This is a genomic window from Nostoc sp. (genome assembly GCF_036917095.1).
Lineage (GTDB): Bacteria > Cyanobacteriota > Cyanobacteriia > Cyanobacteriales > Nostocaceae > Nostoc.
Window position 1 is genome coordinate 115,344 of the sequence record NZ_JBALFH010000015.1, and the last position, 115,343, is coordinate 230,686.

Annotated in this window: 92 protein-coding genes, 1 tRNA gene and 1 pseudogene (2 of these 94 cut by a window edge); 48 read left to right on the top strand and 46 right to left on the bottom strand. The window is 41.4% G+C overall.

Annotated elements, in window-relative coordinates:
* The 5 genes from V7L01_RS04655 to V7L01_RS04675 form a co-directional block, all read left to right on the top strand.
* Positions 1-158 carry the 3' end of a DUF1392 domain-containing protein gene (locus V7L01_RS04655; protein WP_335032374.1) on the top strand. It extends 295 nt beyond the left edge of the window, so the window shows 158 of its 453 coding nt (coding positions 296-453); the start codon falls outside the window, past its left edge; the stop codon is at positions 156-158.
* A 227-nt stretch (positions 159-385) separates the two neighbouring features.
* A complete protein-coding gene (locus tag V7L01_RS04660) occupies positions 386-1,192 on the top strand; it encodes a cyanophycinase (RefSeq protein ID WP_442936944.1) in 807 nt (268 codons plus the stop codon).
* 399 nt (positions 1,193-1,591) lie between these two features.
* Positions 1,592-3,229 carry an alpha/beta hydrolase gene (locus V7L01_RS04665; protein WP_335032376.1) on the top strand — a complete coding sequence of 546 codons (1,638 nt, stop codon included), beginning with the start codon at positions 1,592-1,594 and terminating at the stop codon, positions 3,227-3,229.
* A 152-nt stretch (positions 3,230-3,381) separates the two neighbouring features.
* On the top strand, positions 3,382-3,861 hold the full coding sequence (locus V7L01_RS04670) for a DUF4383 domain-containing protein (RefSeq protein WP_335032378.1): 480 nt from the start codon (positions 3,382-3,384) through the stop codon (positions 3,859-3,861).
* Positions 3,862-4,034: 173 nt separating this feature from the next.
* The gene (locus V7L01_RS04675) at positions 4,035-5,264 is read left to right on the top strand and encodes a zinc-dependent alcohol dehydrogenase (RefSeq protein WP_335032380.1); all 1,230 of its coding nucleotides are present in this window, start codon (positions 4,035-4,037) and stop codon (positions 5,262-5,264) included.
* 131 nt (positions 5,265-5,395) lie between these two features.
* On the opposite strand, the gene rnc is transcribed toward V7L01_RS04675, so the two are convergent.
* The 4 genes from rnc to V7L01_RS04690 all read right to left on the bottom strand — a co-directional run bounded on the left by rnc (position 5,396) and on the right by V7L01_RS04690 (position 7,714).
* Positions 5,396-6,082 (bottom strand): ribonuclease III, encoded by a 687-nt coding sequence (rnc, locus tag V7L01_RS04680; RefSeq protein WP_335032382.1) that lies wholly within the window; start codon positions 6,080-6,082, stop codon positions 5,396-5,398.
* 95 nt (positions 6,083-6,177) lie between these two features.
* Positions 6,178-6,414, bottom strand: coding sequence for an HNH endonuclease (locus tag V7L01_RS35325; protein WP_442936936.1), 237 nt, complete (start codon positions 6,412-6,414; stop codon positions 6,178-6,180).
* A gap of 513 nt (positions 6,415-6,927) precedes the next feature.
* Positions 6,928-7,536: a hypothetical protein gene (locus tag V7L01_RS04685; RefSeq protein ID WP_335032384.1), complete on the bottom strand. Its 609-nt coding sequence runs from the start codon at positions 7,534-7,536 to the stop codon at positions 6,928-6,930.
* A 43-nt stretch (positions 7,537-7,579) separates the two neighbouring features.
* Complete coding sequence (locus V7L01_RS04690; protein ID WP_335032386.1) at positions 7,580-7,714, bottom strand: hypothetical protein; 135 nt, start codon at positions 7,712-7,714, stop codon at positions 7,580-7,582.
* Positions 7,715-7,805: 91 nt separating this feature from the next.
* Here V7L01_RS04690 and bchD point away from each other — a divergent pair, with 91 nt between their 5' ends.
* Positions 7,806-9,839, top strand: a complete 2,034-nt coding sequence (gene bchD / locus V7L01_RS04695; RefSeq protein WP_335032387.1) for a magnesium chelatase ATPase subunit D — start codon at positions 7,806-7,808, stop codon at positions 9,837-9,839.
* A 57-nt stretch (positions 9,840-9,896) separates the two neighbouring features.
* On the opposite strand, the gene V7L01_RS04700 is transcribed toward bchD, so the two are convergent.
* The gene (locus V7L01_RS04700; RefSeq protein WP_322718266.1) at positions 9,897-10,682 is read right to left on the bottom strand and encodes an RNA polymerase sigma factor SigF; all 786 of its coding nucleotides are present in this window, start codon (positions 10,680-10,682) and stop codon (positions 9,897-9,899) included.
* A gap of 904 nt (positions 10,683-11,586) precedes the next feature.
* On the opposite strand from V7L01_RS04700, the gene V7L01_RS04705 reads away from it, so the two are divergent.
* The 9 genes from V7L01_RS04705 to V7L01_RS04745 all read left to right on the top strand — a co-directional run bounded on the left by V7L01_RS04705 (position 11,587) and on the right by V7L01_RS04745 (position 18,713).
* Positions 11,587-11,829: a hypothetical protein gene (locus V7L01_RS04705; protein ID WP_335032389.1), complete on the top strand. Its 243-nt coding sequence runs from the start codon at positions 11,587-11,589 to the stop codon at positions 11,827-11,829.
* 215 nt (positions 11,830-12,044) lie between these two features.
* On the top strand, positions 12,045-12,773 hold the full coding sequence (locus V7L01_RS04710) for a Bax inhibitor-1/YccA family protein (protein ID WP_335032391.1): 729 nt from the start codon (positions 12,045-12,047) through the stop codon (positions 12,771-12,773).
* 137 nt (positions 12,774-12,910) lie between these two features.
* A protein-coding gene (locus tag V7L01_RS04715) for a PCRF domain-containing protein (protein WP_335033152.1) occupies positions 12,911-14,036 on the top strand; the annotation gives its coding sequence in 2 pieces (ribosomal slippage) (positions 12,911-12,982 and positions 12,984-14,036; 1,125 coding nt in all).
* A gap of 126 nt (positions 14,037-14,162) precedes the next feature.
* Positions 14,163-15,285, top strand: a protein-coding gene (gene prfB / locus V7L01_RS04720) for a peptide chain release factor 2 (protein WP_335032393.1) whose coding sequence is annotated in 2 segments (ribosomal slippage) — positions 14,163-14,234 and positions 14,236-15,285 — 1,122 coding nt in all. Because the reading frame shifts where the segments join, the coding sequence is not laid out codon by codon here.
* Positions 15,286-15,617: 332 nt separating this feature from the next.
* Positions 15,618-15,773 (top strand): DUF3285 domain-containing protein, encoded by a 156-nt coding sequence (locus V7L01_RS04725; protein WP_104904774.1) that lies wholly within the window; start codon positions 15,618-15,620, stop codon positions 15,771-15,773.
* A 39-nt stretch (positions 15,774-15,812) separates the two neighbouring features.
* Positions 15,813-16,337, top strand: a complete 525-nt coding sequence (gene ybeY, locus V7L01_RS04730) for an rRNA maturation RNase YbeY (RefSeq protein ID WP_335033154.1) — start codon at positions 15,813-15,815, stop codon at positions 16,335-16,337.
* A gap of 156 nt (positions 16,338-16,493) precedes the next feature.
* Positions 16,494-16,949, top strand: coding sequence for a diacylglycerol kinase family protein (locus V7L01_RS04735; RefSeq protein ID WP_335032394.1), 456 nt, complete (start codon positions 16,494-16,496; stop codon positions 16,947-16,949).
* A gap of 393 nt (positions 16,950-17,342) precedes the next feature.
* Positions 17,343-17,942 (top strand): anthranilate synthase component II, encoded by a 600-nt coding sequence (locus tag V7L01_RS04740; protein WP_335032395.1) that lies wholly within the window; start codon positions 17,343-17,345, stop codon positions 17,940-17,942.
* 3 nt (positions 17,943-17,945) lie between these two features.
* The gene (locus V7L01_RS04745) at positions 17,946-18,713 is read left to right on the top strand and encodes an MBL fold metallo-hydrolase (protein ID WP_335032397.1); all 768 of its coding nucleotides are present in this window, start codon (positions 17,946-17,948) and stop codon (positions 18,711-18,713) included.
* A gap of 99 nt (positions 18,714-18,812) precedes the next feature.
* Here the strand turns inward: V7L01_RS04745 and V7L01_RS04750 are convergent, their stop codons facing one another.
* Positions 18,813-20,054 carry an FG-GAP repeat domain-containing protein gene (locus tag V7L01_RS04750; RefSeq protein WP_335032399.1) on the bottom strand — a complete coding sequence of 414 codons (1,242 nt, stop codon included), beginning with the start codon at positions 20,052-20,054 and terminating at the stop codon, positions 18,813-18,815.
* A 1,356-nt stretch (positions 20,055-21,410) separates the two neighbouring features.
* Between V7L01_RS04750 and V7L01_RS04755 the strand changes: the two genes are divergently transcribed.
* Complete coding sequence (locus tag V7L01_RS04755) at positions 21,411-22,721, top strand: aminopeptidase P N-terminal domain-containing protein (RefSeq protein WP_335032401.1); 1,311 nt, start codon at positions 21,411-21,413, stop codon at positions 22,719-22,721.
* 173 nt (positions 22,722-22,894) lie between these two features.
* Here V7L01_RS04755 and V7L01_RS04760 read toward each other — a convergent pair whose 3' ends face one another.
* From V7L01_RS04760 to V7L01_RS04810, 11 genes are all read right to left on the bottom strand, one after another.
* Positions 22,895-23,440 (bottom strand): hypothetical protein, encoded by a 546-nt coding sequence (locus V7L01_RS04760; RefSeq protein ID WP_335032403.1) that lies wholly within the window; start codon positions 23,438-23,440, stop codon positions 22,895-22,897.
* 64 nt (positions 23,441-23,504) lie between these two features.
* Positions 23,505-24,764 (bottom strand): ADP-ribosylglycohydrolase family protein, encoded by a 1,260-nt coding sequence (locus V7L01_RS04765; protein ID WP_335032405.1) that lies wholly within the window; start codon positions 24,762-24,764, stop codon positions 23,505-23,507.
* A 23-nt stretch (positions 24,765-24,787) separates the two neighbouring features.
* Complete coding sequence (locus V7L01_RS04770; RefSeq protein ID WP_335032407.1) at positions 24,788-27,085, bottom strand: site-2 protease family protein; 2,298 nt, start codon at positions 27,083-27,085, stop codon at positions 24,788-24,790.
* Between the two features lie 132 nt (positions 27,086-27,217).
* A complete protein-coding gene (ftsH2, locus tag V7L01_RS04775; protein WP_335032409.1) occupies positions 27,218-29,104 on the bottom strand; it encodes an ATP-dependent zinc metalloprotease FtsH2 in 1,887 nt (628 codons plus the stop codon).
* A 707-nt stretch (positions 29,105-29,811) separates the two neighbouring features.
* Positions 29,812-30,306: a hypothetical protein gene (locus V7L01_RS04780; RefSeq protein WP_335032411.1), complete on the bottom strand. Its 495-nt coding sequence runs from the start codon at positions 30,304-30,306 to the stop codon at positions 29,812-29,814.
* Between the two features lie 223 nt (positions 30,307-30,529).
* On the bottom strand, positions 30,530-31,972 hold the full coding sequence (gene gltX / locus V7L01_RS04785; RefSeq protein WP_335032413.1) for a glutamate--tRNA ligase: 1,443 nt from the start codon (positions 31,970-31,972) through the stop codon (positions 30,530-30,532).
* A 138-nt stretch (positions 31,973-32,110) separates the two neighbouring features.
* A tRNA-Asp gene (locus V7L01_RS04790) sits at positions 32,111-32,184 on the bottom strand.
* Positions 32,185-32,294: 110 nt separating this feature from the next.
* Entirely contained in the window at positions 32,295-33,821 is a 1,527-nt protein-coding gene (locus V7L01_RS04795) for a serine/threonine protein kinase (protein WP_335033156.1), read from the bottom strand.
* A 97-nt stretch (positions 33,822-33,918) separates the two neighbouring features.
* The gene (locus V7L01_RS04800) at positions 33,919-35,541 is read right to left on the bottom strand and encodes a serine/threonine protein kinase (RefSeq protein ID WP_335032415.1); all 1,623 of its coding nucleotides are present in this window, start codon (positions 35,539-35,541) and stop codon (positions 33,919-33,921) included.
* A 293-nt stretch (positions 35,542-35,834) separates the two neighbouring features.
* Positions 35,835-37,019, bottom strand: a complete 1,185-nt coding sequence (locus V7L01_RS04805; protein WP_335032417.1) for an esterase-like activity of phytase family protein — start codon at positions 37,017-37,019, stop codon at positions 35,835-35,837.
* Between the two features lie 86 nt (positions 37,020-37,105).
* Positions 37,106-38,566, bottom strand: coding sequence for a TM0106 family RecB-like putative nuclease (locus V7L01_RS04810; protein WP_335032419.1), 1,461 nt, complete (start codon positions 38,564-38,566; stop codon positions 37,106-37,108).
* 212 nt (positions 38,567-38,778) lie between these two features.
* Between V7L01_RS04810 and V7L01_RS04815 the strand changes: the two genes are divergently transcribed.
* The 8 genes from V7L01_RS04815 (at position 38,779) to V7L01_RS04850 (ending at position 45,678) form a co-directional block, all read left to right on the top strand.
* Positions 38,779-39,237, top strand: a complete 459-nt coding sequence (locus V7L01_RS04815) for an HIT family protein (RefSeq protein WP_335032421.1) — start codon at positions 38,779-38,781, stop codon at positions 39,235-39,237.
* A gap of 117 nt (positions 39,238-39,354) precedes the next feature.
* Positions 39,355-40,548 (top strand): aminotransferase class V-fold PLP-dependent enzyme, encoded by a 1,194-nt coding sequence (locus tag V7L01_RS04820; RefSeq protein ID WP_335032423.1) that lies wholly within the window; start codon positions 39,355-39,357, stop codon positions 40,546-40,548.
* A gap of 122 nt (positions 40,549-40,670) precedes the next feature.
* Positions 40,671-41,753: a glycosyl transferase gene (locus V7L01_RS04825; RefSeq protein ID WP_335032425.1), complete on the top strand. Its 1,083-nt coding sequence runs from the start codon at positions 40,671-40,673 to the stop codon at positions 41,751-41,753.
* A gap of 201 nt (positions 41,754-41,954) precedes the next feature.
* Complete coding sequence (locus V7L01_RS04830) at positions 41,955-42,368, top strand: secondary thiamine-phosphate synthase enzyme YjbQ (RefSeq protein WP_196512283.1); 414 nt, start codon at positions 41,955-41,957, stop codon at positions 42,366-42,368.
* Positions 42,369-42,663: 295 nt separating this feature from the next.
* Positions 42,664-43,413 (top strand): hypothetical protein, encoded by a 750-nt coding sequence (locus tag V7L01_RS04835; protein WP_335032427.1) that lies wholly within the window; start codon positions 42,664-42,666, stop codon positions 43,411-43,413.
* Positions 43,414-43,445: 32 nt separating this feature from the next.
* Entirely contained in the window at positions 43,446-44,234 is a 789-nt protein-coding gene (locus V7L01_RS04840; RefSeq protein WP_335032429.1) for a Nif3-like dinuclear metal center hexameric protein, read from the top strand.
* 292 nt (positions 44,235-44,526) lie between these two features.
* The gene (locus V7L01_RS04845; RefSeq protein ID WP_335032431.1) at positions 44,527-44,745 is read left to right on the top strand and encodes a hypothetical protein; all 219 of its coding nucleotides are present in this window, start codon (positions 44,527-44,529) and stop codon (positions 44,743-44,745) included.
* 621 nt (positions 44,746-45,366) lie between these two features.
* A complete protein-coding gene (locus V7L01_RS04850; RefSeq protein WP_012408115.1) occupies positions 45,367-45,678 on the top strand; it encodes a DUF6679 family protein in 312 nt (103 codons plus the stop codon).
* 77 nt (positions 45,679-45,755) lie between these two features.
* On the opposite strand, the gene V7L01_RS04855 is transcribed toward V7L01_RS04850, so the two are convergent.
* Positions 45,756-47,423, bottom strand: a complete 1,668-nt coding sequence (locus V7L01_RS04855) for an MBL fold metallo-hydrolase (protein WP_335032433.1) — start codon at positions 47,421-47,423, stop codon at positions 45,756-45,758.
* Positions 47,424-48,345: 922 nt separating this feature from the next.
* Positions 48,346-48,855, bottom strand: a complete 510-nt coding sequence (gene apcB, locus V7L01_RS04860) for an allophycocyanin subunit beta (RefSeq protein ID WP_334819360.1) — start codon at positions 48,853-48,855, stop codon at positions 48,346-48,348.
* A 359-nt stretch (positions 48,856-49,214) separates the two neighbouring features.
* On the opposite strand from apcB, the gene glnA reads away from it, so the two are divergent.
* Positions 49,215-50,636: a type I glutamate--ammonia ligase gene (gene glnA, locus V7L01_RS04865; protein ID WP_335032435.1), complete on the top strand. Its 1,422-nt coding sequence runs from the start codon at positions 49,215-49,217 to the stop codon at positions 50,634-50,636.
* 119 nt (positions 50,637-50,755) lie between these two features.
* On the opposite strand, the gene V7L01_RS04870 is transcribed toward glnA, so the two are convergent.
* On the bottom strand, positions 50,756-50,956 hold the full coding sequence (locus V7L01_RS04870) for a hypothetical protein (RefSeq protein ID WP_094327996.1): 201 nt from the start codon (positions 50,954-50,956) through the stop codon (positions 50,756-50,758).
* 286 nt (positions 50,957-51,242) lie between these two features.
* Between V7L01_RS04870 and V7L01_RS04875 the strand changes: the two genes are divergently transcribed.
* A complete protein-coding gene (locus V7L01_RS04875; protein ID WP_335032437.1) occupies positions 51,243-52,301 on the top strand; it encodes a class I SAM-dependent methyltransferase in 1,059 nt (352 codons plus the stop codon).
* A gap of 504 nt (positions 52,302-52,805) precedes the next feature.
* Here the strand turns inward: V7L01_RS04875 and V7L01_RS04880 are convergent.
* From V7L01_RS04880 to V7L01_RS04890, 3 genes are all read right to left on the bottom strand, one after another.
* A complete protein-coding gene (locus V7L01_RS04880) occupies positions 52,806-52,973 on the bottom strand; it encodes a hypothetical protein (protein WP_335032439.1) in 168 nt (55 codons plus the stop codon).
* A 105-nt stretch (positions 52,974-53,078) separates the two neighbouring features.
* Positions 53,079-53,306 carry a heterocyst-inhibiting protein PatX gene (gene patX / locus V7L01_RS04885; protein ID WP_442936937.1) on the bottom strand — a complete coding sequence of 76 codons (228 nt, stop codon included), beginning with the start codon at positions 53,304-53,306 and terminating at the stop codon, positions 53,079-53,081.
* A 107-nt stretch (positions 53,307-53,413) separates the two neighbouring features.
* Entirely contained in the window at positions 53,414-55,243 is a 1,830-nt protein-coding gene (locus V7L01_RS04890) for an FAD-dependent oxidoreductase (protein WP_335032443.1), read from the bottom strand.
* Positions 55,244-55,833: 590 nt separating this feature from the next.
* On the opposite strand from V7L01_RS04890, the gene V7L01_RS04895 reads away from it, so the two are divergent.
* From V7L01_RS04895 to V7L01_RS04925, 7 genes are all read left to right on the top strand, one after another.
* The gene (locus V7L01_RS04895; RefSeq protein ID WP_335032444.1) at positions 55,834-56,775 is read left to right on the top strand and encodes a hypothetical protein; all 942 of its coding nucleotides are present in this window, start codon (positions 55,834-55,836) and stop codon (positions 56,773-56,775) included.
* Positions 56,776-57,633: 858 nt separating this feature from the next.
* Positions 57,634-59,115: a cellulose synthase subunit BcsC-related outer membrane protein gene (locus V7L01_RS04900; RefSeq protein ID WP_335032446.1), complete on the top strand. Its 1,482-nt coding sequence runs from the start codon at positions 57,634-57,636 to the stop codon at positions 59,113-59,115.
* Between the two features lie 217 nt (positions 59,116-59,332).
* Complete coding sequence (locus V7L01_RS04905) at positions 59,333-64,081, top strand: response regulator (RefSeq protein ID WP_335032448.1); 4,749 nt, start codon at positions 59,333-59,335, stop codon at positions 64,079-64,081.
* Between the two features lie 263 nt (positions 64,082-64,344).
* The gene (locus V7L01_RS04910; RefSeq protein ID WP_335032450.1) at positions 64,345-65,001 is read left to right on the top strand and encodes a hypothetical protein; all 657 of its coding nucleotides are present in this window, start codon (positions 64,345-64,347) and stop codon (positions 64,999-65,001) included.
* Positions 65,002-65,048: 47 nt separating this feature from the next.
* Positions 65,049-67,241 (top strand): OmpA family protein, encoded by a 2,193-nt coding sequence (locus V7L01_RS04915; protein ID WP_335032453.1) that lies wholly within the window; start codon positions 65,049-65,051, stop codon positions 67,239-67,241.
* Positions 67,242-67,291: 50 nt separating this feature from the next.
* Positions 67,292-67,816, top strand: a complete 525-nt coding sequence (locus tag V7L01_RS04920) for a Rab family GTPase (RefSeq protein WP_335032455.1) — start codon at positions 67,292-67,294, stop codon at positions 67,814-67,816.
* A 5-nt stretch (positions 67,817-67,821) separates the two neighbouring features.
* Positions 67,822-70,188 (top strand): ATP-binding protein, encoded by a 2,367-nt coding sequence (locus tag V7L01_RS04925; RefSeq protein WP_335032457.1) that lies wholly within the window; start codon positions 67,822-67,824, stop codon positions 70,186-70,188.
* Between the two features lie 35 nt (positions 70,189-70,223).
* On the opposite strand, the gene V7L01_RS04930 is transcribed toward V7L01_RS04925, so the two are convergent.
* Entirely contained in the window at positions 70,224-70,640 is a 417-nt protein-coding gene (locus tag V7L01_RS04930; protein ID WP_335032459.1) for an ATP-binding protein, read from the bottom strand.
* A gap of 150 nt (positions 70,641-70,790) precedes the next feature.
* On the opposite strand from V7L01_RS04930, the gene V7L01_RS04935 reads away from it, so the two are divergent.
* Positions 70,791-71,981 (top strand): SpoIIE family protein phosphatase, encoded by a 1,191-nt coding sequence (locus V7L01_RS04935; RefSeq protein WP_335032461.1) that lies wholly within the window; start codon positions 70,791-70,793, stop codon positions 71,979-71,981.
* Positions 71,982-72,025: 44 nt separating this feature from the next.
* On the opposite strand, the gene V7L01_RS04940 is transcribed toward V7L01_RS04935, so the two are convergent.
* The 7 genes from V7L01_RS04940 to V7L01_RS04970 all read right to left on the bottom strand — a co-directional run bounded on the left by V7L01_RS04940 (position 72,026) and on the right by V7L01_RS04970 (position 80,140).
* A complete protein-coding gene (locus tag V7L01_RS04940) occupies positions 72,026-72,352 on the bottom strand; it encodes an STAS domain-containing protein (RefSeq protein ID WP_335032463.1) in 327 nt (108 codons plus the stop codon).
* Positions 72,353-72,457: 105 nt separating this feature from the next.
* Complete coding sequence (locus V7L01_RS04945; RefSeq protein ID WP_335032465.1) at positions 72,458-73,168, bottom strand: PIG-L deacetylase family protein; 711 nt, start codon at positions 73,166-73,168, stop codon at positions 72,458-72,460.
* Positions 73,169-73,396: 228 nt separating this feature from the next.
* Positions 73,397-75,376 (bottom strand): glycosyltransferase, encoded by a 1,980-nt coding sequence (locus V7L01_RS04950; protein WP_335032467.1) that lies wholly within the window; start codon positions 75,374-75,376, stop codon positions 73,397-73,399.
* A 93-nt stretch (positions 75,377-75,469) separates the two neighbouring features.
* Positions 75,470-75,778 carry a DUF3131 domain-containing protein gene (locus V7L01_RS04955; RefSeq protein WP_335032469.1) on the bottom strand — a complete coding sequence of 103 codons (309 nt, stop codon included), beginning with the start codon at positions 75,776-75,778 and terminating at the stop codon, positions 75,470-75,472.
* A 300-nt stretch (positions 75,779-76,078) separates the two neighbouring features.
* A complete protein-coding gene (locus tag V7L01_RS04960; protein WP_335032471.1) occupies positions 76,079-78,994 on the bottom strand; it encodes a DUF3131 domain-containing protein in 2,916 nt (971 codons plus the stop codon).
* 141 nt (positions 78,995-79,135) lie between these two features.
* Positions 79,136-79,363, bottom strand: coding sequence for a pentapeptide repeat-containing protein (locus V7L01_RS04965; protein ID WP_335032473.1), 228 nt, complete (start codon positions 79,361-79,363; stop codon positions 79,136-79,138).
* Positions 79,364-79,651: 288 nt separating this feature from the next.
* Entirely contained in the window at positions 79,652-80,140 is a 489-nt protein-coding gene (locus tag V7L01_RS04970; protein ID WP_335032475.1) for an NUDIX domain-containing protein, read from the bottom strand.
* Between the two features lie 108 nt (positions 80,141-80,248).
* On the opposite strand from V7L01_RS04970, the gene V7L01_RS04975 reads away from it, so the two are divergent.
* Complete coding sequence (locus V7L01_RS04975; RefSeq protein ID WP_335032476.1) at positions 80,249-80,827, top strand: NADPH-dependent FMN reductase; 579 nt, start codon at positions 80,249-80,251, stop codon at positions 80,825-80,827.
* 72 nt (positions 80,828-80,899) lie between these two features.
* On the opposite strand, the gene V7L01_RS04980 is transcribed toward V7L01_RS04975, so the two are convergent.
* On the bottom strand, positions 80,900-81,865 hold the full coding sequence (locus V7L01_RS04980) for an acetamidase/formamidase family protein (RefSeq protein ID WP_335032478.1): 966 nt from the start codon (positions 81,863-81,865) through the stop codon (positions 80,900-80,902).
* Positions 81,866-81,976: 111 nt separating this feature from the next.
* Here V7L01_RS04980 and V7L01_RS04985 point away from each other — a divergent pair, with 111 nt between their 5' ends.
* Positions 81,977-82,375, top strand: a complete 399-nt coding sequence (locus V7L01_RS04985; protein ID WP_335032480.1) for an ankyrin repeat domain-containing protein — start codon at positions 81,977-81,979, stop codon at positions 82,373-82,375.
* Between the two features lie 299 nt (positions 82,376-82,674).
* Here the strand turns inward: V7L01_RS04985 and V7L01_RS04990 are convergent, their stop codons facing one another.
* The gene (locus V7L01_RS04990; protein WP_335032482.1) at positions 82,675-83,172 is read right to left on the bottom strand and encodes a hypothetical protein; all 498 of its coding nucleotides are present in this window, start codon (positions 83,170-83,172) and stop codon (positions 82,675-82,677) included.
* A gap of 151 nt (positions 83,173-83,323) precedes the next feature.
* Between V7L01_RS04990 and V7L01_RS04995 the strand changes: the two genes are divergently transcribed.
* A complete protein-coding gene (locus V7L01_RS04995) occupies positions 83,324-84,556 on the top strand; it encodes a DUF4336 domain-containing protein (protein ID WP_335032484.1) in 1,233 nt (410 codons plus the stop codon).
* A 281-nt stretch (positions 84,557-84,837) separates the two neighbouring features.
* Here V7L01_RS04995 and V7L01_RS05000 read toward each other — a convergent pair whose 3' ends face one another.
* Positions 84,838-86,196, bottom strand: coding sequence for a GTPase family protein (locus V7L01_RS05000; RefSeq protein ID WP_335033157.1), 1,359 nt, complete (start codon positions 86,194-86,196; stop codon positions 84,838-84,840).
* 120 nt (positions 86,197-86,316) lie between these two features.
* On the bottom strand, positions 86,317-86,502 hold the full coding sequence (locus tag V7L01_RS35330; protein ID WP_442936945.1) for a hypothetical protein: 186 nt from the start codon (positions 86,500-86,502) through the stop codon (positions 86,317-86,319).
* On the opposite strand from V7L01_RS35330, the pseudogene V7L01_RS35335 reads away from it, so the two are divergent.
* A pseudogene (locus V7L01_RS35335) lies at positions 86,416-86,598 on the top strand (hypothetical protein); the annotation flags it as partial. The gene V7L01_RS35330 and the pseudogene V7L01_RS35335 sit on opposite strands and share 87 nt — an antisense overlap.
* A 210-nt stretch (positions 86,599-86,808) precedes the next feature.
* On the opposite strand, the gene V7L01_RS05010 reads toward V7L01_RS35335, so the two are convergent.
* The 4 genes from V7L01_RS05010 to V7L01_RS05025 all read right to left on the bottom strand — a co-directional run bounded on the left by V7L01_RS05010 (position 86,809) and on the right by V7L01_RS05025 (position 91,180).
* A complete protein-coding gene (locus V7L01_RS05010) occupies positions 86,809-87,105 on the bottom strand; it encodes a type II toxin-antitoxin system RelE/ParE family toxin (protein ID WP_335032488.1) in 297 nt (98 codons plus the stop codon).
* Positions 87,105-87,332 carry an addiction module protein gene (locus V7L01_RS05015; RefSeq protein WP_335033159.1) on the bottom strand — a complete coding sequence of 76 codons (228 nt, stop codon included), beginning with the start codon at positions 87,330-87,332 and terminating at the stop codon, positions 87,105-87,107. Before V7L01_RS05015 ends, V7L01_RS05010 begins: the two co-directional genes overlap by 1 nt.
* 308 nt (positions 87,333-87,640) lie before the next feature.
* A complete protein-coding gene (locus V7L01_RS05020; protein ID WP_442936946.1) occupies positions 87,641-90,292 on the bottom strand; it encodes a PAS domain S-box protein in 2,652 nt (883 codons plus the stop codon).
* 189 nt (positions 90,293-90,481) lie between these two features.
* On the bottom strand, positions 90,482-91,180 hold the full coding sequence (locus V7L01_RS05025) for a rhomboid family intramembrane serine protease (RefSeq protein ID WP_335032491.1): 699 nt from the start codon (positions 91,178-91,180) through the stop codon (positions 90,482-90,484).
* Between the two features lie 272 nt (positions 91,181-91,452).
* Between V7L01_RS05025 and V7L01_RS05030 the strand changes: the two genes are divergently transcribed.
* From V7L01_RS05030 to V7L01_RS05040, 3 genes are all read left to right on the top strand, one after another.
* Positions 91,453-93,582 (top strand): tetratricopeptide repeat protein, encoded by a 2,130-nt coding sequence (locus tag V7L01_RS05030; RefSeq protein WP_335032493.1) that lies wholly within the window; start codon positions 91,453-91,455, stop codon positions 93,580-93,582.
* Positions 93,583-93,991: 409 nt separating this feature from the next.
* A complete protein-coding gene (locus V7L01_RS05035) occupies positions 93,992-96,445 on the top strand; it encodes a hybrid sensor histidine kinase/response regulator (RefSeq protein ID WP_335032495.1) in 2,454 nt (817 codons plus the stop codon).
* Positions 96,442-97,737: a hybrid sensor histidine kinase/response regulator gene (locus V7L01_RS05040; RefSeq protein WP_335032497.1), complete on the top strand. Its 1,296-nt coding sequence runs from the start codon at positions 96,442-96,444 to the stop codon at positions 97,735-97,737. Before V7L01_RS05035 ends, V7L01_RS05040 begins: the two co-directional genes overlap by 4 nt.
* Before the next feature lie 156 nt (positions 97,738-97,893).
* Here V7L01_RS05040 and V7L01_RS05045 read toward each other — a convergent pair whose 3' ends face one another.
* Positions 97,894-99,660, bottom strand: a complete 1,767-nt coding sequence (locus V7L01_RS05045; RefSeq protein ID WP_335032499.1) for a serine/threonine-protein kinase — start codon at positions 99,658-99,660, stop codon at positions 97,894-97,896.
* Positions 99,661-100,309: 649 nt separating this feature from the next.
* On the opposite strand from V7L01_RS05045, the gene V7L01_RS05050 reads away from it, so the two are divergent.
* On the top strand, positions 100,310-101,014 hold the full coding sequence (locus tag V7L01_RS05050) for a PEP-CTERM sorting domain-containing protein (RefSeq protein ID WP_335032501.1): 705 nt from the start codon (positions 100,310-100,312) through the stop codon (positions 101,012-101,014).
* A gap of 315 nt (positions 101,015-101,329) precedes the next feature.
* Here V7L01_RS05050 and V7L01_RS05055 read toward each other — a convergent pair whose 3' ends face one another.
* The 3 genes from V7L01_RS05055 to V7L01_RS05065 form a co-directional block, all read right to left on the bottom strand.
* Positions 101,330-102,073 carry an SDR family oxidoreductase gene (locus tag V7L01_RS05055; protein ID WP_335032503.1) on the bottom strand — a complete coding sequence of 248 codons (744 nt, stop codon included), beginning with the start codon at positions 102,071-102,073 and terminating at the stop codon, positions 101,330-101,332.
* Between the two features lie 68 nt (positions 102,074-102,141).
* Positions 102,142-102,732, bottom strand: coding sequence for a TetR/AcrR family transcriptional regulator (locus V7L01_RS05060; RefSeq protein WP_335032505.1), 591 nt, complete (start codon positions 102,730-102,732; stop codon positions 102,142-102,144).
* Between the two features lie 125 nt (positions 102,733-102,857).
* Entirely contained in the window at positions 102,858-104,417 is a 1,560-nt protein-coding gene (locus V7L01_RS05065; protein WP_335032507.1) for a YcjF family protein, read from the bottom strand.
* Between the two features lie 398 nt (positions 104,418-104,815).
* Between V7L01_RS05065 and V7L01_RS05070 the strand changes: the two genes are divergently transcribed.
* The 3 genes from V7L01_RS05070 to V7L01_RS05080 all read left to right on the top strand — a co-directional run bounded on the left by V7L01_RS05070 (position 104,816) and on the right by V7L01_RS05080 (position 107,888).
* Positions 104,816-106,537, top strand: coding sequence for a sensor histidine kinase (locus V7L01_RS05070; protein ID WP_335032509.1), 1,722 nt, complete (start codon positions 104,816-104,818; stop codon positions 106,535-106,537).
* A 142-nt stretch (positions 106,538-106,679) separates the two neighbouring features.
* Positions 106,680-107,204, top strand: coding sequence for a DUF937 domain-containing protein (locus V7L01_RS05075; RefSeq protein ID WP_335032511.1), 525 nt, complete (start codon positions 106,680-106,682; stop codon positions 107,202-107,204).
* Between the two features lie 135 nt (positions 107,205-107,339).
* The gene (locus V7L01_RS05080; RefSeq protein ID WP_335032513.1) at positions 107,340-107,888 is read left to right on the top strand and encodes a pyridoxamine 5'-phosphate oxidase family protein; all 549 of its coding nucleotides are present in this window, start codon (positions 107,340-107,342) and stop codon (positions 107,886-107,888) included.
* Positions 107,889-107,999: 111 nt separating this feature from the next.
* On the opposite strand, the gene V7L01_RS05085 is transcribed toward V7L01_RS05080, so the two are convergent.
* From V7L01_RS05085 to V7L01_RS05095, 3 genes are all read right to left on the bottom strand, one after another.
* On the bottom strand, positions 108,000-108,176 hold the full coding sequence (locus V7L01_RS05085; RefSeq protein WP_335032515.1) for a hypothetical protein: 177 nt from the start codon (positions 108,174-108,176) through the stop codon (positions 108,000-108,002).
* 139 nt (positions 108,177-108,315) lie between these two features.
* Positions 108,316-108,732: an alternative ribosome rescue aminoacyl-tRNA hydrolase ArfB gene (gene arfB, locus V7L01_RS05090; RefSeq protein ID WP_335032517.1), complete on the bottom strand. Its 417-nt coding sequence runs from the start codon at positions 108,730-108,732 to the stop codon at positions 108,316-108,318.
* Between the two features lie 47 nt (positions 108,733-108,779).
* Positions 108,780-109,034: an RNA-binding S4 domain-containing protein gene (locus tag V7L01_RS05095; RefSeq protein WP_335032519.1), complete on the bottom strand. Its 255-nt coding sequence runs from the start codon at positions 109,032-109,034 to the stop codon at positions 108,780-108,782.
* A gap of 253 nt (positions 109,035-109,287) precedes the next feature.
* Between V7L01_RS05095 and V7L01_RS05100 the strand changes: the two genes are divergently transcribed.
* The 3 genes from V7L01_RS05100 to dpdE form a co-directional block, all read left to right on the top strand.
* On the top strand, positions 109,288-109,425 hold the full coding sequence (locus tag V7L01_RS05100) for a hypothetical protein (protein WP_335032521.1): 138 nt from the start codon (positions 109,288-109,290) through the stop codon (positions 109,423-109,425).
* A gap of 21 nt (positions 109,426-109,446) precedes the next feature.
* Complete coding sequence (ppsA, locus tag V7L01_RS05105) at positions 109,447-112,059, top strand: phosphoenolpyruvate synthase (RefSeq protein WP_335032523.1); 2,613 nt, start codon at positions 109,447-109,449, stop codon at positions 112,057-112,059.
* A gap of 335 nt (positions 112,060-112,394) precedes the next feature.
* On the top strand, positions 112,395-115,343 hold the 5' portion of the coding sequence (gene dpdE, locus V7L01_RS05110; protein ID WP_335032525.1) for a protein DpdE. Its footprint extends 360 nt past the window's final position; only the first 2,949 of its 3,309 coding nucleotides appear in the window; the start codon lies at positions 112,395-112,397; its stop codon lies off the right edge, out of view.

Sequence of the window (115,343 nt, forward strand, 5' to 3'; positions counted from 1 at the left end):
TTACTCTCCAACCGACACGTCGTATTATTCAAGGGATTTTTAGGCTCAAAAGCGATTGGCTTTATGGCGTGGAGTGGTGTGCCCCAATTGTGGAAGAAACGGCATTGACTCAAAGTCGGTTCATCTGGCTTGCTGATGTTGATTTAGTAAGGGTGTAGCATTGTTAATAAATAATGTTGAAACTATGAACCAAAATAGTTCAGCAAAAACGATCAAATTTTTGTGGTTTTCATTTTGGTTTTAGACTACTCCTCCTAAAATCAAGAATTTTAATGGTAATTCTCATCTTCAAGGATGTATTTCAATATCTCCAAAGACTGATTGCGTAGTGTTAAAAATCATAGTTAATTATAAATTAACTAATTTAATATCAGGAGCCATTATTGTGGAAATAAAAAGCAAACAAGAACTCATAATTATTGGAGGAGCTGAAGATAAAAAGGAAGATTGTGAAATACTGCGTGAGTTTGTACGACGCGCTGGAGGTACGAAAGCAAAAATAGTAATTATGACAGCAGCGACAGAACTTCCTAGAGACGTTGGAGAAAATTATATTAGAGTATTTGAAAAGCTAGGAGCTGAAGATGCTCGGATTGTTGATACGGAAACTCGTGATGATGCATATTCTTCTACGGCATTAGAAACTGTCAGCAAAGCTACAGGAATATTCTTTACTGGAGGAGACCAAGCTCGAATCACAAGCATTCTTAAAGATACTGAACTTGACACAGCTATTCATAAGCGTTTTGCTGAAGGAGCAGTTATTGCAGGCACAAGCGCAGGAGCAGCGATGATGCCAGATAAAATGATTGTAGAAGGCGATTCTCAAACTAACCCTCGGATGGAAATTGTAAATATGGGCCCAGGTTTAGGCTTTCTACCGGGAGTAGTAATTGACCAACATTTTTTACAGCGTGGACGCTTGGGGCGCTTAATTTCAGCTTTGATACAAGAGCCTGCTGATTTAGGATTTGGTATTGATGAGAATACTGCGATGGTAGTTAGTGATAAACAAATCGAAATCATTGGTGAAGGTTCAGTCACAATTGTCGATGTAGAGGCTACATATAACAATATGGGGGAAATATTGAAGGATGAGGCTTTAGCAATATGTGGAGCAAAGCTTCATATTTTACCGCGTGGCTATAAATTTGATTTGAAAACCCGCCAACCTATCTTAAATAATGGCTAGATGCCAGATGTGTCTGTATTCGCAGGTTCAAAAAATACTTAACGTTGAACGTGATACATTTCACTTCAGACTGTATTCATTATGGTCTGATGAATATAATTAAAGTTACTGACTGACACTTCTATCTAAAAGTGCGGTAATTGTTCAGATAGTTTTAGATCGTTCGATGAAAGTGATTGCTAATTTAGTAGTCATAAAACAAGCTCTTATGCCTGAAGTTAACGAATTTAGGAGAAGCATAATGGCTTTAGGGACTTGCAAAAAATAAATTATCCCAAATTATTTATAGATTTGTAGGGGCGCAAGGCCTTGCGCCCCTACGATGGGATATTTTTTTAACTGGAAGTCCCTTAATTCGTCGATCGATTACGCGTATTTTACTATTTTAGGCGACAGGTAATGACTCATATTATAAGTAAACAAACTGTCTGGCAATTGGCTTTGAGGGTTTTTAGCGTAGGGTTGTTGCCTGCACTAACTGCTTTTCCCGCTTTCGGTGCAGAGCGAATAAAATTTAATTACGGTGCTTTAGAACGGTCTATCCCAATTAGTTCTCTTGAAACCTATGCTAAAACAGGCAAAATGGATGAGAATTTGGCTGCATATAGTCAATATATAGACAAAAAGCAACTAACTCAACTACGTCAAACTTTAGTAACTCCTATTAAGTTAGATGAAGTAGGAGTTTCGCAGTTCCTTTATACACCAATTGGGGAACGATTATTAGAAACATTAGGTAAAATTATTCAGACTGAATCTAGATTATCAGGCTTTTATGCAATTCGCGCAGCACTGATTTTAGCCGCCGCCGATTCAAATAATTTTACCCTTTTAAATGTCTTACATAAATTTCCTGCTAGTGCAATTTCAATTAATTTAAATCAGAGTTTGGAAATTGTAAATGCCTTACAGAATTTAGCCAATAAAACGCAAAATGCAGTAGCAATTATTAACCAAGAGTCTCAACAAAAAACAACCACTGCTTCTACACTTAATACGGCTCCATTGATAGACTTCGGACAAAATGGAAGTTTTCGTTTTTTGAAGCAAAGTATCATTCTCAATGACTTAACGCGTAACAGAACTTTTCCAGCCGATATTTACCTTCCCATTGCTCAAACTCCCCGTCCGATAATTATCATTTCACACGGACTAGGTTCAGACAGAACAAGTTTTGCATATCTAGCTGAACATCTCGCTTCTTATGGTTTTGTAGTTGCTGTTCCAGAACATCCTGGCAGTAATTCAAAACAATTGCAAGCATTATTAGCAGGTATAGCAGATAAAGTTACCGATCCTAGAGAACTCATTGATAGACCTTTAGATATCAAATACTTATTAGATGAACTCACTCGTTTATCCAAGTCTAACCCAACATTTCGCAGACGTTTGAATCTAGACCAAATTGGTGTCGTAGGACAATCATTTGGTGGATATACAGCATTAGCATTGGCAGGAGCAAAAATTAATTTTGAGCAACTAAAAGCCAATTGTCCAGCTTTGGAAGATACATTAAATATTTCACTCTTACTTCAGTGTTTGGCTCTAAATTTAGCAAGTGATAGCTATAATTTATCCGATGCAAGGATAAAAGCAATAATTGCAATTAATCCTGTTGATAGTAGTATTTTTGGTCAAGCTAGCCTCAGCCAAATCAAAATTCCAGTAATGATTGTATCTAGCAGTGCTGATACTGTCGCTCCTGCTTTACCAGAGCAAATTCAGCCTTTTACTTGGTTAACAACTCCAAATAAATATTTAGCGGTTATCAATGGCGGCACACACTTTTCTACTATTGCAGAATCATCAAATACAGTTGTGTCTGTTCCTACACAAGTAATTGGTTCTAGTCCAGCTTTGGCACGCCGTTATGTTGAAAGTTTGAGTGTTCCATTTTTTGAAACTTATATCGCTGGACAGCCAAGTTATCTTCCTTATTTAAGTGGAGATTATGTTAATAAGATTAGTCAGCAACCACTACCTTTAAGCTTAATTAAATCTCTTACAGACGAACAACTACAACAAGCATTTAAATAAAATTTTAAAAGGAAAATATATTAATTTATCACTTTAGGTGTATAAAACTAAATTTAACGCTGAAACTTCTGATAGAGAAGAAAATATTTTTTTATATTAAAACTTTAGATATCTCAGTATTAACTAATGGAATTATAAAAGGATTGACTGCAATGGAAAATATTAACGCGGCAAAAATGACAGAGCGTTATATTGCTTTGGCTATCGGAATCGCTTATTTACTTTTAGGTTTAGCTGGCTTTATACCAGCTTTAGTTTCATTACCAGGAACGAGCGAATCTTTTGTTCCACTTGATGAATCTACTGGCGCTTATTCTGCGGGTTTTGGTTATATCTTTGGTCTAATTCCTACCAACTTTTTGCATAACCTTGTACGCTGCGCTGTAGGATTGTTTGGAATTACTTCTTACAACAATGCTACCACTGCACGCCTATTCAATCGTGGTTTTGCAATTTATTATGCCTTGCTGGCTGTCATGGGATTGTTGCCTTTCGCTAAGACATCTTTTGGTTTAATGCCACTGTTTGGTTACAATGTTTTGCTCAATGCATTAGCAGCGATCGCAGCTGCTTATTACAGCCTTGTCATACCAGCTAAAGTCAAGGGCGTTAATGTAGCGGAAAATATTTAACATCCTTTTGTATCTAATAAGTTTGGTGGCAGAAAAAATAATTTCTGCTGTCAATCTTTTCCCAAGCTGCTAAAACCTCTAGCGCATGGCTGATGTATCTATCAATAGAGAAGGTGGACAAGCTACTCATTTTTATCTTGAAATATAAATGTCATAACTTAGGAGTATTTACTATGAAAGCAGTTGTTTTTCACGGAATCGGAGATATTCGATTAGATAACGTACCAGAACCTAAAATTCAAGAGCCTACAGATGCCATCATTCGACTCACTTCTAGTGCAATTTGTGGAACAGATTTACACATGATTCGGGGAACATTCACAGGAATGAAACCCGGTACAATACTAGGGCATGAAGGTGTTGGCATTATTGAAGAGATTGGTTCTAATGTGCGGAATTTGAAAGTTGGCGATCGCGTTGTCGTTCCCTCGACAATTGCCTGCGGCTACTGTTCTTACTGCCGCACAGGTTATCATGCCCAATGTGATAACGCCAATCCCCACGGACATACCGCCGGGACAGCTTTTTTCGGAGGCCCAGAAGCAGCAGGCCCCTTCGATGGATTGCAGGCGGAATATGCTCGAATTCCTTATGCCAATGCTGGGTTAGTCAAACTACCAAAAGAAGTCACAGACGACCAAGCAATTTTGTTGTCTGACATCTTTCCCACGGCATACTTTGGAGCCGATATTGCAGAGATCGTACCAGGAGATACAGTTGCTATCTTCGGTTGTGGCCCCGTTGGACAGTTTGCAATTGTCAGCGCCAGACTGTTCGGCGCAGGACGCATCATTGCAGTGGATACAATTCCCTCACGTTTAGAAATGGCGCGTGATTTGGGTGCAGAAATCATCGATTATAATGCCGAAGATCCAATTGAGACTATCCGCGAACTAACTGGGGGAGTTGGTGTGGATAGGGTAATTGATGCAGTCGGTGTAGATGCTAATGCTCCTGACAGTGGCCCAGCAGCCGAAAAAGCACGACAAGAAGCACAACAATTCCAGCAGCAGTTACAACAAATTGCCCCTAAAACTAATCCTCAAAACGGGAATTGGCATCCGGGTAATGCTCCGTCTCTTGTATTAGAGTGGGCAGTTCAGGCATTAGCCAAAGCCGGTACGCTCTCGATTATTGGAGTTTATCCCCCCGCCCACAATTTCTTTCCCATTGGCACAGCGATGAACAAAAATCTCACAATCAACATGGGCAATTGTAATCACCGCAAGTATATTCCGACGTTGGTAGATTTGGTTCGTAATGGCACAGTAGACCCGACAAAAGTCTTAACCCAAGTCGAGGCGCTAATGTCAGTTATTGATGCATATAAGGCATTTGACCGACGGGAACCAGGTTGGATAAAGGTAGAATTAGTACCTGGAGCAGCTTTAGCTAATGTTTAGAGTTTTTGTCAAAACTGTATTGTGAACTAAAAATTTTACATCAGCAAGTAGGGTAACTTGCTGATGGTTTGTACTTTTGATTATAGGAGGTTGTCTGAGGGAACCATATGAAAACTAAAACGCAGACAAATCTACAATAAACCTTGTTTTTTCAACTTAGCTAGCGCATCCTCAGCAGCAGCTTTCTCTGCATCTTTTTTATTCCGCCCTTTACCTTCTCCGTAAATTTTTCCATCTACCAGTACTTTTGCTATGAATTCTGGCGCATGAGAAGGGCCTCCTATTTGTTCTGTGAAATATTTGGGAGGAGTTGGAGTAACGTTGCGTTGCACCCATTCTTGAAAGCGATTTTTTGAGTCTACATTAGAACGAGATAGAATTATATGCTTAGGATCTACAGAATCAAATAGTGGTTCTATAATGTCGCGAACTGCTTCAATATTGGAATCATTATCTAAATAGTAAGCACCAAGAACTGCTTCAAAGGTGCTACTGAGCAAATTAGGATTTTGGTAGCCTCCGTCTCGAATTGCGCCTTTTCCTAACCGCATCCTAAAGTCTAAACCTACCTCCTCAGCGAATTTTGCCAATTGCTTCTCATCTACCAGCGCCGAACGCCGCCGGGTTAATTCATCTTCCCCCATTTCTGGATGACAACTATATAGATACTCGCCACTTAAGAAATTCAGCAAAGCATCACCGAGGAATTCTAGGCGTTCATTATGTTCGCCTTCTCCAGGGTTTTCATGGACGTAAGAGCGGTGGGTAAGTGCTTGTCGCAGAAGTTTTTCATTATGAAATATTAAAAGTTTGTGCATTTTGCTTTTTACTCTTTTTGGTAGTTAATTGAATGGAAAAGGCGGACAAGATGCCCACCTAAGAAAATAAGAGCCTAATAAAATTCAGATGCTAGCTAGAAATAGTTATTCTTGATCCGGAGAGGCGGATAGAGACTGTTCCCACGAGAATTGTTACATGTAAAGCAAGAAAGTCGTAAGTTTTCAAAAGAATTAGAACCACCACGACTCTTAGGTAAAAGGTGATCAAATGTCAGATTTTTCTGTGAGCTATTTTGACGACACCACCAACAGTAAGAACCATAAAAATCAATGAGTTCCTGCTTCTTATTACGTTTTTGTTTGGGATTCATTTTGTCGATGTTCCATTTCGCTTATTGTTTGGAACAGCATTGGAATATTAGGCATCTACGGGTAACGAATTTCTGTGGAGAGAATTAATCAAAAATTAATCTTTCCATACACAAAATTCGTTATTTACGCTTTCTTTGGTTCAAGTCTCAGCCGCAGAACTCCTGGCTTCCTACCAAGTTTCTCGTCATCCCCTCCCCTGAATATTTATCCAAACATCTCATCTTCCCGTTGAAAGTCTAGTCAATCAGTTGACTTGAGATCGGACTGAATACTCAGCCGAAGGGATGACACGAAGCTCGGCAGGAAACTAGGAATTCTGCTGCTGAGACAACCACCAAAAACTTACGCTTTAGAGTGCGGTTACTTTGCTGTCTTAAATATACATTGGCATAGCTGCTCCTGGATGTCAATATAGTTATTTATGAAGATTTCATCAAAGCGCTCACCCATATCCATGAACTTAAAAAATGCTCTATAGTGTTTTTTCAAAAATATTTTAGCTCATAAATAATTTACGGCTTATTTTGCGCGATCGCACCATACAAAATACCTAAAATTTTCTTAATATCCTTAATATAGTATTCACTCAAATCAATCGAAACTACATTGCCTTCAAGCTTGAGAAATTGCCAGATAGTACCGATAGTAACAGCACCATATATAGCTTTGATTTGATTTCCACCTCTCTCGTTAAATAACTGAGCCGCTACCATTTCGGCAATACATTGTGCTAAACCAGACCTTAAATTTTCATTTTTACTTTCTACTAACACAATCACCGGGCTGCGGACAAGCAACTGTTCCGAAGAAAGACTCAAAATAAAATCACAAAAGCCATTAAGTCCTCGCTGGCTATCAACAGTAAAATCAACTCCAGAAAAAAAGCTTATTTCATAATTAAATTTGCGTCTAATCTCTAACAGAATTGGACTTATTATCATTTCACTACGAGCCTTTTCCGAACTTATCGCTACTGCTAAATCAACATTTTCCCTAAGAATAGTAGATAATAAATCGCTAGATTCTTGCTCCTGCACATTTGCGAATAGTCCAGATGATTCGTGGATAACTAACCCAAAAGAATCAATAACTTCAATAAGTTTAAAATCACTATAAGCCATAAAACTTACTCCTTTGTCTGATGACTGAATCCTATAACAAATTTTAAAAATTCAGCTTTGGCGGAAACATTTTAGCTAAATCAATAGAGAAATCAGGAAAACAAGGAAATTTTATTACCTGACCAAGCCTGTGGTATTCTTCATCTGGTGTGAAGCGTTTAACCTGAGCAATACTCATAACCTTACCTTTCTCTCATTGCCATAATCCCTATTCTAAATGTGCCAGAAATTGGTATGCTAAAGGCCGAGACTCGCTATAAAAGCAAACAATGCCTGCGCCTACTATCAACCCCACCATCACTGCCTTTCCCTTGACAGCTGTAGTCGGTCAAGAAGCAATTAAATTAGCCTTGCTGTTAGCCGCAGTCGATCCTGGTTTGGGAGGAGTAGCGATCGCAGGTCGTCGCGGTACGGCAAAATCTGTAATGGCTCGTGCTATCCACGCTTTACTACCGCCGATTGAAGTTGTCAAAGGCTCAATCAGTAATTGCGACCCCAACCACCCAGAAGAATGGGACGATCAACTGTTGGCGGAGTACGCAGACAAAGATATTCAAGATGTACCCGTCGAAATTATCCCCGCGCCTTTTTTGCAAATTCCTCTAGGTATCACTGAAGACCGACTATTAGGTTCAGTAGATGTTGAAAAGTCCGTAAAACAAGGCGATACCATTTTTCAGCCTGGATTACTCGCTACAGCAAACCGAGGCGTGCTGTACGTAGATGAAATTAATTTATTAGACGATCAAATATCAAATCAGCTTCTAACAGTATTATCTGAGGGACGTAACCAAATTGAACGGGAAGGGATTAGTTTTCAGCATCCGTGCAAATCCCTATTTATTGCCACCTACAATCCAGAAGAAGGCGGATTACGGGAGCATTTGCTAGATAGAATTGCGATCGCACTTTCTGCTGACGGTGTACTCGGCTTAGATCAAAGAGTAGAAGCAGTAGAGCAAGCGATCGCTTATTCTAAATCTCCCCAAGACTTTCTCAAACAGTACAACGAAGATTTAGACTCCCTGAAAACCCAAATTATTTTGGCACGGGAATGGTTGAAAGAAGTCATCATCACCCACGAACAAATTGCCTACTTAGTCGATGAGGCCATTCGCGGAGGAGTTCAGGGACATCGCGCCGAGTTATTTGCCGCGCGGGTTGCCAAAGCTGCGGCGGCTTTAGAGGGACGAACAACAGTTAATGCCGAAGATTTGCGCCGGGCTGTGGAATTGGTAATCGTACCACGCGCCACAGTTGTGCAGACACCGCCACCCGAACAATCACCACCACCTCCGCCACCACCTCCGCAACAGAATCAAGAAGAACCCCAGGACGAATCAGAAGAGGAACAAGAAGAACAAGAAGAACAGGAAGAAAATCAAGAGCAAGAACCCCCCAGCATCCCGGAAGAATTTATATTCGATCCAGAAGGGGTAATCCTTGATGACAACGTGCTGTATTTTACTCAAATGGCGAAGCGGCAAGGTAAATCTGGTAGTCGCAGTGTCATCTTTTCCGATGACAGGGGACGCTACATTAAGCCGATGTTGCCCAAAGGGAAAGCGCGACGCATTGCAGTAGATGCCACGCTGAGAGCAGCAGCTCCTTATCAAAAATCACGAAGAGAAAGACACCCAGATAGAAAAGTTATTGTCGAACAGGCTGATATTCGCTCGAAACGCCTGGTACGCAAAGCGGGGGCGTTGGTAGTGTTTGTGGTAGATGCTTCTGGCTCAATGGCCCTGAACCGAATGCAATCGGCTAAAGGTGCGGTGATGCAACTATTGACAGAAGCTTATCAAAACCGCGACCAAATAGCATTGATTCCCTTCCGGGGAGAACAGGCAGAGGTATTATTGCCTCCAACACGTTCTATTGCTTTGGCGCGTAACCGTTTGGAAAGGTTGCCCTGTGGTGGGGGTTCGCCCTTAGCGCATGGTTTAACTCAAGCTGTGCGCGTTGGTTTAAATGCTCAGATGAGTGGAGATATTGGGCAAGTTGTCCTTGTAGCAATCACCGATGGACGGGGTAATATTCCCTTAGCGCGTTCTTTGGGTGAACAGCTAGAACCAGGAGAAAAGCCAGATATCAAAGGAGAACTATTAGAAATTGCTGCCAGAATCCGGGCTTTAGGGATGCAACTATTAGTAATTGATACGGAAAGTAAATTTGTGTCTACTGGCTTTGCCAAGGAATTATCGCAAACAGCAGGCGGTAAATATTATCATTTGCCGAAAGCCACAGATCAAGCTATTGCTGCTATGACCAAAGGTGCGATCGCTGATTTAAAATCTCGATAATTAGTCATTTGTCATTGGTCATTGGTCATTAGTCATTGGATTCTTGACTTAGCACGACTACGATCCAGTTGGCATTACCTGTGGTTGCAAATAGCAAATCAAATCTTGGATTCCCTTTTGCAGATAGCGCGTTACTGTCATTGGACTAGTGCCAATATTTTTAGCAGCATCCTTACGAGAAAGTTCTTTCAAGAATACCATTTCAACTGCCATCCGGGGCTTTTCTTCTAACATATTTATCGCGCCTTGGAGTTGTTGCCGTTCTTCTTCTTGTTGCAGAAGCACATGAGAACGAGGACAAGGAAGTGCCTCACCCAAGGTTATTTGGCAATCAACATAGTTAACTGCGGTTGCATCTAAACTCAAAGGCATCCGGTTTTGAGCAGCTAACTTGGTTTCTTGCCATTCTTGCAAAGATACCCGAAGTTGGCTGGCAATTTCAGCATCCTTGGGCTGGCGGCCTAAAGACATTGCCAAGTCCTTGCGAATCTTTTGCCCTTCATTGTATAATTCTTGCCAACGGCGGGGAATCTTTAATAGAGTACTGCGATCGCGCAAAAAGTGCAGCATCTCACCGCGAATGTATGGCACAGCAAAGGAACTGAAAGCATATCCTTGGCTAGGGTCAAAACGCTCAATCGCCCTAATCAAACCAAAATAACCGATTTGTTCTAAATCTTCATAAGGTTCATTACATTGATGGCTAAATTTATGAGCCATCTTCCGCACTAAGCCAGTATGTAACTGTACAAGTTTATTACGAAGTTTAATAGAAGGATTCTGGTGGTACAAGTGTAATAATTCTATACCATCAGTTCGTAAAGAGGACTCACTTGTTGCCATATACATTCCTTTGTTGTAACTCCTATTTCTGGGAAAATGGAGTTGCGTATATTTTCTTTTAAGCTGTCATTATTTTCCTTACTTAGGGCTGAATAAGCCATCGTCGTTCCACTGAACTTGTGAGGGGTCGAACTCCACATTTCAGTATTTGTACGCATGATTTTGCTAACCTCGCTGTTGCAGGTTATTTTTGTTTTTTAGATAGCTCTTGAATGGCACATAATCTTTAGCTTTTGCAACAAAAACTAGCTATTTATGCTGAAAAATGCATTACTAACCTAATAGCCATCTGTCATACTGAGCGCAACGTGGATCGGCACTGAATTAATCGCAAAAGAGCCGGGGGAATTTTATCTATATAGTACGCACAGCCACTAATAAAGCTCGAAAATCCAAATTGAAAGTTAGGTTGAGGAATAAAACCCAAGCTACAAAAAATAAAATTCCAACTTATTTTTATGAGGATTTGTACTTAATTGGGTATTGACGGACATTTCCATTGAATATTGCTAAAATAAAAACTTTTGAAACTTAGTGGAAAGATAGAAACAGTTTATTGATGTGGAATGGGACGATCGCAGCACCCGCAGTCTTCGCCTCCTCACATCTGAACTAGAAGTACTTTCTCTATATATCTGTGACGGACACTCTGCGGTATCTGGCTACTAGTACCGCAAGGCGGAATTAAAAATTAAAAATTAAAAATTAAAAATGAATACAGCGTAAGCGTTTCATTCATTTGAAATGGGTGGTTTACTTCTGCCGTGCTGTACTAGCGTGATGCACCGGGAAAAACTTGAGCTAGAAAAGTACCAGAAGCCCCTCGCATTGGCATGTCCCGTATGTACTTAACTTTTTTAGAAGGGGGAGAACAAGCGCCAGAGAACCTAGCACAAATTTTTGATTGGGCGGGAAACATCAATTACTTTCTGGAAACCAGCCCAAGAGATTAAATATCTTTACACCAGATGTCAGCGTTATAGAAGGCGGAGTAGTTTCCGATTTTGCTAGAGAATGGCAAGTTTCAGGTAATGATGTGGTGGCGCAGATACAAGAGTCAGTACTGAAAGATGTACTGGAATGCTGTCGGGGAAATCAGCTAGAAGATGCCGATCGCGCTTTTCCACACCAGATTATCAGTAAATAAATGGTCGAGATTATGTGCCATTCAGCAAGAGGTTGCGATCGCCTAAACTTCTAAATTAGGTAAACCACTCTGCTTTGGTGGTGTCAGTCCACAGGATTTGGCTAGTTTTGATCGAGCTATTGAAGCATGTCTTGATTAAATCCTTGGCTGTTAACCGCAAAGATTGGTAACAATAGGAATAAGCAGAACGTTTTCCTAAAAAACAGTTTTTCAATATGAGCAATACCAGTAATTTTCGTGAAGCTATCCGTGAGGCTAAATCTCACGCCCTCGTTGGCCCAAACGTGATTGCCAACGCCCTCCCCTACGTCGGTGGTGGTTTGGTGCTAACCGCATTAGGAGCCTACGGCGGTTTGGGAGTTATCCGTACTAACCCCGCAATATTCTTTCCCACCTTCATTGGTGCGGTGATTGTGGAGTTAATTTTGTTCTTTGTTGCCCAAAATGTTGCCCAAAAAGGTAATAAGGGTCTTGCACTACCTCTGTTGGCAACCTACAGCCTCTTGTCTGGATATACCCTCAGTGGCTTGGTGTATGTCGCTTTGAGATCCCAAGGTGTTGGCATTCAAGGCATTGGTTTAGCTGCCCTTGGTTGTGGCGTTACTTTTATTGCTGCCCGTCAAATTGGTTCAAATCTCTCTGAACAAGATGGGATGGCTTTGACAAAAACCATCAATCTTGGCGTTATCGCCTTGGTAGTTGTGTGCCTTGCCCAGTTCGCCTTTGCCATGTTTGGTGTTTACACGCCAAATTGGCTAGAAATCGCCATCTCCGGTTTAGGAGTATTCCTGTTTGTTGGGGTTTCTGTTGTTGATTTCTACATCTTGCCCCGCACTTACAGCGATGACCAATATCTGCCTGCTGCTTTGTCGATGTATCTCACTTACATCAACTTGTTCGTCTTTATCCTGCGCTTGCTAATTGCTATCAATGGCCGCGATTAATTGTCCATAGACAATAACAAAGGTAAAGTTTTATAAAGTAAAACCGTGGTACATTTTTCAGCAACCACGGTTTTTTCATCGTTTTAATATAGGATATATAGATGAAAGTTATCAGCTTCAAGTGAGTTAAAACCATGTTGGAACTCTTGAACATCAAACGCGAAGTAGAAAGGTTATCAAATATCTTGGCTAAGGCTGAAGGCTGTCTTTGACGTTCGAGAACTGAGTGCAAGAATTGAGAACTTGAATCAATTAGTTTCTCAACCTACTTTCTGGCATAATTCCGTCACTTCCCGTCAGACACTTCAAGAAATTGATTCACTCAACGCTAAAAAGAAACAATATCAGCGATCGCACTTGATTCTAGAAGATATCAAGGCTGCACTAGAACTACTAGAATTATCTGCTGATGAGGAATTGTTGCAAGAGGCACAAACCAACCTTACCCAACTCCAGCAAGAACTCGAAACAATAGAAATACAACAATTATTGTCCAACCCCTACGACCAAAAAAGTGCATTTCTCACTATTACTGCTGGGGTTGGTGGTGCAGATGCTGAATATTGGGCATATATGCTGCTAGGGATGTACTTTAAATGGGGAGAAAGCCACGGTTACAAAATCCTGTTAGTGGAAGAATCTTGCGGAGATTTCGCTGGGATTAAATTTGCCTCGTTGGAAATAATCGGTCGTTATGCATACGGCTACCTTAAATCAGAAACAGGCACACATCAATTACAGCAAATATCCCCCTTGGATGTTACTAACAGCTTGCGGACGAGTTTAGCTAGTGTGGAAGTTATCCCAATATTGGCTGAGTCTGTTGAGTGGGAGATTCCAGAGAAGGATTTGGAAATTACTTTGCGACGCTATCAGGGCAATGTCAACCAGACAGAAACATGGGTGCGGGTGTTTCACATTCCTACTGGGATTAGTGTATTTTGCGACCTAGGGCGCAGTCAGATGCAAAATAAAGAGAAAGCCTTAGCGATTCTTAAGAGTAAACTGTTTGCGATCGCACTAGCCCAAAATGTCCAGCTTGATGAAATTCAACCCCGACAGATAAAAACTCTATCCAACAAGCTCATCCGTGAATATATCTTGCATCCTTACACCAAGGTGAAAGATTTACGTACTAATGTAGAAACACCTGCTGCGACAGAGGTATTAGACGGTAAAATTGATTTGTTTATCAAAGCCTATCTGCAACAGTTAAATCACGCTACTTCAGTGGGTAAAGAAGCGCTTGATAATTTCAAGTAAATTTTGTAATTTATACAAGTAGTGCAGAAAAAATTTGCCCAACTACAGCTAAAATCAAGAAACATAAGTAGAATAAAGAGCAATTTTCCAATCCAAAGCGCTCTATCTATCATTACAGCAAGCACTATGGAAGTTCTAGAACTCAAACGCGAAATCGAAACGTTGTCTGGCCGCCTGGGTAAAACCCAGGACTATCTTTGACGTACCTGCACTGACAGCCAAAATTCAAGACCTCGAAAAAATATCAGCACAGCCAGAATTTTGGGATAACCAAACCCAAGCCCAACAAACTCTGCAAGAACTCAACGACCTGAAAGCCCACCTCCAGCAATACGATCGCTGGCACGCCAATCTCGAAGATACTAAGGCAGTTGTTGAGTTGTTGGAGTTAGAAACCGATGAGGCACTACTCCAAGAAGCAGAATCTACCATCACTAAACTGAATCGTGACCTGGATCAGTGGGAGTTACAACAGTTACTTTCCGGCCCCTATGATGCGGAAGGTGCTGTACTGACGATTAGTGCTGGTGCTGGTGGCACAGATGCTCAAGACTGGGCATTTATGCTGATGCGGATGTACACCCGTTGGGGCGAAGCTCACGGCTATAAGGTAACTTTAGCTGAAGAGTCGGAGGGTGATGAAGCCGGAATTAAATCGGCAACCCTAGAAATTACTGGTCGCTATGCTTATGGTTACTTGCGATCGGAAATGGGTACACATCGCTTAGTGCGGATTTCACCTTTTAATGCCAACGGCAAACGACAAACCAGTTTTGCAGGGGTAGAAGTGATGCCGCAGATTGATAACTCTGTGCAATTGGATATTCCAGATAAAGATTTGGATATCACCACAACTCGCTCTGGTGGTAAAGGTGGGCAAAATGTCAACAAAGTAGAAACTGCTGTGCGGATTGTTCACATTCCTACTGGTCTTGCCGTGCGCTGTACAGAGGAGCGATCGCAGTTGCAAAATAAAGAGAAAGCCCTAAATCGCCTCAAGGCAAAGCTGTTGGTCATAGCTAAGGAGCAACGTGCCCAAGAAATTGCCGAAATTCGTGGTGATATGGTAGAAGCCTCCTGGGGAAACCAAATCCGTAATTATGTGTTTCATCCTTACCAAATGGTAAAAGATTTGCGTACTAATACCGAAACAACAGCGATTGGCGATGTGATGAATGGCGAAATTGATACATTTATCCAAGCTTATCTGCGCCAAGAAAATAAACTAGTAGAAAACACTCCAGCATAATAATTGGGGATTAGTCATCGGTACTAAGTAATTTTTTTACTATTATTTAGTACCTATGATTTATTTTCTGGTATTTGAGAGTTAGGGAACTCCAAAAAATAAATTATCCAATTTTTGGAATCAAAACCACTTTTCTTCCCCCTGCCCCCTGCCCCCTGCCCTAAAAGCGATGGGATATTTATTTTAATTTGGAAGTCCCTTAGCGCTTTGGCGTAGCCCATCGTAGACATCGGCATAGCACCCACGATAAATTCCTTAGCAATATACAGGCGATCGCAATTCTATCCCAGACCAACTGTTACAGTTATAAAAGAGTCTGTGGACAAATAACTATGAGCAACTCTCCTTCAACAGAACCTCAACCTAGCTACGTAAAACTGGCCATGCGAAACATGGTGCGGAAGGGTGGAACTTCCCTGAAGCATTTTGCGTTGACTGCCGTAGGGCTTTTAGCTCTCCTTGTTGGTCTTGCTTATCTAACTCACTAACGACGAATTGTAAACCTCAGACAAGGAGACTGTGTGCCCCTGAGAGTTGAACTATATGTGGAGGATTATTTTTACGAGTTGTCCCCGACAACATCTGTAAAGATTGGGGACACTTATGCCCGAATTACTCCTGAAACTTGGGAAAATTCCTTTAATAGCTGGTTGGAACTACTTCACCCTGATATTCCACCAGCGCCAAGTTATGAAATCGGGCTGCGTTTGACAGATGACTTGCAAATTCAAGAACTGAATGCTCAGTATCGTCAACAAAATAAGCCCACAGACGTTCTAGCTTTCGCTGCTTTAGAAGTTGATTTTCCTCAAAGCAAAGAAATGCTTGCCTCTGCCCCATTATACTTAGGCGATATTATTGTGTCTGTAGAGACAGCACAGCGTCAAGCTCAACAGCAGGAGCATAGCTTACCAACTGAGCTAACCTGGTTAGCTGCACACGGTTTATTGCACCTGTTGGGCTGGGATCATCCTGACGAAGAAAGTTTGGGGCGAATGTTAGAACAGCAAGTAAGATTGCTTAACTCAATAGGTATTGCTATTGACATGTAATAGCAGTAGTTCGTGTATTCCTTAGTGTTAATTTTGGGTAATACTTTTATAATACTTCTGTGGAAAATTGCTTAAAGATTGCCTCAAAGTTAACTCTGCCATTAAGATCGGCGAATATTCCCACTGTAGCAACTCTGTTCTTCTGTTTTTAAGTCTATGTCCCAAAAAATTTCTCCATCACCAACACCCACCTCGTTACAAACACTGGTGTCTAACGAACGGGAATTCTCCTGGAAAGTAGCCTCTAATTTATTTGTTAGTTTTAAATATGCCTGGGCTGGAATCAGCTATAGTTTTCAAACTCAACGTAATTTTCGCATCCACGTAAGTGTTTGCGCTTTAGCGATCGCTTTAAGCGTTTTTTTGCATCTGCAAGCGGTAGAAATAGCGGTAATTGGTATAACTAGTGGTTTAGTTTTGGCATTAGAGTTACTGAATACTGCGATCGAGTCCCTTGTGGACTTAACCGTTAAGCAGACATACCATGATTTGGCAAAAATTGCTAAAGATTGTGCGGCTGGTGCAGTTCTTATCTCTGCTTTGGTAGCGGTGCTGGTAGCTGGTACGCTATTGCTCCCTCCTCTGGTAAGGTTAATTATATCGGCTTTGTAGAGGTGACTTGCGTAGGCATAGCCCCCACTTCTCAACGAGACGCTGGGCGTAGCTTGCTTCCACGAAGTGGTACGGCAGAGCTACGTGACCGCCGCAGGCATCACCAAACGGCTCGGTAAGAGGATCGCACTCTGTCCGATCTCCTTTGGAGAACACATTATAAGCAATTCAAAATTTAAGTAATGCGATGTCTACGACGGGCTACGCCAACGTGCCAAGCGTCCTGGCTAAAGGGTTACTTGGTAATCTTAGGATGTGGCTGGTTGTAGAGTAGCCGCTTTATATTTACGTGTCAGCGTCAGCGTTATTTTTACACCTAGCGAACAAATAGCATGAGATATTTGTCTATGCTTTTTGCAACTGATGAGTGGTAAAAACCAGGAGTGATGAGCTTTGATTATAGTTATCGATAATTACGACAGTTTTACATATAACTTAGTGCAGTATCTGGGAGAATTGGCAGCAGAGTTCCCAGTGGCAGATGATATTAAAGTTTTTCGTAACGACAAGATATCCATAGATGAGATTCGGGTGTTAAAGCCGGAAGCCGTGGTTATTTCTCCTGGCCCAGGTCGTCCGGAAGATGCCGGCATTTCCCTAGAGTTGATTGAACAGCTAGGTCAAGAGTTGCCAATTTTGGGTGTCTGTTTGGGGCATCAAAGCATTGGTCAAGTATTCGGTGGTAAAATAATTCCTGCTCCAGAGTTGATGCATGGCAAAACCTCTCAGGTATCTCACACTGGAGTGGGGGTTTTCCGGGGATTAGAAAATCCTCTAACCGCCACCAGGTATCATAGTTTGGTAATCGAACGTGAGACTTGCCCAGATGTGTTAGAAATCACCGCTTGGGTTGAAGATAACACCATTATGGGAGTGCGACACCGGAACTATCCTCACATTCAGGGCGTCCAGTTTCACCCAGAGAGTGTCCTGACATCTTCAGGAAAACAGTTATTGCGAAATTTTTTGGAACAGTTACAGTCAAGAGCGTAATTAATGAAACGACGACAGTTGATGGGCTATGCTGGGGCGGGGTTAGTCACAGCTTTGGTTACTACCTTAGGTTCTGAATCTCAAGCTGACGCACAATCTAGCGGTTTATCAGTTCAGTGGTTGGGTCATACTTGCTTTCTTTTTACTGGTGGCGGTGCGAAAGTTCTTGTCAATCCATTTCGCGCTGTCGGCTGTACTGCTGGCTATCGTCCACCAAAAGTTGCAGCTGATTTGGTGCTGATTAGCAGCCAATTGCTGGATGAAGGTGCTGTAGACGTACTACCGGGAAATGCAAAACTGATCTACGAACCAGGAGTTTATGAGTTCAAAGGCATTAAGTTCCAAGGAATTGCTATAGACCACGATCGCAAAGGTGGTAGGCAGTTTGGCTCAAATGCTGCTTGGGGTTGGAAGCAAGGCGGAATTAATATTTTACATTTAGGGGGAGCCGCTGCACCCATTTCCATTGAGCAAAAAATCCTGATGGGACGTCCCGATGTGGCATTGATTCCAGTGGGAGGCAGTGCAAAAGCCTACAATGCTGAGGAAGCAAAGCAGGCTGTTCAAGTCTTAAATCCCAAGATAGTGATTCCGACCCATTACCGGACACAAGCCGCTGATAACGCTACGTGCGATATTTCGCCACTTGATAATTTTCTGACCCTGATGCAAGGTATGCCAGTGCGGCGTAGCAACGGAGATAGTATTTCCATTAGCCCTGGTAAATTGCCGGAAAATGGGGAAATTCAGGTTTTGAGTTACAAGTTTTGAGAAGCAGAGGAGTAGGGGAAGCAGGGAAGATTTCTACCTCTTAATTCCTGTACAGACGCGATTAATTGCCTCTCTACTCCTAACTTCTAACTTCAGCTTTTAGAACGTATACCACTCTCCAGTCAGCTTATCTGCGTCGCTGATGGGAGTCTCAACTGCTGTAGTTTCATTTATAGTCCAAATGTTGTCTGTACCTGCTGTCTGATCGCGCCAGTAGATATCAGTCTTGCCATCGCCGTTGAAATCGCCAAGGGATGGTGTCAAGGCCGCGTTATTAGCTGGTAAGAAAGCTTCAGTTGCAACTGTTGTACCATCCATCAACCAAGCAGTGTTCTCACCAGTTGTGCCATTGTGCCAGAAGATATCGGTCTTGCCATCGCCATTGAAATCGCCAATTTTAGAAGTCCAGGATGAGTCAAGTGTACCCAAAGCACCTTCTGTGACTAAGATACCATTCATCGTCCAAACCTTGTTCTCACCAGTTTGAGCGTTTCTCCACAGAATGTCTGTCTTAAAGTCGCCGTTGAAATCACCAAGGCTAGAAGTCCAGGCGGCATCTTGTGATTGTAGAGCAAAGTCAGTCTTTTGCGTACCATCCATAAACCAAGCGACGTTATCGCCTGTTGTCTGATTGCGCCAGAAGATGTCACTCTTGCCATTGCCGTCGAAATCAACAATGGTAGGAGTAAACGCTGCGTCTGTAGTGTCTAAAACAGTTGCATTCAGAACTGTGGTGCCATCCATCTCCCAAATAGCGTTCTCACCGGTGGTTGTATTATGCCAGAAGATATCGGTTTTGCGATCGCCATTGAAATCACCAATCTGAGGACTCCAGGCTGGATCGACGCTACTTAAAGCAGCCGCACTACCAACTTTGGTGCCATCCATCAAGACAACGCTATTCTCACCGGTTGTCTTATTGCGTAATAAGAAGTCGGTTTTGCCATCAGCATTGAAGTCAGCAATTTTGTAATCATAGGCGGATAGGTCATATTGACCCAAAGAACCCTGTTCGACAACTGTTGTTCCATCCATCAACCGAATGATAATCTCACCAGTTGAAGAATTGACCCAAACTTTGTCGGTTTTGCCATCACCGTTAAAGTCAGGAGTAATCGCCGCACTAGTCAAGTAAGGATTAGGATTGGGATTTGCTGACGTTTTAACAGGCGCAGTCACAGGTTCACTTTCTAGTGCTAGTGAAGAACTATTTTTTCCAAACCCAAAATCATAATTTAAACTCTTAAGAGAAGTTGTCAAGATTTCTGATTTTGCAAAAGAATCTGATGCTAATCGAGATGTATTCAAAGCTAAGGGTGAGGAATTTGTACTTTCAGGCATGGTGTATTTTTATTATTGGCTGTCATATGTTTTTAACTTTTTTTGGCAATCTCTTTCTGTAACCAAATAACATTTATCAGCTTTTTAGTATTTTTTTATAACTATGTTTTCTTTATTAATGTCAGTTATTGAAGATAAATCTTTGGCTTAAATGATTATTATCAATTTTTCAAGTTCTATACAAGCAATTGCAAAATATTTTTTGTGCTTTATGTATATGATTATTCATATATAAAGTTTGATTTATTATCTATTTTCTTTGACATTTAAATGTTGTATCAAAAATCTACTTGTATCTTTAACCGTTAATCAGTCAGATAAAAATATCTACACTAGCCGGATTTTTTACAAAGTTACAAATATCGGATCGTAAGTAGTTGGGCGTAAATCAATTAAAGTTTCTAGTAAACGCTTTAGTCCTGTTAATTCTTGTAGGGAGCGATAAATCGTTCACTACGAACTCAAACTTTATTTAATGTTTAATTATACCCAATACGGTTCGGATAAGGTTTTTTGATGACATGCCGCTAATCGCAAAGACGCGATAAATCGCCGTCTTTACAATAATCAGTCCTTTGTAGAGACGGCGATTTATCGCGTCTCTTGCCTTAACCGAACCGTATTGTAATTATGCCTACCTAGTTAAGATAGAAGCGATCGCTACATTATTCCTAATCAATTTGTGTAATCTTGCTTTTATTTTCTTGGCGCTTTCTCAAATATTGGCTGAATACCCACTATTTTTTATTTTGTGAATAAGCTGAGATAAAAAATAACCCTGACTACCAGCTAGAGCTAAATCTGAGCCATCTAATCTAAACCAATAAAAATCAAAAGCTATAGAGTTTTTGCTAGCTAGTACTTAGATGTATTGGGAGCATCTCACCTTTGCAAATATACTTGGCGATTAGAAATCGCGGCTACACAAACCAAGTCCGCCTGCGCGGACTCAAGAAATTGGAAACCCACGGAGGTGGGTTTTGTCTGTATAGCCGCGAATTTTATTCGCCAGGGCTAGATATATTTTTACGAAAGTGAGATGCTCCCGATGTATTTTCCAATGCCGCCAAGTAGAAGATGTAGTTTGAGTTAATTCGAGATGATAAACGTTTAAAAATTATTTCATTTTAGGAATATCCTAAATCATTCGATAACAACAAGATTTTCGAGTTATTTAAAATGTAGAAAATCTGAGTCTTTCGAGATAATTGATTATTCTCCAATAATTTATGGCTTGAGTGGAAACAAATATTGGTTAGAATAACTTAGATTAGCAACTATTAAGAGGCATCATCTGTGCATCTGCTGGTTGCCAAAAGTGTAAAATAACACAATACTTTCATAAATACATCAGCTATGCAAGCAGAATATCGGCAGCGTCGCGAGCAGTTAATGGCAAAAATTGGTGATGGGACAGCCATTTTTCGCAGTGCGCCAATGGCAGTGATGCACAACGATGTCGAGTATGTTTATCGCCAAGACAGTGATTTTTTCTACTTGACTGGTTTTAATGAACCACAGGCAGTAGCAGTATTAGCGCCGCATCATTCAGAACATCGGTTTGTGCTATTTGTCCAACCAAAGGATCGCGAAAAAGAAGTATGGACTGGTTATCTTTCTGGGGTAGATGCAGCTAAGGAAATTTATGGTGCTGATGAAGCGTACCCCATTAGCGAGTTAGATGAAAAGTTGCCGCAGTATTTGGAAAAAGCCAGCCGGATTTATTATCACTTAGGACGCGATCGCACTTTTAATGACCAAATCCTGAGACATTACCAAAGTTTACTGCGGACTTATCCGAAGCGCGGTACAGGGCCGATCGCTATTGAAGATACTGGCCCTGTTCTCAACAGCATGAGATTGATTAAAAGCGAAGCTGAGTTGGAATTAATGCGTCAAGCAGCTGCGATCGCAGTCGAAGCACACAATTACGCCCAAGAAATCGCTGCACCCGGACGTTATGAGTACGAAATTCAGGCGGAGATGGAACGCATTTTTCGAGTGCGGGGTGGAATGGGGCCAGCTTATCCTTCGATTGTGGCCTCTGGTGTGAATGCTTGCGTACTCCATTACATTGAAAATAATCGTCAAATGCAGGATGGAGAATTACTGCTAATTGATGCCGGTTGTGCCTACGGTTATTACAACTCCGATATTACCCGGACATTTCCTGTGGGTGGTAAATTTACGCCAGAACAAAAGACGCTGTATGAGATTGTTTTGGAGGCGCAAAAACAAGCGATCGCTCAAGTAAAACCAGGTAATGCCTTCAAATTAGTTCATGATACAGCAGTGCGCGTTATCACGGAAGGTTTAGTTGAACTTGGCATCCTCAAAGGTGAAATTGATAAGTTAATTGAAGAAGAGAAATATAAGCCATATTATATGCATCGCACCAGTCATTGGTTAGGTTTGGATGTTCATGATGTGGGAGTTTACCAGCACGGTGAAGACAAACCGCAGATTTTACAACCAGGCCAAATTTTGACAGTGGAACCGGGATTATATATTGTGCCTGATACCAAACTAGCAGAAGATCAACCAGAGACCGATCCTCGATGGATTGGCATTGGTATTCGGATTGAGGATGATGTGTTAGTTACATCTGATGGACATGAGGTATTAACTGCGGGAGTTCCCAAGGCAGTGGATGAAGTGGAAAGATAAAAAAATGGGGATGGCATGTACCATCCCTAAGATAATTTAAGCTAAAAAATCATAGTTAAACTTTAAAGACGTGAATTCGACGGAATTAAAAAATATTACACAGGTTGTAGGTTTGACAAAATCATAGCGATCGTTACTTTTGGCACTAAAAGCAATAACAGAAAGTTATTAAATCAAGAACAACCCTCAACAAATTCAACTTCTGGTAGTTTACCTGAGCGAAACTGAGTGACACGCTTACCGTCAGTCTCGAATACCACACGATAATTCTGATTAGAACGGTCTTTCGGGATAAATGTCAAGTAGTGTCCGCCTTGGACATATTTATGAGGTGTGACTTTAATTTGTCCTGGGTAGAGAGACTTGATTTGCGCTTCGGTGTCGCCAATTTTTCCACCTTTAAGGGTAGTAATTTGGGTATTCTGCCGCACATCTACTCTAGAAATGCGACCTTTTGTAACCATAAACAAAAGATTTTTGGGTTCGTTTTGTGGCTTAACATAGTAGCAACTGTTATTCGGCGAATCTCCCGCTAGCTTAGTACCAGCAGCTTTTGCCGCTTGGGAAACAGTCATCCCAACTCTTACCTCTCCGATACCATTGATGGACAATTTCGATTTATTTGTCAGTTTCGCTTGTGCTACAACTGTGCTGGCACTTAGAAAAGAAACTGCCAACGTTAAGGAAGCAAGAGTCAATAATTTAACTTTATTATTCATAAATTGTGCAAATAAAAGTGGGTATATTTTTGTATACAGCATCGATGCTGCCAGTTTCGGATTTTCAAGTTGTTGATTGGCGAAATTCTGATATTACTTCGATCAAACCAACGATATTACGGTTGAATTCAGATAAATCTTCCGCAGGTATCCAATATTCCTGATGTATGGAACCGCCTACAGTTTTTACGGAGTAGCGGCTTAAAAACTCTGCACGCACCTGAAAACGTGTCACATAGCCGATATATCCGGTGTCAGTACTTGCCGCATTCCAGTTACGGGCAATTTGTGCGGCGTATTCTTCGTTAAGTACCGGGTAGAAAATAGGCTGTTCAGGTAGTCGAGGAGGAAATTTGCGATCGCCACTTTCTTTAATCAAAGCCAGTTCTTTTGGCCCAATAGGACGGAAGAGTGCGATCGTTTCTCTATCGCCCTTGGGCAAAGGTTCTCGTGCTTGCACCCATGCCGTGGGAATACCTTCTACACCTGTAGATAGCGCCACAATACCACCCGCGATCGCACAAGTAGTATCTCTATCTCCCAAGCCACTTACAGTTAACCACAGTGCTTCTTCGTAGTTATCAAGGTGTTGTGCAGCACACCATATTGCAAAAGGAACTGTATCTTGTGCTGAGACATGAGTGCCATTTCCCAGCAGAGTAGCTGCTGATTGCACTGATGTGTTTTCCGACAAATTCACAGCCTGATGAATTTTTGCACTCACCTCACTTTCTGGAATATAAGGTAAGACAAGGTTGAGAAAATCTTCTTTGCTGGGTAAAGAATCTTTGAGTCTCCACGCCCAAGCAGCAGCAACTGCTACGGCAATTGCACCAGCGATCGCTTCTGGATGGGTATGAGTGATTTCGGCACTGGCTTGTGCTTGTTTGACAACTAAATCCAAATCTTCGGCAAAGAACGCCCCTATCGGTGCAACGCGCATCGCTGCTCCATTTCCATAAGAACCTTGTCCGTTAAACAGACTACTTGCCAATTTCTGCCAAGATTCGCCATTGCGTATTTGCGTTAACAGCCTGTGCATTGCTGCACCATAACCCCGTTCGCTGTCGTATTGTTTCGCAAAGCTTTCTGCCAGATAATCTTGGTTAATTTCCCCGTATTCTTGGAGAATAGACACAATTGAGAGCGCCATCTGGGTATCGTCAGTGTAGTACCAAGGTGATGCTGGGATGGCACGCGCGATAATTAGACTTTCTGCCACATCTGGATGCAGAAAAAATCGTTCTCCAAAAGCATCACCCACTGATAAACCTTCAAGGGAGGATTGAGCGCGAATTAGGCGAAGATCGTTAGTTGTTGACATAAGTCATTAATAATTGGTTTTTCTCAACTAGGATCTTCCTCATCCATAGTTTTAAAAAGAGTATTTCCAGTTTGTTCATCTGCGATCGCTCCTTGATTATCTCCCAAATGACGACGAATTTCGCTACGTAGCATATACGCTTCTGCTTCTTTAGGATTTAGCTGAATTACATAGTTCGCATCTGCGATCGCACCTTTGTAATCTTGGAGTTTTTGACGAGTATATCCACGAGAGATATAAGCGTAGGTATCTTTGGCATTCAATTTAATAATTGCGTTGTAATCAGCGATCGCTCCTTTATAGTCTTGTATGAGATCGCGAGATTTTGCCCGTTGATGATACGCAATAACATTTTGGGAATCTAGGCGCAAAATCTCGTTATAATCTTGAATCGCGCCTTTATAATCTTTTAATCTATGACGAAAGCTGGCACGAGTCAAACGAGATTCAATATCGTGAGGTTTTAAGCGGATAATTTGGTCATAATCTGCTAGTACGCCTTTGTAGTCATGCAGTCCCAAACGCGCCCGCGATCGCTTTACATAAGCATTTACATCATTGGGATTTGTACGTAAAGCAGCAGTTGTAAGCTCAATTTGTTGTTGTCTATTTTTTCTGATCTGCTCAATTCTTTGCTGAGTATTTTGAGAGTAATAAGTCAATAAAGTTACCCAACTAGGAGCTATAGCTTGCAAAATACCTACCATTCCACCTAACAAGGTTACACAGTATATAACTAATAAAAAAATTCTAGTTTTCCATTTACTACGGGATTCGTGCTGCTGTTGAATCAATCCCTTGACTAAGGCGTATCTTTTACTAAAAGGCAAGTTTCCATATCCAAGTTGCTTCAGATACTTGAAAATGAAATGAAGAATATTATCTCGATCTATGGGTGGATTTCGTTGCAGTTCTTTTTGAAATTTCTGATTAATTTTAGCGCTGCGAAAGCTATTAGGGATGCCCATAGCTATCAACATCGCAAATAACAACATCATTGGACTACCTTTTCCTAGAAATCCCAAGATAATTACACCAAAGACTTTAAATAAAACACCAATGTAAGGAAAACGAGAAAATAGGAGTAAATCAGCAATTTGTCCTCCATCTAGAGGATAAATCGGGAGTAGATTAAACAAGTTTAGAAATATCAGCGTCCAACTTGTTTTTTGTACCCAATCAGGATAACCACTGCCAAAAGGTTCAAGAATCGCCAACCCAATCCCCAAAATTAACCCTGGTAGTGGCCCTGCTAAAGATATCCAAAACTTTTGGCTGAGTGTGGCGTCATCTTTACGGGCAGTTGCTAAAGCGCCTAAAAACGGTACGAATAAAACAGAGGTATCACGATAGCCAAACAGTTTCATCGCCAATAAATGTCCGCCTTCATGGAAAAACAGTACAGCGATGAAAATCACCACACTTTGTGGAGTAAGAAAGCTTGTATAACTGGCGATAAACAACCCTAGACTACCCAACAAAAGCCAAGTGCGAAATTTTTTACCCACCAAACCGGTTTGAGTGTATTCCATTTGTTTAAATCCCTCAACTTCCAGTTCTATAGGGATTTCTTGTAAAATGCTGGAATCAGTTTTGGCTTGTTGTCTGCGTTGCTTGATGATATTTGCTGCTTTCTTGTTACCCTGCGTCATCGGGTTAAGCGATCGCAGGACTGTTAACCAATGTATCTGAAATAACTCTGTTCCCTTGATTGGTGATATTTTCCCCGTCTTGGCTAAGTTCCTAACATAGCCACTCATCTGTATCTGTAGTGCTTGAGCAAAAGACTCTGGTGATAAACCACAAGGTATTTTGCTAGTAGTTAATTGTTTGAGACGATCTTGATGAGTCTGCCATTGTACTGATACTTCGCCGGTATAAACATCCTGAACAATAGTGTTGGGAAACTCACCTATAAGTCCATGCTGTTTGCCGTTGACAGTCAGCAATAAAGTTTTATCCTTAAAAAAGGTATAAAACTCTATATCGAATAAATTGACAGGTTCGGCTAAACGACGAATAACTACTGTGGCATAGCTTTTGAGTGCTTTGTGATATAAAAGAAGTTCCCAATTTGTTTGCTCATAGGCTTTGCTGATTGGTTGATATTGCAAATAGCTGCATGGAAGAAAGCCGAATTGCTCTAGTTCTTTAATGGGAGTTTGAAATAAATCTTTTAAATAGATAGGAACTGTATCAGTCTTGGTAATCTGGTACTTGGGATATTGAATCTGAGATTTGCAAAGTAGTAAAAAGAGAATCAGATAGCGAATAACAATCAGTAGAACGTAAATTGCGATCGGGTAGATTAGGTATTGCATAGCAATATCAAATTTTTAACTATGCTTAGTATTCCCTGACACTACATAAAATAACTTAGGATTACAAATACCTAAAACAAAAATGGGTATAGCCTTTTGACCATACCCATTTCAGTGATTTTAGAACAGTGCTTACAGCTGCGGTACGTACTGCTGTTTCTCAGGTACATCAGCGTACTCAGCCAAAATCTGGCGGAATTCTTCGCCGTCAATGGTTTCTTTTTCGATGAGCAAATCGACTAAGCGATCGGTGGCAGTGCGATGATCGCGGATAAGCTTCTTAGCATTGTCGTAGCATTGTTCAACAATTTCCCTAACTTGAGCATCGATGCGCGAAGCAATGGATTCGGAATACTCAGATCGGGTTGTCCAGTCACGACCCAGAAATACTTCTCCCTGTTGGCTTTCTAAGGAAAGTGGGCCTAAGTTTGACATCCCGAACCGCGTTACCATTTGGCGTGCCATTCCCGACAACTGTTGCAAGTCTCCACCTGCACCAGTGGTAACTTCCGCAGCCCCAAAAATCACCTCTTCGGCAGCGCGACCGCCCAAAGCACCAGTAATCCTCGCTTTCAACTGAGAACGAGAAATTAACCCTTGTTCTTCGTTGGGAGTAAACCAAGTTAAACCTTGTGCTTGTCCTCTTGGGATTAAGGTAACTTTCTGCACTGGGTCGTGGTCTTTTAACAAAGTTCCCACTAAGGCGTGTCCAATTTCGTGGTAGGCAATCAAGCGCTTGCTCTTGCTATCTACCAAAGGAGTACCTTCCATCCCAGCGACTACCCGATCCACCGCATCATCAATTTCGCGGAGGGTGATAGCATCTTTGCGTCTTCTCGCAGTGAGAATGGCGGCTTCGTTAAGTAAGTTAGCTAAGTCAGCACCAGTGAATCCAGGAGTGCGGCGAGCGATCGCATCCAAAGATACACTAGGATCTAATTTCTTGTTCCGCGCATGGACTTGCAAGATTTCCAAACGCCCTTTGATATCGGGTGCATCAACTGTTACTTGTCGGTCAAAACGACCGGGACGCAACAATGCTGAATCTAGTACGTCGGGACGGTTGGTGGCAGCAATAATAATAATGCCTGTATTACCTTCAAACCCGTCCATTTCGGTGAGCAACTGGTTGAGGGTTTGCTCTCTCTCGTCGTTACCGCCACCGATACCAGCACCGCGTTGGCGTCCAACAGCGTCGATTTCATCGATGAAGATGATACAGGGGGCGTTGTCTTTGGCTTTCTTGAACAAATCGCGGACGCGGGATGCACCCACACCAACGAACATTTCCACGAATTCCGAACCGGAAATACTGAAGAAAGGTACGCCTGCTTCGCCAGCGATCGCTTTTGCTAGTAAAGTTTTACCAGTTCCAGGAGGCCCAACTAACAGCACTCCCTTGGGAATGCGTGCGCCTACTGCGGTAAATCTTTCTGGCTGTTTGAGGAAAGTAACGACTTCTTGCAGTTCTTCCTTAGCTTCTTCAATCCCGGCTACGTCGTCAAATTTGACCCCGGTTTTTGCCTCCATTTGGAAGCGGGCGCGGGATTTGCCAAAGTTCATCGCTTGACCTGGCCCGCCGGGGAGGTTGCTAGAACGCCGGAACAAAAAGAACAGCCCAGTAATCAATAAAACTGGGAATATGAGATTGCCCAACAATCCCCAAATTGCGCCATCATTCCGCATGGGGTGAGCATCAAAACTAATGTCTTTTTCTTTGAGCTTGCTAATTAACTCAGGAGCGTTAATAGGCAAATCTACCCGCCACCTTTGGACGCGATTTTCGATGTCTGGATCGCGGGCTTCTATAATTGCTGTCCTACCGCCTTCGTACAGATCCACGCTGGTAACGCGATCGCCATCCAAGTATTCTAGAAAGCGACCATAGGTCATGCGGGTATTAGCTGCATTCTTACTCATGTCAGTAGGAGCGCCTGCAAAGGCCCCTTGCCAGAAGAAAAAGCCAATTACCAAAGCTGGCAACGTCCAAAGTACTAGGACTTTCCAAGAGAATTTCATGTTAATTTGCCTTTAGATGGCTATACAACTCATCAGCCTTAGTAACCGAATGTCGGCTCTGTCACTTTAAGCTGTTAAACGGATGTCTATAAATCCATTTTGTTTAATTCGATCTCTTATACGCACTGCCATAGAGCGATTGGCGCATTATGGCGATGCCAACAAGAATCTTAATCAAAGTTAACTTAATTTTAATACAGCTTGGATTAACCAGCAGAGAATTTGTAGAGAGCCATGAGAGAGAAGCTGCCTAAGCAGCCACTTTGGTGTAGGCTAATACACGATAGAGCAAACTACCTACGAGGTTCCCTAGCGAGCGAGGTGATTTTCTTAGGGCGTGCTACTTTAGAATTCTGAGAGATGGATGTCATAAAAAATACATCTTATTTAATAAAGTTTTTTATTGCAACAGTTACATACCTCGTTGCTAGTAAAAACAAAATTAATCAATCGAACTACAAAAATGACTTCCAAAAGTCTCAAACACTTGACTTTAGCTCTAATTCTTCCTGTTATAAGTTTAGCGTGCGCTGGATAGCCACCGAATAACTAAAGAACAACTGAATTTGCAAGCTTTACTTTATGTGGCAGAGGAATCTTACTGAGAAACTTGTCCCAATTTACTATTGAAATAAAATTAATCCACTAAATATACGGGAGAACAGAAGAGGGTTTCGTGTACCTTCGTCCTCCCTTACCCCAATGCCCTACTTAACTTCTGTAATTTGTAGAGTGTAAGGAAGATACTTACCTTTTTCATAGGAACCAACCCAAATTTGGTAAGTTCCAGCCAGCCATTCACCAACAATACCGGCATTTTTGCCATCAAAATCGTCATTACACCAAGTACCACCGGGCCCCTTGATAATCATGGTGGTGTCTTCAGGACTTTGCACTTGCAGCTTCAGGTAGTCAAATTTACTTGTTAGCGCTAATGTGTGGTCTGGTGTTTCATCAACAAATCCAGTACAAGGGCCAGTGGCTGTTTCACTTCTGGCACCTACTTGACTGCCAGATATTGAACCACCACTCATCCCGCGAACTGTCAGGGGGTCTGGGGAAAACTGAGGGCCAATGGTGACATCTCCAAATATCGTTGGCGCTTCCTGAGCATCAACCGCAGTACTAACTGTCGATGTGATGAAAAGTGTAACTATTATGAACGATAATCTTATCCCTCTATTGAGCGCTTTTGTCGGCATTGTAATTACGTTTGCTTCTAAGTGTTTTTGAAGACATTAATTTTACACACCAAGTTCCCAACATGAGGAGAATTGACTACCTATTTTAGATTTGAAATTGGGGATAATTCATTAGTAATTAGTCAATGATTTCTTGTTCTTATAGTTGCTCTACCTTATGGATAAGGGCGCACGTTTGTGCGCCCCTAAAATCTAAAATATTTCTAAAATCTGGAAGTAATCGCTAACTAGCTTCCGTTATTGCCCTACTCAAGCGCGACTTATCTAAACCAATCTGATTTAGTAGTAACCAAGATTGGATCAAGTCGGGGCCATGAACATCTCCAGTTAAGGCTGCTCTGAGCGATCGCATCACTAAGCCTTTTTTAACTTTTTGCTCTTTCACCACTTGTTTAATAATGTCTTGGGCGGCGGCTTCTGACAGTTGCGGCTGATTTTCTAAAGCTGTGACAATCGCCTCAAGGACAGCAGCAGAACCTTCTTGCTTCAGTTGTGTACTGCCTTCTTCGCTAAATTCAATATCAGTAAAAAACAGTTGACCTTGAGGTACTGCATCTACTAAACGAGTCAAACTCTGGCTAATTAAAGTTACTAGCTGTTCTAACCAAGGGCGTTCTCTTCCACCATCAAATTTATACCCAGCCGCTTCCCAATAGGGTATGAGTAAATCTGTAAGTTTATCTACTGGCGTCTTGTGGATATACTGACTGTTCAACCAATCCAGCTTGTCCCAGTCAAACTTTGCACCTGCTTTATTTACACGCTCAAAACCAAATTCTTTGGCTGCTTCTTCTAAGGTAAATATTTCTTGCGTCGAGTCTGGTGGCGACCAACCCAGCAATGTCATGTAATTCACCAAGCCTTCAGCAGTAAAGCCCATTTTCTTAAACTCAGAAATGGAAGTAACACCATCTCGCTTAGAAAGCTTCTGCCCTGTCTTGCTCAAAATCAGCGGCGTGTGGGAAAACTCTGGAATTTTTGCACCTAAAGCTTCATACAGTAAAATTTGCTTGGCGGTATTGGCGATGTGGTCTTCTCCCCGAATGACATGGGTGATTTGCATCTCGATATCATCCACTACAACTACAAAGTTGTATAAAGGTTGACCGCTACTCTCTTCTGAGGCGCGGGCGATGACCATATCACCACCTAAATCGCTACCTCGCCAAGACATCTTTCCCCTTACTAGGTCGTTCCAGACAATTTCCTGCCCATCTTCGATTTTGAAGCGAATCACAGAGGAGCGACCTTCTGCTTCAAATGCGGCGCGTTGTTCTGGCGTGAGATTGCGGTGACGGTTGTCATAGCGGGGAGCTTCGCCCCTAGCTTTCTGAGCTTCTCTTAGCGCTTCTAGTTCTTCGCTGGTGGTGTAACAGCGATAGGCTAACCCTTGATCTAGCAGTTTTTGCACTGCTTCTTTATAAAGATCCAGGCGTTGAGATTGGAAAAATGGCCCTTCATCCCAGTTCAGTCCCAGCCAACGCAGTCCTTCAAGAATATTGTCGGTGTATTCGGGACGCGATCGCTCTAGGTCTGTGTCTTCTATTCGCAGTATAAATTTCCCGCCGTGGTGACGGGCAAATAACCAGTTAAATACAGCTGTTCTAGCTGTACCAATATGTAAATTTCCGGTTGGACTCGGCGCAATACGGACTCTAACAGTCACAGTTAATTCTCTCTTTTGCAAAGCATGATAAATGTAGCTTATATTCAAACCCTGAATTCTGAGTCAATCCCTTTGGGGAATTCAAAATCCAAAATCACCGAAGTTCAGTTCAGCGATATACTACTCATAAATTTAGAACGGGACTGACGGGGCTCGAACCCGCAACTTCCGCCGTGACAGGGCGGTGCTCTAACCAATTGAACTACAGTCCCTTGTTTGGCAACTTTGCTATTATCACCATTTTTTTTCTACTTGTCAAGCGTTTTGGAGTTGGAAATTAGGAATTCTTTTTGTCCTGTCTCTCCAAGGTGCGGATTTTTCCTCAAATAGAGCAGGGTAATACAACCTGTGGCTGTGATTCCAGGTGCTGCAATATCCGGGATTGCATTTGTTTATACTGCTGTTTTAATAGCTGTTTGCTCAACTGAGGTTGAGAAGCGGGTGGCAGACTTTGACTCTGTTTCACCCAAGTTTTTAACATTTGCCGCTGAGTTGGCTCGATGCGACTGCTGAGAACGTTGATACAGGAATGTGGTGCTTCTAGGGTAAAGAAAATCAAAGGGTAGCGTTCATTTTCAGCCAGGAAACTTACCAGCCTACAATTTTGGGGATTTTGCATATCTAAGTAGCAGGGTAGCCACTTAGGAGCCAATTGCCGATTGTAGAGTAGAGTCACCCACAAGAGCATTGGGTGAGGGGATGTCATGAAGATAAACTGGTTGTAACGCGTAGAAAGGGCATAATTTTTGATTTCTTGTTTTGGCAACATCAACCATAGTGCTGTCATAGATCCCTGTGGGGTTTCTAGAAGCTGGGGAAAAACAATTTCTTGAATTGGTTTATTTTTAGGCCACAAAAGTTTTCGACAGCTTTGTTCTACTGTGATTGGCAAACCTGAATCTAAGGGACGGCTAAGGATGGAGCTAGAGGCTAAAGTTGTAGGTATACTTGGACAATTAGACTGTTCTAAACTGTTTAATACTTGCAAAATTTGAGCGATATTTTGTGGGCGATCGCTTGCTTTTTTAGCAAGACAAGACATAATTAAATTATTTAGCTTCTGAGGTATTTTAAGAGTAGGTTTAACATCTGCGATCGTTTTTGGTTGCTCAAAGTGATGTGCTTTATACCAAGCACCAAAGTAATCAGTTTCTGGTTTCCACGGTTTTTTGCCTGTGAGCATTTCAAACATCATCACACCCAAGCTATAAATATCAGAGCGACTATCCAATTTTTCTCCATCTAACTGTTCTGGAGAACAGTAAGGTAAAGTGCCATTAAATCCTCTGCTTGTACTAGCTGTTGATGCATAATTCAAAAATCTAGCTATACCAAAATCGAGAATTTTAACTAACTGGCCCAATATCGGATCGGGAATAACTAATATATTGGCAGGCTTGATATCTCTATGAACTAACGGACAAATTTTGCCGTCAATGTTAATGCCTTGATGGGCACACTGTAAGCCCAAACAAATTTGGCGAGAAAGAGTCAAAAACATGGGCAGAGGCAACGGAATTAAATCCTTTAAACTCTTACCAGATAGATATTCCATAACGTAGTATGGTTTTCCTTTCTCATTCACACCATAATCATACGCCCGCACTATATGTACGCTCTTTTGACTCAAAGCTGCACTCATTAAAGCTTCACGAGCAAAGTCTTGTTGCATCTTGGTATCGACAACAGTCTGAGTCAAAAACTTGATAGCAACTGGTATTCCTCCTAACAAAATATCATTTGCTAAAAAAACTTCACCCATACCACCGCTGCCAATTAATTGCTTGAGTTGATAACGATTGGCAAGCAAGCCCGTACTAGTTGGAGATATAAATGGGCTTTGATTCACTTCGATCGCCTTTGCTACTGAGTCCATTTTAAGTTAGCAATACACACATAAAATCTCATTAGGAAACGGGGACAAGCATTTTGATTTCTCTAGCATTTCAAGGACGTGATAAAAGTTTAAAAAAAATCTCCATAAATTTAGACATCCAATTTTTTAAACCCTCTTTTTCAGTTTTTTGATCTACGGTTAACTTTCGTAAGATATCTAATTTAAGTTTTTCGTACTCTGTTTTTAGAATATTTTTGGCTTGATTAGACAAAATTATATCATTTGGCTGTTGACTTATATCTAACCAATCTACAAGTTGCTGGCGCTGATTAGCCGTGAGACTTAAAGTCGTTACATGAGAGCAACGGCTTGGCTCTTCTAGAGGAAAAAATAGGAGATGATAGTAGCCTACTTCTGCTAAACTACGCGCTATTTTCTGGCCTTTATTATCTTTCAAATCCAAAAAATAAGGTAGCCACTTAGTCATAGAAGGTTGGGCATCGTATAGTACTGTTACCCACAAAAGCATCGGGTATACATTCATTTTACTAATAAATTCAGTGCCATGTATTTTATCTAAAAATTTTGTTATATCTTGTTTAGGCAACATTGCCCAAAAAGTTGGTATAGGTTTTTGCGGAGTTTGTAGTAAATGGGGAAATCCAATTGGCGCAATTGGTTTATTTTTAGGCCAAGTTTTCTGTAAACACTCTTTTTCTGATAATAATGTTGCAGGAACTAATTGGATTGGGAATGAGAGTTTAACAATGTCACTACTATCATTATTACTATTATGATTAATCTGAATATTAACTTTTTCTAGACTTTCTAATATTTGGTTGATATTTTGAGGGCGATCGCTTACTTCTTTAGCTAAACAACTCATCAATATTTTCTCTAACACCTGCGGAACTTTGACTTGCGGATTCACTTCCTCAAGCGTAGGTGGAATTTGAAAGCGATGCGCTTGATACCAAGTACCAAATGAGTTACTTTTTGTCTGAAATGGATGCTTTCCTGTCAGCATCTCAAACATTAGTACTCCCAAACTGTAAATATCAGAGCGAACATCTAGCAATTTGCGCCCTTCCATATGTTCTGGAGAACAGTAAGGCAAACTGCCAATAAAAGAATCTGTCAGAGTCATCCCACTTCGCTCTGTTAAAAACTTGGCAATACCAAAATCTAGGATTTTAACAATTTCTCCTTGTTTACTATCTTCACTAATGAATATATTTTCTGGTTTTATATCTCTGTGAACAATGGGATAAATCTCTCCTTTGAGGCTGATACCTTGGTGGGCACATTGTAAGCCTAAACAAATTTGATTACAAATTTCTAAAAACTTCGATATTGTTAATGGTTGAATTTTGAGAATTTGTTTGAGATTTTTTCCTTGGAGATATTCCATTACATAAAAGGGAATTTTATCCTCAGTAACGCCATAACTTAAGATGCGAACAATATGTTTACTTTTGCGCCCCAATTGAGCGCCAATAAAAATCTCTCTAGCAAAGCGTTGGGACATTTGCTGGTTTGCCAAACTGAGTGATAAAATTTTGACTGCGATCGGCATACCACCTTTAGCAGTATCTTCTGCTAAATAAACTCTACCCATTCCTCCTTTGCCAATCAAATCTCTGATTAAATAACGATTATTTAAAAATTGCCCAATGTAATTGTCTAGCTCTGCTTTTTGCCCTACCATATTCTCAATTTGATTTTGTTGCATAAAACTCATTTATGAAAAATATTGTTGGCAAAAGACTTTATCAGTCTAGCTAATTACTAAATCTAAATCTAGAAAATATTAGAATTTGTAGAAAATTAATCATCTGTTTTAATCATGATTAATCTATTTGCAAAATTTCATAAACATTATGTAACATATTTATTAAGGAATACGGTTGAGAAATTACACGTAAACTACAAATAGGCTAGATAAACTTGCCTAGTAGATTCCGTGGATACACAGAAATAGCCGAGACAAGTAAATAGCAGTAAAGCTGCGATCCCTCTGTACAGCTAACGGTTCAGATTCGGGAGTAAACGGTGTAATAATCTAATTAGTGGTGTTTCAATTTTAATTTTAAAGGCTAGTATCTGAGTGCGTTGCAAGGAGTTAAAATTGTTATCACTGACTAGGATTAATGATTGCTGTCCATCGGGTAGTTTAGGGCCAAGAGTTAAACCCTCAATGTTGTCTAGCAGTACATCTAGGGTTCTCAAATCTAACAGCAGTTTTTTCTTAACTGGTTTAATATTCTTAGAGTCAACTGCTAAAAGGCTATCAATATTATGAATATCGTCAGCTTCTTCTAAAGAAACCTGAAACAGGGAAATAGCAAATCCTAAACCAGTAAAAGACCGTTCTAAACTTAGGAAGTGTCCTTGATTATCGAGAGCAAGTAAATCAGGTAACCCACTGGCGAATTTGCCAATCAGATTCAAAAATGGTGAAACTGCTTCAGTTTGGTAAAGAAATTCCTTTTGTGGCTGATTGGCGAGCAAGTTGTATTGCAAAATTCTGCAAGGACTACCGATATTAGGTTTAGCTGCGACACCATCTTGAATTAGAGCATTTTCGGTGGCTGTGAATAGATGCTTTTTATCGGGTGTGATGGTGAGACTTTCAAAAGCCAAATTGTTGCGGATACCTTTTTTAGCACTTTTATCTGGCAAAAATTTGTTTGGTATGGGGAGTGTTGTAATTTCTCTGCCAGAAGATAGTGAAAACTCTTTAATAAAAGGATTAATTAATTTTGCAGCATCGCCTTCAGAAGAAATAAATACAGTTGCTTTATTAGTTAAGGCAATACCTTCTGTATCAGTTTCACCAGGGCGAAATGTTTGACTATTTTCATTTAATAATGTGGTTACACTGATAGGAACAACTTTACCCTTTTGTAGGGAACCCTTGCTTAAGTCGATTTTCAGGGTATAGAAACGGGCATTAGCTTTTTGTCCGCGGTCATCGGAAATAGCATAATAAAGGTTGTTTTGTGCGTCATAGGTAATTCCAGATAAACCTCCAATTTCAGTTTTTTTTAAAATTAAACCTTTCGGTAAAGTGGCTTCCCCAATAAACTCTATGCTACTGATTTCAACAGCATTTATGGGTAAAAATTTTAATAAGAAAATAATAATTATAATTGGGAGAAAAAAGTAAATAATTCGCGGGACTACAAAGATTTTTTTAATTAAGTGCATGAAAAGGTATTGCTAAATTTTGAAAATTATAAATAAGATAGGACTGAAACAGTATTGAGTGCTGAGTACTCATGACTCAGCAATAATTAAGCAAGTCGCAAACCATATTCATTCTGAAAAAAGTTGACGAGCCAATCTTTTACTTTATGGGTGGCGCGGCAATCATCTTCGTTGTAGCTTTGGATAATTTCTAGTAAGGTGCGATCGCCTGTTTCTAACCATAGATCGTACCAGTAAATACATTTAGCACCACTCGCTTCTTTTTCCCGCCACTCAAACCCTAACCAACGAGCGATCGCTTTTAAGGCATAGCTTTCTACTGGCAATGCTACACTTTGGGTTAATTGTTCATACACATCCACAAATCGATTCAGTACAGGACGCACTGAGGAGTACGGGGTGTTATAAAGCCTTGCTAGCCGTTTGACTGTATCAAACTCATAGACACAAAAATGATAAATTGGCGCTTCGGGATACTGCCAAACCAAATCCAAAAATTGCTGCCAAACTAATTCTTCGTCTTCGGGTTTATCTGCTAAAAACGAATAAAACTGTTCTGTATTGGCAAGTCTATCAACGACCAAAACCCCCAAAAGATAATTTAAATCCAAGTCTGGTTGTGCTTCAATATCAAAGTAAAGCTCTATGGGTGCTGTAAAAGTAATATCTTTTATTGGTAGCGGATAGGGTAAAACTAAGGGTCGTTTTTCTAATGCAGATTGAGCTTGCACTACTAGCTTAGGTGCTACTTCACGGTCGAAACCAAGCAGGTTTTCTAGAATAGTGGGACTGGTGTTAGCGAGAGATTCCAGTGTGGTGATGGCTAGGTCTTGGAGTTGCGTGTAGCGAATGGGTGTTACACCTGGTAATAATGAAAGATGTTTTTCAGATTGAGCGATCGCATAACATTGACTATACCAATGGCAAAGATTGCACTTTTGCCGAGAAATAAACACCTCTGGCGGATTCGGTAACTCTAAAACTTGAATAAACTCCTCCAAAATCTGCTGCATTCGTGGTGTCCATTTGAACAGATCGACTGGATAATTGGTGTTTTTAGTTCGCAATATGAGCAAAGCTGTTTCTGGTACAACTCCCTGCACTGTTGCCAACACTTGGGCATGAAATGCAGCGACAACTTGATATTCTTGCTTAGGACGCTTACCCAGTTCAATACTAGCCGGGACATACATCCAATCTCCAAAACGGGACTGTCCTGGTTGTTTCACAAGTAAATTTGGACGACTCAGCAGGGTGTATCCTTCAGAATAAGTTGCTGACAGTACTCCCTTGTAGATGTACTCAACCCCACGCTCCATCAATTCTAAAGTTGCCTTCTCTCCCTTTTCCCAGTTTCCGTATGAATAATCTGGTTGGTGATAAGTCATCTGTGCCAAAGCACTCAGCTGATGAGCGATTTTGTCCTGTTGCAGTTTCTGTAGCAACTCATTGGGAGCATCGCGCTGACTTTTGTCACCGTGGATATCTAGAAAAGTTCGGCGTTTACAGCGTTGGTATTGCAGTAGAAGTTCAGCATTGATTAGCATCCTTTTAAGTTAACAAGAATTAGCAGATTCTGGGAGCAACTCAGACAATTTAAAGTTTTGTAAGTGGCGATCGCCTCTACACCTGATTTGCCCTTTATTCTATACTGTCAACAGCTAGCTAGTGACGTAAACAGATAGGGGTTGGCATTTCTGCTAAGTGACAGATAAGGGAGAATAACAAAATCACGTTTTATCCATCATTACCAAGCTACATGACAGAACAACATGAGCCATGTCTTATCTGCGAACGTGTCACACTCTGGGGAAGCGGTCAAAATCCTTACTTCATCCACGAATTCGAGCATTCAATCTTTGTGATTGGCGATAGTCAGTTTCATCGCGGATACTCCCTTATTCTTCTGAAAAACCATATTAGAGAGTTGCATGAACTTCCCCCACCGATCCAATCTGCCTTATTTCAAGAGGTGATGCTGGCAGGACAAGCTATTGTTAACGCTTTTAGTCCGTGGAAAATGAATTATGCATGTTATGGCAATAGTGAGCCACATATTCATTGGCATCTCTTCCCACGCTACGAGTCCGATCCCGATCGCCAAGGTGTCCCGTGGCTTCATGCATCAGAATTCAAACACCATCTGATTACTCCTCAAATAGCGCAGAATCTAGGACAAAAAGTCAGAGAGCATTTATCGTTACTGATTACGAGATAAGATTTGGCAGCGATCGCTTAAATTAATCTCACCTCTATTTTTAGCATTGCTGCTAGGACAAAGTACAAAAACCTTCTATATCAATAGCCTGTAAACAGTAGATATTCCTTGTAAATTATGACTAGTATTTCTATCGCACAAACCAAGTTGCATAGCCATCGAGAGCAATTTCCAGCTTTAGCGAATAAGACTTATTTTAATTATGGGGGACAAGGGCCGATGCCGCAAAGGGCAATGGATGCTATGGCCCAAACTCAAGCTTATGTTCAGCAAATAGGCCCTTTTGGTAATGAGGCGTATCGCTGGATAGCACCCCAGACTCAAGCTGCTAGAGTTGCGATCGCTTCGGAGTTACATGCACCATCTGAAACAATTACTCTCACGCAAAATGTCACTGTTGGCTGCAATATCGCCATGTGGGGCATCGAATGGCGTGCTGGCGACCATCTGCTACTCTCAGACTGCGAACATCCAGGCGTAATTGCTACAGCGCAGGAAATCTCGCGGAGATTCGCTGTAGAAGTTACTACCTGTCCCCTGAAGGCGACTTTAAATGAGGGCGACCCCGTAAAAGTCATTGCCCAGCACTTGCGCCCCAATACCCGTCTTGTAATATTAAGTCATGTTTTCTGGAATACTGGTCAAGTTTTACCTCTTGATAAAATTGCCGAAGTATGCAGAAATAATCATTCATTTTTACTGATAGATGCTGCCCAATCTGCTGGTTTGTTGCCTTTAAACTTGACTGAATTGGGAGTAGATTTTTATGCTTTCACTGGTCACAAATGGTTATGTGGCCCTGCGGGTGCTGGTGGCTTGTATGTCCGCCCAGAAGCACGAGAAAGCCTGAAACCTACGTTTATTGGCTTGAATGGCATTGTTGTGGATAGTCAATCTCAGCCTGTAGATTGGCTTCCCGATGGGCGACGATATGAAGTGTCTACATTAGCTTATCCGTTATATGTTGGGTTGAAGGAAGCGATCGCTATCCATCAGCAATGGGGAACGTCACAGGAACGTTACGAGCAAATTTGCCAAAACAGTGACTACCTTTGGCGGCAGCTAGTAGCCTTACCTGATGTCAAGTGTCTGCGAACTTCTCCACCCGAAAGCGGTATAGTTTCTTTTCAACTCACAAATAATCAACCCCAACCTCATTTGAAGTTGGTACAGTTTTTAGACTCACAAAGCATATTAACTCGGACAATTGCCGATCCTAGCTGTATACGCGTCACCGTTCATTACTTTACTTTAGAATCGGAAATCGACCAATTGATTGAGGCAATTCAAAGTTTTAGCAAAATTAATTAAAAGTTAGGAGTTATAAGTTATCAGTGGCGAAATTATGATTTTAACTCTTGTACGGACGCAATTAATCGCGTCTCCTCCTAACTCTTGTACAGATGCCATTAATCGCGTCTCCTAACTATAAAATGGAACGTCCAATCTTATACTTAGCCATAACTAACCACGGATTTGGTCATGCTACCCGCACGGCTTCAGTTGCTGCGGCAATTCAAAAGTTATGTCCAGAAGTTCTGCTAATTCTGGTGAGTACTGCCCCACGGTGGTTGCTAGAGTGCTATATAGAAGGCGATTTTATTTATCGTCCGCGTGCATTTGATTTGGGTGTGGTGCAAACTGATAGTTTGACAATGGATAAAGTAGCGACTTTAGAAAAGTTGCTCGATATTAAGAAGCATCAAAATTCGCTGATTGCCTCAGAAGTGAATTTTATCCGCCAAAATCGCGTTAATCTAATCTTGGCAGATATTCCCTTCCTGGCTCCTGGGTTTGCCAAAGCTGCAAACATTCCCTGCTGGATGATGAGTAACTTTGGTTGGGACTTTATCTACCGAGATTGGGGAGGCGAATTTACTGCAATTGCTGATTGGATTAGTGATTCGTATTCAAAGTGCGATCGCCTATTTCGTCTCCCTTTCCACGAAGCAATGCCAGCTTTTAAAAATATCACAGATGTTGGCTTAACAGGCGGTTCTCCCCGTTACTCTGCTGATGATTTACGCTCTCTTTGGGGAATAACTGCACCAGTCGAAAAAACTATTTTGTTGACCTTTGGCGGTTTGGGTTTACAGCAAATCCCCTACGATAACCTGCGGCGATTTCCAGATTGGCAATTTATCGTCTTCGATCGATCTGCTCCTGATTTACCTAATTTAGTGAAAATTAATGACCGCAAATACCGCCCTGTGGATTTTATGCCTATTTGTGGAAGAGTCGTTTCTAAACCTGGTTACAGCACTTTTTCTGAAGCCACAATATTAGGAGTGCCTATTGTTACCATGCCGCGTGAGGACTTTGCCGAAGCAACTTTTATAATAGAAGGCATAACTAATTATAACCAGCATCAAATCATCACCCCATCTGAGTTTTTTCAAGGAACTTGGGATTTTCTGTGTGAGTTACCTCAACCACCAAAGCAATCTCAACCAATTTCTAAAGATGGTAATGAAGCGATCGCTAATGCGATTGTCAACTATTTTCGCAGTAATTAAACTTTACTCGGCTGCTAGCTATCCTATGAGAAGGTTATAGCTGTTTTCAATTACGTAAAATACAGTAGGAACGCACAAATATGCGCCCAAAGCGCGTATTGCATCCAAATGAGAACCGCTATAAACTTTAGTTATATGGTGAGATAATTCATCCAAACTAAAAAATTAACGGTTATTAGTCAATAATTAATCAAATTACAGATGACTCACTACCAAAAGTTACTAAAAATTTCCACCACTGGCAAATCTTTTTACAACATCACCGCCAAAATTGAAGCCACAGTTGCAGAGTCGGGAGTGGAAACTGGTCTTTGTACTCTATTTTTGCGCCACACTTCAGCCAGTTTAGTGATTCAAGAAAATGCCGATCCCGATGTCCTTGTGGATTTAGCTAACTTTATGGCAAAACTCGTGCCAGAATCGGGAAAATACATCCACGATGCTGAAGGCCCCGACGATATGCCGGCACACATTCGTACTGCACTCACCCAAACTTCTGAGCATATCCCCATTAATCGAGGTCATTTAGTACTGGGAACTTGGCAGGGAATTTATATTTGGGAACACCGCCAGCGAAGTCATTTAAGAGAATTGGTTGTTCACATTTCTGGATAGCCAATTCTCAAGTTTTATTTATTTAAGATGTAGTTTAGTAGAGTTTAAATACTCTGCTTATACCGCTAACCTTTGGATATAACATTGTAAACTACACGGTGATATGCATTAAATAAATTTTGCCGTGACAGTTTTCTCATGAAAATTATTGATGCAAATTTAAGCAGGTATACACCAAACAATCTGTTTAATTTTGTAAATTCAAAAGTTAAGATTATTTATGGTTATTAAAACATCTAATTATTTAGATATATACTAATATTTAGTGTAAGTTGTATGGGCAATTTCAATTAATATGAAGCAAAAACTAACACCAACTGATACTTTTCAAAGTATTGATGAAATCCTTGCCCAGCAGTCTGTTAAATTATTGTCACTTAATCCTCAAAAGACATTAACTACCAGCTTTGCAGAATTGGGAAATTTGATTGCTGAATACAACACCGACATTGAAATTATCACAACTCTTCAAGAAACTCTCGAAATCATAGTCCTTACTCAGTTGCAAAACTTCCCAGAAAATATCTTCTGGGATTTTGATTTTTTGGTAAGTAGTATGCTTAGACAGGCTTTAATCGCAGAGGAGGGCGCTGTTCCTTTCTTAAAAGTTTTTGGTGAAAAGATGGTTTACCTAACGGAGATGTTCGGGAATAAAACGGAGATGCGCTTTCGTTACGTTCACGATTTTATGTATGGGTTTGAGTGGGCAAGATGGGTACAAAAAGAGCCACAAAAACGCGCCCACATAGAGCCTTTTAGTCTGGTTTTTTTGGATTATTTGCTCGTCAAAGGTAAAGAACTTTTACAACGGATTAATCACGGTCAAATCGTATCTTATAAACTATGTGATACAGGTTACCGCAATCCCTTCACCTTTTCTCGCGAACCAGAAGATGAATATCGTCTGCTAACTTATCTTGCTGAGGAACAACTTATCCCAGTAGCAGTGTGGGACTCGAATGCTAGCCCTGTATGGAACAAACCTTTCCAAGAAATGCGCCAGCAATTAGCATTAAAATTAAATATTCAACCCCAGAGACACTGATTAGCAATTAGAAATTGCTGAAGAAAATAATTATGGAAATTGCTGATTTAATTACTTGGTTTGAAGCATGGGCAAATCCCGCTTGGTGTGAAAGCTGGGATAATTGTGGCTGGCAGATTGAACCAGGAGTGTTGCAGGAAAAAGCACGGGTATTGGTGTGTTTGACACCGACTTTGGCTGTAATGCAAGAAGCGATCGCTCTTAATGCTAATCTGATATTCGCCCATCACCCCTTAATTTTTAATCCTCTCAAATCTTTACGCACTGGTGAAGCGATCGCAGAAATGGTACGGTTGTCCTTTACCCACAATATTGGTATTTACACTGCCCACACGAATTTTGACCAAGTGCAGGATGGTACTGCTGACGTTTTAGCTCAGATTTTAGAACTCAAAGAAGTTACTCCCATAGAACTTACACAAGCAGGATTAGGATATGGTCGTGTTGGTTTGCTAGAGCCATTTCTGACCTTACAGGAATTACTAGCAACCATTCAAACGCGACTTGCTCCCCCTCATTTGATTTTTTCCCCAACTGCTGATTTACAGCAAACAATTTCACGAGTTGCCGTTTTGGGTGGTTCGGGGGCTAGTTACATTTCAGCCGTTGCCAAAACTGGTGCCCAAGCTTATCTGACTTCTGACTGTAAGTTTCATCAATTTCAAGAAAGCCGCGATGCTAATCTCATTTTAATCGATGCCGGACATTACGCTACCGAACGTCCTGCTTGCGATCGCTTGGTGCAAAAATTTCAGTCCTTAAACCTAGATTGGGTGCAATTAAGTCAAAAGGATGAAGATTTTCGCCAGTTTTTTGCTTGATTGCTTGTGTTTAACTATATTTTTGGGATACTTGCTTAAAAGTTTCTTTATGTTTTAATATTGTTGAATTATGTGCCATCTCAACATTGGTGCTGAAAATTTTTGTAACCATCTATCTCCGTATATTAATAGATAAATGCACCTAAATTTCATATAGTGAACCATTGCTGTGATGGAAATCACTAATTACGTGTAATGATAATCACATAATATTCATGTTCCATATCAATTAGTTGCAGAGCGAAATGGTCCACACTTGACGTAAGAATTTGTTTACTGTGCCTTAACCAAGATGATTCGCACACTCGTTGAATCTGCTTTCCAAACTGGATATCTTAGTGTTGAATCTGAGGGTTTACTCCATCAAGTGCTGGCCACTAAATGCTGGAAGGAAGAGGATTTGTCAGCCCTAGCAGCTCTATACAATGCAGTTCGCACAGGACAAATTAAACGAGAAGCGTCCTCGTCGAACGTGCTTATGGAATTTCCCCTACCCTATAAATCTTGCTGATACTCCAAAAGAAGCAGATTGTAATTTTCTCATGGTCTTTCCCGTCTGCCCCTCATCTTCTTTGCCCCTAAAGCTTCTTTCCCGTACTCTGTTGCCTTTTTCTTAGTCATCATCAGGCAAAAACCTTAAAAACTCAAAACTCTTTAGGTGTTGTTGTTGAAAACCATCAAGGTCAGCAAGAGAATGAGTTAAGATCAGATACACATGGGTAAAAGTAAAATCAAGTCCCCGGACTTCCCAGCAATGCCAATGAATATAAGTAGGCAAGTTAAACAACCGCAATCAACGATTTATTTGGAGTATTCTTTATTACATAATAGTAAGAAGGACTCACCAGCAAATATCAACCTGGTTAGGACAGGTTCCGAATTGTTTGACTTCCATGAAGCAGACATTCCGTAAAATGAGCCGGAGGGAGAGTGAATTCATTGCTAGAGCAACCATTGATTTATGACCCAAAATTTCCCAATATTTTGACAACTACAAGCAAGTCTTGGGATTGGATCGTGAAGCTTACTTGTTCTTAACGGTGAAATTAACCTCTTAAAGGTGTAATGTAATGGGGTAGAACCCAGATTTTGACAGGTTTAACTACGTTGTTTAAAAAGGCAGAAACAGTACATGCTACACCGCAAGATTTATCAACTCTGTTGCGATGGGCGCGAGGTATGTGTTTTCTTGCGGGACCAGCAACGCTGGATTGAACGCGCCCGCATCATCGACATAGAGGGAGATTTAGTGACCCTACGCTATGAAACAGAAGAAGAGGACGAAGTTTGTTCTTGGGAAGAAATGGTTCGCCTCGAGAGCATTGGTGCTGTAACGCAAAAATTGGCTTCAGTACCACGCGGTAATGTGGAACCTTTGATGACTGAAGACTGTCCCGAAGCCGAGCGCATCCACAACCGTTACACTGACTCGAATCCAGAATAATTAGTCATTAGTCAGTAGTCATTAGTCATTAGTCATTAGTCATTAATTAAAAATGACAAAGGGCAGCGGATTAATGACTATTGACTATCATTCAAGCCCTCAAAAGCAGGACAGTAACCTTCTAAAGTTACCTTAAAGTTAAACAACGGGGAAGCTGGATTCCAACACCGCTGCCCCCTTTGATGTCGGCAGGTACCACAACAGTCTACATCTGTCCATGTATAGCGATCGCTATTTTGATTGAGCAGTTCTCGTTGAGACAATCCCCTTAATACTAGTTCTTCCCCTTGCCAACGAGCTTCGATTAAACCAGTATCGGCAAATTGCCGCCAACGAGGATCGGCAGTAATCACATCGTTGAGGGTGATTGTGATTACTGTTCCTAACTCTGTCAGTTCGCCTTCGTAGTTAGTTTCTGGCGCTGCCGGTTGTAAAAATGTATCGCCGATAAGCAGTTCTACTAAGGTACCAGCCGCCGGAGAATGTATATGGTAGCGATTTTGTAACTCCTCTAAGCTAGTCAGGTCTGCCAAGTAGGCAGGAGAACCGTGGACAAAAATGACGTGCTGGGGTCGCAAATTATGAATTAGCTGCGTAGTACCAGGGCCATCACTATGTTGAGCCAACAGATAGGTTTCGATAGTGGTGGGTGCTAAATATTCTTTGTTAACTTTTATATCAATTTTTTCTGGTAGCAGGATCAGCCAAGGGCCTGTGTCTAGTTGGCAGTGTTCGCCTAAATTAGATGTAGAGTCGGTAAGGACTATACAAGGTGACTTGCCCACAGTGGGACGATGTTCTGGTTGTAAACGACGCACGCGGGGACGCACCCGTTCATCCCAGAACAAGGGTTGATGGCGGGCAAAGTTCTGCACGGATGGGGGAAGGTGGGGTAGCAGTTCTAGGTACGCATCACACCCAGTGGCGACAGCACCATCTACCCAGATATCTAAATCTCTTCCGGTGAAATGATGATGCGATCGCAAGAGCATTAATAATTCTTGACCCAATCCTAAAGCAGGGGTGGGAAGGATTACAGAACAATGGTCAGCGATCGCCCGATTAATTCGTTCTGCTAGTTGATTTTCTTGGTTGCGGCGATGGGGATGACGGGATGTGCCATAACTGCCTTCAACGATCAGCACATCCAAGTCTAATCCTCGCAGTTCCTCTAAACGCAAACCTTCTACCAACCGGGAGTTTGACAAGAAAAAGTCCCCTGTGTAGAGTAGTTTGTAAGTACGCTGCTGGGTGGTGTAGGTAAGTAGAATTGCCACTGCCCCTGGTAGATGCCCTGCGGGAAATAATTCTGCCACCAAACCCTCTTGGAATTCCACAGGCGATCGCAACGGCAAGGCATGACAAAATTGGGAAATTTCCTCAGGGTTTTGGTCTAGCCAATTCAGCGGCAGTAACTTGCTGGTTACTTCGCTACCATAAATAGGTAACTTTGGAAAAGCTTCATGCAGCGCCAGTAAGCCTCTGGCATGATCTGGGTGGGCGTGACTAATCAAAACTAAATCTGCTGGTAGGGGCGAACTAGCTCCACGTACCGGCTTAGTAAGCCCCTTCGCCAGCGATGAAATATCCTCTAAACCACAGTCCAGCAAGATGCGGTGCGGGCCCATCTTCACCAATAAACACACGCCCTCATTGTCATGCTGGACACTATAGGGCAAACATTCTAATTCACTACTCGCTTCCGCAGCATCTACGCGAGAGGATGCCGACAGATTATCCCTCATGCTCTCCTCCCCTCAAACCTCATCATCATGGACATATCCCAAAAGCCAAAAGTTACACAAATTTTGGTTTTGTGACTTAGGGGTAAGTTTTATCGTGCGCCCCTACACCCTGAGAATACGATTTATGATTGGGGAGGACGCCTCCACCGAACCCGCACTGGTTCGGAAAGGTGGGCTAACGAGAAAGCCATCAAACTAGAAGCTAAAGGATGCCTCTTGTTTATTTTCCCTTTGCAAGTTCTGAGCGCTCTTAACCAACTCACCCAACGGGAAGCGGGCCAAGTGTCTACAGACTTATCTCAATGTGCGGAGCCATTTCCGTGATAGTTATCTGAATCATAGAATCCATTTTTCGTACCAAAAAATAAGCACGAAAGCGTAAATATAACTGTTAATCCAGCTAGAATCAGCTTTACATCCATTTTTTTGCTGCCCCTTACTTAAAGACTTTCCTATATTAATTTAGTGCTTCCGCAATCAAACGCGATCGCTAGAAAATCTTTACTATGCTTATGTGGATTGGGCAATAGGTAAATTTACCGCAATCAGTCAGATTGTAGAACCTTTCGGTCAACCTGTCCATCCATTTAGATGTAAACCAATATGACAGCAATGTCTACGACGGACTACGCCTACGCAATCCTCTACAGCCCGTAAAAATCTTCATCTAGAATCTGCTCAATCGAAAAAAGGCAAACCGCGTGATATTCACTTTCCTGGGGTATCTGAACCCCAAGCGGGAGCAACGCGAATAAAGTTAGATCGGCTCAAGAGCTTTTACTCCCCCTGCCCCCTGCCTTTCTTCTAACCATAAACTCCTGCTAGGGTTCATAAAAAAGCGATCGCTCTTTTCCAACACAGACAAAAGTGCGATCGCTATTTATGTTTCTTGTGGGGTGGGCATCTTGCCCGCCCTTCAAATCTAAATATCCTGTTCGCTCAACTCGCGTGTGATGTGATCGAATGGTTCATCCACAAAAGCAGTATTAACCACACCTGCTGCTGCTACTTGCTCTTTAATCAGATCCTTGAGAATTTGGATACCGCGAACCGTAGGGCCAATAGGCACTCCTAGAGAATTGTAAGTTTCCCGTAGCCCTTGTAGCACTCGTTCATCCAACACATTTGTGTTTCCAGCAACCAGCGCATAGGTGGCGTAGCGCAGATAGTAGTCCATATCCCGCAGACAAGCTGCATAACGACGAGTTGTATAGGAATTTCCACCAGGGCGAATCAATTCTGGCAGTTCTTCAAATAACTTCAAACCAGCTTGCTTGACAAGTGCAGCCGCATTAGAATTTATCGCCGCCGCCGCTTGTACTCTTGCTGTACCACTGTCAAAGTAAGATTTCAGGCTATCGATCGCATTCCGGTCAAAATACCGACCAGCTAAGTCATAATTCTTAATTAAACTTGTTACCGCATCGCGCATTCCTTCTTCTCCCAATCATTGCTATTTATGGTTTGATATTTATTTGGCTGCATGTTATGCACCAGTAAACTTTTGTGCTATTTAAATATAGATTCGGCACAAAAACAATCTATCCACTATCTATGGATTCTATGCCAAAGTTGACCCCTATATGATGAACTTTCCAGTTTTGTAGAGATGATCGCTGAAAGGTTAATATAACCTGATAATCCAGATATCTGTGACATAAGCTACAAAATTCGCTAATGTCTAGTATTTAAGATATTTCTGGTGTGTCACGGCCTGATTGAGATCGGCAGGGTTAGGATGCTTTGGAAGATTCTGGTTTACTTTAGGAAATTGGTAGAGAAGGAGTAACAATGACGACACCACAAGAACTCTTGAAGAGAATTCAAGATGAAAAAATTCAGCTGATCGATCTCAAATTCATCGATACAGTAGGGACTTGGCAGCACCTCACACTGTACCAGAACCAAATCGATGAGACTGCATTCACTGATGGCGTAGCTTTTGACGGTTCCAGCATCCGGGGTTGGAAAGCGATCAACGAATCGGACATGACGATGGTACTCGACCCCAACACTGCTTGGATCGACCCATTCATGAAAGAGCCAACACTAAGTATAATTTGTAGTATTAAAGACCCCCGCACGGGTGAACCGTACAACCGTTGCCCACGCGTTATTGCCCAAAAAGCAATAGATTACCTGGTTGCTAGTGGCATTGGTGATACAGCCTTCTTTGGCCCTGAAGCTGAGTTTTTTATCTTTGACAGTGCTAGGTTTGCCCAAACTGCTAACGAAGGCTACTACTTCTTAGACTCTGAAGAAGGTGCTTGGAATTCCGGTAAAGCCGGTACAGATGAAAAACCTAACTTGGGTTATAAACCACGCTTCAAAGAAGGTTACTTCCCAGTTGCACCGACGGATTCTTTCCAAGACATCCGTACAGAGATGCTGTTGACAATGGCAGAATTAGGTGTGCCCATTGAAAAGCATCACCACGAAGTTGCTACTGGTGGTCAGTGCGAACTAGGTTTCAAGTTTGGGAAATTGATCGAAGCGGCTGACTGGTTGATGATTTACAAATATGTCATCAAGAACGTTGCCAAGAAATACGGTAAAACCGTCACCTTCATGCCAAAACCGATTTTTGGCGATAACGGTTCGGGAATGCACTGTCACCAATCCATCTGGAGAGACGGCCAACCTCTGTTTGCAGGTGATAAGTATGCTGGTTTGAGCGATATGGCGTTGTACTACATTGGTGGTCTTCTCAAACACGCACCAGCGCTGTTGGCAATTACCAACCCCAGTACTAACTCATACAAGCGCTTAGTACCTGGTTATGAAGCTCCTGTTAACTTGGCTTACTCCGAAGGGAACCGTTCTGCTTCTATCCGTATTCCTCTATCCGGTAAGAACCCCAAAGCCAAACGTTTGGAATTCCGTTGTCCAGATGCTACTTCTAACCCCTACTTGGCATTTGCTGCAATGCTTTGTGCTGGTATCGATGGCATCAAGAACAAAATCCATCCTGGTGAACCCTTAGATAAGAATATCTATGAACTCTCTCCAGAGGAGCTTGCAAAGGTTCCCTCAACTCCAAGTTCTTTAGAACTGGCATTGCAAGCACTAGAAAACGATCACGCCTTCTTGACAGAATCAGGCGTGTTCACGGAAGACTTTATCGAAAATTGGATTGACTACAAGCTTAACGAAGCCAAGCAGTTGCAGCTGCGTCCTCATCCCTACGAGTTTTACCTCTACTACGATGCTTAATTAAGTACCGTATCTATCTAAATATATAAGTTTAGCCACCCTAGAGTAGAGGGTGGCTTTTTTCTAGAGTCGTCAGTTGAGATATTCACTCAAAAAATCAACCTTAAAACTCTTAAAACTTAGCTCATGGAAGCATGACTGGGGCCATAAATCATCCGAGTGTTAGCATCAACCTTCCCTTGAATCGGGTTCCAGTAGTGCGATGCTTCTTCAGGAAGACCAAGTTCTTGTGCAGCCCGCATCAGGATTGATTGTTGACGATTCTTGACTTGCTGATGTTCGCGCACCATTAACGCACGAGATTTATCTGCGATAGACATAACCATAGTCCTCTCTATTTTGTGAATATATATTTTTTGGTTTTCATGAGACTACTATAACAAAAATTCTGTAACATAAGCTACGGTTTTAAAAATTTATATTTGCCTTTGCTGACAATATCAGCTATTTTTTCCCAAAGCTGGAAAAATCTCCCTAAGCCACCTTTGACGGCTAAAATCATCTGGCTTTAGGTTTGTCTCACCTGAGAGCCTTTACCTTTCCAACAGTCAATACTTTTTCCGTTACAATTATTTACATAGAAGTATCAAAAATTGAGCTATTTTTATGCCTGAGAGTTTAACTAAGCTGACTTATCAAACCTTTCAGCAGAGCAAAAATTACTTTGGTCTGGCTCACAAAATATTAAGTTCACGGTTGAGGAACCTGGTGTATCCGACACTTGAACAAAAGACCAAACCCATCCCGAATGAGCTTTTACTCAAACTTCAACAGAGATTGAATCAGTTACTGGAAACAGACTGGCAAGATGCCGAAAAAGGTGTGTACCCGGAAAGTTTGCTGTTTGACAACCCTTGGGATGACTTTTTCCGCTACTATCCGTTGTTATGGCTAGATTCCCCTCAAACGTGGGAGCGGGTTCAAAAACAGAATTACCAAGATTTTTCGCCCGAAATTGACACAGATGCTTATCCCAGCTACTACGTGCAGAACTTCCATCACCAAAGTAATGGCTACTTGAGCGAGTTGTCAGCCAACTTATATGACTTACAAGTAGAAATTCTTTTTGGTGGGGCAGCCGATCCAATGCGACGGCGGATTCTCGCTCCCCTCAAGCAAGGATTGAAAGTAATTGATTCGGTTGCACCACGGCAAGCCCGTATTTTAGATGTAGCTTGTGGAACTGGGCGGACTCTAAAGTTAATTCGGGCAGCCTTACCTCAAGCATCTCTGTTTGGCACAGATTTGTCACCAGCTTATTTGCGTAAAGCAAATGAACTACTATCCCAAATTCCAGGAGAATTGCCCCAACTTTTACAAGCGAATGCCGAAGAGTTACCCTATCTAGATAACTATTTTCATGCTGTAACTTCTGTTTTTCTTTTCCATGAGTTACCAGCAACTGTACGTCAGACAGTGATTGAGCAATGCTTCCGGGTAACAAAACCAGGAGGAGTCTTTATTATCTGTGACTCAATTCAGTTGAGTGATTCACCTGAGTTGGAACATATAATGGATTCTTTCCCTGAAACTTTCCATGAACCCTATTACAGGCATTACGCCACTGATAACTTGCTAGAACGTTTACAGAGAGTAGGCTTTGAGAATATTGAGACGCAAGTCCATTTTATGAGCAAGTATTTCATTGCTCATAAGCCAAGATAAAATCTTCTCATTCCCTTTTCTTTAAATAAACTTTATATAAGAAGGGCAGATGCAAAATTTTACATCTGCCCTTGGGTGTAGAATAGTTAAGGGGACTAAGATGAACTAGCAGATCCTTCTTAATATTTATTTTGTTGGCAGCCATCTGTAATAAGAAGGAACCAGGGGCAACAGTAGGTCAAAAATAGTAAGATTCGGTGCCAAGTGCAATAAACCTATACTACTTGTGCGAATCTCTACTCTAGATCAGCTCAGATGCAACCAAAAAGATTTTATGCTTCGGTAAAGCACGCCAAACAAAAGCCAAAGCGAAAATCAATTATTTCGTGATTGTAGATAGCCAGCTACTCAATGTATGAGAAAACCTATTTGGGAAAAAAGTTAATTTGCCTTAAGGCTGTTTCCTCAACAAGCAAAATGTCTGAATTAGATGTGCTTTAGATTAACTGATAGCCTAAGTAACATCTATTTCTAGAACAGTTGAGGATTGAGACGTAAAGCTTCCTACCAAATATGAGCAACAGTTGTGTAGCTTTTGAGGAGTTGGTAATCCTGTTGATCGAGGCACTGAATTTGATTTGCATTTTGATCGGCAGGATTGACACCAACTATTATATATACAAAGCTTGCAGTTGAAATACTAAGCGATCGCTGAAGATTTTCGTGTGTCAACTGTATATATTTCTGCCAGAAAAGCTGTGTGAAAGATGTGAGCAGAACATTCTATATTTCTGGTAATTCTGTTCCTTTGGGAAAAGAGGGATTACCCTACAGTAGTTAAACCACAGCATAGATATTTTTGAATTTTTGCGTCACTTCTCTACGCCCACTACCGCGATGACGTGGCGCATCATCTGGATTTTGTTCAGATGCCGCCGAGAGCCACTGTTCCGAAGCAGACGTGGAAAGCAGCCCAGTTGATAAGTGATTGACCATTGCTTGGCAGTTAAAAGCTAAGGGGCCGAACACCAGACTCGAGACTAAAAGTGAAATGGCAGCACGCATAGCAAATGTCTATTTTGGAACTCTCCACTTCACTGATACTTAGCTTTTTGATTAATATCCGGACAATTAATCAAAAAGTATTCTGTTTTACTGAAAATAAACTCTTCTTATCCTCCATTTAAATGTTCGACTAATAACCAATTACCAAAGTGATTGTGACGGCCCCATAATGTAACTAATTGTTCGTGGGGATAAGCACGTAATTGCTCATCAATATGCGATCGCAAAGTCACAAGCTGCCAATTTTGTCCTTGATATGCCGCTGGTGCTGTGACAGTGAATCTGTATTCCTGCCGATCCAAGCGGTAGAAAATGCCTTTGAAACAGTTACTTTCCCAAATTAATGCCTTGTCAAAAGCAGAATCAGGGTACTCATTCCACGATTGGCAAGGGCAATCTCCACTAGCTGGATAGGCTTGTGGGTTATTTAAGTAATACAGTTGCCAGTGCAGCCAATCCGAATGATTGGGTGGAAGATTAAATAAAGGAATAATTGCTGCTTTTGAGCGATTATCTTTTAATAAAGCCGTTTGCAGCGTTTTAACAGGTAAATCCCTCGGCTGGCAGTTTAAATCAACACATATCGCCGCTGCCATCCCTGCTGCTTGACCAATTGCCATAACCACAGGTTGTAATCTGGTAGCGCCATTGGCAATGTGGGAGACAGAAATATTTTTTTCACAAACCAAGAAACCATCTGTTGTGGCTGGAATTAGACAACTGTAGGGAATTGTAAAGGGAGTTCCCGTCCAACGTCCTCCCCAGCGAATAGATTTAGGTTGCAGTGGGAATTGAACACCAGGATAATGATGGTCATTGGCATAGTTACCAACAGCGATCGCTTCTCCTATCAAAGACGCTTCATTAACACAAACACTTGCATCATTAAATATAGATGCAACTCTACCTCCGGCAACTGGCAAAATATCCTGTTCTCGGACAGTAGTTAGCCCCACTAACCGACGGCTTTCCCGGTAATAGGGATGCAGTGCAAAAGCTGTAGGGGTGTGAGGAAATACTTTTTTTGCTAAACCATAGCGACGACCAAGCTGATTTTGGATAAAATGGGCAAAATTTTGGCTGTGCCAGCGAGATTCTTGGATGAATTCACCTCTGGTTACATCTGACTCTATCAACCGCCCTACCCCTTCGCCGTAGTCATTGCCACAGATTGGCCAATTAATCATGAATCGGCCACCAGGGAAGCGTCCATAATTCAAAAATGTCTCTGCTCCATAGCCATCCCAAGCACCTGTAAACTGGGATGGATCGTAGTTAGGCGCAGGCGGAATTTCTGGAGCCGCAGCTGCACCCGTTGTAGACATCAGTTCACCAAAATCTTGCATAATTACTACATAAGTGGGCGCTTGCACCGGATATCTTTCAGTTAAAGAGTTAAAAGACACTGGTGCGCTGGGTTCTCCCCACTCAGATTGCAATTCCCAGCCCCAGCGATAAGGTATCTCACCTAAAGCCAATAAATCTCCCAATTCTGTGCCGTCAAGAATAATCTTGGCTGTGACAGCAAAATCAGCAAAGCGCACACCAGTAATAGAATCACCCTGCCGGAACACTTCTATTGGCACTTGTCCAGAAATCCAGTGCAGATTTGGCAATTCTTGCACCCAATCTGCAAAAATCTCTGCCCCAATCCGAGGATCGTAACTAAAAAAGCTTACCCAGCTGTTATCTAATCCACTTGGCTGTCGTTGTCGTAATTCCTGCAAAAACACGCCCCACAATCCTGTTTGAAAGGCTTCTAATTCATTGCCATCAGGTGCAGATACTCCAGCCGAAGTCAGCATCCCCCCTAACCAAGAAAATTCACTCACCAGAATCGTTTTGGCTCCCCGTCGTGCTGCTTGGATAGCAGCCGCAGTGCCTCCGGTTCCCCCACCGACAACTAAGACATCAGCTGTGTATGTCTGATTAACCATTGCTTAACCTCACTGGAGTTTGACATATTCTCCCCAGATAGCTTGGCATCAAACAAGATAAATTCTTTTATTTTTCGGATACTGCTGACGAGTTAGAAATACGTTTTTGATATACGAGCGCCCATATCTCAGTTACCTCGGTAGATACATTCAACGTATTTATCTATCTTGCCATAAGTTGTTTTTTACACTTAACTACTTAGATTAAATTTTTATGTCAGAAAAAATAAACTTTATACCGCTTTTGCAAAAGTGAGATAATTTCAGTTTTTGAACTCAGCTAAGAGAAAGATTTTAGCAAAGTTGTTACTTTTGATTTACGCATCAAAGAATACAATGTCGAATCCTTTAAGAGCAAGACTTATAAAGAATTTTATTTTGGCGGGATATACATAGGTTCTAAAATTAGATGTAATCATGACTTGTATTATTTAGCCTGGATCGTCAAAAAATCTTCCATTAAGTGGATATGAATAAATACAACTTGTATATACAGCTAAAGATAGAGGTTGGGACTATGTTTTGGTAATTAAACTTAAAATAAATCTAAAGTATATCGATTACTAGTATTTAAGTAAAATCAGACTTTTATGTTTAATAATTGTTTTAAAAATAATGAAAAATTAGGTATAAACCAAGGTAAGCATGTCTCAAATGTTGAGATAGCACTTTTCATAGATCGAATCAAAAGTAATATCTGGCTATTTGGTATTCCATCTTGGCTTTTTGGAATAAGCGATAGAAGTATAGCTGCATTTTCTGATGGTTATCTGTCTGCCATAGAAATATTTCAGCTATTTACAGCCTCTTTCTTTTTTGTCAGTTGGCTATATCTCAAACCAGAGGAAAGCTTCAACAGCAATGATTTAGGCCCCAGCCAATATCAAGAATATCTCGCTCGTACTCAAGCTAACAAGCTTCAAGTAAAAAAGCTCCACATGATTAGCCAGGAGTATATTTTACCGTTTCCTTATATTTGCCAAATTTATCATCTATTAAACTTAAAGCATTTAGAAACAGTTCATGGCTTTAGTCTTAATAACCTGAAAATTTTTCAAATTAGCCACTTTCAGCCCACAAATACTGGTGGAATAATCAAATTCCAAACAATATTAGACTCGCCAGCTAATCCTTTGAGAATTTGGCGACAACCTATTGTAGAGGTAGATTTAATATTACATACTCCCTACACTGTTGAACTGAGTATTCCAGTCTACAATAACAAAAGGATAATTGTTATATTTCACGCTTTCCCCTTAAATGACTCAGAGCATCAGTTCTTTATAGATATTTATAGTGACCTAGAGTGGCCAAAGCCATTATTACAAATAATATTGCATTTTGCTTCTTGTTTGACTCTATTTGAAGATTTGCCGTATCTAAAAGCTTTAGCTGATAAAAAGATAGGGCGTTTATTCAACTTAAGCAGGGCTTCAAATCACGAGACTGCATTGCTGTTTAAAAGATTTGTTGAGTTATATGGTTCGAGTGGAGAAGCAACTAAATTACTTGAGGGAAGGGAAGAGAGCTAGGAGTTAGGGACTTCCAGTTAAAAAAATATCCCGTCGTAGGGGCGCAAGGCCTTGCGCCCCTACAAATATATAAATAATTTGGGATAATTTATTTTTTGCAAGTCCCTTATACCAATTCTCTGTAAGCTTGTACTTAATAATTAATTCTTTGCATACTTTGCGACGGCAGCCGCTACAACTTTTGGAACCACCAAGGGCGTGCTGCCTCTATTTTGCGGTGCGTTTAATAAATATTAAATGCATCTTCGTGCTGAATTGGTATTAGTAGTGAAGAGTTAGGAGTTTTAAACTCATAACTAGTGATTTTATCAAACTCGCCGTAATACCCCTTCATCAACGAGAAGAGAGCATCCCAAATGTGCAAATTATATCAAACCCAGGTTATAAATTGTCATTGCTTTGTCGTTCCTCCTCTCTACGAGACGCTACGCGAACGCAATGACAGAATATTGTTAGATTTTGCAAAAGTGGGATGCTCCCGTTCTTTTACTCTTCAAAGTTGACTTGCCAGAGTACTAGCAAGCCTTCTCTACAAGAAAATAGGGGTTTCAAAGCCTCTCGACCTTTTGGGTAGAGGAATGAAAACGTGATTTTACAGTATAATTTAATACTTTTTAATTGTTCTCATAATACGAATAAATATTGAGATTTATCAATTTTTATGCTACATCATTACTTAAAACATCAATCAATACTTGTGTTTAGCTAATTATTTCTCCGTTCAGTAACGCCTTTTTCCTTTGCCATGTCTTAAAACGCATCTATTGTGGGCATCATAATCCCAAGCCGAATACATCAGCTAGCAGCCAGAAAACTCTTTGGCAGCAAGTTTTTCATCTACAACTATAGTATCGACCGATGGCAGATAGTTTTAGACGTTATCTCTTTGTTTCTCGTTCTAGTTTGTATACTGAGTTTATTTTGGGATGCCTACAGATTCAATTGGGAGTAATCTGTAGCGTAGGTATTTGGGCATTATCAGAAGCTAAGTTACAAGCTGCTCAAGCAGATCGGAACTGGAAATCACCTTCAGAATTGACCGAGCAAGTCATCAAAGTAAATTCTGAGTCAGTAGAGCAATATTCAAAACTTAGAACTCGCCGAGATGTCAGAGCAGGGGCTTGGGCCGATAGCATAGCGTTAACGAATCCGCGTACCTCTACACCTATTATTAACCAAGCTAGCAATAGCGATCGCACCAGAGCATCTGGCTTTGCTAAGGGCGAACTGAACTTTGGCGACTTACAATTTTCGATGCCGCTCCCCTATCGATTAGAGCCAAAACCTATTTTGATGGCCTCACCCGAAAACTTTAATCCCGATCTGCGATTACCACCAGCGCTACCCGAACCACCGCAGCAGAATTCTAGCCCACCAACAACTTCTACCGAACCACCGCAGAATTCTAGTCCACCAACAACTTCCACCGAACCAAAAACGCCGAATGCAGTTTTGGAAAGTATTGATACAGACTATCGCTATGACACAGACAACTTTGGCCAAACAAATTTTTTCTTTGAGCCAACGGCCCAGTTTCGATTGAGGAATGGCAATAAAATATTTTTCAAGACAGGTTTTAACTTCTTTGAACAACGCGGTGTTGAATCAGTTACAAATTTTCCCTTGCAAGTTGGATGGCAGGGAAAATTTGGGCAAGTGACTCTGCAAACAGCAGCCGGAGTCGATGTGTTCAATCGTTTACCTACAGCTATCAATCTCAATGCTAAGGTGGAGGTTCCCATTTCGCCGCCGAAAGTTTCGTCATCCGGTCAATTGATATCGGCAGTAGTACTATCAGGTAATTTAGAACAAGGGCCTTATAAATCCAATGCTCGAACTTTAGACAATCAAATTACTGCTTGGCGATTTGGGCCTGATTTATTCTGGCAGATTGACCGTAACACCAGCTTGTTTTCGTCATTGCGTTTGGGTAGTTACAACGATGGTAATTCCGAGGTGCAGTCTTTTAGTCGGTTAGAGCGCAAGTTGGGACAGTTTTCTCTGGCAGCTAACTTATTCAATTGGAGTTTCGATCGCGATTTAGAACGCACAAGTGGCTATTTTTCTCCATCAGATTTCCTCGTTTATAACGCTGAGGTGGCTTGGGAGGGAAATATTGCTAATTTCTTACGCTGTCGCCTCGCTGCCAGCTTAGGACAACAGCGACTTAAAGGAGAATTTGACAACGCCAATACCTATCAAACACGCTGTACGGTAAAACTGTCGCCCAATATAGAAGCAGACTTGGGCTATAGCTTTAGTAATGTCCGAAATCAAGAAACTGGGGGAAGTGCCTACGGTGGTAATTCCTTGACAGGACAGTTGCGGGTCAAATTTTAGGAGTCAATAAATAATTCGTAATTCGTAATTCGTAATTTGTAATGATGCTCTCTTAACAAGATGCTCCGCGAATGTGCTACCGCTTCTCTACGAGACGCTACGCGAACGCTAACTTAATTCGTAATTTATAAGCTCAAAAATGAAAGCACCAATTTTTAATTTTTAATTTCTAATTTTCAATTTTAGCAACGACTTCAGAGGGAGATCAGACTTAAGAATGAAAACACCATTACCTGAGAACGAAAAACAGCGAATCGAATCTCTTTTGGAGTATAAGATCCTCGATACTCGTTCGGAAGCGGCCTTTGACGACCTCACCCATTTAGCCTCATATATTTGTGGAACTCCCATTGCTTTAATTAGTTTAATTGATAGCGATCGCCAGTGGTTCAAGTCAAAAGTTGGTTTAGATGCCCTACAAACACACCGAGATGTGGCATTCTGCGCCCATGCTATTATGCAACCTGAAGTTTTTGTGGTGCCTGATGCAACAGTTGACGAAAGGTTTGCGACAAACCCCCTAGTCACCTCCGATCCGAATGTTCGTTTTTATGCTGGTATACCACTGACTAACCCTGAAGGATATGCACTAGGAACACTTTGCGTAATTGACCATGTACCAAGAAACCTCTCTCCAGAACAAGTTGAAGCATTACGAATTCTAGGTCGCCAAGTAATTAAGCAACTAGAAATGCGGCGCACTTTAGCAAGTTTAGTATTGGCGAGTGATAAACGCAAACAGGCACAGAAGGGAAGCAAACAATTTTTTAAAAAAGTAGCTGGTGGGTTTGGGTTAGCATCGGCAATTTTAGTTTTGATTGTCGTGATTTCTTATCAAAACACACGTATATTGATTGATACAAATAATCAGGTACAAAAAACCCAAGAGAAAATCAATCTATTGGAAGAATTACTGTCCGAGATGAAGGATGCTGAGACTGGACAACGCGGTTATATCCTCACTGGGCAAGAAAGTTATTTAGAACCTTATCAAGCAGTAGTTGGAAACATCGATCAAAAAATTGTAGAACTGAAGGATTTAATCGCAGATCAACCTAGTCAACAAAAGCAGTTTGCAACCCTTGAATCTCTGATAGCTGCAAAATTTGCCATACTCAAGCAGACTATATACCTGCGTCAAAATCAGGGATTCGAGGCGGCATTGCAGGTAATCCAAACAAATCAGGGAAAAAATCTCATGGATGATATCCGCAAGGTCATCTATGAGATAGAGAATCAGGATAGAGGGTTACTTAAACAGCAGTCACAAGCTGCAAAAGCCAGTGCTAACAACACGGTTTTGACACTTGCCTTTGCTATTTCTCTAGGGTTTCTGATTCTGGCTATAGTCTACTACTTAATTTCTCGTGAGGTAAAAGAGCGTAAATTGACGGAGGAGACACTCAACACAGAACGCAACTTTATCTCAGCAGTCCTTGATACAGCTAGCGCTTTGGTAATAGTTCTTGACACACAAGGGCAAATCGTTCGCTTCAATCAAGCTTGTGAACAAACAACTGGTTACTCATTTGATGAGGTGAAAGGAAGGCATTTCTGGAACCTATTTTTACTTCCTGAAGAGATAGAGCCAGTTAAAGCAGTTTTTAAGGAATTGCGAGCTGGTGCAAGCCCTAACAAATACGAAAACTATTGGGTAACTAAGGATGGCAGTCGGCGGCTGATTGCTTGGGCTAACACTACCTTGCAAGACTATGGGGGCGACGTTGAATACATTGTTGGCACAGGTATCGATATCAGTGATGTCTCCGAAGAACTTCGTTTACGTAAACGCTCTGAACAACATTTGAAAGCAGAGTATGCTACAACACGCGTCTTAGCAGAGTCAACTACAATCAACGAAGCTATGCCCCAAATCCTGCAAGGAATCTGCGAAAGTTTGGGATGGGATTTAAGCGAATTTTGGATCGTAGATCGACGAGCAAATCTACTGTCCTTGCTAAATTCATGGTATAAAATTTCCTTCGAGATGCAAGAATTTGACATCCTCAGTCGGCAGACTACGTTTGCACCAGGAATTGGGCTGCCTGGTCGTGTCTGGGCTAGTGTTGAACCTGTTTGGATCGCTGATGTTGTTAAAGATCGAGATTTCATCCGCTCTGAAATTGCTGCCCAAGCAGAACTGCACGGAGCTTTCGGTTTTCCAATCCGTAGTGGTAAAAAAGTCATTGGTGTTATTACCTGCTTTAGCCATGAAATCCAGCAAGTTGACCCAGATTTGGCAAAAGTCATGAATTCTATTGGCGAGCAAGTAGGGCAGTTTATCGAGCGCAAGCAGGCAGAAGAACAACTCCAACGCCAAAATTTGCGATCGCAACTATTTACCGAAATCACCCTCAAGATTCGTCAGTCTTTGCAAATCAAAGAAATTCTTCAAATCAGTGTTACGGAGGTGCAAAAAATTCTCCATAGCGATCGAGTTTTGATTTATCAACCCTTGGCAGATGGATCTGGAGCCAGCATAGTTGAGGCAGTAGTTTCTGGCTGGCAGGCAATCAAAGAGAAAGAGCTAGCCAATGCTTACTTCCAAGCGGAATATACACAGCAGTACTATCTACAGCAGTATCGTCAAAAACGAGATATAGGGCTTGTTGACTTGGATATAATAGAAGTCCAAAAAAGCCATATCGAATTACTGCAACAATTTGGAGTCAAATCCAATTTGGTCATACCCATTCTTGTCAAAGAAGAACTCTGCGGTTTGCTGATTGTCCATCAGTGCAGCAGTTCCCGCCAATGGTCTAGCTTTGAAACTCATCTTTTACGGCAAATAGCTGACCAAGTAGGTATTGCCTTAGCCCAAGCCCAAATGTTAAACGCAGAAACTCAACAGCGACGAGAACTTGAAATTGCGCGTCATCAAGCTGAATTAGCTTCTAAAACCAAAAGTGCCTTTTTGGCGAACATGAGCCATGAAATTCGGACTCCGATGAATGCTGTGTTGGGGATGACAGGCTTAATGTTAGAAACTCCCTTAAACCCAGAGCAACGCGATTTTATCGAGACAATTCGGATTAGTGGAGACGCTCTCTTAAGCCTAATCAACGAAATTTTGGATCTATCCAAACTTGAGGCTGGGGAAATGGCACTAGAAGCTCTAGATTTTGACTTATCTACTTGTGTGGAAGAGGTGTTGGAATTATTGGCACCCCCCGCCCATAATAAGGGATTAGAAATAGCCGCGTTGATCTATCCCAACGTCCCCACCCACCTGCAAGGCGATGCTGGCCGCCTGCGGCAAATTCTGATGAACCTGATTAGCAATGCGATCAAGTTCACCAGCAATGGAGAGGTAATTTTACGAGCAGAATTGCGTTCGCAAGACTCTACTACAGCTACCATTTATTTCACCATCACAGATACTGGTCTTGGCATTACCCCTGAAGACCAATGCAAACTCTTTATGCCATTTACCCAAGTAGATGCTTCCACCACCCGCAAATATGGTGGCACAGGTTTGGGATTAGCCATCTGCAAGCAACTGGTAAGCTTAATGGGAGGAGAAATTGGCGTAGACAGTCTGTTGGGCAAAGGATCTAAGTTTTGGTTTGAAGTAACTTTTGCCAAGCAACTTCACCCGATTTCCTCAGAAAACGATGGCTTGTCTGCGACACGCTACGCAAACGCCAAGGGCGAACGCGAATTTCTGACTAATCGGCGTTTGTTAGTAGTGGATGATAATGCCACAAATCGCAAAATCATCCACCATCAAGCTACCCGTTGGGGGATGCTGGTAGATCACGCTGCTTCGGCTGCTAGTGCCCTCAAAGCTATTCAGGAGGCTGCCAAGCAAAAAAATCTCTATGACATAGCTGTGGTTGATATGCAGATGCCAGAAATAGATGGCATGACCTTGGGAGAACAAATTAAGGCAAATGCAGCGATCGCTGGGCTACCTTTGATTATGCTTACCTCTACTAATCAACGTGATGAAATCCAACGAGCGCTCAAAATAGGATTTGAGGCTTATTTGGTCAAACCTGTTAAGCCGTCCCGACTCCTCGATACCATCATGACTATCTTGGGAACGCAGCCAGAAGAAGAGACAGAAGTCAGGAGTCATGGGGGAGAGGGGGAGACGCAAAGACGTAAAGATGCGGAGAATTTATCTAGTACGTTCTCGGTGTCTCCACGTAAGAACCTTCCTGTTTCTGACTCCCCCAAACTTAGAATTCTCTTAGCTGAAGATAATCTAGTGAATCAAAAAGTTGCCTTGAAGCAACTCCAAAGCCTGGGCTATAGTGCTGATGTCGCCGGTAATGGGAAAGAAGTATTGCAATCATTAGAAAATATTCCCTACGATTTGATTCTGATGGATTGCCAAATGCCAGTTCTCGACGGTTTAGAAACCACAAAAGAAATTCATCGTTGGGAAGAAAGTCGCTTTGTTAGTGGTCGTCGTCCTGTAGTAATTGCGATGACAGCTAATGCCATGAAAGAAGATCGAGAAATGTGTCTAGATGCCGGAATGGACGACTATCTGAGCAAGCCAGTAATAAAAGAAAAATTGGCTGCGGCGCTAGAGCGTTGGGGAAGTGCGATATTCAGGGAAAAAGAAGCTGATGTTTTGGAGCAGACAGTTTCTACAACAGATGTAGGTTCAGTTAACCTCCCTATTGATTGGGAACGCTTGCATCAACTCTCAGAAAACAACCCAGAATTTGAATTGGAACTACTGCAAATATTTGTTGAAGATATTCAACCTCGTCTAGAGGCAATTAAAATAGCGATCGCATCTTATGACTTTGAAAAACTAGTGCACGAAGTCCATCAAATAAAGGGTGCTAGTGCCAATATTGGAGCTACAACCATGCATTTAGCAGCAGAAGAACTAGAACAACTAGCTCGCAATCAAGAGCGCCGAGGTACTACTAATTTAATATCAGATTTAGAAGAGTTTGTTAAACTAATCCAAGAATTTTTAAACTATAAAGATAGTAACGCCTAAACCTGAAAATAATAATATTTGTTAATAAAGTAACAGTGAGACTCTTTCTTAGTAAGCATGAAAAATCCTGATTTACCATTTTTCATTACTAATTCCTCTTTTTCCAGATAGAACTTGTGAACAATTGGGAATAATAACTTTGATGTCCTAAAAGTATGCTTGGTGAGTTAGCTGCATCATAAGCTAAGAATTTTTAGCCTAAATGTCAGTTAAATGCATCACCTCATATTCCCAATTGATTCCCGAAAGGTGAGGTTTTACTGATGAGCCAGATGAGTAGAGATGATGTCCGAGAAAGACTTGGCAATATCGATCAAATCCGCGATATTATTCTTGGAACACAGCTAAGAGAGTACGAAAATCGATTTAGCAAGCTGGAGTCAGATATATCTCTCCTGCAACAACAGATGCGATCGCATGTCGAGCAACTCAAATCCAACTTTTCGGCTGAACTAAAAGCAGGGTTTGAGTCACTGGATAAAAAGCTAAAATCACTCAACCTGGCAACTCAAGAAGAAACTCTTGACTTACGGCAACAGGTTGATAGACTTAATAAAAAGTTCTCTAGCAGCGTCCAGTCGCTCGATGAAACCTTAGATAGCCAAACTACCTCGATTCGAGATGAAATCTTTCAGACTAAAGTCCAATTACAAGATGATGTTACAGCATTAAGGGATCTGATTTTAGAAGAAATAGATCGACGCTTCTCCCAGTTGACAGACACTAAAGTTTCTAAAGACGATATGGCTGAAACTTTGTTTGCCTTGGGAATGCGTCTGAAAGAAACTGAATTTATTCCAAAATTGCGAGAAGCAGCCGATGAACGCAGCGACGAATATACTGCTGTACCGCTTCTAGAAACTACAAAGTTGTCAAAAGTGTTAACTCACTCCAACAGTACGCCAGAATTACATTCGTAATTAAGTCAGAAGGCAAGAATAACTCCTAACTCAGCACTCTCAAAAGGATGACTCAGGTGGAAAATTCGATTTCTCAATCTGTTGAGTTGAAGCCAGAAGAAGCTGGACAGCTTGACAATTTGCTGCATTTGCTAATCGAACTCAAAATTATCGAATCACCTGAGCAATCTTTTCCTTTATTACCATCAGAAACTGATAATAGTAACGAGTATATTACAGAAAAAATTGAATTACTGCAACTGCCTCCAGTGATATTAGAAGTATGCGAAGCTTATTTAGAGTCAGATTTTAATTTCCCTCAAGATATATCTAATTATCCACAAACTACTCAAGAAAAATTAGAAAATTCTATTGAAATATTTGCAGAATTTGAGGAAAAGTTAGATAACTCAGAGGATGCATTACAAAAATTACGGGAGATATTGGTCGGATATGAATTAGCAGAAATAAATAATATTACAGCTAAAATCGAACAAAAATTAACAAAAATAGAGCATCAAATTTACGACCCTCAAGAGCTAATAAATCTACTACTACCGTCGATTTCTGAGCTTTTAAGGCTGAAGATTATAGAGTCGAGAGAAGAAATTGTCGAGATAATTGCTCCTATTATTGATGAGACTATCCGCAGTCGCACTGAACAGGATAAAGTTAGCATGAGTAAAGCGATCGCACCTGTTATTCCTCTGGCAATTTCCCAGCAGATTATTATAGCGCCAGAAGATGTTTCAGATGCGATCGCTCCGGCAATGGGACGAGCGATAAAAAAGCAAATTGAAATTGAACAGAATATTGTGGTGGATGCACTCTACCCAATTATTGGTAGTACCATAGCCAAATATATGGCAGAGACAATCCGCGCCATTAACCGACAAGTTGAAGAAACCCTCAGCGTTGAAGGCATCAAACGTAAAATTCGTGCCAAGCTACAGGGAGTTTCGGAAGCAGAATTAATTCTTAAAGAAGCTTTACCATTTACAATTCAAGCCATTTTCTTGATTCATAAAGCATCTGGTTTAGTTATTTCAGATATTCAGCACTCTGATGCAGAGCAGCTAGAGGCTGAAATGATCGCAGGAATGCTGACAGCAATTCGTAGCTTTGCCAATGATTGCATCAATAAATCTGGAAACATAACAGAATTAGATGCAATTGAATATGGGACATCCAAAATAATTTTAGAAGTTGCAGGATATTGTTATTTAGCGATTGTTGTGCGAGGAGAGCCAAGCAAAAACTTTATTTGGCAAATGCGACAAGTCTTCAGCAGAATTGTTAAAAAGTATGGTGATTTAATTGAAAGGTTTGACGGCGATCCTGATTTAATTCCTATTGAAGTTCATACACTTCTAGAAGAACTCAAAGGTACAGATATTCAGGAGAAAAATAAAACAAAAATTTCCCCGCTACTGATATTAGGTTTAACAGTTATCAGCACCATTTTCATTCCTTGGGGCATTTGGCAATACCGTAGTGGCGTTATACATTCCATTGAAAATCAAACTTCCTTGGCTCTAACTTCTGTTCCAGAACTAGCCGTATATCGCCTAACTGTACAAGTAGAACACAATAAATTAAAATTAACAGGACGATTACCTAATCAACTTCTTCGCCAGAAAGCCGAGCAAATTGTCAAAATCACCTCTCCTAATTGGTTGATTGACAATCAAATTTTATTAGTAGAAGTACCAGCAGACCCCGTATTAGCTGCTGCTGAAGTCAAACGAGTCACAGCAGTTTTAAATCAGACTGACGATATAGCAATTTCCGCTCAATACATTGCTGGGAAAGTAGCTGTTGAAGGAACTGTCAACCGTATTGCAGATGCTCGGATTATTACTAATGCATTTGAACAAATTCCAGGCGTAAAATCTGTGTCTAGCGCCGTGCGAGTACAACCAGCACAGATTGAAGTTCGATTTTACTTTCAACCCAACTCAGCCAATTTAATGAAAGCAGATTTAGCGTACAAGGTTCAACAGGTCAAGTTTTTCCTCAATCAGCACCCAAATAAGCATTTAAAAATCATTGGTTATAGTGACTCTACTGGCGGGAAAAAATTTCAAAAATTGGCATTAGCGCGAGCAAAGTCTGTACAACAAGCACTGATTAAATTAGGTATTGAGTCATCTCGTTTACAGGTCATTGGTAGAACAAATTTACCACCAGGAATTGATGAAACTAACCCCTTGTGGTTAAGCCGCTGTGTCACTCTAGAACCGATAAACAAGCAATTTTAAGTTTATAGTAGCTATGATTCGGATAAAATATTCCCTACTTTTTCCCAACTATGTCTACAATCTCTAAAAAAATATGCTTATTTGGCGATTTTGGTGTTGGTAAAACTAGTTTAATTCGCCAATTTGTTGAGTGTCAATTTAGCGATGAATATCTTTCAACTGTAGGAGTAAAAATATCTCGTAAATTGGTTAGCGTTTCAGACAAAAATCTACTTAGTGCACAAGACTTACAGCTAATAATTTGGGATATTGAAGGCAGTAATAAGTTTAAGGCAGTTGCTAAAAGTTATTTTCAAGGTTCTAAAGGTGCTGTGATAGTTGCTGATGTGACACAAGCAGAAACGCTTCATCATATCCAGGAGCATATTCAAACGTTTTTAGCTGTTAATCCTAATAGCTATATTGTTGTTGCACTGAACAAATCAGATATGATTGCAGGCGAATATTTAGAAAAAATTCGTCAAATGTATCAATTCTCCGATCGAGCTAATATCTTAGACACATATATAACTTCAGCTAAGACTGGCAATAATGTTGATAAAATATTTCAAGCTTTAGCTAATCGTTTAATTTAATTAAGATGAACTCATTTCTGACAAACCTATTATCTATATGTAGTATTGAATATTTGATAATTGATGAAAACCTCAAGATTCTAGAGATGTCTTTGGGACTAAATCGTTTTGCTGACATTCCTAATGAAGTGAAGTCAGGTGAGGATGTTCGGATTGTATTTCCCGAATTAGAGGGACTTGAAGATGTTTTTGATGCAATTCGACAGGGAGAGCAAGATAATTTTGAATTAAAAGGAATTAGGCGATCGCAAGATACAGATCCTCCTTTATATATTGATATTCGGATTACTAATAATATCCCGGATGGACATTATAGCAATAAAATAATCATTGTTGTCGAAGACGTAACAGAACGAATGGTTCTTGAGCAATCTTTATTTCAAGGTGCAAATGAAGCAAATCTTTTGTTACGTAACTTAAAAGCTTCTAAACAATATATTGACCAAATCGTGACATCAATGGCAGACGCCTTGTTAGTGACAACGCTATCAGGTGAGATAAAAAAAATCAATTATGCAGCACAAAAATTATTGCAATATACCGAAATAGAACTCATCGGTCAACCTATTACAAAAGTTATTAAAGAAATCAATAACTTTCCTCTGATAGCTAGCGATATTGAAAGTATTAATACATCTCACAATCAAGATATAAATGATTTAGTAAAAGAGGTAGAAACCGTTTGCTATACCAAAAGTGGTCAAACAATTCCTGTAGCTTTTTCATCCTCAATAGTGAAGACAGAAATTGAACATTTTCAAGGTTATGTCTATCTTTTGCGAGACATGACTGAACGCAAGCAGGCAGAACTTGCTAAACAGGAATTCTTAGCGATGATTAGCCATGAGGTTCGGACTCCGATTGCATCGGTAACTGGTATGGCTAGTTTGTTGCTATATACTGAATTGACTGCTGAACAGAAAGATTTTGTTGAAATCATTCACACCAGTGGAAATTCATTACTCAAAATTATTAACGATTTTCTTGACTTCTCCAAAATACAATCAGGCAACTTGGAACTAGAAGAGGAACCTTTTGCTTTGCGAAGTTGTATTAATGAGGCTTTGTATATGCTTACGCCTACAGCTAGAGAAAAAGGTTTAAACCTCACATTTTTAGATAATCCTAAACTTCCTACTATGATTGTGGGGGATATCACCCGACTGCGCCAAGTCTTGATTAATTTACTCAGTAATGCTATTAAATTTACCGAAAGGGGAAGTATAGAAATCTCAGCTATAAGCCGCAAGAGTAGCGATATTAATCATCCTTCATTTGCAGCAAATACTGACGAAATTCAGTTTAGTGTTAAAGATACAGGCATCGGAATTCCACGCGATCGCCTTGAACGTTTATTTAAAGCCTTCAGTCAAGTTAACTCCTCCATTACTCGACAGTATGGTGGTACTGGGTTAGGTCTTGCCATCTGCAAGCAACTGTGCGAATTAATGGGTGGCAGAATTTGGGTTGAAAGTGAGTTTAGTCTAGGTAGTACATTTTATTTTACAATTGCCGCTTCTGTTCTTCCAGAGGAGGCACGAGTGAAAACTTCTGAAAACAACCGTGATTTTTCTGTTCCAGATTATCCTAAATTAAGAATTCTCTTAACTGAAGATAATCTAGTTAATCAAAAAATTGCCTTGAAACAACTTAAAACATTGGGCTACAGCGCCGATGTTGCTAATAATGGGCAGGAAGCGTTGGAGGCATTAGTAAAAATCCCTTACGATTTAATTTTGATGGATTGCCAAATGCCAGTTCTCGATGGTTTAGAAACTACAAAAGAAATTCATCGCTGGGAAGAAAGCAGCTTTGCTAGCGGTCGTCGTCCTGTAGTAATTGCGATGACAGCTAATGCGATGAAGGAAGACAAACAAATGTGTCTAGATGCCGGAATGGATGACTATCTGAGCAAGCCGGTGATGAAAGAAAAATTGGCGGCGACCCTAGAGTATTGGGGAAGTGCGATATTCAAGGCAAAAGAAACACCTGCCACAGAGCAGACAGTTTCTACAACAGATGTAGGTTCAGTTAACCTCCCAATTGATTGGGAACGTTTGCACCAACTCTCAGAAAACAACCCAGAATTTGAATTGGAATTACTGCAAATGTTTGTTGAAGATATTCAACCTCGTCTAGAGATGATTAAAATAGCGATCGCATCTCATGACTTTCAGCAACTAGCGCTTCAAGCCCATCAAATTAAAGGTGCTAGTGCCAATCTTGGAGCTACAACCATGCATCTGGCAGCAGAAAAACTAGAACAACTAGCTCACAACCAAGAGCGCCGAGGTAGTACTAACTTCATCTTAGAGTTAGAAGAGTTTGTTAAACGCATCCAAGAATTTTTAATTAGGACTCTTAACTCATAATTCCTAACTCATAACTCCTGGCTATTGCTGTAACTTTAGTAATATTTACTAATAAATAAACAGTAACGATTATCTTCTGTCGGCTCATAACTCAATTTGTTAGCAATGGCGGACATGATTTTTAAACCCCGCCCACGCTCTCGATCGTTATCCTCAAATTCAGATACTTGCCGCAATTTCTGCTCTAAGTCAAAGGGTTCGCCTTGAGACCAGATGCGAATTTCTATGTATTCATCTAACCGTATAGCTTCTATTTCAATAGGAGTTTCAATAGGTAAGTTTTTATGGGCATGTTCAACAATGTTAGTAAAGCCTTCTATCATCAGAGTTTGACATTGCCACCAAATTTCTTTATCGGTAATAGGTGGTTGATTTATCTGATCGAACCAAGTTAAAACTTGAGGTGAAGCTGTAAGGTCTGTGTTGACTTTTAGACAAATTTTATTATTCACTTCTTAACTAAGTAAATATTTTTAAATCATCATATTCGCTAACGAGTTTATTTAATTTGAGTATTTTTACTATACATGAAAAACTAAATCTCATATAAGTTAAATTAAAGCAACTATTTACTTATCATTTTACCTAAAAAACTGTAATTTATGTTTAAAATTCTGATTATTGATGATGACCCTATAGTACGAACAGTACTGAAAAGAACACTCCAAAATCAGGGTTATGATACCAGTGTCGCCAAAAATGGCGAAGAAGGAATTACACAAGCACAACTGCTACGTCCTGCTCTGATTATCTGTGACTGGATGATGTTCCAACTAGATGGGCTAGAAGTGTGTCGTCGAATTAAAACAGATCCAGAGTTGGCAACTACTTTTTTTATTCTATTGACTGCTAGGGGAGCAGCTCGAGGGGAGGAGGAAGATAGAGTTAGGGGACTTGACGCTGGAGCAGACGAGTTTATCTCTAAACCAATAGAGATGAATGAATTGAAAGCACGGGTAAGAGCAGGACTAAGGTTACACCAGCTAAATCAGGATTTACAAAGTAAAAAGCAAGCTTTAGAGACATTAAATCAAGATTTACAAACCCAAAAGCAAATTTTAGAAGCAGAATTGGAACAGGCCGCCGATTATGTGCGATCGCTTTTACCCTCACCACTTGTAGGATCGGTAACTACAGAAAATTTGTTTATTCCCTCAGCACAGCTAGGAGGTGATTGCTTCGACCATCATTGGATTGATGAGGATAATTTGGCAATTTATTTGTTGGATGTATCAGGTCATGGGGTGGGTTCAGCCCTCCTATCAGTTTCAGTGTTGAATGTTTTGCGATCGCAATCTCTACCGAACACTAACTTTTCTCAACCAAGTGAAGTTCTAAAAGCGCTCAATCATGCCTTTCAAATGACGAAACACGGTGATAAATACTTCACAATCTGGTATGGAGTTTATCACCGCCTTAAACGTCAACTCATTTATGCCAACGCCGGACATCCACCAGCTTTATTGTTATCTAATACCTCTACGAACAGCATTCAAGTTAAACAGTTAAGTTCTTTAGATTTACCAATTGGCTTTTTACCTGATATCCAATTTGAGGATGCTATTTTGGAGGTCGAAGAAAACAGCACTTTATACATCTTTAGTGATGGTGCGTATGAAATTAATCAGTCAGATGGTAAAATTTGGGGTATCGAAGCTTTCATTGACTTACTAACCAAATATAGCCAAAAAGATTGCTGTAACCTAAATCAGCTATTAGCAAATATTCTTACCTTAAATGCTCAAGATAATCTTGATGATGACTTATCTTTGATAAAAGTTAACTTTGGTTAGTATAGTCGAGATATGCAAATTAAAATTTTGTATTGTCTAACAGCTTACTGTGTTGCCAATACTTGGCGATTGAATTCATCTTGGTCAGCAAAGGTTTTAAAAATTCTATCCATCTTAGTTAGTTCAAACAGCATCCTGACTTGATCGCTGATAGAACAGACAAAAAGTTTAGCATTAGCATTTCGTACCATTTGCATTGCTGATACTAAAGCACCTAAACCTGAGCTATCAATAAACTTGACTTCTTTCATGTCAAGCAATAAAATATCGGCTCCATTCGCCAGAATGCTGCTAACTTCACGACGCAGTTCATTACCTCTAATACCATCTAAAATTCCAGATAATTCTAGCACTGTTACGCTCATGTTCATGGTTTTACTTTCCTGTTATTTGCTTTGGAAATATGTATTTATATTTTGGCATTGACCTAAGTAAACCGCAATAGAAAAAACAACACTTTCGTCTATTATATGCAATTAGCTGTGTTTGATTGCTTGGTAATTATTATTTGCTATTGCACTAAAAAAGCTGGCATCTACACATTGGCGCGAGATTTCAAAAGCTTCAAAATAACCATCTTTTTGACCTAATTCTCGTGCCCAAAAACGAGATAAAACTAGTATGGCATCAAGTTGCATAAATGCTTTGTTTACCTCTGATTCATAACACCCAATGGCTGCAACTTTTTCCTCAATGACAGAAGTAATATCCACAAAAAAATTGGGTTCAAAACCACGCAAAAAAACAGGCGGTGCTGAATACCATAAAGATATGTTTTTGCGCGTAGCAACATTAGAAACTGCGATCGCACACACTTCATGATCTCTATGTCCATATTTTTCAGGTTGTGGTGCATGAGTAACGATCAGATCCGGTTGCCAACGCTTAATAGCTTCTTCAGTAACCTTAATCACTGCTTGTGTTGAGAAATTATACTCCTCAAGTGCATAAAACTCATAAGTTGCACCGATGATTTTACCTGCGGCATCGGCTTCTTGATGACGTGTACCCTTAACAGGCGAACTGGAAAGACTGCCATCAGTCAAAATTAAGCAACGAACATTCCATCCTGCCTTAGACATTAGACTGAGAGTGCCAGCAGCAGGTAGAACTTCATCATCAGCATGAGCATAAATCGTTAAGACAGTTTGCTGACCAAATTTGTTTGAGTCTGAATAAGTGTTCATAGCTGTTTCTTTTCTAAATTGGATTTATAAGGCAATACGGTTCAGTTAAGGCTTTACTCTTTGTCAAAGTGAATTTTTTTAACGAACCGCAAAGGACGCATAGACACGAAGTGGCTTCCCGAAGGGTAGGACACGAAGTAAGAGAAGAAAGAGAAGAAAAAAAGCTTAACTGAACTGTATTGATTTATAAGGGAGTTAAGAGTTATTCTCCTTATCCCCTTGTCCCTCTTAGGCTTCTTTTGAAGGCTGCCAAACAGATGCGCGGATGATAGCCCACAAAAGTGACAAGTTATAGATAGCCCATGCACCATTGAGTAGGTGAACCCAAGGATAATTTAGATGACCAATTGCAAAGCGGTAAAGACTCCACAATATTCCTAGAATCGTGAGGGCGAAGACAACCAACTGTGGCCAAACCAGCCGGAGATAAATGCCCGATTGGCGTTGCTTAGGTGTTACTTGGAAATTGAGTTTTTGTCCTGTGAACACACTCCATACGGCTTGGATTAATAAGGGAAATAAAGCGATCGCATATTGTTCTGAACGCCAAACTTCTCTAGCTGGAATGCCCCAAGTGGCTGCTAGGAAAGTCAGACGGTTAATAATAAAAGCTGGGAAAAAGTGTACGGCAAAGTCAGGGCCGTAGGTTTTAACTGGAACAATGTCCGTAAAAAAATAGATAATTGGACAAGAGATAAAAACTAGAGTTGCAAAACCAGAGAAATAACTATACATCGTCTTAAAATATTGCAACCTTTGCCAAAAAGTTAACCCTGATTTTGTCAGTGGATTTTCCCTCACTAGCACTTGGATAGTTCCTTGTGCCCAGCGTAGCCGCTGTTTAAGAGTAGAACTTAGATCGTCTGGCGCTAAACCTTCTGCCAAAAGTTCATTGTGATAAATAGATTTCCAGCCAGCACTATGCAGACGCATGGCTGTATTCATATCTTCGGTAATACTATTACTCGATACCCCACCAACTAAATCAAATTCATCTAAACGTTTTTCATCTTTGGCAAATTCATCAGCAAAATTTTGCAGTCCTACACTAACTAATGCCTCACGTCTCAGTATTGCATTTGTGCCCGTATAGAATGCAGCATTCATGCCATCTTTACCTTGTTGAAGTGGCCCATAAAATAAATTTGCTCGATGTCCAAAAGGATCGCCTGGAGGAATATTGTAAAAGTCCTGGCGGGTCTGGACAAAAGCAATTTGATTCTGGTCGTATTTTCCTGTTGAAAGATTATAAGTGTGGAAATAAGGCAGAACTCGCTTGAGAAAATTTGGCTTGGGAATGTGGTCGGCATCTAAAGTAACAATAAAATTTCCTGCCGTTTCTCCAGAAAAAATTGCGTAATTGATGTTGCCTGCTTTAGCATGATGCGCTACGCCAGGTGTCTTGGGACGAGCAATGTAGCGAAAACGAGCAAGTTCGACTAGTTCGAGTTCTTTCTTACGAATAGATTCTTCTAAGGCTTTTCGTTCGCTAGTTAAGCGATCGCTTATACTTTGATGCTGTGGAGGTAACCAAAGAATGAGCGATCGCAAACTTTGGACAAATTCGCTGGTAAATTGGTTCGCCACCGATTCTGATGATTGCAACCATTTTTCAGCAGCTTGAGTATTAGGTGTAAGATTTTCCAGTTGCTTCAGGCGCTCCAACAAGCTAGAGTGTTCTGCATCAATTCGATTCGCTTCTTGCTGTAGTTGTGCTGACTGCAAATCCTCAATACACAATCTTTCTGTCATAGCTCGCATCTGGGCCGAGTTGCCATCATCCAGCACATAAACTCGTAATTTTATTGCTGGGTAATCCATTTTCAGAGCAGCTTTGGCAGTTTCTTCTACAATTTCCGGTGGCTCGTTGTAGCAGGTTACAAACACATCCACTGTTGGCCAGTCAGCTCTAGGTATAGGTGGGGTCATCTGGTCAAGAGACTTAACCTGTCGCACTAAAGGCCGCCATAACCCAATCACAAACATGACGCCACCGAAATAGCTATAAATTTCTGCTATCAGCAAAGGAATAGAGATCCAGAGCGCATCAAAATTGATGGAATGCGTGATGCGCCATTGCAAATACCAGATACCAAAAATTAAATTTATTTCTGCTAGATAGCGAAATAACAGCGTTCTTTTTTTGAGTAATGAACGGCTGTTACCGGAAAAGTTTGAGGAATTATCAATAAGAGAAACTGAAGCCATGTTAGTACCAGTACATAAAAAAATTGAGGATTAAAAATTGAATTGTTTTAATTTTTAATTTCCGAAGAGTCAAGCAGCAATGGATGTCTGCCTCTAGCTTGGTAAACTGTGAGCAGCGTATTGCTCGTAGCCTAACCGCCCTTCCTGCACTTCGAGAAGTTTGGCTGCTCTGGGAATGGCACCATTTAACCAACCATTTTTGACAAGTTTTGATATATGCCAACGAGCGACAATGCGATTAATGCGTGAAGCGAACCTGTCGCTCTTAGGTGAATTGCTATATTCTGGATAATGCGATCGCATAACATGCAATCCTAATAAAAATCGCGCCATATCCAAAGCTGACCAACTACTTGTACCCTGTAAAATTAGCACCATCAGCGCCAGTCGTACCTTGTTCATAGATTTGAAGGAATAAACAGGGATTTTGAATTAAAATGTCTGTTGCTCGTTCGAGCTACGGACTGCATTGACTCATGTACAAGTATTCCCAAATAGAACTGATTATTAACAAACACAGCTTTGTAATTACAGTGAGTTGCATTTCAACGAAGAGGCAGGGGAGGGAGGGGGCAGGGAGAAGTGAATCATAACTGCCGTGAAATGAAGGGGGGAACATGGATCTGAGTTCCCCATCCCCCACTTTATAAGCGTGGTTCTCGTACCCTACGGGAAGCTAGCACAACAGGTGGGGTCGAATCCCTATTCTTTTCCATCCCCTCTGCTCCCTGCACCCTGCTCCCTTGCCTCGACTTTTGTGCCAGTTACTAACGGAGTCTTTTCGCTACTTGAAGCCCAGTAACTTCCAGAACTATCAGAAATTAAGTGGGTTTGTTGTGTGGCAGTATTGGGTAGACCTCGCCCAGAATTTCCCTTAGTAACTTCTTGCCACCAAGGAGATTTCATGCTGTTAGCCGGACGAATTAAGGGTTGTCGATTCATCACTTTGTACAGCAAGGATTGCAAAATCATACTGTTGGTGCTGCTGGTGAAACCAACTGCCGTTTTACCCGTAGTTTCATAGAAGCCCTCATAAAATCCAGCTAATGGATTGTATAAGTCAGTCGTTCCTTGCAGTAACTCTTGAGTGTACTTGTTTTCTGGAAGCAAGACATTATAGGCAAAAGCGACTGCTGTACTTACCAATCGCCCCTTTGGTATAGGTTGACCGTCATCTCCTAAAGCCACCCAAGGTTCGCCCTGACCAGTAATTGTGCTGTGGACAGTGTAAGGTTTACGATCGAGCAGAGTGGTAGCTGAGGCTGTGAGAGTGCCGGTGCGGCGGTAACGTTCAGCTTGCGCTTGGAAAATTGGTTCAAAGAGCGATCGCATTTGTGGATCTAGTCCAAACTCCAGTGCATAGAGTAAGAAAGGATTGCTAACTGTGTATTGGTTTTTGTAGTTAGTATCCGTGCGACGGCGTTGGACTGGTACTTTCACTCCCTCCACTGAGGCAGTTTGATATTCACCGCCAACAGCAGAACCATCAACATTAAATCCCCATAATTGAAAAGCACGAGCGGCATATTCCTCATAACCCAAGCGGGTTACAGGGTTGACGCGGGTAAGCGATCGCCCATCTTCCTCTTTGGTAACAGTCGCACTGGAGAGAATACCTTCGCGCACCACACGCAAGTATGACCAATCCAGCACAATTTTATCTACGGCAGCCGTGTATTCTGGATGACAAGTTTTTAAGTTGTAAAGCCCTGCCAGCATTCTGCCTAAATCTAAAGCTGACCAGCCGTTGCCTTCTGGAATCGCATTTCCACCATAATCTACTGATTGCAGCGATCGCGTATCGTAACCTCGACTTGGTAACTCTCCAGCAAACAACGGTAATTTTATCAAGGCTGCTAAAAGATGCCGGGTGCGCTGGTCAAATTCTTTGGGCGTAATTATATCGAGCGATCGCGCTGCATGGAGTGCTGCGAGATAATCTCCTAATCCCCAGAGGGTTGCGCCTTTGAAATCACTGCGATCGTCTATCAGCCCACTCTTGGAGTGATAATTCGCTTGAAAGTATCGCCAAGCCGCCTCTGCATAACGCCGTTCAATTATTGACAGCGGTCGATCTAGTTTGAGATTAGATGATGGCTTGGGACTATCTACTGGTGGAATAGGTGCAACGGCGACTTCTGTGGGTTTAGAAGTATTCGCAGGGGTTGGGGTAGGAGTCGTAACAGTAGAATTTGGTTGATTTGCGGTAGGAGTCGTAACAGTAGAATTCGGTTGATTTGCAGTCGGAGTCGTAACAGTAGAATTCGGTTGATTTGAGGGTGTTGTAGGAGAAGCATTTTCACTGGGCTTACCAGTAGACACACTCACAGAAGCAGAAGCAATTAAAGGGTGATTTCCCTTAGCTTTGTAGTATAAAATCTCCAAAATCAGCCCATTAGTATTACCTGTCAGAGCTTTATTGGGTTGTTTTGATTCTTCAAAGATACCAGCATAGTAACCACTGTCATCAGGGCTGCGGAGATCCTTGACTGCATCAAAAACTTTTTGAGCATAGGCATTATCTGGAAAAAGATAGCGCCAACCAAAAGCTGCTTTTGTGCTGATGCTGCGAAACTGTGGATAAGGTTGATTGGCATCCGTAATTGTCGCCCAGTTTACACCGTTGGCGTAGACGGTGTTGTAGAGAAAATAAGGCGCTTGGTCAATATTATCTTCTGTGACAGCAGTCAATTGACCTGTGGTGTCATAACGCCGTTTTTGGACATCTAAAACTCTGGCAGCAAAATCAGCTAACTCACCTTGCAAGCCAAATTCAATCCCATCAAGGATATAAGACTCACTAACAACGTAATTATTAGCGTTGGTGCTTTTAAAGTCACGGGTATCAACGGGAATTTGCACGCCATTAATTTCGACTAGCTTAAATGGTTCTAAAGAAATAGCCTTGGGTGCAGAGAAACCCCAAAGTCCATAACCTCTAGCGCCGTATTCTTCGTAACCGAGTCGTCCTTCTTGCACCAGTAATGTTTTGTTGTCTGGGAGAACAGTAGCGCCATAAAGTTGCCCATCTTTGAGCGATCGCGCTACTTGCCACTTCGCTACAATTCCTTTGAGCCAATCATTATATTGAGGATGACAGGTACGGATGACATCAAAGGCAGCCAGGATTCGGCCTACATCCAAAGCAGACCAACCAAGACCCCGCTCAAGCGGATTGTTGCCATAATCAACCATCTGTGCATTGGCTGCGTTATAGACTTTATTAGGCAACGCATCTTCAAATAACTTCAAGCTGTTGAGAGTCGTCAAAAACTTATTGAGGCGGGAATCAAAGTCTGCTTGGTCAGTGAGATTCAACCAACGTGCAGCATTCAACGCCATTAGGTAGTTACCCATATCCCAGAGTGTACCCGAAGGATAACCCCCAGTAGAATTGGTAAATCCTGTTGCTGGCTGATAATTTTTGACAAAATACTGCCAAGCACCACGAGCGTAAGTTTGTTCTTCAGGTGTAAGAGGGGCTGTAATATTGCTACAGCTATTGGAATTTTGGGATAAGACTGGTATCGGGATGTAAAACAACAATTGCAGAAATGTCCCAACTAGGAACAATGCAATCCATCTCAACAGCTTTCGTTGAGGGGGTTTGTATATCATACGCAAAAAAGGAATTAGGAGTTAGATAGCGCATAGCGCGTCTGTACAGTTATATTCCTAAATCAAGATTTATGAGGTGTATTCTTTGTGTAATGGCTTTATCGATTAGGTGGAGTAGCGATCGCACTCCCATCTTCCTTATTAAACCCGATAGTCATTGCTCAGGATACTCCCATCTGGCATGATGGTGTTGCAGAGAATACACTTATCAACATCGGCATCCCAAGCACCAGTCAGGTTAGCCTCGGTCAAATCAACTCGCTCGAAGCCAACACAGTCCAACTTAGCGTTAGTCAGGTTAACACGTAACCTAACACGAAGCGATATTAATCTTAGTGCATAAACAAATATATAAAACAGGTTTAGCATTGATTTTTTCCAAGAAATTGAGAGCTTATTATAGTGTAAATATTTTCTGTTTTCCCGATATCATATCTTGGGTTCCACTACGTTACACCCAACCTACAGGAGATAGCGATTGCACTGTGAATATTTCCAGATTTTTTATTTCTCACTAATTAACTAACTCCAACAAATAAATTATCCAATCTTGTCGGGAATTTTTTTATTTAGAAGCCCTTTGTGGGATATTAAAAAAGGTGTAAAATCCACAAATGTGTGCTTCTACATGTTGCTTGAAATCTCATCACCAAAATTTTAAAACAACAAAAATTCGCCGCTTTTCTTGTATTCCTGAAACTTTTCCAAAACAGGGCGATCGTTTGGCATTAATGTAGGTAAGTCCGCCAAATCAAAAAATTCCAGCGCCAGCGATTCTCCATCTAAGCAAGCGAGACTGCCTTCCCATTCAACGGCTCGCAAAATCAAATTGAAGGTTTGGACGCGATCGCCGTTGGGATAAGTTACAGTTTCAAAGGCTGGATTGGAAGAAAACCCCACAGCTGCAAAACGCTTAACCGTTAAACCAGTTTCTTCAAAAACCTCTCGTGCTGAACATTCTTCGGCAGACTCACCTACTTCTGGATAGCCACCAGGTAGCGCCCAAAGTTTAAAATCACTTCGTTTTTGCAACAGAACGCGCCCCAAGTTATCCTCGATAATCACGTATACGCTAAATAACAGAAGTAGGCGATCGCCTACAATTTGTCGTAACTTGCCCAGATAAGAGTCTGACCAATTCGCCATAATCTTAGAAAAAGTTTCTAAAGAAAATCTAAAGGTAGCAAATAGCGATCGCCTGAAAACAGGATAATGCAGCTGAACAGGTTAATTATTCCCATTCAACTTAGAATTATGGCATCTACACCTAAAATCCTCGCCTTTGCAGGCAGCGCCCGGATTGATTCTTACAACAAAAAATTGGTGAAAATCGCGGCGGCTGGCGCTCAGGCAGCAGGCGCAGAAGTGACTTATATAGACCTCCGCGATTTGCCCCTACCTCTGTATGATGAAGATTTGGAAGCTCAAGAAGGACTACCTGCAAACGCCCGCACTTTCAAGGATTTGCTAATTTCTCATCAAGGATTGCTGATTGCTTCGCCGGAATATAACAGTTCACTCACAGCAGTTTTAAAGAACGCCATTGACTGGGCATCTCGTCCAGCCCCAAATGAAGCACCGTTGGCTGCTTTTGCAGGTAAAGTTGCTGCCATTATGAGCGCTTCCCCAGGCGCTCTTGGTGGTTTGCGGGGGTTGGTTCACCTGCGGTCTATTTTGGGAAATATCAAAGTTTTGGTACTTCCCGATCAAATAGCAGTAGCCAAAGCTTACGAAGCCTTTAATCCTGATGGCACGTTAGTAGATCCTAAACAGCAAGAATCTATTGAAAAGCTAGGCGATGGCTTAACAAAAATATTGCTGAAGCTAAATTAAAGTCTTCAGGTGTTCAGTAAACAGCGAACACCTAAAATATTTAGATGTAAAAAATGGTCGATATATTGCAACTTATAAATTGACACTCTCAGACAAAATTGATTTTGGTAGCATTCCATGCACACCTTTGTGAGGGCTGTTCACAACTTGAGTGATATGAAAATTTACAGCTAAACTGCACAATACATAAGCATCTTCTGGCGACAAATTGGTGAAGCGTTCCAGAAAATCAATCATGTTTTTTAAAGCCAGTTCTAAGGCTTCATCTAAGGTTGGAGCAAACCCCATTGTAATGATATGAGTTGGAGTTTCGGCAATTGGTGTTGTTAGTTGTAAATCTTTGCGAACTTTGAGGGTAATTCTACCGTTCATAGAAGTTTCAATGGCGGTGACATTTACTTCACCATCTCCCTGTGCAGAATGCCCATCACCAATAGAAAATAATGCACCTGGGACGAAAATCGGCAAAAATAAACGAGAACCAGCTTGTAGTTCCCGATTGTCAATATTACCGCCGTAAGAACCTGGTGGGACAGAAGTACGAGAAGTTTCTGGCGTAGCGACACCAAGAATTCCAAAAAACGGTTTGAGGGGAATTTTTATGCCAGCACCCACCGGAAATTCTGCGATATTGTTTGCTAAATCTAGAGGAATAAATCTCAACGCAGGTTGAGGAAACTGATGTGGTAAAGCTCCCCAACCTGTACGAATGGCATTGAAGCCGATGGGTAAACGAGGTGCGATCGCATCTAATTGTACTTCTAAAACATCCCCTGGTTCGGCATCTCGCACATAAATCGGCCCTGTGAGTAAATGCGGCCCTCCGGCAATTTTGCGTTCTGGTAGAAGATTTTGGCAGATGTCGAGAAATTCTGGTGTGAGAAACTCAGGTGGTGCTTTGTCATAAACGTAGTAACCAGTGTAAGTTTCCACATCAACCGTATCACCTGAATCAATAATGAGCGCTGGTTCTAGCAGATGAGAGAAGCCACCTAGATGTACGCTTTCCTTAGTAGCTTTTAAAATATAATGAGTCATCGCTTTTGTTGCAATATATCTAAATCACCAAGAGCCGCTTACTACAAACCTTTATTTACACCCACTTACTTGTACTAAAATATTTCTAAAAACTAGCAAGGGGAAAAAATAATGTATGGAGACTACATTATACCTGATGGAGATTTTGCCGAAGCACTGATTCGAGCAATTCGCTTTCATTACTTGGAAGAAGTTAAAGCTCTTATTTCTGTTCAACAAGATATTAATGCTAGAGACAGCAGTGAACTTTATTGGACTCCTTTAATGTATGCAGTTTTTGAAGAATCTCTAGATATAGTTAAATTGCTAGTTAAGGCTGGTGCAGATGTCAACATGAGAGGCTCAAATCCAGATGAATTCCCTTTAAATCTATCTGCCTACGCTTGTAATGATGCTTTCTCTCATAGTAATGAATTTGCTCGTAATAAAAAGATTTTTGATTATTTGGCTCCACTAACTTCGCCAGAACTGCAAGCAATTGCACAGAAAACTCTAAATCGAAATAATTAGATTAATGTAAATACAGGATTCGTCAAACATTAAAACAATATTACTTTTTTGAAAATAGTAGCTATATTTAAAAGGTGCTGATGAATGGGATATTGAATTAACTTTATTGCTGGTTTTGCAGAGCAAGTATGAACAATGCTTTTAAACATGAGGCGTAGGAATCTTTTCAACTTTCGTCAAGCCTCAGATGGAAGGATGCCTACTAGTACTCGTATCAAATCTTCTAAACCTTCAGGAACACGATAAAGTTTAATATCTTCTGTAATTAGCTTCTGTTGTCTATTGAGTGTACCAAATTTCTAGTCATCTCCATTCGTAACTGCACCAAATAAAGTTGACGATCGATCGTCTAGAGTCTGCTCCAGAGCTATTAATTCTACTGCTAGCTGTGTAAACCCTCTTCTAATATCTGATTGTTTTGCTTCAATCACCAATGAGGAGTTAGATTTATGTAAATAATAATTTAAAGTTCCTTTGAGCTTTTCATCCACATTCAGTGGATACTCACTATATAGTTGAGCTTTTGCCCGATCGCAAATTTCAGCAAGGATAGGAGCAATCATAAATTCTCTGATTGATATCTCAGCCGTTGGGTTAAAAAGCTTGATGTTGCGCTGTAAGTAATTTTGCAAAAATTCTAAATAGCTAATATCAGCAAAGTATCTTGGTAATTCTAGCTCTGTACGAGCATAGCTGTACTCAAACTCAGCTACTACATCTATTGTTGGGTTAGGTAACAAAAAGTATTGAGTAAAAGTGTAACTTTGCTCTGATTTTAAAATTTTATATTTACTCATGATTTTTATCGTGAATGAACTACATCGGAGATATTACGAATTACAATTATGAATTAATAATTGCTCTGATTATCTCAATAATTTGCTAAACTCCAACTTTAGGGATAGCAAATAAAAACAATTTGAGCAGGGAATTTGGAGGGGTTGCAGAGTGGCTGATGATGAACGCATAGTCGATGCACAACAGATAAATCCAAAAGACTTTTCATGGGGATTATGGCCTGTTGTGCCACTCTACCCTTATGGCAGGCGGCAGACAATCCGTAAAGAAGTGGTCAAGGACACAATTTGGAATTTTGACCAGATTCAGGGGATTTTCTACGTAGTTGTGCCGATTCGCATGACGGTTGTTAAGCTCGAAACCGGGGGCCTTCTCATCTATGCACCTGTTGCACCAACCCCAGAGTGTATCCGGCTTGTGAATGAGTTGGTGGCAGAACATGGTAACGTTAAGTACATTATCCTGCCAACTATCTCCGGTATAGAACATAAGGTATTCGTCGGCCCCTTCGCCAAATACTTTCCGACTGCACAGGTGTTTGTAGCTCCCCATCAGTGGAGTTTCCCGCTAAATCTCCCCCTTAGCTGGCTTGGCTTACCACCGAAACGAACTCAGGTACTTCCAGAAGATAGTAGCAAAACTCCCTTTGCTGACGAGTTTGATTATGCAATGCTGGGGCCCATCGAGCTTGGGCCTGGTCGGTTTGCGGAAGTTGCTTTTTTCCACAAGCGATCGCATACTCTTTTAGTAACAGATTCTGTACTTTCTATCCCAGAAGATCCACCTGCGATCGCTCTATTAGATCCATATCCCTTACTATTCCATGCTAAGGATGATGCTGCTGATATTGTTGCAGACATTCAAGTAAATCGCCGTAAAGGTTGGCAGCGTATCTCGTTGTTTGCTTTGTACTTTCAACCAAACGCACTAAATATCCGCCAATGGAGTCAGGTGTTGCAAGATGCCTTGAAAGCACCAGAACGCTCAAAGAAAGCTTATTTTGGATTGTATCCTTTTAAATGGAATCCAGATTGGCCGCGATCGTTTGATGCTTTGCGAGGTGATGGGCGTTTGTTTGTCGCACCAATTTTACAGACGCTGATTCTTAACCGCGCACCGAAAGAAACCATTGACTGGGCTGATAAAGTTGCAACTTGGGACTTCGAGTGGATTATTCCCTGCCACTTTGATTCACCGATTAAAGCCAAGCCGTATCAGTTTCGCCAAGCTTTCTCTTTTTTGGAAAAGCAGCCTGCTGTCAGTGCAGGTTTGTTCAGCAGTTGCAGCTATCCCTTGCCAGAGGCGGATTTTAAATTACTGAAAGAAATCGATACAGGTTTAAATAAGTTTGGGATTGTGCCAGCAGCAAAGGAGAAAGTGTAGGAGAAACAATAATATAGCGTTCTCTTTTGGATGCAATCCACGCTTTGGTGGGACAGCTAGCTGTGCGCCCAATACGGTTCGGTTAAGGCAAGAGACGCGATAAATCGCCGTCTCTACAAAGGATTGATTATTGTAAAGACGGCGATTTATCGCGTCTTTGCGATTATTGGCTGTGCGCCCCTATGAATTGTGGCAGAAACTAGCCCAGGTAAATAGTAGAAGCCTATAAATGTAGCCGCAGCAAGTGAAGGTCTACTTGTTGAAAACCCCAACAACTACCCCTAACGTTTAATTCCCTTAAACCGTTCTTGCGCCGCCTGAAACGCTTCTTGCATCACCAACTGAATTTTTTGGGGATCGGGTTTTTTACCTCCCATTAAATCACCAAAGTAAACGCAGGCTGCTTCCCCTAGTGCCCAGGTGTAGGCGGCTGCCCAAGAGGCTGCGATCGCACTACCAAAACCTGGTATAAATTTAATTAATTCCCGTGCAATTGCCTGTGCTAAAAAACCACCTGCGATCGCACTCACAACACCTCCCGCTTGAGATGGAGTAACTGTCTGCCCATATAATTTACCCAACAGTCCCACCATTGATACTTGCAATGCAGTGAGTACTGGCATTGTCGCAAATGGCAGAGGTACAGCGGCCAGGGTGGCAGACATAATCGAAAATGGCAAAATATAACGGCGTGCAGTATCTCGGTAAAGGTTACCAAGTTGCTTCCCAGTTTCTTCTCGATCTAATAGTTGATAAATCGCCTGGGCTTCTGCTTGTGGGAGTAGTTCTGCTAAGGAATCTCGCAGTGCTTCTAAGCCATAAAATACTGGAGTGTAGCCATCTTCTTCTAAGGTAAAGTCAATTAGTACAGAGCGAATCTCCTTCCCTGCGGGACGCTCCGCGAACGGAGAGGCTTCGCCAACGCTTATTTCTGCGAAAGCTTCTTGCATCGCGCTAAATGCGCGGTTGATTTCTTGATAATCTGGCGGATAGGCGGGATGATCGACGGTATCGAGAGGATAAACCTCGTGCAAGCAGGTAACTACCAACAGACAGGGAATGTCTGGATACTGCTGGTGCAGCTGTTTAGCAATTTGTCGTAGCGTGTCAGTTGCAAAATCATTGATTTTGACGGTGAGAAGCAGGATTCTGGCGGAACGAGTCTCTTTTTTTAAATCGCCAACTAATTCCTGAATAATTAATTGAGTATCTTGTTTAACATCACCCAGCCCCACCGTATCAGTAAAAATCAGTAACGGCAGGTCATTGGAAGGATAAGCATAGCGTTGGGTGTGTTGCGTGTGAGGACGAAATCCCTGACCGACAATTTCGGCAGAAACTCCCGTCAATCCCCGAACAATTGAACTTTTTCCGGCTTGGGGTTTACCAATTAGCAGCGCTTCTGTGGTTGGCAGTTCGGCTCGAACTTTCTCTAAAATCTCTGCAACCTGAGCTTCGCTCACACTAAACCATCCAACAAGCGTCTGTGCCACTTGTTCTACGGGTAGAAGTTGCGTTAAGCGTGTTGTTGCGTTGTTCCAGACACCACCAATGCGGTTTGTCCAAGAATTATCGACCGATTTGGTAATAGCTCCATCGGTCGGTTTACTCAATTGCTGAGAATCATGTTGCTCAGTCATTTCCATCCAAACGTAGAAAACCCTTTTACTCATCTTATAGCGATTCTCAAAGGGATAACCAGTACCGTTAGTAGTGTATACTGGGCGATCGCGTTTTGGAGGTAGCGGTGTCTCACACTTCTAAACGAATCGTCGCCGTAGAAATAGGTAGCAAGAGAAATTATTTTTTCGGCTAACAATGCGATTGTTTTGGCTAACAATGCGATTGTTTTGGCTGACAATGCGATTGTTTCGGCTGACAATGCGATTGTTTCGGCTGACAATGCGATTGTTTTGGCTGACAATGCGATTGTTTTGGCTGACAATGCGATTGTTTCGGCTAACAATGCGATTGTTTCGGCTAACAATGCGATTGTTACGACTGACAATGTTAATATAAAAGTACAAGTTATGGATAGCTGAGGGAAGCTTACCTATAAGCTGTTCCACGTTTAAGTTGCATAACTAGGGCGGGCAAGATGCCCACCCCACAAGAGTTTGATTTAATCTGATTATGCAATTTAGATGTTTTTCAGCTTATCAGCTATAAGCTTGGTTCAATCAAATCAGCGATCGCTTTCGCCAATATATCTGGATCTACCGATTTAGAAATATGCATTTGAAATCCTGCTGCTAGTCTGTGAGGCGCTCTTTCCAGTATCCCGGTTCGCGGCTACAGTGCATCACCGCCAAAATTAAAACGTAATCTTCCTCAATGGTGTATAAAATTCCATAGGGGAATTTGCGCGTTAGACATCGACGAATGTCTTCGTCAACAACAGCCCAGCGAGTCGGTGACTGGATAATTCGGAAAATTGCATCCTCAACCGCATTAATAAATGCTTGTGCTAATTCAACTCGACGCTCTGCGTAAAACTTGACTGCTTCACCATATTCAATTAATGCTGTTGGATGAAAGACGTATTTCATTACCCTAGAATTTGTCTTACCCTAGCTAAGGCTTCCTCTCCAGGAATGGGTTGAATTGCACCACTGCGAACTTCATCTCTACGCTTCTTGGCTTCATCTGTCCACAGTGTTTGAAGTGTTTCGTCTACATCAAATTCAAGACTTTCAACCAACTTTTCTGCCAACAATGCTCTCGCTGCACTGGGCAAAGCTAAGGCTTCTTTCATGACTTGCTCAACAGATGCCATAATTACTAAAAGCATAGGGACTATCCAGAGTCTAGCAGGAAAGCAGTAGATATGGCATAACACTAAAGTTATGGAAAGCCTCGCATACCCTTAGCTATATCAGCTTGGCTCAATCAAACCGCAACGCGAGAGATTAGTCTTTGAGATACAACGCCCACAAGGAACGTGGTTTGAATTAGTCCTTAATAAAAAAGTTTTTTCGCGCACGAAACAGTCGGTATGTACTAATGACTAATGACCAATGACCAATGACCAATGACCAATGACCAATGACCAATGACCAATGACCAATGACCAATGACCAATGACTACTTTATCAAATCAGCGATCGCTTTCACCAATACATCTGGATCTACTGGTTTGGAAATATGCATTTGAAATCCTGCTGCTATTGCTTGCTGCTGATTCATTTCCCCTGCATAAGCCGTCAGTGCGATCGCTGGTACTTGTCCTCCTTGTTGAGGCGATCGCGCCCTCACTTCACGCATCAGCATATAACCGTCTGTCTTTGGCATTCCAATATCGCTAATTAAAACATCTGGTACCGACTCAGATAGCGCTTGTAATGCTTCTTGTGCCGATGATACGGCGATTACTTCTACACCGTAGTCTTGCAAAATAAAGGTAACTAAGTCACGGATATCTGGTTCGTCGTCCACTACCAAAACTTGAGTGTCCGAAAGGAGCGAGGATTCCAGATCGCAATCTTCTAAAGCCTCATTCTCTTCGCGTGCAATCTGTTCGCTTCTTACCAAAAGTGGTAACTCAACAATAAAGGTTGCACCCGATTCTTCTCCAGGACTTTCGGCTCGAACTTTTCCTCCATGCATCTCTATAACCTTACGCACGATCGCTAATCCTAAACCTAATCCCCCAAATGCCCGCGTAGTTGTGCCATCAGCTTGGCGAAAGTAATCGAATACATAAGGCAAAAAGTCTGGCGGAATTCCCTTACCTGTATCGCTGACCTGAATTTGAGCCTGATTACCAACTTCCATTAATCGAATTTCTACCCGTCCGCCTGTTGGTGTAAATTTTACCGCATTGGAAAGTAGATTCCACACAGCTTGCTGAAGCCGATTTGGGTCGCCCATCACTTGTCCAAGAGTGGGATCGAATATGGTCTGAATTTGAATTGACTTGGCTTGTGCTGCTAGTTGTACTGTCTCTAGTGCTGCTTCAACCACCATTACCAAGCTCACTGGACAGACATTTAAGTTTAATTTTCCTTGGAGAATGGTAGACACATCCAACAAATCTTCAATTAGCTGGGTTTGTAATTTGGCGTTGCGTTCAATGGTTTCTAAGGCGTGGTGAGTGGTTTTTTCATCGAAATTACGAGTCCGCAGCATTTTCGACCACCCCAGAACGGAGTTGAGCGGGGTTCGCAGTTCATGGGAGAGAACCGCGAGAAATTCATCTTTGATTTTGTTGGCGATTTCTGCTTGTTGGCGTGCTTTCCGTTCTCGTTCGAGGAGGCGATCGCATTCTTTCTCGGCTGATTTGCGATCGGTAATATCGAGTACAAAAGCAACACCATTATCCTTGGAGTCATTCAGCAAGGCTATCCCCAATACAATTGGTACTCGCTTCCCGTCGCGGTGGAGGTGCTCTTTCTCATAAATTCTGGAAACTCCAGTGGTTTGTACTTCTAAGAGGGCGCGATCGTCTAAATCCTTATATTCAACAGGAGTAAGTTCTCTCCAATTAATTCTACCTAAAGTGGCAAACTCATCATGAGTGTAGCCAGCTAGCTGGAGAAAGGCATCATTGGCATCAATAATAAAGCCATCCACATTCCAAAAAGCGACTCCAATCAGGTTAGATTCAAACAAACGCCGAAATCTGGCTTCACTTTCACGTAATGATTTTTCTGCCCGTTTGTGTTCGGTAATATCGCGAGAAACAGTAATTACGCCTTCAATGCTTTGTTTGGAATTCCGTAATGGAGTGAGGATGTATTCATAATAATGTACCCCATCGGCGGTAATATATTCACACTCATCCTTGATTGGCTGCCCAGTTTTCATGACAGCTTTTCGTTGATTATCTACCTGTTCTACAACGTCTGCGGGTACATCCATGTCTTGCAAAGTCTTTCCGACAAGATCCTGGGGCTTGAAGCCTAATAAAGTAGCTCCATCGCGACTGACATACTGATAGCAACCTCTGCGATTAAAAATATAAATGTGATCGACTGATGCAGTGAGAATAGCATTTAAAATATTTGCCTGTTCTTGCACTTGGTTTGTGAGTTCGCGAGTACTTTCTTCTGCTTGCTTGCAGACAGTATTTTCCATACAAACTCCGATCGCTCGCACCGCTTGTCCGCGATCGTCGTAGATAAATTTTCCTCTGGCAGAAATCCAATGAACACTTTGGTCTCCTCGAACTATGCGAAATTCATCGTTGTAGTCAACCTTTTGCCCTAAAGCCTGGGCGATAACTTCCATTACAGATTGCCTGTCTTCAGGATGAACGCACTTCAGAAATCCTTCATAGCTTCCGTCAAAACTCCCTGGAAGCACACCAAAAAGCACTTCATGAGTTTCAGACCAGATAACTTGATTGGTAACAATATTCCAATCCCACAAACCCATCTCGGAAGCATTTAGGGCTAGCCTGAGCCGTTCTTCACTCTCCCTCAGAGAGGCTTCTACATGCTGTTGCTCTGCAATTTTTTGTTGAAGTTGCTGTAAAGCCGCTGCTATATCTGTTGGTAGATTTAAGGCTGTGGATGTCCCCTGTTCGTGATGCCATTTAATGTCAGATTCGACAACTTGAACCTGGGGATTTTGTGCTGTTATTGCCAATTTTTTTTCTAGTTTTGTTACTTGTGCCTCAAGCGCTGCTTGCCTTTGTTGATAAAATATTTCCGATCGCTCTAACTCAGATACACGCTGCCGCAGAACTGCTAATTCATCAGTGAGTTTAAAGTTAATTTTATCAACATTTTGCATCTTGCACATCACTTGTAACTCAACAATACCGATTTGAAGAGTAGGCATCACCTAGTTTTACAAGTATGGATTTTTAAGCTAAAAAATGCAATCCATCAAAAGGCACATAGGAGTTTTAGCCGAGAGGTATCCTCTGAGACTAAGAGCGATATCTAACGACAAGACGCTTTGCATCCAACGATGAATCAATCATCTCTTCAGACGCATGAAAACCGCACCAATTAATAATCCCACTACCTGCCCCCAGAAGACAACACCCGATTGATTTACACCAACGGGGGGAATATTTAAACTGCCAATCCCATAAAATAATTGTTGCACAGGCCACCAAAATATATAAAAGTAGGCTGGGAGTTCGATAGGGATATACAAGATTATTAGCGGCAAAATGCTGTCAATTTTAGCTTTAGGAAACTTAGTAATATATGCTCCTAAAATAGCTGCGATCGCACCATTCGCTCCAATCAATGGTACTGCCAAACTCGGTTCTGCCAGAATTTGGACTAAAGATGCGATCGCGCCAGCAGCCAGATACAATCCGAGATAGCGTCTATGTCCCAGAAGATTTTCTACAGTTTTCCCAAAAACCCACAAGAATAGCAGATTTCCCAATATTTGACTAAAACTACCGTGCAGAAATATTGCAATAATTAGTGAAAATGTTCGCCAAATTACAATTATCCAAGCAGCATTGTTGTATAAGAATGCATTTGTAATTGCCCCACTAATCTGCGCTGGAATCACACCCCAGGTATTGACAAAATAACCCAATGCACCATTAAATTCTAGTTGAAGTTCCCATAAAAATACGGCAACATTAATGCCAATCAGCCAATAATTAATAATCGGCTTACTCCGGCAACGAATATTATCACTAATAGGAATCATATAGATTGGTCATTGGTCATTGGTCATTAGTCATTGGTCATTGGTCATTGGTCATTGGTCATTGGTCATTAGTCATTAGTCATTAGTCATTGGTCATTAGTCATTGGTCATTGGTCATTGGTCATTAGTCATTGGTCATTAGTTATTAATTATTCTTCCCCTGCTTCCCCTGCTTCCCCTGCCTCCCCTGCTTCCCCTACCTCCCCCCTCACTCCCCTTAACGTGTGGCAAGATTGAAATCAGATCGCATCGCACTTAACTAGGCAAACGAGATGCTGGGAAACACACTTGTAGGAAGATACCAAATTATTAGTCACTTGGGAGGTGGGGGTTTTGGTGAAACTTTTATAGCTTTTGATACCCAATTACCCGGTTCACCTCCGTGTGTCGTTAAGAAACTCAAACCCCAGGCAAGCGATCCTGTAACTTTGGAGACAGCTAGGCGTTTATTTGATACAGAAGCACAAGTTTTATATAAATTAGGAACTCACGATCGCATTCCCCAACTTTTAGCTTACTTTGAGGAAAATGCCGAATTTTATCTCGTACAGGAATTGATTGAAGGCCATGACTTGAGTCAAGAATTAATCCCAGGTAAAACCTGGAGTCAAGAGCAAGTAATTTCACTTTTACAAGAACTTTTGACAATCTTAGAATTTGTCCATCAACAGAATGTAATTCACCGTGATGTTAATCCCCGAAATATCCTTAGACGCGACTCAGATGGCAAATTAATTTTAATAGATTTTGGTGCAGTTAAACAAATTGCTACTCAAATTATTCTTCCCCAAGTTCAAACGCAAGCTACTGTTGCTATAGGTACGCCTGGATATATTCCTGGAGAACAAGCTCATGGTACGCCAAAATTAAGCAGTGATATCTATGCTGCGGGAATAATTGCTATTCAAGCTCTCACTGGATTATCAGCAGAGGAAATAGTAAAAGATGCCGATACGAATGAAATTATCTGGCATAATCAAGCCACAGTAACGCCAGAATTCGCTCAATTCTTAGATAAAATGGTGTGCTACGATTTTCGGCAACGCTATTCTTCGGCAACTTTAGCGCTACAAGGGCTGAAAGAGTTAACACAACCACCCGCCCAAACAATAGCTTTAACTCCTATTTCTCCACCAAAAAATGTAATCAAACCTCAACCCAAAAAAGGGATTTTGAGTAAAGTTTTACTAGCAATATTTTTAATTGGGGTGAGTGGAGTAGCATCAATATTGATTTTTAATCACATCAATTCCAATAACGCCATAGAATTATCTAAACAAGGAAATACCCTTTTTGATTTGCAACGCTATCAAGACGCATTAGAAGTATATGAAAAAGCCGTTAATATTAGACCAGATTATGCTCAAGGCTGGAATGGTCAAGGCAAAACGCTGTATCAATTAAAAAAATACAAAGATGCGCTAGCAGCATATGATAAAGCAATTCAAATTAAACCAGATTATTTTGAAGCTTGGAGCGGACGGGGCTTTGTATTGGGAAATTTACAGCGATATCAAGAAGCGATCGCCTCTTTTGACAAAGCCTTACAATTAAATGATAAAAACTCGGAAGTGTGGAATGCTAAGGGTGAAGCTTTAAGTAATTTAAATCAATACGACCAAGCAATTAAATCTTATGAAAAAGCGATTGAATTTAAACCAGATAATTACGAAGCTTGGTATAAAAAAGGATTAGCCTTACAAAGTTCTAAGCGATATGAAGAAGCGATCGCAGCCTATGAAAAAGTCGTTGAATTAAAACCAGACTACGAGCAAGGCTGGTATAATTGGGGAAATGCTCTAGTCAATTTGCAACGCTACCAAGATGCATTCACAGCTTATGATAAAGCGGTACAATACCAACCGGATTATTATCAAGCTTGGTTATCAAGAGGTAACATTCTCATAAACTTACGACGTTATCCAGAAGCAATTGAATCTTTTAATCAAGTAATTAAGTACAATCCCAGAAACTATCAAGCATGGTATAATTTGGGCTGGTCGCTGCATCAAAATCAACGCTATGAAGAAGCAATAAAAGCTTATAATAAAGCAGCAACAATTAAACAAAATGACTATCAACTCTGGTACAATCTAGGGAATTCAGAATACATTTTGCAAAAATACGAAGATGCGATCGCATCTTATAATAAGGCAGTTCGTTATAAACCAGACTATGCTGAAAGCTGGTATAGTAGAGGCAATGCCCTACTAAATTTGAAACGGTTTAAAGATGCGATCGCATCTTACGATCGAGCAATAAAATACAAGCCTAATTACCACCAAGCAATAAACGCCCGCGACCAAGCCCAAATTCAACTGCAATCCGAGAAACCAAAGCCTCTAATCGTACCAATTATCCCAGCTCCTAATCCTACTAATTCACCGCAGACGATGCCCTAATACACAGGGCTATTTCATTCTCATCTAGCCTGCCTCAGAATAAATTCTAAGGCTAATAGCACTCATTCGTCTAAAGACGACTAATAAAGGCTTTTAGTCCACTAAGCGTGGAGTTGGGCTATGAGCCGCGGAACTTTAGTTCTGGGCGGTTTATGTCTAGAACGAAATAGCCCTGCCTAATAGATTAATAATTCGTAATTACGAATTATTAAAAACACTTCTTCTGACCAATATGTAGAATTTTAGTTTATTTTCAAGAATATTTTGAAATAAAAACTTATAATTCGTGGCATTACTATAAATTTATTGTTTATTTTACCAAAAGCTGTGAGCATCGGTAACTTCTTGGGAAATCTAAAGATAACCGAGAATTTCTTCTTACCGAACTATGTGGTTAAGGAGCTAACCCTTGATACAACAAAACTCCAGCCTATCGGCATCTGACAGAGAAAATCATCCCTCGCGAAATTTATTAATTCGATTTATTATAGGCGGCACTACTCTTGTAGTCAGTATTTCTGCCTATTTCAGCTATCAAGCCGCTAGAAATGTGATGCTCAAAGATTTGAGACATAGTGCTTTTTTAGAGGTACAAAGAGGGGGTGCTGAAATTGAGGAGTGGTTACATGTTCGTCAAGTAGAAGTACAAACCTTGGCGAATACTTCAACTGTACGCTCCTTAAACTGGTCTGTGGCAGAACCATATTTAAAGGCAGAAGTCAAGCGGATAAATGAATTTTTCTTGTTCCAAATAGCTACCCCAGATGGTTCATATTCCAATACAAAAGTTGGTCGCTCAAATAAAAATATTCAGGATCGAGATTACTTTCAAAAAGCAATTGCGGGAAAGAGCAATATTTCCGATCCCTTTATTAGCCGTTCTACAGGAATTTCTTTAATTGCGATCTCCACCCCGATTTGGTCAAATTCTGCTAGTAGTTCACCAATAGGGACTTTCCACGGCAATGTGAGAGTCGATCGCATTGCAAAGGTTGTCAACTCCCTGCACTACGGCACGAATAGCTATGCTTTTGCTCTCAATTCCCAAGGACAAGCGATCGTCCACCCTGACTCGGCATTAATGTCAACCGTAGAAGAACCTGCACCCAGCCTGCTGAAAATTGGCGATCGCAATTTAAATGCGATCGCCCGGCGGATGGTGAAAAAACAACAGGGAATTGAGTTAATGGAAATTGACGGCACTAAAAAGTATGTAGCTTATCTGCCGTTGCAAGCCGCTAATTGGTCTGTGGCTTTGGTAATTCCCCGCGAAAATATCGAATCTCGATTGCAATACCTCGACTCGATCGCTTTAATTGTCGGTGGACTGGCTGTTACTATGATTACTGTCTTGTGGCAAGTGCAAGCATTTGAACAAGCTGAACTGAAAAAATCTAAAGCTGCCGCTGATACAGCCAACCATGCTAAAAGCGAATTTTTAGCCAACATGAGTCATGAACTGCGAACGCCCTTGAATGGCATTCTCGGTTGTGCCCAAATTTTGCTGCGTTCCCCAGCTTTACCCAATCAAGAGCAATATCACGTCAATATTATTGAACAATGCGGCTCTCATCTGCTGACTTTAATTAATGACATTTTGGATCTCTCCAAAATTGAAGCGAAAAAGCTAGAACTGTATCCAGGTGATGTGCATTTCCCCTCCTTTCTCCAAGGAATTGTCGAAATATGCGGTATTCGGGCAAAACAAAAGGGCATTTTGTTTGTTTATAAACCCGCGATCGACTTACCCACAGGGGTTCATATTGATGTTAAAAGATTACGTCAGGTGCTATTGAATCTGCTGGGAAATGCGATCAAATTTACAGATGAAGGTCAGGTTACATTCAATATTGAAGTAATCGATCGACCTCCCAGTGATGGGCAGACAGTGAAACATCGCATCCGCTGTACCGTAGAAGACACCGGAATTGGTATAACTCCCGCAGAATTGAGCAAAATTTTCTTGCCATTTGAACAAGTAGGTGAGAAAAAGCGCCAAGTTGAAGGCACAGGGCTGGGTTTAGCTATTACTCGGCAGTTAGTCCAGATGATGGGTAGCGATATCCATGTTCAGAGTCAGATCGGGCAGGGGAGTAGCTTCTGGTTTGAATTAGAGATTCCCGAAGCGACTGACTGGGTAAAATCTGCGATGTCTACGACGGGCTACGCCTACGCAGCATCAGAGAAACAAATCATTGGCTTTGAGGGTAGCCCCTACACCATCCTAATGGTTGACGATCGCTGGGAGAATCGCACAGTGATTACAAGCTTACTACAACCACTGGGTTTTAATGTAGTTGAAGCCAGCAACGGTAAAGAAGGTTTAGAAAAAGCGATCGCCCTCAAGCCAGACTTGATCGTTACAGATTTACTGATGCCAGAAATGGATGGGTTTGAATTAATTGAACACCTGCGTCACACTCCAGAAATTCAGAATGTCAAGATTATCGTCTCTTCCGCTAGTGTCTTTGAAGCCGACAAAAATCGCAGTCTGCAAGCTGGAGGTGACGCCTTCTTGACCAAACCTATACACTTAGATGAATTATTACATCAACTAGAACAATACTTAAATTTGGTATGGATTTACAAGCAATCTCAGCCTGATGCAGAAAAAGCCAAAGAAGCAACGACAGTAAATAGCCAATCTGCTCAATTAACCCCTCCTTCCCCCCAAGTCTTGCAAGAACTAGTTACCTTAGCCAGTAAAGGTAACTTCAATGCCATTCTCAAGTGGGCCGATCGACTGGAGGAAACAGACACAATCTTCGTGCCATTTGCTAATGAAATACGGCAACTAGCAAGGCAATTTGATGAAGATTTAATCCTCAACTTCTTGACTCAATATGCAATGGAAACAGTATGAAAACTACTATTGAAGACCAAAAAGATTCTATTAATTACGCTCCTTCTAGGGGAATTATTTTAGTTGTTGACGATAACCCTGCCAATTTACAAGTTTTATCCAGCTTTTTGGATCGGTCAAGTTTTGAAGTTTGGGCAGCACGCAGCGGTGAGAAAGCCCTCCAGCGATTAGAAAATGATGATTTACCCGATTTAATCTTGCTGGATGTAATGATGCCCGGTATAGATGGTTTTGAAACCTGTAAACAGCTAAAAAGTAATGCTCGCGTCCAAGATATTCCGGTCATTTTTATGACAGCTCTCTCAGAAACTGCTGATAAAGTCAAAGGTTTGCAATTAGGAGCCGTAGACTATATTACCAAACCTTTTCAGCATGAAGAAGTCTTGGTACGGATTGAAAATCACCTCAAGCTGAGAAATTTGACAAAAACCTTGAGCGCTAAAAATACCGAATTACAACAAACTCAAACTCAACTGATTCAAGCAGAAAAGGTAGCAGCTTTAGGTCAACTGACAGCAGGAATTGCTCATGAAGTTAATAATCCCATCAATTTTATAGCTGGCAACTTAAATTTTGTTGAACAGTATGTAAATGAGGTAGTTAGTTTACTGTCTCTCTATCAAAAATACCTACCCGATCCCCCAGATGAAATTCAAACCGCAATTCAAAAAAGCGATCTCAACTTTTTATTAGATGATTTGTCTAAAATTATTCAATCCATGCAAGTTGGTACAGATCGCGTTACAGAAATTGTGTCGTATCTGAACAACTTCTCACGGCACAGAGAAGCTGGTAAGAAACTAGCTAATTTGCATGAAGGGTTAGAAAGTACATTACTCATTCTCGGACATCGGTTTAAACAAAATGCTAATCGCCCAGCCATAAAAATAATCAAAGAATATGGCGAATTACCACTTATTGAGTGTTTTCCTGGCGAAATTAATCAAGTTTTTATGAATTTAATTTGTAATGCAATCGATGCAATTGAAGAAATATATAATAGTAAAAAAAGTGATGAAATTTGTCAATATTCTGGTGTAATTAAAATTAAAACTGAGGCAATTGGAGAGCAAGTTATTTTAAGAGTTGCCGACAATGGATCGGGTATAAATACAGCAGACAAAACAAAAATATTCGATGCTTTTTATACAACAAAACCCGTCGGAAAAGGGACAGGGCTTGGTCTATCTATTGCTTACCAAATTGTGGTTAATAATCATCATGGCAAGCTCACATACCATTCCAAAGCAGGTGAAGGGATAGAGTTTATTATTGAATTACCCATCCGTTAACAATTTAAAATTCTTATTTTGCCTACGACATGTTACGCGAATAGACGAGAATTTCAACCCTTAGACTACACACATAAGAGCACAATATATTATGCCCCTACGTGCATTTTAAAATTTATGTATGTAACAAGTCTATGCATATAAAAATTGCTGTAACTAGCGAATATTCACCTCTTGTAGGTAATTTACTCCCTGAAAATATTCCATCCTAGTCGCTGATTTTTTAGGGATGAATGAATTTATTCTTTTTGCAGAAGCTACCCTTTGATTGTCAGCCAGCACGCGTTGTTTTTGAGTATACTCATTCAATTTGACTTGAGCTTGAGCATAAACTAGAGTATCGTTGGGAATATTTCGGAGAAATTTTACAGCCTGTTCAAAATCACCAACATATGCTTGTTTATAGGCTTTTTGTAAAAAGTAGGCTGCTCTGATCTGCCGCTTTCGATTGTACTCAGCTAACTTGTCTTGAACTAAAGCACCCGCACGACTTTCTTGAGGAATTTGACGCAGATATTGTAATGCCGTAGAAAAATCTTTTATCTTGGCTCTTTCGTAAGCTTTTGCTAATAAATCTTGCGTCTGTGTTTCAATGTTGAGGGATGCTTGCCGAACTAGATTATTTGTTTTAGTTTGCCAATATAAAATATTTGGAATTTTAGCAGCAGCATGAAGAACATCTGACCATTTGCTCTCATGAAAAGCTGTTTGAGCTATTTGATATTGCTGTGCAGCTACTTGCCATTGCTCTTGCCATTCTTCAATTGTAGCTTGTGCTTCTGGGTAAACATTACTGTGGGAGGGAATTGATTTAGCAAGTGCGATCGCTTCTTGCAAATCTCCTGATTGATATTCTTTTTTCGCTTTATATAAAGTATCTGTTTCTGAGTATGCAGGTGAAGTATTAACTAAAGAATAAACACCAAATCCCATCAACAAAGAATTAGCCGCCAGTCCTACTTTCATTCCTGTTAAAAACGGGGATGATTTTCCAAATGTAGGATTTTGATAATTATTATCTTCAGCCGTCGCCTCTAGGGAAAAATGAGAATCTGCTTCTAATATTTCTGGTGGCTGTTCCCATATGATTTGTTTGAGTACCCGCAGTACCTCACCCGCAGATTGAAAACGATCTTGGTAATCGTAGCGGATCATTTGGCTGAGAACAGCAGCTAGATAATCATTAACTGGCGTGTTTTGAGAACGCCAAAAAATTTCATTAGTATAAGGATCGGCTTTTAATTTTAATGGTTCTAACCCAGTTAAAGCCTGAATGGCAATCATACCCAAAGCATAAATATCACTGTTGGGCTGTGTTTGACCAATAAATTGCTCTGGCGGTATATACCCCAATGAAGTGACAGGAATTCTATAAATGGGCAATTCCGCACCTATGCCAAAATCGATAGACTGGATTGAGCCAAAGTCAATCAAAACTAACTTGCCATCGCTATTACGTCTGATTAAGTTTTCCGGTTTGATATCGCAATGGATAACACCTTGAGAGTGAACAAATTCTAGAATACCTAAGACATCTATCAGAAATTCTACAACTTCGCTTTCACTCCACATACACCCCCACTGTTGATGGACGGGCAATTCCGCAGTCAGCGCATGTCCTTCAATATACTCTTGCACTAAATAAAATCGCTCGTTTTCTTCAAAGCAGACGATGAATTCAGGAATTTGGTGATGGCTTCCCAGAAGCTTGAGGGTTTCGGTTTCAGTCAGAAACAGTAATCTCAGCATCTCCAAGTAGCCAGATTCGGAACTGCTAACTTTGATCTGCTTAACAACGCATTTGGGATTCTCCGGATAATCTACGTCTACAGCAATGTATGTTTGTCCAAACACCCCTGCACCCAGGGTTTGGACAATTTGGTAACGCCCTTGTAGTAATTTACCGATTATGTGGTGGGTCATGACCTGGTTACTCAGTAAGTCCTTTTATTTAGTTTTTCTGACATTCCCACCTGTTTCCGGAATGCTTGAAGAATAGATTTATAAAACATTAATGCTGAAATATAACCTTGATTTATTTCAGTACTTTTACTTAAAAAATTTGAATAATAAAATTCCTGGCTTCTCTAAAAAATTGAGAATCTAAGCCAGAATTTTCTCTCTTTATACCAATTCTTTCTGAAGCTGCATAGAATTCGATCCCCCCTAGCCCACGCCAGTCGCTCCACTTGGGGAGACCCCAAGACCGCGCTGGCTCCCCTTAAAAAGGGGGGAATTCAAAGTCCCCCAATTTATCGGGGGATTTAGGGGGATCAAGATATGTGCAACTTCACATTAAATTGGTATTACAAGGATTAAACCTTAAAAAAATGCATAAAATATAAAAATACTGTAAATTCTATATAAAATTTATGTATTTACACTTATAAAACTTCGTCTAATAGTATCATGCTAATAACAGTATTAATCAATGTTAATACAGAATTTTCAGTGTCAAAATAACCCTATCCAAGAATTTTCACTATGCTCAGTCAGTTTTATGTAGAGCAAGTGCATAAGAGTGAAAAGCAGTAATTGCATAGAAAAAAGTTGAAATTTAGAGGGATATCCAATGAAAAAGTGTTCCAAATTGGCAATTACGGCTGCCGTCGTTGGATTCGGATTAGGAACGTTAAATGCAGCGCAAGCAGCAACTTTGACTGTAAATGCATCAGGTCAAGGTTGGTGGGCTGCTGAAGGCGGACTTAATGTGTCTAATACTAACGATAATACCAACTATCTAACTGGAAATATCCGCGCAACAGATTTGCGTGACTTTTTTACATTCGATCTTGGTACTATAGCAAAAGTCTCCTCAGCAACCCTACAAATTCAACGATTTGAGGGTTCAGAAACTGGAACAAAAACTCTAGATTTTTTTGATGTTTCAACACCTGCTGATGTACTAAGTCAGAAAGTTAATAGCCCCAGCAACACTATTTATAGTGATTTGGGAAGTGGTAAAAATTATGGAACTTTTGACGTTAGTACTTCTGGCAATTCGGACGAAATTCTGAATTTTGTTCTCAACTCTGACGCGATTGCAGATATTAATGCCAGAAAGGGGCAGTTTTTCTCAATTGGAGGTGCGCTTCGGGGCAATCTTGAAGACGATTATCTCTTCTCCAGTAGTGGTAATGGTACGTTGGCTAAACTTGTGATTGATAATACCCATTTAGCCACCGTTCCAGAACCCGATACCCTTGGCGGGATAGCGGTTGCTGGTGTTGCAGCTTTGTGGTTAAAGCGCAAACGAAAAGCCTCGCTAACTGTATAAACGAATTTAGTTTGGTGTTTATCTCAATACTTCTCGGTTAAAGGGAAAAGGGGAACGGGAAAAGGAGAAGAAAAAACCTTTAACCCAAACCCGATTTCGAGTTAAAAATGCAAAACCCGAGAAGTATTGGGTGTTTATCTAACTGGAGTTGTTTCTCTCCCCGGCATTGCATATTTGCGGGATGATTTGGCAACTTATAAAATTTCCTCCCCTGCTTCCTCTGCTTCCTCTGCTTGTCTCAATTCATCCCACTGTTCTGCAACGCCCTCTCCCCATATGGTTTACGGTTCAAAATCAGATGTTTGCAAGGAATCGTTAGCCTTCGCCCATGCTGACTTCGACGACACTTTTTGCAAAGCTCTCGTAGGCACTACCAATTTGTTTCGCCACCGAGTCGGGGAAAACATGGAACTCACCTGCTTGCAGCGCAGCGATAATGCCCTCCGCAACCAGAATGGGTGGTTCAGAGATTTCGGCCATCCCTGCCGCATCGCTCATGTCGGTAGTAATGGGCCCAGGGTGAACACTCAGCACGATAGTGCCTTGTTTGCCGAGTAATTCTCGTAATGCCTGAGTAATGGAATAGGCCGCCGCTTTGGAGGCACTGTAGGTAGCAAAACTCAAGAACGTCTTTAGCGAAGCAACGGAATTAAGCTGAACAAAGACGCCACCGCCATTAGCTTTGAGAATCGGCGCAAACGACTGGGCCATGGCGATCAAGCCATAGACGTTAATGTTCATCTGAAACTCTAGGGTTGCGATCGCATTCTCATCCAAGGGACTCGCGTCCTGAGCGACTCCTGCGTTGTTCACCACAACCTCCACATCCGTTGCAGTTTGAGCAGCAGCAACGATCGATTGCCGATCTGCTAAATCAATATGAATTGGCACCACTTTGTCGCCGTATTTTTCGACTAGCGGTGCAGCGCTCTCAAGCTTTCGCACTGCGGCATACACTTTAGCCGCACCGTGCTCAACAAAGGACTCAACCAGCACTTTACCAATGCCGCGATTTGCACCGTTTACGAGAATGATTTTGTTGGCGATGTCGTAAGTCATGAAAATACCTCCTAAAAAAGCAATGAAATCAAAACTTTGAACGAATAGTCTAAGTTAAGTCAAAAAAATTAGCTGTTGTCTAGCAGATAAATAGCGGCTGTCACTGCCCCTTCTAGAGTGGTGCCATTTTCCATAACCCGTCCGATGAGCGCTACCCCCTGCATCGTACAGAGCAGTAGACGCGCCAGATTGCGTGGATTGGACTCAGGGCTGATTTCCCCCACAGCCTGAGCGCGGATTAGCGTTGCGGTGAGCACATCTTCCGCCTGTTGCAGGTAGCCCCGCATGACTTTAGCGATCGCTTTGTCTTCGGTATTGAAATCGGCAATGTTGGTGCCGAGCATACAACCGCAGCTACCGGGTTGACTATGCATTTCCTGCAAGTCTTTCAGCAGTTGCTTCAGATGGCCCAGCGGAGAGCCGTCAGCAGAGAGACGAGCCTGCACATTCTGAATGTTGGTGTGAGCATAGTGCTCTAACGCCTTGAGAAAAAGCGATTGCTTGTTGCCAAAGGTGTCATACAAGCTTTTTTTGCCAATCCCCATATTTTTTAGCAATTCAGAAAGGCTGGCGGCTTCGTAGCCGTGCACCCAAAACACTCTCATTGCCTGCTCTAAGGCAACTTCGGGGTCAAATTGCTTTTCAGGGCCGCGAGTCATATGCAACCTGGCGATTTTTTAACCTTGGGCTAATACTAACACAACCTAAACCGATTGGTCAAGGTTTGTATGCTCTTGCAAAAAAGCAGGAGCATTTCTGAAACTAATTTGTAAAAAGTTTCAAGTTAGTGAGATTCTTCTTTGCTCTCTTCTTCCTCTATTGCCTCACTTTTATCTGTTAACGGCTTAACTACTCGCGCGATCGCTTCTTGAATAAAAGCCTTGATAAATTCATCTCTGCGATTAATTTGAAACTGTCGTTGGACAACTTCCGTCATCCCACCATCGCCCCAATCTTGGTCATGACGAAAATATTCAATAAAACTTTTACCAGCAATTCGCGTTAAATAAGCTGCTGTCACGCCTTGAATTGCTCTACCAATAATAAAGGTGGCAACATTGAGCTGCAAAGCTGTAGAAAGTAATTGAATCGCTCCCTTGACAATGCCTAAACTGGCGATCGTTTTCGCTAAAGAAAGGGCTAACTCTCGTCCCCGTTCCATATTCAATTCACAGCCGTACACTCTGCCAATTTCCACAACCATTTGAGCATTAACGGCGGCTGTCGCTAGTAAATCTACAACTGGTATAGGCGTGACTGATACCACACCAGCACCAATCCACTGAAACCGTTCTACAATTTTGTCAGCTTGACGGCGACGCTGGCCATCGATGAGTTTTCGCGCTTCGTCTCCCAATCGCAGAGATTGCAGCAGAATATTATCTGCCACCAAATCTTCGCCCTCAGCTCGTAAAACAGCAGCCGTGCGCCGCAGCAAAGGAACAATATCCGGTTCCGGCTGGAAGGTTTCGCCAGTTTCTAGTTGTGCAGATTGGGGATTAGCAGCGATCGCCACGACATCATTAGTAGCAATAAATCCCCGTACCCGTTGACGCAATCTCGCGAGGATCGCTTCTTTATCTTCATCTGTATATAAATCAGTTTTGTTGAGAACTAGGAGCGATCGCTTACCAATTTCTGCCAATCCCCGCAGTGGCTCATATTCAGAGCGCCGTAAGTCATTATCCACCACAAACAACAGTAAATCTGCTGCTGTTGCCAGTTCTCGCGCCATTTGTTCCCGTTCCGTTCCCGCCACCCCTGCTTCTAAAATCCCTGGCGTATCCGTAATTAAAATCTTGCGTTCTAATCCCTTCAACCGCAGACAATAAGTTTCTCCAACCTGGGTTGTACCCATTGGTGCATCCACTTGACCCACCATGCGCCCCATAATGGCATTAACTAAAGAAGTTTTGCCAGCACTCCCCGTACCAAATACCACTACTTGAATTTCACCCCGTGCTAAGTTTGCTTCAATCTCTCGCGATTTACTTAATAAAGCCTGGCGTGCTACTTCATCTTGAATTTGCGCTACCTGTTGCCGCACAGCCTGTAGAGTTGTAGAAGCAGCATCAGATTTAGCAGCAGGAATTTGTGCCGCAGTCACTCGCTTCGGGTTGCGGCGCGATCGCTTTTCTCCAGATTGAATCACTAATACATAATAGACAAAAGCCGCAACCAACGCTCCAATGAGGACAATTAGCAGCAACAGCAGCAAATTGCCTAGCAACGGCGAATAGGACAATTGCCAATAGAGGCGCGATAGGGAATCAATTAGCCATAGGGCTAGCCCCAAAATGACGATCAGACCAACAATCAGCGTTACTATCCGTGACAGAGGCATGGTTGGGAAAAATTAGTGGGTATTCGGTAGGCAGATGCTTCTGATCTTAATAGTTTCAGTATTTTTTACCAGAGTAGTAAGAAGCAGCTTTTGTGAAATTTGAACCTTTGAGGGTGAAACTTGAGTGCCCCCTGCCTCCCCTGCCCTCTTCTGTGACAAAAGCGTGGCTAAGTAAAGATGACTGGATATTCAGTAGGCAGATATTTCTAATCTTCATAGTTTCAGTATTTTTGACCAGGGAAGAAAAAAGCAACTTTTGGTAAACTAAGAGCGCATTTTGTATCAAAATTGCTTCTACCCTCTGCATTTTTGCGTTCCCGCGTCCGATCGCCTACGGCTAGATTCGGTGTTTTTTATGAAAAACCGCTTACTAAAAAAATTCAACAGCGACTTACACGATGACTGCGACACCTGAATTAAAATACTTTAACTCGGTTCAACAAAAATTCCACCAGCTTAGTATTCGGCAAAAAATTTTTTATGGATACGGTGTGGCTTTGGGAATTGCAGTTTTGGGAACAACGATGGGGTTGGTAATAGGCCATCGCTACTTCCAACAAGCCAAACAACAGATCGTGGTAGCAGATGAAGAAGTAAGCTTGTTAAGTAGTTTACAAGGACAAGTGCTGGAAATACAGATTCGCCAGCAAGAAATACTGCCTTTTTTGCAGCAGCCGCAAGCGTTGCAAAGGGGAATTTCTGATTTCAAAAGCGATTTGGCGAATACGGAAACGTTGCTCGATCGGGTACAAGAATTTAGTCAAACCACTTTCCAAGGGAAATTACAAGCTCTGCTCGCAAAGCATAACAGCGCCATAGCCGGATATCTCGAACGACTCAGGTCGCTGATTCAGCAAATTTTGCCATTAACTTCACAGCCAGAGGGAGCTATAAAAGCAGAGCAATTAATCTTGAAATTCAGTCAAAGTCAGGATGCTCTAAAGTTTTATCAATTTGCCCATGAGTTAACTGACTTTGCCAAAACCCTTCAAAAACGCCAAGAGAAAGCTCATATAGCTCAGAATCAGGCTGCACTCATACAAGCTCAGATTATTATTGGTAGTATGGTGCTATCAGTGGCGATCGCTGCCATCTTGGCTTTCTACACAAGTAAAATCATCGCCCATCCCATTAATGCGGTGACAAATATTGCCCAAAGAGTTACCCAAGAAGCTAATTTTGACTTGCAAGCACCTGTGACTACAGAAGATGAAGTTGGGGCGTTAACTAGCTCCCTTAACCAGCTAATTCAACAGGTGAAGCACCTTTTAGAAGAACAACAAACCGAGGCGCAAGTTCGACTAATTCAAAGTGAAAAAATGTCGAGTTTAGGACGGATGGTGGCTGGTGTCGCTCACGAAATTAATAATCCGATAAATTTCATTTCTGGCAACCTCGTACACGCGAAAACCTATACTGACGACCTATTGTCGCTACTACAAATATACAAAGCCGAAGTTCCTCAGCCTTCCACTGCTGTGCAAACTTTAGCAGAAGAAATTGATTTGGAGTTTCTAGAAGTAGATTTGCCAAAACTCTTCCACTCTATGACAGTTGGTGCTGACCGCACGCGAGAAATTGTCCGAAGTTTGAAAGATTTTTCTCGTTTAGATGACGGGGAAGTGCAGGTAGTAGAACTACACGCTTGTATAGATAGTACGCTGTTGATTCTGAACAATCGCCTGAAAAATGATATTAGCCTTGTTCGCAACTATGGTGAGATTCCAACGATTCCAGGCTACACAGGTTTACTTTATCAGGTATTTATGAATCTTCTTAGCAATGCTATCGATGCTTTGGAGCAAAAATTGGCTGAGAATCCCGAATTTATGCCTGAAATCACTATTACTACAGAATGCTGGCAGAATGACTTGGTGTTAGTGCGAATTGCAGACAATGGCTCTGGTATTTCGCCAGAAAATCAGAAAAAGATATTTGATACATTTTTCACAACCAAACCACGAGGTATTGGTACTGGTTTGGGGCTAGCGATCGCGTATCAGATTGTGGTAGAAAAACATCAGGGTAAAATTACTTGCGAATCTGAGTTAAATCGAGGTACAGAGTTTGCGTTGGCTCTGCCCACCGCAGGTATCGCTCTACCGATTTCTCATCCTTGAGCTAGTAGCTTTGGAAATTTTATTCGCTCATTATGAAGCTCGCGTGTTCTAATCTATTAGTAGACTGACAGAAGTCCGCCTACACAAAACACTTCAAGTCAGTTTTGGCAAGCTTTTCGAGAACAAAGGGAAAAACAAACTTATGGGACTTTTCGATCAAATTCTTGGTGCCGTCACTAATCCCAATCAACAGGGTAGCTTGGGTCAATTGGGAAGTATTGTTAACACTGTACAACAACTGAGCGATCGCACAGGCACAGACCCGTCTACCATCCAATCAGTTTTGTCAATTGTGGGTGGTCAAGTGCGTTCTGCTTTACAACAAAAGCAAGCCACAGATGGTAATGAAGCCACACAAACTCTAGTGAATCAATATGCTGGGACTTCACCTAACCCTCAAGCCGTCGATTCGCTGTTTTCTCCCCAGATACAACAGCAGGTAGCTCAGGTTGCTGCCCAGCGCACTGGATTGGATGCTGGTATAGTTCAACAATTGCTGCCTTTAGCAGTACCTTTGGTGCTGAATTTTTTGCAATCAGGTGCCAATGCTCAAAATCCCCAAGCTGACGGGAATCCTGTACTGAATTCCTTCTTGGATGCTGACGGCGATGGTGATGTCGATATCGCGGATGCCATCCAGATGGCTAGTCGGTATATGAGACAGTAATGGTTTTCCCCTACTCCCCACTCCCTTATGATGACCGACTTGTTGTCAGACATAGGTAATTAGACCTTGCTAGATATTTAACTAAGACATAGGCTGAAAACATAGAAAATTTGTAAATATAAATTCAGACAGTCTATGTCTAAATCTTTTGACTGTATCACTGACGAACTGCAAGACTTTATTGCAGCTCAACACCTTTTTTTTGTTGGCTCTGCACCCTTGAGTCCTACGGGTCATATTAACCTGTCTCCTAAAGGTTTAGGCTGCTTTCGCGTCCTCTCTCCCAACCGAGTAGGTTACGTAGACCTTACAGGCAGTGGTAACGAAACATCAGCCCATTTGCAAGAAAATGGGCGGATAACCTTCATGTTTTGCGCCTTTGAGGAACCCGCGTGTATCCTGCGTCTTTACGGTCAAGGAAAGACGATTTTACCGAGTTCTTCAGATTGGGACTCCCTGTACTCTTTATTTGTGCCGATGCCTGGAACTCGTCAAATTATCGTCGCTGACATTGATAAAATACTGACCGCCTGTGGTTTTGGCGTACCACTTTATGAATATCAAGGTCAGCGCCAGACTCTAGTAAACTGGGCTACTAAAAAAGGCGAAGAGGGAGTTCGAGAATATCAACAGAAGAAAAATGTCGTCAGCATTGACGGTTTAGCCACACCACTAAGTAATTGATCGTGATTGATTTATTAAGGGAGCCGCCAAAGCGATCGCACCTTGCAAGCGGCTTTTTCGTGTAACATCACAATAGTTGTGAAATCTCTATCTTCATTTGGAATTTTGCTTTTATGACCCTTTAGGATCGGTGTCACCACCAATTATTACTTGGAACAAGTTTCCTAGTAAAGAGAAAAACGCCGAAACTAAGACTATCAGCATTAAACTAGCAAGGCCAGCAAAGGGAGAGATGATGAATAAGATTAACAGTGCAAGCATCAAAATCGTTAGTAATGTCTTATTCATCTTTTTTCACCTTTAATAGTTGCTCCTCTCAAGCTAACCAACTAAGTCATGAACTTGACCACAGCCTATAGAAGGAATTAGTTTTAGTTCTCTGGTAAGATTTTGCAACCAAATTGAGTGCCAAAGTCTAATTTATAAATCAATAATCTGTCACTTCTGCTCTGTTAGACTTAACCTGTCCGCGCTTAGTTTTGTAGTCAAGGCGCTTTCTTTGAGAACTGCGAGATGGTTTTGTGGGTTTGCGTTTTATCGTCACAACAACTGCGCTTTGAATGAGTTCTTGAAGTCGTTTCAAAGCTGACTCCCGATTGTTCTCTTGGCTTCGGTGTTCCTGCGCTTTGATTACAACAACTCCGTCCTGCGTGATGCGGCGATCGTTCAGCTTTAAAAGCTGTTCTTTATAATAATTGGGTAATGATGAAGCCGCAATATCGAAGCGCAAGTGAATCGCCGTGGAAACCTTATTCACATTCTGGCCTCCTGCTCCTTGCGAACGAATCGCGCTAATTTCAATCTCACTCTGCGGGATAATAACTTTGTTGGAAATTTGCAGCATTGCTTACAAAACAAAAGAGAAACTTTTCAATTTGCGATAAAAATCCTTTACTCGGTTTGTTCGGTAAAATCTATTACTACGTCTTGGTCTTCATTGTTGTCCAAATTTACCTCTAAAGTTTTTCCTTCTATTGTCACTTTATCACCTGGTACTAGTCGCCGCCCTCGTCGGGTTTCCAGCATACCGTTGACTTGGACTTCGCCACCTTGAATCATCAGCTTGGCTTGCCCTCCAGTTGGCACTATACCCATTAACTTTAAATATTGATTTAACTTAATTGTGTTGTCTCTGATTTTCTTCATAGTAAATAAAACTAGATCATCTTAATTGTATCGTGGCGTTATCAAGGCAAAGCGTGAATCTTTTGCACCACATAATCATCCAGGGCAAACGCATGTAAATTACTCTTGACCACGACCAAGATTAAAAATCAACGCTCATAATCAGTATTTCTCGCTTGGTCTAGTTTGCAGAACTCAAAGCGATTGCCTAAAATTTTAGCAATAAGCATAAGTTAATGAGATTGATTTAGGCTCTATTGACAATATACTGCTCTTGTTGACATTATGCAGCCGCCCTGGCATCCTAAAAACGCGATCGCCCAGCATAGCCGATCGCCGCATAACAACGCCCATGCACACCGACCGTCGAGAGTCGATCGGTTGTGATGCAGTCAAAATTACCAAAGTATGAATTGCCAAAGGAGGGAAACTAATGAGTTCATTTGTGCTTTGTTTTCAAGATATTGACAAAACACAACTCAAGGTTGTTGGGGGTAAAGGCGCAAACCTGGGGGAACTTTCCAAGATTGAAGGAATCCGCGTACCGGATGGCTTTTGTATTTCTACTGAAGCTTTTAAAAGAATCATTGAGGAAACGTCGTCGATTAACGAATTACTCGATCGCTTATCGCATCTATTGGTGGAAGATCGGCATAAAATCGGCGAACTTAGCGGTGAGATTCGCTCTTTCATCGAAGGGATAGCCATTCCTCAAGACATTAATGAAGAGATCGCCAGCCACCTCTCCAGTTTTGGAGAAAAAAATGCCTATGCAGTACGATCCAGCGCAACCGCAGAGGATTTACCAACGGCCTCTTTTGCAGGCCAGCAGGATACGTATTTGAACATTATCGGAACGGAGGCAATCTATCAGCATATCAGCAAGTGCTGGGCATCGCTATTTACCGAGAGGGCAGTAATTTACCGCCTTCAAAACGGCTTCGACCACCGTCAAGTCCACCTGTCTGTGGTTGTTCAGAAGATGGTCTTCCCGCAGGTGGCAGGAATTTTGTTTACTGCCGATCCCGTCACTTCTAATAGGAAAGTGTTATCCATTGATGCCAGCTTCGGACTTGGTGAGGCTATGGTCAGAGGCATTGTGAATGCTGATATCTATAAAGTGTGTAACGGCAAGGTTATCGATAAGAAAATATCCACCAAGAAATTGGCTATTTACGCCTTAAAAGATGGCGGTACGAAAGAACAGGAGATTGAGCCTTCTAGACAGAATAGGCAAGCGCTGACGGATGAGCAGATTTTACAGCTTGAGCGCATAGGCAGAAAGATCGAAGAACATTTTGGCCGCCCCCAGGACATCGAATGGTGTTTGGTTGATGATACATTTTATATTGTCCAGAGTCGGCCAATCACTACTTTATACCCGATTCCTGAAACGAGCGATCGCGAAAATCACGTCTATGTATCTGTCGGTCATCAACAAATGATGACTGACCCCATAAAACCATTGGGATTGTCTTTTTTCCTGTTAATGACCCATGCACCCATGCACACTGCTGGTGGAAGGTTGTTTGTTGATGTTACAGCGACGCTGGCTTCACCTGTCAGCAGAGAAACGGTATTAAACGTCACATTGGGAAAATCCGATCCGCTCATGAAAGACGCACTTACAACCATCCTAGAGCGGGGAGATTTTATAAAATCGTTACCCGACGATCGGAGTTCCAGCAAAAGCGGTAAAGGTCGATCGCCTGCGGATTTTCAAACCCTAAACGACTACGATCCGGCGATTGTTGCTGATTTGATTCAACAGAGTCAAACCTCGACCGACGCGTTAAAACAAACCATCCAAACAAAATCAGGAGCGGATCTGTTTGATTTTATCCTGGAAGATATCCAGCAATTAAAGAAGACCAACGCTGATTCACAGAGTTTTGGTGTGCTTATGACTGGGATGAATGCTTCCTCCTGGATCAATGAAAAAATGAACGAGTGGTTAGGCGAAAAAAACGCAGCGGATATACTTTCTCAATCAGCACCCAACAATATTACGTCGGAAATGGGTCTGGCACTATTGGATGTTGCGGATGCGATTCGTCTTTACCCGGAAGTCATTGAGTATTTGCAACAGGTAAAAGAGGATAACTTTCTAGGTGAATTGGTGAAGCTTGAGGGTGGACAGGAAGCCCAGAACGCGATCGCTACTTTTCTTCACAAATACGGAATGCGATGTGTTGGAGAAATCGATCTTACGAGAACTCGTTGGAGCGAAAACCCAACCACACTTGTTCCGATGATTCTCAGTAACATCAAAAATTTTGAGCCTGGTGAAAGCGAGCGTAAATTTGAGCAAGGGCAACGGTCAGCTTTAAAGAAAGAACAAGAGTTATTAGAGCGATTGAAGCAATTACCGGATGGCGAACAAAAGTCCGAAGAGACAAAACGAATGATCCGCCTAATTCGGAATTTCATCGGTTATCGTGAATATCCAAAATACGGCATAGTTAATCGCTACTTCGTTTATAAGAAAGCTTTACTCAAAGAAGCCGAACAACTCACACAAGCCAACGTTATTCATGAAAAAGAAGATATATACTATCTCACTTTTGAAGAACTTCGCTCAGTTGTACGCACAAATCAACTTGATTACCAGATTATCAGCAAACGAAAAGACGAGTACAAATTATTTGAAAAACTAACTCCCCCACGTGTTATCACGTCTGACGGTGAAATTATTGCAGGTCGGTACAAACGAGAAAATCTCCCTGCCGAAGCTATTGTAGGTCTGGCTGTTTCCTCTGGAGTTATAGAGGGACGAGCGCGTGTCATCTTAAACATGGAAGATGCCGATCTAGAAGATGGAGATATATTAGTCACCTCCTTTACTGACCCTAGCTGGACACCATTGTTTGTATCCATAAAAGGCCTAGTCACCGAAGTTGGTGGACTGATGACTCATGGAGCAGTTATCGCACGTGAATATGGCTTACCAGCAGTTGTCGGAGTGGAGAATGCTACCAAGCTGATCGAAGACGGACAGAGAATCCGGGTGAATGGAACAGAAGGGTATGTAGAAATCCTATATTAAAGCCAAAATTTCAAAATTGGATTTTAAATGTTTCCCCTGCCTAATCAACCTAAGTACAGTATTTCATTAATTCGTAGCGAATTAATTTGGTAATATCTTGCAATACCAATGCGTCTCGATGCATTTAAAAACTAGGACATCACAACGCACATCAAGCTTTGGACTGATTTTACTAGTTGGCGATGGTGGAGCGTAGACGTAGCCCGTCGTAGACATCGCCATAACAAAAACTGTGATGCCAGTTTATTATCTATAATGTTGATGACAAAACTGCCAGATATAGATGAACAAACTAGTCTGGAAGGTTCTTTTAGTGTGTTCAGGGGACTGGATCTATGATTAAGCTCGGTTTATTGGTACAGTCCCAGAATAACTATTTGGGTATCGGAAAAGTTACGGAAATATCTGATGCCAATGCAGTTGTTGAGTATTTCTGCTCTATAGGGCAACGTCTTCAAAAAACTTTACCTTTAAGTTCTCTCTCTCAAGTCAGGCTTGAACCCCAAGCTAGATGCTATATTAAGTCCCAAACGCAGGATAAATGGATAGTTGGCAGAGTTTTCATCTGGGATGAAGATACAGAAATGTATCAAATTGATTTACCAGATAAGAAAACTGCGATCGCTACTGAAGAAGACATTTACGTTCGTTGTAATCTCCCAAACACTGACCCCATCGAAACTCTGGCGATGAAGGGTCACGAAACCCCCTACTTCCACGACAAAAGATTGGCTTTCGTCAAATCCTTGATTAAGCAACGCGCTGTCAGTCGCGGGATGACAGGACTGATTTCGGCAAATATCAATCTTTATCCTCACCAAGTTGAAGTAGTGCGGCGGGTACTGGAAGACCCAATTCAACGCTACTTGCTAGCAGACGAGGTGGGACTGGGAAAAACCATCGAAGCGGGGGCGATTCTGCGTCAATTCCTTCTCGATGAACCGAAAAAAAATGCAGTGGTATTAGTTCCGCAATATTTGCTCAAACAATGGCGGCTTGAGTTAGAAAACAAGTTTTACATCTCCCATTTTGGCAAACGGGTAGCGGTGCTGGCGGTTGAAGATATTCATAAAATCAACCTGAAAGCGAAGATAGGCTGCTTAATTTTAGATGAAGCCCATCACATCGCAGCAATGGCGACCTCTAAGGATGCGGCAGTGCGCCAGCGTTTTCAGACTTGCAAAGAACTTGCTCATAAAAGCGATCGCTTGCTTTTATTATCCGCCACTCCTGTTCTCAATCACGAGCAAGATTTTCTGGCTATGTTGCACTTGCTCGACCCAGCAACCTATAAAATTGGCGATTTAGCAGGTTTTCGTGCCAAAGTTGAAAGCCGCCAGCAAATTGGTAAAGTTCTGCTTTCTTTTAAAGAAGATGCGGAACCTGCTGTCCTCAAAAGCAACTTGCAGCAACTGCGAAACCTCTTTGCTGAGGATGAGTATTTACTGAAGCTGGCGGATGATTTAGAAAATTTACCAGCAAATTCTACCGAGCAAGAGCAAATCCTCCAAGCGATTCGCGTCCACGTCAGCGATATCTATCGACTACACCGCCGAATGCTTCGCAACCGTCGCGCTGCGGTGGAAGATGTGATATTTGACCGCAATTTTACGCCCAAAGAAGAGTATGATTTGGACGAGCGATCGCTTGATATTCACGAACTGCTCAATCAATGGCGGAGTGTTGCTCCTCAAGACAAGCAATATCAGCAAATTTTTCTGTTGTTATTCCTAGCTGCTGGTACTTGGTTAGGCATTTTAGAGCAGGTAATTACCGCCCGGTTAACAGGTAAGCCTCATGCTAAACTCATCCAGGAGTTTAAAGAAGATGATATTCGCCTATTAACTACAACCCCCAAATTCTCAGGCGAAGAAGAGATTCTGCAATCCTTCCTAAAAATTATTCGTCAACCTCAAGAGGACGGACAACGGACGGAAAGTTTGAAAACACTGCTGCTGAATCAGTTAGGTACATACTTCAAAATTCCCGCAAACGTTCGGAAGAATCAAAAGGAATTCATCACCAGGATACAGCAGAGAATTAAAAGACCAATTACTGGCGATATTCTGCCCAAATTTGTTGTATTTACCAGTTTTGTGCAAACTTGTGGCGAAATCGTCCGGTATTTATCTGATAGCTTTGGTGCAGAGACAGTAGCCAGCCATCAATTTGGAGAACCACCAGATAAAGTTGAGGAAGGCTTAAATAGGTTCAAGAATAACCCAAACTGCTTTATTTTAGTATGCGATCGCTCTGGAGAAGAAGGGCGTAATCTCCAGTTTGCCGATTGGTTAATTCATTTTGACCTGCCTTGGTCGCCTAATCAATTAGAGCAGAGAATTGGCAGGCTTGACCGCATTGGCAGCAAAATTGGCATCCAATCTAGTGCCTTGATTGGCCCCTATTTGGAAGATAGCCCTCACAATGCTTGGTATAAAGTATTAAAAGATGGGTTTGGTATTTTTCAACAATCAATTGCCAGCCTCCAATTTTATGTAGATGAGAAACTTGCAGAATTAGAAACAGTTTTGTTTCAATCGAGTGCTGCTGGATTGCTAGAGATGATTCCACCAATTCAAGAGCAAATTGAAGCTGAAATAGCAAAAATTAGCGAACAAAATGCTCTAGATGAAATTGACGCTAGCGATGAAATTGCCACCGAGTATTTTCAAGAGCTAGATAATTACGATGCTTGTCATCTAGAAATGAAACGAGCAATTGAAGGCTGGATTTGCGACGCTCTGGGATTCAGAGGACTGAATAACCCAGATTCATCAGAGATGCGGCGTTATCAACCCTCAACGCGGACATTAGTTCCCATAAATGACTTAAAAAACCGTTTTGCTGAGAGTTCCCTAGACCAATTTGGTACTTATAATCGCAGGGTAGCAAACCAGAATGCTGGGATTAAACTCTATCGAGTTGGTGAAGGATTTGTTGAAGCACTCTGGAACTATATAAACTGGGATGACAGAGGTGAAGCCTTTGCGATGTGGCGCACTGATGCATCTTGGGACTCTAAAGAAGGGAAGGAGTGGTTCGGTTTCCAATGCAATTATGTAGTCGAGGCAAATTTAAGAATTGCCAAACAAGTTTTACTAGATAACAAACTAGATAATTCTCAATTCAAAAACTTACAGCGGCGTGTTGATGCTTTATTTCCGCCAATTATAGAAACTATCTATGTTGATGGTCGTAAGGAGCCAATACGCGTTGTTGAAGATAAAGCCCTCTTAAGTATTCTGCAACGTCCATATAAAGATAAAAACAATAATCAAGGACGA

Bases quoted from the DNA above. Each gene is read 5' to 3' on its own strand.
- V7L01_RS04975 (WP_335032476.1), top strand. From the start codon at position 80,249: ATGGCATCTACACCTAAAATCCTCGCCTTTGCAGGCAGCGCCCGGATT.
- V7L01_RS35325 (WP_442936936.1), bottom strand. From the start codon at position 6,414: ATGAATCCCAAACAAAAACGTAATAAGAAGCAGGAACTCATTGATTTT.
- V7L01_RS04970 (WP_335032475.1), bottom strand. From the start codon at position 80,140: ATGGCGAATTGGTCAGACTCTTATCTGGGCAAGTTACGACAAATTGTA.
- V7L01_RS04675 (WP_335032380.1), top strand. From the start codon at position 4,035: ATGAAAGCAGTTGTTTTTCACGGAATCGGAGATATTCGATTAGATAAC.
- V7L01_RS05070 (WP_335032509.1), top strand. From the start codon at position 104,816: ATGACTGCGACACCTGAATTAAAATACTTTAACTCGGTTCAACAAAAA.
- V7L01_RS04745 (WP_335032397.1), top strand. From the start codon at position 17,946: ATGAAACGACGACAGTTGATGGGCTATGCTGGGGCGGGGTTAGTCACA.
- V7L01_RS04815 (WP_335032421.1), top strand. From the start codon at position 38,779: ATGACAGAACAACATGAGCCATGTCTTATCTGCGAACGTGTCACACTC.
- V7L01_RS04985 (WP_335032480.1), top strand. From the start codon at position 81,977: ATGTATGGAGACTACATTATACCTGATGGAGATTTTGCCGAAGCACTG.
- V7L01_RS05040 (WP_335032497.1), top strand. From the start codon at position 96,442: ATGAAAACTACTATTGAAGACCAAAAAGATTCTATTAATTACGCTCCT.
- V7L01_RS04900 (WP_335032446.1), top strand. From the start codon at position 57,634: ATGGCAGATAGTTTTAGACGTTATCTCTTTGTTTCTCGTTCTAGTTTG.
- V7L01_RS04895 (WP_335032444.1), top strand. From the start codon at position 55,834: ATGTTTAATAATTGTTTTAAAAATAATGAAAAATTAGGTATAAACCAA.
- V7L01_RS05000 (WP_335033157.1), bottom strand. From the start codon at position 86,196: ATGACTGAGCAACATGATTCTCAGCAATTGAGTAAACCGACCGATGGA.
- V7L01_RS04890 (WP_335032443.1), bottom strand. From the start codon at position 55,243: ATGGTTAATCAGACATACACAGCTGATGTCTTAGTTGTCGGTGGGGGA.
- V7L01_RS04770 (WP_335032407.1), bottom strand. From the start codon at position 27,085: ATGCAATACCTAATCTACCCGATCGCAATTTACGTTCTACTGATTGTT.
- rnc (WP_335032382.1), bottom strand. From the start codon at position 6,082: ATGCACAAACTTTTAATATTTCATAATGAAAAACTTCTGCGACAAGCA.
- V7L01_RS04750 (WP_335032399.1), bottom strand. From the start codon at position 20,054: ATGCCTGAAAGTACAAATTCCTCACCCTTAGCTTTGAATACATCTCGA.
- V7L01_RS05085 (WP_335032515.1), bottom strand. From the start codon at position 108,176: ATGAATAAGACATTACTAACGATTTTGATGCTTGCACTGTTAATCTTA.
- V7L01_RS04925 (WP_335032457.1), top strand. From the start codon at position 67,822: ATGAACTCATTTCTGACAAACCTATTATCTATATGTAGTATTGAATAT.
- V7L01_RS04940 (WP_335032463.1), bottom strand. From the start codon at position 72,352: ATGAACATGAGCGTAACAGTGCTAGAATTATCTGGAATTTTAGATGGT.
- V7L01_RS05025 (WP_335032491.1), bottom strand. From the start codon at position 91,180: ATGATTCCTATTAGTGATAATATTCGTTGCCGGAGTAAGCCGATTATT.
- V7L01_RS05065 (WP_335032507.1), bottom strand. From the start codon at position 104,417: ATGCCTCTGTCACGGATAGTAACGCTGATTGTTGGTCTGATCGTCATT.
- V7L01_RS04845 (WP_335032431.1), top strand. From the start codon at position 44,527: ATGATTCGCACACTCGTTGAATCTGCTTTCCAAACTGGATATCTTAGT.
- V7L01_RS04870 (WP_094327996.1), bottom strand. From the start codon at position 50,956: ATGTCTATCGCAGATAAATCTCGTGCGTTAATGGTGCGCGAACATCAG.
- apcB (WP_334819360.1), bottom strand. From the start codon at position 48,855: ATGCGCGATGCGGTAACAAGTTTAATTAAGAATTATGACTTAGCTGGT.
- V7L01_RS04725 (WP_104904774.1), top strand. From the start codon at position 15,618: ATGAGCAACTCTCCTTCAACAGAACCTCAACCTAGCTACGTAAAACTG.
- V7L01_RS05030 (WP_335032493.1), top strand. From the start codon at position 91,453: ATGCTGGGAAACACACTTGTAGGAAGATACCAAATTATTAGTCACTTG.
- glnA (WP_335032435.1), top strand. From the start codon at position 49,215: ATGACGACACCACAAGAACTCTTGAAGAGAATTCAAGATGAAAAAATT.
- V7L01_RS05020 (WP_442936946.1), bottom strand. From the start codon at position 90,292: ATGCAAAATGTTGATAAAATTAACTTTAAACTCACTGATGAATTAGCA.
- V7L01_RS04800 (WP_335032415.1), bottom strand. From the start codon at position 35,541: ATGCAACAAAATCAAATTGAGAATATGGTAGGGCAAAAAGCAGAGCTA.
- arfB (WP_335032517.1), bottom strand. From the start codon at position 108,732: ATGCTGCAAATTTCCAACAAAGTTATTATCCCGCAGAGTGAGATTGAA.
- V7L01_RS05010 (WP_335032488.1), bottom strand. From the start codon at position 87,105: ATGAAATACGTCTTTCATCCAACAGCATTAATTGAATATGGTGAAGCA.
- V7L01_RS04765 (WP_335032405.1), bottom strand. From the start codon at position 24,764: ATGTCAACAACTAACGATCTTCGCCTAATTCGCGCTCAATCCTCCCTT.
- V7L01_RS04670 (WP_335032378.1), top strand. From the start codon at position 3,382: ATGGAAAATATTAACGCGGCAAAAATGACAGAGCGTTATATTGCTTTG.
- V7L01_RS04810 (WP_335032419.1), bottom strand. From the start codon at position 38,566: ATGCTAATCAATGCTGAACTTCTACTGCAATACCAACGCTGTAAACGC.
- V7L01_RS05075 (WP_335032511.1), top strand. From the start codon at position 106,680: ATGGGACTTTTCGATCAAATTCTTGGTGCCGTCACTAATCCCAATCAA.
- V7L01_RS04875 (WP_335032437.1), top strand. From the start codon at position 51,243: ATGCCTGAGAGTTTAACTAAGCTGACTTATCAAACCTTTCAGCAGAGC.
- V7L01_RS04805 (WP_335032417.1), bottom strand. From the start codon at position 37,019: ATGCACTTAATTAAAAAAATCTTTGTAGTCCCGCGAATTATTTACTTT.
- V7L01_RS04700 (WP_322718266.1), bottom strand. From the start codon at position 10,682: ATGGCAACAAGTGAGTCCTCTTTACGAACTGATGGTATAGAATTATTA.
- V7L01_RS04855 (WP_335032433.1), bottom strand. From the start codon at position 47,423: ATGAGGGATAATCTGTCGGCATCCTCTCGCGTAGATGCTGCGGAAGCG.
- V7L01_RS04910 (WP_335032450.1), top strand. From the start codon at position 64,345: ATGAGCCAGATGAGTAGAGATGATGTCCGAGAAAGACTTGGCAATATC.
- ppsA (WP_335032523.1), top strand. From the start codon at position 109,447: ATGAGTTCATTTGTGCTTTGTTTTCAAGATATTGACAAAACACAACTC.
- V7L01_RS04760 (WP_335032403.1), bottom strand. From the start codon at position 23,440: ATGAATAATAAAGTTAAATTATTGACTCTTGCTTCCTTAACGTTGGCA.
- V7L01_RS04735 (WP_335032394.1), top strand. From the start codon at position 16,494: ATGTCCCAAAAAATTTCTCCATCACCAACACCCACCTCGTTACAAACA.
- V7L01_RS04980 (WP_335032478.1), bottom strand. From the start codon at position 81,865: ATGACTCATTATATTTTAAAAGCTACTAAGGAAAGCGTACATCTAGGT.
- V7L01_RS04835 (WP_335032427.1), top strand. From the start codon at position 42,664: ATGAAGCAAAAACTAACACCAACTGATACTTTTCAAAGTATTGATGAA.
- ftsH2 (WP_335032409.1), bottom strand. From the start codon at position 29,104: ATGAAATTCTCTTGGAAAGTCCTAGTACTTTGGACGTTGCCAGCTTTG.
- V7L01_RS04935 (WP_335032461.1), top strand. From the start codon at position 70,791: ATGTTTAAAATTCTGATTATTGATGATGACCCTATAGTACGAACAGTA.
- V7L01_RS04780 (WP_335032411.1), bottom strand. From the start codon at position 30,306: ATGCCGACAAAAGCGCTCAATAGAGGGATAAGATTATCGTTCATAATA.
- V7L01_RS04990 (WP_335032482.1), bottom strand. From the start codon at position 83,172: ATGAGTAAATATAAAATTTTAAAATCAGAGCAAAGTTACACTTTTACT.
- V7L01_RS04665 (WP_335032376.1), top strand. From the start codon at position 1,592: ATGACTCATATTATAAGTAAACAAACTGTCTGGCAATTGGCTTTGAGG.
- V7L01_RS05055 (WP_335032503.1), bottom strand. From the start codon at position 102,073: ATGACTTACGACATCGCCAACAAAATCATTCTCGTAAACGGTGCAAAT.
- V7L01_RS05080 (WP_335032513.1), top strand. From the start codon at position 107,340: ATGTCTAAATCTTTTGACTGTATCACTGACGAACTGCAAGACTTTATT.
- V7L01_RS05060 (WP_335032505.1), bottom strand. From the start codon at position 102,732: ATGACTCGCGGCCCTGAAAAGCAATTTGACCCCGAAGTTGCCTTAGAG.
- V7L01_RS04950 (WP_335032467.1), bottom strand. From the start codon at position 75,376: ATGGCTTCAGTTTCTCTTATTGATAATTCCTCAAACTTTTCCGGTAAC.
- V7L01_RS04915 (WP_335032453.1), top strand. From the start codon at position 65,049: ATGACTCAGGTGGAAAATTCGATTTCTCAATCTGTTGAGTTGAAGCCA.
- V7L01_RS04685 (WP_335032384.1), bottom strand. From the start codon at position 7,536: ATGGCTTATAGTGATTTTAAACTTATTGAAGTTATTGATTCTTTTGGG.
- V7L01_RS04920 (WP_335032455.1), top strand. From the start codon at position 67,292: ATGTCTACAATCTCTAAAAAAATATGCTTATTTGGCGATTTTGGTGTT.
- V7L01_RS04825 (WP_335032425.1), top strand. From the start codon at position 40,671: ATGGAACGTCCAATCTTATACTTAGCCATAACTAACCACGGATTTGGT.
- bchD (WP_335032387.1), top strand. From the start codon at position 7,806: ATGCCTGCGCCTACTATCAACCCCACCATCACTGCCTTTCCCTTGACA.
- V7L01_RS05015 (WP_335033159.1), bottom strand. From the start codon at position 87,332: ATGGCATCTGTTGAGCAAGTCATGAAAGAAGCCTTAGCTTTGCCCAGT.
- V7L01_RS04840 (WP_335032429.1), top strand. From the start codon at position 43,446: ATGGAAATTGCTGATTTAATTACTTGGTTTGAAGCATGGGCAAATCCC.
- V7L01_RS04945 (WP_335032465.1), bottom strand. From the start codon at position 73,168: ATGAACACTTATTCAGACTCAAACAAATTTGGTCAGCAAACTGTCTTA.
- V7L01_RS04965 (WP_335032473.1), bottom strand. From the start codon at position 79,363: ATGCTAAACCTGTTTTATATATTTGTTTATGCACTAAGATTAATATCG.
- V7L01_RS04710 (WP_335032391.1), top strand. From the start codon at position 12,045: ATGAGCAATACCAGTAATTTTCGTGAAGCTATCCGTGAGGCTAAATCT.
- V7L01_RS04690 (WP_335032386.1), bottom strand. From the start codon at position 7,714: ATGAGTATTGCTCAGGTTAAACGCTTCACACCAGATGAAGAATACCAC.
- V7L01_RS04850 (WP_012408115.1), top strand. From the start codon at position 45,367: ATGCTACACCGCAAGATTTATCAACTCTGTTGCGATGGGCGCGAGGTA.
- V7L01_RS04955 (WP_335032469.1), bottom strand. From the start codon at position 75,778: ATGAACAAGGTACGACTGGCGCTGATGGTGCTAATTTTACAGGGTACA.
- V7L01_RS04755 (WP_335032401.1), top strand. From the start codon at position 21,411: ATGCAAGCAGAATATCGGCAGCGTCGCGAGCAGTTAATGGCAAAAATT.
- patX (WP_442936937.1), bottom strand. From the start codon at position 53,306: ATGCGTGCTGCCATTTCACTTTTAGTCTCGAGTCTGGTGTTCGGCCCC.
- V7L01_RS04960 (WP_335032471.1), bottom strand. From the start codon at position 78,994: ATGATATACAAACCCCCTCAACGAAAGCTGTTGAGATGGATTGCATTG.
- V7L01_RS05095 (WP_335032519.1), bottom strand. From the start codon at position 109,034: ATGAAGAAAATCAGAGACAACACAATTAAGTTAAATCAATATTTAAAG.
- V7L01_RS05050 (WP_335032501.1), top strand. From the start codon at position 100,310: ATGAAAAAGTGTTCCAAATTGGCAATTACGGCTGCCGTCGTTGGATTC.
- V7L01_RS04830 (WP_196512283.1), top strand. From the start codon at position 41,955: ATGACTCACTACCAAAAGTTACTAAAAATTTCCACCACTGGCAAATCT.
- V7L01_RS04905 (WP_335032448.1), top strand. From the start codon at position 59,333: ATGAAAACACCATTACCTGAGAACGAAAAACAGCGAATCGAATCTCTT.
- V7L01_RS05045 (WP_335032499.1), bottom strand. From the start codon at position 99,660: ATGACCCACCACATAATCGGTAAATTACTACAAGGGCGTTACCAAATT.
- V7L01_RS04820 (WP_335032423.1), top strand. From the start codon at position 39,355: ATGACTAGTATTTCTATCGCACAAACCAAGTTGCATAGCCATCGAGAG.